The sequence below is a fragment of the Corynebacterium sp. MSK047 genome (genome assembly GCF_030232285.1).
GTDB classification, from domain to species: domain Bacteria; phylum Actinomycetota; class Actinomycetes; order Mycobacteriales; family Mycobacteriaceae; genus Corynebacterium; species Corynebacterium jeikeium_D.
Genome location: NZ_JASPJI010000011.1, coordinates 1 through 88608, shown reverse-complemented (window position 1 = coordinate 88608; position 88608 = coordinate 1). Strand labels below are relative to the sequence as shown.

Below are 88608 nucleotides of genomic sequence, written 5' to 3'. Positions count from 1 at the left end.
TCTGTCGCGGAGAATATCCAGGTGTTTTTCGCCGATCCGCATTCGCCGTGGCAGCGAGGTAGCAATGAGCGGATGAATCGGGATATCCGGTTTTATTTCCCCAAAGGCACCAACTTTACCGATGTCACCGACCAAGAGGTCGCCGAGGCGGAAGCATTGCTGAATAACCGGCCGCGGGTAGTGCTCGGCGGGTTAACTCCCCGGGAGGTAATCTCTGGTGTTATCCATGATGCAATGACCGCCTGACCCTACCGCTCGAAAAATGGCCTGAAAGTGTCATAAACTCACACAGTTTCACATTTGCAGCCCGTAAGTTTTCGGGTTGTCAGTTTCTCTACTTACCCCACTTTATGCTCGGAGATCTTTGTTCTTGTGGGCGTGACTCGATTCTCCACTGAGGAGGGGAGATCCAGTATTTTTGGAGGTCATCTCACGTAACCTGGGACGCATGAGGCTCGACAATATAACCCGCCCCTTGCTGGCGTCATTTTTCGCCGCGGTCGCGTGGAGTGTTTTAGGTGGGCTAATCTTGCCGGAGCCCAACCTCGCCTACGACGAAGGAATTGCGTCGTGGATTGTGTCCATGCTGGTCTCAGTAATGCTGGTCGGAGCAATAGCCGTTTTCGCCGGTGATGGGTCGTTGGCTCGGGGGATGACCAGCGCGCGGAGCATTGTCGCAGCAGCTACCGGCGCAGGAATTGCCGCGCTTGGCGATCTGGCATTCCTAATTCTCACCACGCCGCTCGATGGCCAGGACGGCATGGTCGTCGCCTATGTTGTGTTCTTTTACATCCCGCTACTATTTCTCGGCGGATGGGCCGCCAGTGCCGCGATTAATCGGATGCGTAGGTGGTACCGGCAAGTGAAGAAAGAAAGAGAGGCCTAGCTGGCGGCCGTGAGTTAGGCCTCTAACTTTGGAGTCGCCAGCGCCTGGTGCGTCAGGTTAAGGCCGACCATCGTAACCTGCCAGGCGCGGAGGGCGTTTTTTTGGGGGTAGAGGCGATTGTCGACACCTTCATCGGACGTGAATCGGAATCGACAAATCGCCTAACCCCAAGGGGTCGGATTCTTAGAACAGGCCAGTCGGGTTCTCGTCGTAAGAGACGAGCATGCACTTGGTCTCCTGGTAGTGCTCGAGCATCATCAAGTGATTCTCGCGGCCGATACCGGACTGCTTGTAGCCGCCGAAGGCTGCGTGAGCAGGGTAGCTGTGGTAGTTATTCACCCACACACGGCCAGCCTGGATGCCGCGGGCAGCGCGGTAGGCGTTATTCTGGTTGCGGCTCCACACGCCGGCGCCAAGACCGTAGATAGTGTCGTTGGCAATCTCGAGAGCCTCATCCAGGGTCTTGAAGGTTGTCACGGCCAGGACCGGGCCGAAGATCTCCTCGCGGAAGAAACGCATCGAGTTGTTGCCTTTAAAGATTGTCGGCTCGACGTAGTAGCCTCCCTCCAGCCCTTCGAGCTTGGCGACGTTGCCGCCGGTGAGAACCTCCGCGCCCTCCTTCGGCCCGGACTCCAAATAGCCGGAGATTTTGTCCAGCTGCTCCTGGGAGGCCTGGGCGCCCATCTGTACCGACGTATCCAGCGGGTTGCCGGTCTTAATCTGCTTAACGCGCTCGACCGCGAGCTTCAGGAACTCATCAGCGATGTCTTCGTGGACCAGGGCTCGCGACGGGCAGGTGCAGACCTCGCCCTGGTTCAACGCGAACATGGCCAGGCCCTCAATGCACTTCTCGCGGAACGCATCGTCGGCGTCCATGACGTCGGGGAAGAAGATGGACGGGGACTTGCCGCCGAGCTCCAGCGTGATCGGAATAATCTTGTCGGACACTGCCTTGTTGATTAGCTGGCCCACGGCAGTCGATCCGGTGAACGCAATTTTGGAGATCCGGTCGCTTGCGGTCAGCGCAGCACCGGCCTCGGTGCCGAGGCCATTGACGATGTTGAGAACGCCGTCCGGAAGCAAATCGGCGATAATCTCGGTGAGCATGAGAATCGACGCGGGGGTCTGCTCTGCTGGCTTGAGCACGATGCAGTTGCCGGCGGCGAGGGCCGGGGCGATCTTCCATGCGGCCATCAGGAGGGGGAAGTTCCACGGGATAATCTGGCCGACGACGCCGAGTGGCTCGTGGAAGTGGTAGGCGACCGTGTTGTCGTCAATCTGTGAGATGCGCCCCTCCTGCGTGCGGGTGGCCCCGGCGAAGTAGCGGAAGTGGTCGATTGCGAGCGGGATGTCAGCGGCGAGGGTCTCGCGGATGGCCTTGCCGTTCTCCCAGGTCTCGGCGACGGCAATCTTCTCGAGGTTTTCCTCTATACAGTCCGCGATGCGGTGGAGGATCAGCGCCCGCTCGGCCGCAGGAACCGAGGCCCAGGAGTCCTTCGCTTTGTGTGCGGCGTCGAGGGCGAGCTCAATGTCTTTCTCGTTAGACCGCGGAACCCGGCAGAAAACCTCGCCCGTGACCGGGGTGGAGTTGTCCATGTATTGCCCGTCTACTGGAGGTGTCCACTTACCGCCGATGAAATTCTCGTACTGCTCCTTGTACGTGAAGATCGCATCGGGGGTGCCGGGGTTGGCGTAAACAGTCATGTAGACACGTCCTTTCGATAGGGAAACAACAAACGTATGAGCCAACATTAAGTTGTGACTCGTGCCACAATCAACACTTATTTTTTCATCGCTTTTGCGAGAGATGCGATTGCTGCCGACCCTAAATTTGCCCCGACGTCGCCGTGAGAAATTCCAAAATTGCCCGCACGCGGCGGTTTTCCTCGCCGGGCTCCAGATGCAGCTTCATAAAGATGTTGGACACGTGTTTCGCCACTGCCGCCCCGGAAAGCACGAGGTCATCGGCAATCTGCTTATTGGACTTGCCGCGTGCCATCAGCTCGAGCACTTCGCGTTCGCGCGCCGTTAAACTGGCTAGTCCCGATTTGCCGGACTGCATCAATGCCGTCGCCACATCAGGGTCAATCACCACGCCACCACCTGCGACGACTTCGAGCGAACCCAAGAAGTCCAGCACCTGGCCGACACGGTCTTTGAGCAGATACCCGGTCCCGCCACTCGAGCTGCTGCCACTCGAACCGACCCCAGTACCAACCCCAGCGCTACCTCCAGCACCGCTCGACGAGAACAACTCGCGCGCATACGCCGGCGCCACATACTGCGACAGCACCATCACATTCAGCTGCGGATAGCGCTCGCGCAACTCGACCGCCGCCCGCAGGCCGTCATCGCTCATCTTTGGAGGCATGCGCACATCGGTTATCACTAAATCTGGCAGCTCGCCCGAGTCGTCAAACCGGTCATCGATGTCCGCCACCAGACCGTGCGCAGTGTCGACCATCGCAATCACTTCATGTCCGCGCTTTTCGACGAGCCCCGCGACTCCTTCCCGCAAGAGTGCCGAGTCATCCGCAATGACAATTTTCATTATTTCGCCGCACCTTTCTTCTCCACGCTTTCCATATCCATGCCTTCTATTTCTCCAATGCCCGATTCCCAGCGATTTAGCATCAAGGGAATTCTGGCTATTACCTGCGTTGGCCCGCCTTCGGGAGAGTGCATGGTCATCGCACCGTCAAAAGTGGCCAGGCGCTCTTTCATGCCCCGCAATCCGCGCCCCAATTTTGCCCCACCTGGGCCTTGGTCCGTAATTGAAATATTCAGTGTTTGATCTGAGGTGAGCAGCACAGAAACAGGAGCATTCGGCGCATATTTTGCTGCATTTGTCAGCACTTCTGCACAGAAAAAATATGCCGCGGCGAGCACGCTTTCCTCCAATTCCGGCAGCGGATAGGGAGTGTGTACAACAACGTGAGGGCCATATCCTTCAGCAATTTCCTCAACAGCCGCTTGCAGTCCGCGATCGCGCAACACCTGCGGATGGATGCCATGGACTGTTCGCCGCAAGGCCCGCAGGCCATCCTCCAAATGGCCGCGCGTTTCCGACAGGAGCTGCATTAGTTCCTCATTGCCAGTATTGGAGGCCTCTAATTCCGCAAGTCCTAATTTCATTGAAGCCGCAACAATGTATTGCTGAGCTCCGTCGTGGAGGTCATTTTCAATGCGGCGACGTTCAATCTCAAAGGCTTCGGCAATTGTTCGTCGTGAAGCGGTAAGTTCGGCGATGCGGGCGGCGGCGGATTCCTCGTAGCTGCGTTTATGCGCTTTTTCGCGACGGTTCGCGCCGATATATTTGCGGAAATAATCCTTCAGCTCCATAGTTTCCCATGGTACGAAAGCTCTGTGTGCGGAGGAATTAATTTCCGGCATGGTAGACCTAGCACTACCGCAAAAGGAAAGTGGGCACGGTGTTGAAATCGCCTCCGTGCGAGTGAAATGAGTGCCATGACAGAGAACAACAGCCCCAGAAACGCACGACTTTGTATCCGCGACATCACCAAGTCCTACAATTCCGCTCCCGTTCTCACCGGCATTTCGCTGACCATTGAGCCCGGCGAAACGGTTGCAGTCATGGGACCGTCAGGTTCTGGTAAGTCCACGCTGCTGCACTGCATGTCCGGCGTTTTGCTACCGGACGACGGCGACGTCATCTTCGGTGACACAAAGATCAGTTCGCTTTCCGACGCCGACCGCTCCGCCCTCCGCCTGCACGACTTCGGCTTCGTTTTCCAAGATGGCCAGCTCCTTCCCGAGCTGACTGCCAGGGAAAACGTTGCTCTGCCAATGATTCTGCAGGGCAAGAAGCGCTCGAAGTCACTCGCGCTTGCCGACGATGTCCTCAACCGCCTGGGGCTCAAGGACCTCACGCGCCGTCGCCCAGGACAGATGTCCGGCGGCCAAGCACAGCGTGTAGCAATTGCCCGCGCGATGGCCGGCGAGCCAGGTGTCATCTTTGCTGATGAGCCGACTGGCGCGTTGGACCAGTCCACAGGCCATGAGGTCATGCAGCAGCTCACCGCGTTGGTGGAGCAGACTGGAACGACATTGGTGATGGTCACGCACGATGTGAAGGTGGCCGACTGGTGTCGTCGACGTGTGGAGATCCGCGATGGCCTGATTCACGACGACCGCATGCTGGCAGGAGCGGAGGTTACAAAGTGAGCACCGTAACTGAAGCACCAAAACCCCAGAGAATTCCTACCGGCGCACTAGCGGACTTGAGCACGCGGCTGCAGCGCGCCGGGCGTGAATCGCATTCGGGAAACGGCTGGCTGTCCGCATTGTCCGTGGTGGCCATGACCGTGAGTACCTGGTTGGCGTTGGTCGTCGTCGGTGGAACGGCGATGTTTTACCGCCGTTGGCAGGCTGAGCCAAATCTGCCGCCGAACCCAACGCCCGAGGATTACATGAATCAAGGTCAGGGCGAGATGTACCTGCAGCTGGCACTTGTGGCCTGTGTTTTTGTGATTCCGGCAATGGTTTCGCTGGTAGCACAGTCGGCGGTGCTTGGCGCTGCAGGACGTGAGCAACGGTTGGCAACTCTGCGCTTAATTGGTCTCTCCAACGGGGCAATTACGCGCATGGTGATTATCGAAACCCTCGTATTGGCAGCTGTTGGGCTTGTGGTGGGCACGTTGTTGTCGGTGGCCACTGCGCCATTCTGGGCGATAATCAAGTTCGACAATGACTACCTGGATACCTGGGACATGTTGCTGCCCTGGTGGGGCTACCCGCTGGTTTGGGTAGCAGTGGTGCTACTCGCACTCTTTGCCGCTGTGGTCGGTTTGCGAAGGGTGATGATTTCACCACTCGGCGTTAGCCGCAAGGAAGTGCCCAAGTCGATGAAGGCATGGCGCATGATTGTGGCCGTTGTTATCGGTGCGATCGTCCTGTACGTGATTGCCAACTCCAATATCGCGGGTGGAACCGTCACTGCCACGCTTGGTGTCGCAGCGATGATGTACCTGATGGTCTGGGCAATTGGCCTGGTGGCGCCTTTCTTTATCCAGCTTGTTGCCCGCATCTCCAGCTTCTTCGGTACGTCAAGTGATTTTGTGGCGACGCGACGAGTAGCGACTAACGCTAAGGAATCGTGGCGTCGAGTAAGTTCCATGGCCTTCCTGTCTCTGCTGCTTGGCTACACAATGATGGTGCCTGGCGAAGACAAGATTGAAGAGGTTGCAGATGTCACGTTCGCGCACGATATTGCAACCGGTGTGACTATCACTTTCGTAATCGGTTTCATTCTGCTGCTGGTGTCAACGCTTCTGACTCAGGCCTCAGCCGTCTATGAAGAGGCATCGCTGACAAAGGCGCTGGACTTCATCGGGACGCCAATCAACTTCCACCGCACGGTCACTTTCAAGCAGACATTCTTTCCCATGCTTGCGACCAGTATCTTCGGCTTTGTCATGGGTGCGCTGTTGGGAGCCACCATGTTCGGACCGATTGCGAACGAAATCACGTTTGGTCAACGCTCCCTTGTTGTTGCGCTGGCGTATCTCGTGGGAGTTGTATCAGTTGGCGCTGTGACCTTGGCGGTTGATCCGCTTCGCCACAAGTTGCTGGGTCGCCAAATCCGTCACAACGACTAGTCACCATTGCAACGACTAGTCGCCATTAAAAGGGCAGTGGAGTGGCCGGGCAGTGGTGCTCGGTGCTCGGCCAGTTCCTTAGGGTTCAACTTGAGGATTAGAGCCTGTAACCAACTGTGGTTCATCTGATAACCAAGCATTCATCTCACAACCACGTAATTTCTACCTCTGACTTTTAGCCTGAGGGCATGCGTACCTACGTGCTTGATACCTCGGTCCTGCTGTCCGATCCCCACGCCACCAAGAAGTTCGATGAGCACCAAGTTGTGCTTCCGCTGGTCGTGGTGAGTGAGTTGGAGGCCAAGCGCCACCACCCAGAGCTGGGGTGGTTCGCCCGAGAAGCGCTCCGTTTCCTCGAAGAGCTGCGTTACCGCTACGGCCACCTGGACCGGCCTGTGCCCGCCAATGATCTTGGCGGGTTTATGCATATTGAGCTCAACCACTCCGATCCCTCCATCCTTCCCGCAGGCTTCCGCACCGCCGAAAACGATCACCGCATTCTCGCTTGCGCCCTTAATCTTCAGCACGATGGACATGATGTCGTGCTGGTCACCAAGGACATTCCGCTTCGCGTCAAGGCTGGTGCGGTCGGCTTGCCTGCCGACGATTACCGCGCCCAGGACGTCGTTCTGACTGGGTACTCGGGAATGGTGGAAGTAGACGTCGACCCGGAGGAAATTGATCGTCTCTTCGCCAATGGGTTCCTTGAGCTCGAGCAGATCCAGGATCAGCCGCTGCACTGCGGCGTGCAGCTCAGCGCTGGTAGCCAGTCTGCGCTGGCACGGGTGAGCGCCCCGGGCGTCGTCAAGCTTGTGCGGGGCGATACGGAGGCGTTTGGCCTGAAGGGGCGGTCGGCGGAGCAGCGTGTGGCGCTTGACCTGCTGTTGGATGACTCGGTGGGGATTGTGTCCCTCGGCGGCCGAGCCGGTACGGGTAAGTCGGCGCTTGCGCTGTGCGCGGGACTGGAGTCGGTGCTGGAGCGCGGACTGCATCGCCGGATTGTGGTGTTCCGTCCGCTCTACGCGGTAGGTGGTCAGAACCTTGGCTACCTGCCAGGTAGTGAGGACGAAAAGATGAACCCGTGGGCGCAGGCTGTTTACGACACCCTGGAGGGATTGGTTTCAGACAACGTGATGGATGAGATTGCCTCGCGCGACATGCTGGAGGTACTGCCACTGACACACATTCGCGGTCGTAGCCTGCATGACAGCTTCGTGATTGTCGATGAGGCACAGTCGCTGGAGCGCAACGTACTGCTGACGGTGCTGTCGCGTCTTGGTAGCAATTCCCGGGTCATCCTTACGCACGATGTGGCGCAGCGTGACAACCTGCGCGTCGGCCGCCATGACGGCGTGCAGGCGGTGATTGAAAAACTCAAGGGCAACGAGCTTTTTGCACACATCACGCTGAAGCGCTCGGAGCGCTCGAAGATTGCGGAGCTCGTTACGGGACTACTCGATTAAGAGTAAGCTTGTGAGGCAGATACGTAGGAGCTGTTCCTGCGGTTACTTTCACTCGGATCGTTCGGCACGTACCTGCCGATGAAAGGTTTGTATTCACATGGCTACTGTGACTTTTGCTGATGCCACTCGCATTTACCCTGGTGCGACGAAGCCTTCTGTGGACAAGTTCAACTTGGAAATTGCCGATGGCGAGTTCCTGGTTCTGGTGGGCCCCTCCGGTTGTGGTAAGTCCACAACACTGCGCATGCTTGCCGGTCTGGAAGAGGTCAATGAGGGCAAGATTTTCATTGGAGATCGTGATGTGACCAATGTCTCGCCCAAGGATCGCGATATTGCGATGGTCTTCCAGAACTACGCCCTGTACCCGCATATGACGGTGCGCGAGAACATGGGCTTCGCGCTCAAGATTGCTGGTGTGGACAAGGACGAGATTGACCGTCGTGTCGAAGAAGCTGCGAAGACCCTGGATCTAACTCAGTTCCTGGATCGTAAGCCTAAGGCTCTATCCGGTGGTCAGCGTCAGCGTGTGGCAATGGGGCGTGCGATTGTGCGCAAGCCGCAGGTGTTCCTGATGGACGAGCCGTTGTCGAACCTGGACGCGAAGCTGCGTGTTCAAACCCGTACTCAGATTGCGGCCATGCAGCGTCGGATGGGTGTGACCACCATGTATGTCACCCACGACCAGACTGAGGCGCTGACCATGGGCGACCGCATCGCGGTCATTAACTTCGGTGTTCTGCAGCAGGTCGGTACCCCGCGGGAACTCTACGAAACCCCGGCAAACGAATTCGTCGCGGGCTTCATTGGCTCGCCTGCGATGAACCTGGGCACGTTCAACGTCTCTAATGGTTACGCCACGTTGGGTGAGGCCAAGATTAAGCTGCCGGAAGCCACACTTGCTGCAATCGTGCCGGAGGATCAGAACCAGATTATCGTGGGCTTCCGTCCGGAGGCATTCGACCTGGTCGAGGGGCCGGGCGATGACGTCATTCCGGTGCAGGTTAACTTGGTCGAGGAATTGGGCTCCGATGCATTCATGTATGGCGATCTCGTCGGTGGCGGAGCATTGAGCTCCGGATCTTCCTCTAACCCGGACGAAGAGGAACACGGTCAGGTGGTTATTCGTACCGCCCCGCGCACCGCGCCGCAGTTGGGCTCGGTAGTTTACGGCAAGATTCGTCCGGGCATGCTGCACCTGTTCTCGAAGTCGACTGGTATGCGCCTTCCGGCCTAAACTCTTTCGTTTAGATGAAATGAGTAGCTGGTAGGGCAGTGGGACAGTAAGACAGTTTTAGGAGCCACCGTGTCGGAAACTATGAAAATAGCCGCGACAACGGTGGCTTCAAAGCTTTTGCGCCTTCCTTGGCATATACCTCTGGAACAGTGGCCAGACGATTTGTTGGCCGCCCTACCTCAGGGAATTTCGCGGCACATTGTTCGATTCGTCAACTTGGATGACCGCGTCATTGCAGTGAAAGAAATTGGTGAGTTCACTGCTCATCATGAGTATCGAATGCTGCGTGACCTGGTCAGGCTCGGTGCTCCATCGGTTCGCCCGCTCGCGGTCATTACTGGCCGCAAGGATCCAGATGGCGAACCGTTAACTGCGGCACTCGTCACAGAACATCTCGAGTATTCGCTGCCGTATCGTGCAGTTTTTTCTCAACAGGTCACCCGCGAAACTGTGGTCCGCCTGATTGACTCGCTGGTAGTCCTGCTAGTTCGGTTACATCTCCTTGGTTTTTACTGGGGCGACGTGTCGCTGTCGAACACGTTGTTTCGTCGTGACGCAGACGCTTTCTCCGCCTACCTTGTCGACGCGGAAACGGGAGATTTGCAAGGCACACTCTCAGATTCCCGCAGGCTTTACGACGTTGACGTTGCCCATACCAACATCATCGGAGAGCTCATGGATCTGCAGGCCGGCGGATTCCTCGATCCTGAGTTGGACGTAATTGCGGTGGGTAGGCGCATTATTGAGCGTTATGAGGACCTGTGGCAAGAGCTGACGGGGGAAGAATCTATTGGTGTTGAGGAGCCTTGGCTTGTCGATGAGCGGATTCGCAGGCTCAACGACCTCGGTTTCGATGTTGGCGAGCTGAAAGTCACCAGTGATGGTGGCCGCGTTGTGTTCCGACCACGAGTGGTTGACGCAGGGCATCACCATAGGCAGTTAATGCGACTGACGGGGTTGGATGTTCAAGAACGGCAAGCGAGGCGGATGCTCAATAGTATGCAGACCTTTCGGTTGGCGGAAGGTCTTGAAGGGGTTCCGCTAGAGCAGGTTGCGCACCGATGGCTGCGTGAAGTTTTCGAGGCCACAATCCTGGCTGTGCCCGAGGGGCTGCGTGGAAGGCTGCAGGATGCGCAGGTTTTCCACGAGGTCTTGGAGCATCGCTGGTACATGGCAGAAAAACGCCGTGCGGATGTGCCGCTTCAAGAAGCGGTGCAGAGCTACGTAGACCGAGTGTTGCCCGGGCATCGCGACGAGTCCGTATATCTTCCGGCGAGCGATGAGGTCGAGTAGCTCTCTAGAAGCAGACTGTCGAGCGTACGATTATTTCAAAAGTGACAAGTAAACGACTCGCCAGGATATTATAAAAATATACATTCACGCCAAACAGGGGTGCTTTTGGTGGTCGGGTGGTTGTCGGGTCTGCGTGTGATTGTCGCGGCCAGGTGCTTACTTTGGTGCCGGTAGGCGGCTCTGTTCAGCGAAAACAGCTCGAAAACAGCTCAAATTCTAGGTGTGCTTTCGAGAGCTTTTGCTATTTTTCTCCTTTGCATTTGTTCACAGCTGGCTGAAGGCCAACCTAAATTGGTTTTGGTCAAGTAAGATTTTGGTGAGACCGAATACCCGCGTGGGTGGCGTCGAAGTTCGCATGAAAGGCTACTTCTAGCCGCAGGGCGGGATAATCCAATTAGGCCACGGCTGCTGGCAAATATTCGTCCGAATTGCTCGGAGGATGCCATTGAAGTGGCCTTTCTTCTCAAGGGAGAAAATATAGTGAAGAACTTCAAGCGCCTTTCAGCTCTGTGTGCAGCAGGCCTGATGGCAACCGCTGGTTTGGTTGCGTGCTCGAGTGATGATGCGGTTGCAGATGGTGGTGTCTACTTCCTTAACTTCAAGCCGGAGCAGGATGCCGCATATCAGAAGATTGCGAAGGCATACACTGACAAGACTGGTGTCCAGGTCAAGGTCGTTACTGCTGCTTCGAATTCCTATGAGCAAACTCTGAAGGCCGAGATTGGTAAAAAGGACGCGCCAACACTGTTCCAAGTCAATGGTCCGGCGGGCCTGCGTACTTGGCAGGAATACATGGCAGACATGTCTGACACTGAGATCGCACAAAACCTCAACGAGGGCATCGAGCCGCTGAAGGGCGAGGACGGCAAGGTATACGGCGTCCCGTTTGCAGTCGAGGGGTTTGGCCTGATCTATAACAAAGAGATCATGGACAAGTACTTCGCGCTGCCCGATGCCAAGGCCAAGAGCATCGACGAGATTAAGGCCTTCGGAAAGCTGAAGGAAGTTGCTGAGGACATGCAGGCCAAGAAGGACAAGCTGGGGATTTCCGGCACCTTCGCTTCCACCTCGCTTGCATCCGGTGAGGATTGGCGCTGGCAGACACACTTGGCCAACGGACCGGTTCATTATGAATTCGAGGACCTTGGCACCAAGGAAACCGCTGATGTGAAGTTCAAGTACAACAAGGAGTTCAAGAACCTCTTTGATCTGTACCTGAATAACTCCACTGTCGAAAAGACTCTGGCCCCGTCGAAGGCTGTGTCCGACTCGATGGCGGAATTCGCCCAGGGCAAGGCCGCTATGGTTCAGAATGGCAACTGGGCATGGTCCCAGATCAACGATGTCTCCGGCAACGTGGTCAAGCAGGACAAGATTAAGTTCATGCCTATGTACATGGGCCTGAAGGACGAGGATAAGACCGGCATCTCGGTTGGTACTGAGAACTACCTGACGGTCAACTCCAAGGCTTCGGAGGCTTCCCAAAAGGCAACGAAGGACTTCGTCAATTGGCTGTTCAACACCGATGAGGGCAAGAAGTACGTCGTCGAGGATCTCGGATTCATCGCTCCGTTCCAGAACTTCACTGAAGCCGACACTCCGAATGACCCGCTGGCCAAGGAAGTGGCCGCAGCAATTGAGAACGAGGACCTGACCACCATCCCGTGGGACTTCCAGTACTTCCCGTCGCAGCAGTTCAAGGATGATTTTGGCGCAGCGCTGGCGCAGTACGCTTCCGGAAAGATGCCGTGGGACAAGGTTGTCGAGACTTTCGCCGACAGCTGGAATGCGGAATCTCCGAACAATTAAATACCAGCAAATCAATGGTGATCCATTCCATCGGTGAGTGTGAAGCGAAAGCTTCTCGCGCATGAACAACCGACGGAATGAGTTCATCCAATGGCAAGGCGGAGCTCGGGGCTCGGTGACCTGTTAAACCGGTCTCGAGGCACCGGGCTCCGCCTTTAGCTTTAGGAGCGGTGTTGTAGATGCAAGCAACATTGAAAAAGTATTTCCCAATTTTCGTGCTACCCACGCTGATTGCCTTTGCAATCGCGTTCCTGGTGCCGTTCGTTATCGGTTTCTTCCTATCATTTACTGACTTCACAACCATCACTAATGCGCAGTGGGTTGGTATCGAGAACTACCAGAAGGCCTTTAGTGAGCGCGAGGGCTTCGTCGCCTCCTTCGGATTCACTCTCATGGTGGTTGTTGTTTCCATCATTACTGTGAACTTGTTCGCGTTCTGGATCGCATGGATTCTGACGCGCAAGCTGAAGGGCACGAACTTCTTCCGCACAGTCTTCTTCATGCCGAACCTTATCGGTGGCATCGTGCTCGGTTATACCTGGCAGTCGATGATTAACGCCGTGCTGGCATCGTACGGTACGACGATTGTGTCCGACTGGAAGTTCGGTTACGCCGGTCTGATCATCCTCATCAACTGGCAGCTGGTCGGTTACATGATGATTATCTATATTGCCGGTCTGCAGAATGTCCCACCGGAGCTCATCGAAGCTGCGGAGATTGATGGCGCCGGACGCTGGGAGATTCTGCGGCACGTTACTATCCCGATGGTCATGCCATCGATTACCATTTGCCTCTTCTTGACTCTGTCGAACACTTTCAAACTCTTCGATCAAAACTTGGCCCTGACCAATGGTGCGCCGGGTTCAGAGACAGAAATGGTTGCTCTGAACATCGTCAACACCATGTTCAACCGAATTGGTGTGGAGGGCGTTGGTCAAGCCAAGGCAGTAATATTCGTCGTCGTGGTCGTAGCGATCGCGATGCTGCAGCTGCGTGCTACTCGCAGCAAGGAAGTGGAGGCATAAATGTCTGTCGACGCTGCAATGACCACTGAAACGGCCACCAAGCTCCCCAAGGCCAAGCCCGCTAAGCAGGACGAGGCCAAGGTGGGAGGCGTATCTAAGGTCATCATCTACGCGATTCTGGTGTTTTTGACCGTCGTGTTCTTGGGGCCAATCGCGTTCATTATCTTCAACTCGTTCAAGTCCAAGTTCGCAATTTCAGATAACCCCTTCCAGCTGCCACTAGGTGACATGTGGGTCGGGTTCGAAAACTACGCCGTCGGCCTGATGAAGGAGGGCTTCGGCTGGGCGATCGTGTGGTCCTTTGTCATCACGATCCTCTCGGTTATTGCGATTGTGTTCTTCTCTGCGATGACGGCTTACTACATCACGCGAGTGAAGACGTGGTGGACCTCGCTGCTGTATTACCTGTTTGTGTTCTCGATGGTCATCCCGTTCCAGATGGTGATGTTCCCGACCGTCAAGATCGCCGACATGCTGCATTTGAACAACCCAATCGGCATCGTGGTTCTCTACTTGGGCTTTGGCTCCGGCTTGTCGGTCTTCATGTTTGCCGGCTTCATCAAGTCCATCCCGATTGACATCGAGGAAGCCGCGATGATTGATGGCGCATCTCCGATGCAGAACTACTTCCGCATCGTTTTGCCCATGCTCAAGCCGACTGCAGTGACTGTCGCCATTCTGAACGCTATGTGGGTATGGAACGACTACCTGCTGCCGTACCTGGTCATTGGCCTGTCTACTAAGTACAAGACCATCCCGGTTGTCGTGCAGAGCTTCGTTGGCTCCAACGGTAACCGTGACCTTGGCGCGATGATGGCAATGCTGGTGCTCGCAATCATTCCGATTGTGATTTTCTACGTCGCCACCCAGAAGCACATTATCGAGGGTGTTGCTGCGGGTGCCGTTAAGGGATAGCTGCCTAAGCGTTAGCGCATAGGACGCCAAGCACCGCGTTTTACGAAAGCGAAAGCCTCAACCGCGTAGGTTGAGGCTTTCGTCTGTTAATCAGCCTTTATTAGGATATGAACCCGTGGATAGATTTTTCAGCACCGATACAAAGTTCTACGCAGCCTGGTCGCTGTTAGCAGACCTTGTAATCATCAACCTGCTGATGATCGTCGCATCCATCCCGATAGTCACTGCAGGCGCCGCAACTCGCGCTGGGGTAGTGGTCGCTCGCGACATGGTCCGTGACGAAGGCTCAAGGCCCGTACGGCGCTTCTTGCGCGCACTGCTGGACAATTGGCGCACACCAACCGTGTGGTGGCTATTCACCGTGGTTCTCGCCGGAGCCATTGGCTATGAGTTCTACGTTATCTCCCGCGCGGACCTCGGCACCGTCGGCCTAATCTTCGCCGCAGGAGTTACCTCCGGGGCGCTAATACTGCTGGGAATTACCGCCTGGGTCTACTCGCTGTGCTCGCTTTCCGACGGTCAGTCGTCGCTACGCCGAACCCTGGCAACGGCCACCAGCATGACCGTCAAAAACCTGCCGCGGACTGCGCTCGCAGTTTTGGCGCTTCTCATCGTGCCCGCGGCCATATTCTTTTTCCCGGCGAAGATCTACGCGATTGCTACCTATGTCTTCCTCATCGGGTACGCGTTGAGTTGGTACTTGGTGATGCTGGCGCTTGAGCCCGTTCTGCCAGACAATGCTGGGTAGGTTCTCCCACTGGCTCCGCTGGCCCGACTGGCACTGACTTAATCGGCGCCAGCTCGAACACCAGGCTGTTGACAATTCTTAGCCCGCGTACTCTTTCACAGAGGGAAAATCCTCCGCCTCGACCATCTCCAGCAGTTTTTCGCGACGTGCAAAAGCGGAGCATGCGCCGACCGCCTGTACAGCTGCTGCGCCTGCTGCGGTGGCCAGGGGGACGGCGTCGTAAAGCGAGGTGCCCTTAGCCAGTTCCGCGGTGAGCGTGCCGACGAACGCATCACCGGAGCCAGTGCCGTCGACAATCTTCTCCTCTGGCAGCTTGAGCGCGGGGTGCTCGTAGATTGTCGGCTCGTCGTCGAGACCGTCGGAGTGCTGTGCGAAGAGACAGCCGTGGTCGCCCCGGAGCATGACAGCACTGGGGCAGTACTGCAGAAGCGCCTCGAGCTGTGCGCGGTAGTCGGTAGCGCGGATGCCCTCGGCGATGTCCAGGCGACGGATTGTTTCCCAGGCGCCCTTCATGTTGACGATCAGCGGATCTGCATGGTCAATCAGGGCAGGTGTAACGGTTACGACCGGATTGAGGTTCAGTACCAGACGCGCGCTGTACATGGATGCGACGGACGCGATGGCCTCAGTTGCTTCCGGAAGTAGCTCGCCTTGCGCGAGCACGACATCCGCTGATGCGAACTCGTCGACGAAATCGGTGGGGTCGGTTAGCGCATCGGCACCGCGCTGGACAAAAATCACCGGGCGACCCTTGCGGTTCGTTGCGACGAAAGCGCTGCCGGTCGGCAAATCCCAGGAAGTCTGAATGGAGTGGACATCTACGCCGTGTGCGTTGAGTTCCTCGACCACGAAATCCGCTGCGCGGTCCTCGCCAACAGTTCCGGCCATGATCGCACGGACACCGTTATAAGCGATAGCAACGGCCTGGTTGGCGCCCTTGCCGCCCAGCATATTCGTGCCGTCATCAACGATGAGCGTGCCACCTTCTGCGGGTACGCTATCGACCTGTACCAGGGTATCTAGGTGGATAGATCCACATACAACAACTGTTGGATTCTCATTCAGGTCAGGAATCGGCTGCATAAAAATATAGGATAGTCGGGAATTCAAATCCGTGTTGGCGGCCCGAGTTTACAGCCGTCAGAGCCCGCGAATCGATGCCCTACAATCGATGGCTATGGCAAAACTGTACTTCCGCTACGGAACCATGAACAGCGGAAAATCCATCGAGGTCCTCCGCGTCGCCCACAACTACCGCGAGCGCGATATGCGACCGTTGATCGCCAAGCCGGCCGTGGATACTTTGGCTGACGGCGACGTGCACTCCCGCATCGGCATCGCGGAACGCGCGCACCTCATTCATGACGGCGATGACCTCTCCTCGCTTGCCGACGGCCACGATTGCCTTATCATCGATGAAGCACAGTTTCTTACCCCTGACCAGGTCGATCAGTTGCTGGGCATTACCCTTCGCGGTACCCCGGTGCTCTGCTACGGTCTGCGTACCGACTTTCGCACGCATGCCTTCCCAGGCTCCCAGCGCTTGCTCGAAGTTGCCCACACCATTGAGGAAATTAAGACAATTTGCACCTGTGGGCAGAAGGCCATCTTTACTGCACGGTTGAATCCGGACGGCAGCATTATCCTCGACGGCGAAACCGTGGAAATTGAGGCACTCGAAGCGCCGAAGTACATCTCCCTGTGCGCCAGCTGTTACAACCGGATGTCGGGGAAGTGGGCGTGAGCTGCCTAGGGTAGTCCCGGGAGCTAGGAGTGGGACAAGAAAACGGGCGAAGAGGAAAAGGGACAAAAAGGGAATAGCCCCGGCAGTCGATGAACTAGCCCCCTTGACCTCCAACCCTGCCCAAAGACCGAACGCTTCGGGTGTTACTCGAAACTCACCATGGTGTCGTCAAATACGTGCTCTAAACACAAAGCGCCTACACGGGGCTTGACCTCTACGGACACCTGATCTTCTTCAGTCACACCGCGATGTCCTCGGCGGTACCGGCTGTCCACCGCTCATGGCTGTGGGTGCCTCGGAATCACCGACGTACTTACAGACGCGTTACTAGTTAGGTTAGGATAGCCTTATATAAAACAAGAGTGGTTGTCTACTGAGGAGGTAACGCAGTGTCGGACGCGACTGACGAACCCACCACGGCGCCCAAGGAGCCGACAAGTCAGCCGACGGAGGATAGTGCGAACACGGGGAAACCCGCCTGGCGCATTCTCCGCCCGGTGTCCGCCCCCATCGCCGTCGCCCTTTTGCTGCAGGTGCTCGGGAGCTTGGCCAGTGCCATTCCACTGCTGGCGTTGGTCCGGATCGTCAATGAACTACTCCTGGGCACTGACAAGGTGTGGCCAGCAGTATGGTGGTTCATCGGTGGACTCGGTGGCGCACTCGCCCTGGGGTCGCTGGCGCTGCTCATCACCCATCTGGTCGACCTGCGGCTACAGGCCGAGTTGCGCGTGCAACTGGCCGACAAGCTGAGCCGACTCCCACTGGGATGGTTCGATCAGAGCTCCTCCGGACGCGTCCGCCGCATAATCCAAGACGATGTCGCGAGCCTCCACCACCTTGTCGCCCACGCGCTGGTCGAGATCACCGCGGCGGTTCTGACACCGGTGGTCGGCGTCATCGTCGCACTGACCATCGACTGGCGACTCGGGCTGTGCTGCGTGATCAGTCCGGTGGCCTACATGGTCCTGTTCTCCGTGCTCGCGCCCGGAGACATGCGCTCTGTCATGGCCCGGATTGCCGAGTCGCTCTCCGAGGTCTCCGCCGCGGTAATCGAGTTCGTCGATGGGATCGCAGTGCTGCGCGTGTTCGGGGCTGAGGAGACTGGCTCGGCGCGCTTCACCAGGGCGTCAGACGACTTCACCTCGGAGTTCCGCACGCTTGTCACACCCCAGATGCGTGCCCACGCCATCGCTCTCACGGCCCTGGGGTTGCCGGTCGTCGCGCTGACTGTCGTCGTTCCCGGTGCTGCCATGGTCGCCGCCGGGTGGAGCGATGTCGCCGACGTCGTCGTGGTCACCATGATCGCTCTGTCGCTGCCCGCCACGCTGCTCACGGTCGGGGCCGGGCAACAACACATCAACGACGGGCTAGAAGCCGCCGGACGACTCATTACCCTTCTCGACGAGCCCGAACTCCTCGTGGCTGAACATCCCCTCGAGCCCGCCGGGACCGATGTCTCGATCGAGAACGTGACCTTCGGGTACGCGCCAGATGAGCCGGTGCTGCATGGGGTGTCGCTCACCGCACGAGAAGGATCGGTCACCGCGTTGGTCGGGGCCTCTGGCTCGGGCAAATCGACCCTCGCATCTCTCATCGCCCGCTTCCGTGACGTTGACGCCGGTGCGATCCGGATCGGCAACGTCGACGTGCGCGACATCGACCCGCACGTGCTCCATCAACACGTCGGCATCCTGCTGCAAAGCCCGAGCCTGCCTTCCATGAGCATCCGCGACAACATCGCGCTCGGGCGTCCGGGCGCGACCGACGAGGACATCCAGCACGCCGCCTCCCTAGCGGCGATCGACGCGCGGATCCGCGAACTACCCCGCGGATACGGCAGCGTTGTCGGAGAAGACGCTCGGCTCTCCGGCGGTGAGACCCAGCGCGTGGCCATCGCGCGGGCCATCCTCGCCGACCCTCACGTGCTCATACTCGACGAGGCCACCTCCGCGATCGACCCCGAGAATGAGGCCGCGATCGGGCAGGCCCTCGCCGAACTGACCCGGGGACGCACGGTCATCATGATCGCCCACCGCCTTGGCACGATCACCCACGCAGACCAGATCGTCGTCCTCGACCAAGGGCGAATCGTCGAACAAGGCGAACACGAATCCCTGCTCGCCGCCGATGGGCAGTACGCCGCGCTATGGCGCAACCAGGCCGCCGTCACGGGAGGTGCTCGATGATCACGCAGATTGAACGGATCGCTGGACAAGAAGGACGCTCAACACTCCAGCGATTCACAGCAGTGGCTGTGGCGGCCGGAGTCGCACAGGGACTGTCACTGGCATGTCTGGTCCCAGTACTGGCCCACCTGGCCCAGGAGACTTTCAGCTCGACGCTCTGGTGGTTGATCGCAATGGTGGTTTGCGCCGGCGTCCATGCCCTACTCACGGTGTGGGTCACGCGCGGGAGCGTCGATTTGACCATGTCTCTGATGTCGTCGATGCATCGCCAACTGGCGCGGCAGCTCATGCGTCTGCCGATGGGGTGGTTCGATGGCGGGTCCGCAGCCAACGCCTCACGGCTCTCGGTCCGCGGCACAATGTTCGTCGCCACCGCGATCGGCGACGTGCTTGCTCCGCTCATCGGTTACGTGGCGACTCCGTTGACTCTAGTGCTCGTGACCTTCTTCCTTGACTGGCGGCTGGGACTCTCGCTCGCCGTCGGGGTCCCGCTCGTGTACGCCTCGACTGTGCTGGCTCGCTCCTGGAGTGCCCGGGCCGACGCCCGACTCACCACCGCGGAACACCGCACGGATGCCGCGCTGCTCGACCTGGCCAAGCACCAGACGGCGCTGCGCGGGGCGCGAGTGGCAGGTTCTGGCTATGCACCCCTGGCATCTTCACTTGACCGACAACGTCGCCTCGGTATGTCGGCCCAGCTGGCCTCCGCCGCATCGATGATTGTCCAGAGTGTCGTGGTACAGACGGTCTTTGGCGCTGTGGTCACCGTGGCCGTATGGCGCAGTCTCGGCGGTGTGGACCCGCTCGTGATGATCGGTCTTATCCTGATCGTCACCCAGGTAATGGGCCCCCTCCGCACACTTTCTGAACTCGGCACGGCGCTGCGCCGCATGAATCGTGAACTCGACCAGGTGGTCAATTTGCTAGACGAGCCGGGGCTACCGGAACCCGAGCAGCCAGTCCCAGCACCGACGCATCCGCCGGAGATTGCGATTGACGCAGTGCGCTTCGGCTACGGAGACGCGATGGTGTTTGATGATCTCAATCTGACTGTTGCGCCGGGATCAGTTACTGCCATCGTCGGGCCATCCGGGTCGGGCAAGACCACGCTCACTCGCTTGATCGCCCGCTTCCATGACGTGGACGCAGGGGCCGTGCGGCTCGACGGCGTGGATGTTCGCGACATGGCCAGTGCCGATGTCCTCGGGGCAACGTCGTTGGTGTTCCAGGACGTCTATCTCCTTGACGACACCCTGCGCGCGAACGTGTTGCTCGGTCGTCCAGAAGCCACGGACGCCGAGGTGAACGCCGCCGCGAAAATAGCTCGGGTCGACGAGATCGTCGATCGCTTGCCACAAGGGTGGGCGACCCGCGTCGGTGAAGGTGGCAGACTGCTCTCGGGCGGCGAGCGGCAGCGTGTGTCAGTGGCCCGCGCTGTGTTGAAGCGAGCGCCTGTGTTACTGCTGGATGAGGCGACCTCATCGCTCGACGCGTCCGCCGCCGTGGCTGTGCAGGAGGCACTGCGCGAACTCAGCGGATTGGCGACAGTGCTAGTAATCGCGCATCAGGAGCACACGTTGGCGGCTGCCGATCAGGTCGTTATGTTGGACGGCGGGCGCGTGGCCGCAGCGGGGACGCATGAGGATTTGCTAGATTCGTCGCCGGCCTATGCCCGGCTGTGGGCTCGATAGTGATAGCTAACTCGGTAACCCAAGTCAGGCGTGCCGAACGCCCGCAATGGGGGACCGAGCGGTCTTCCAGGGCTCGACACATCATCGACCCAACGGCCAACTACCAAAAGAAAACCAACATAGAGGACTTCGCCCCACGCCGCTCACCACCCACCTGCCGGAGTAACCCCACCGCCTAAAAGTGTCAAAAATGTCATGAGACATCTTGGCAAGCAGGTTGCGAGACAGCAGCCCCCAAAATCGGCGCTGGGAAGCGGAAACGTCCCACAGCACACTGTCAAGAATGCTGCGAGACTTCACATCGTGCCCCCAGCAGGGCTCGAACCTGCGACAAAAGGATTATGAGTCCTCTGCTCTAACCGACTGAGCTATAGGGGCAAGGATTTGGCACTGTGCAGTGGCAATTAAGCACTATGAACCAATGCCCAAAACCTCATAGCATCATAGCAATCTGCCACCGTGCGGTGATAAAAGCCCTATAGCCAGCGACTCTGGGAGCAGTTACACAGGCCCAATGAATCTGTCCCTCGTTCTCAATGACCTCATCTCCCGGGTGGGATGAAGCAAGCTGCCTCCCCATCCTCAACGAACCAAAGCCCCCGCAAAGTTACGACTTTCGGTTGATGAATCAGTGCTTGGACACTTCTAGCATTAATCCTATGAGTACAAAACCTCCCTTGAGCAGCGCCGACGTCTCAGCCGACGCACAAACCGGTGCCACAGCGAAAGCGAAGGGCACCCCCGTCATGGCAATCGCCAACGAGGATCAGATCGCTGAGTTCGGGGCCTCGCCACAGCGGTGGTGGGGGTTGCTCGTGCTCGCGGTTGGCCTCGGCATGATTGTCCTGGACGGCACCATCGTTGGTGTTTCATTGCCGACCATCATTTCGGAGCTGGGGCTCGACATCGTCGGCGCGCAGTGGATTACCACTATCTACTCCGTCGTTTTCGCCGCACTACTCCTGACCTCTGGCCGCGCCGGCGACCGCTTCGGCCGCCGAACACTTTTCCTCGTCGGTCTGGTCATCTTCACGGTCGGCTCCGTCGTGGCCGCACTTTCCACAGCCTTGGCGCCACTGGTCATTGCCCGCGTCATCCAAGGCATTGGTGGCGCGTGCATTCTGCCATCAACACTGTCCAGCGTGAACGCACTATTCCGTGACAAAGATCGTGCCACCGCATTCGGCATTTGGGGCGCGGTCATGTCAGGTGCGGCAGCAGTCGGCCCACTCCTGGGTGGTGTGCTTACGCAATTCGCTGGTTGGGAAGCCATCTTTTGGGTCAATGTGCCCATCGCAGTGGTACTTTTCGTCCTTGCGCTGCGCTGGGTGCCGAACACCGCAGGCGATACCAATGGCGCGGGTGGCTTCGATGTCCTGGGGCTGGTGCTGTCTGGAATCGGCTTTGGTGCCGTGGTCTTCGGCATCATTCAGGGCGCCAAGATAGGGTTTGCTTTTCCCTCCGCACCCGTCGTCACGCTCTTGGTTGGTGCGGTGGTGCTTGTCGCCTTCGTGCTGTGGGAAAACCGTCGTCGGAAGAACGCGGATTCTGCGCTGTTGGACGTGTCGATGTTCTCCTACGCCACGTTTAGCTGGGGGAATACCACGGCGATGCTCGTCGCGGTGGGTGAGTTCGCGCTGGTCTTCGTGCTGCCGCTCTACTTGGTGTCGGCGATTGGCTTGTCGACGATCGCAACCGGCCTGGTTCTTGCAGCGATGGCTCTCGGTGCGTTCTTCGCAGGTGCCATGGCGCGTCATTTGGCAGCTCGGATTACCCCGGCCGGTGTGGTGATTGTGGGCCTTGGTCTCGAGGTCTTTGGTTCGCTGCAGTTGGCGGCAGAAGAGCGCGTTAATCTGCCACTGTGGCTCGTTGTATTTGCATTGATTGTCTACGGTCTCGGTCTTGGTTTGGCTTCGGCGCAGCTGACCTCGTTGGTGCTTGGCGATATTCCAGTGCGGCTGTCGGGGCAGGCATCGGCAACGCAGTCGACAATTCGGCAGATTGGTTCGGCGCTCGGTGCTGCGCTCGGTGGTATGGCGCTGACGATTGGGCTAGATCGCGAGATCGCGAAGCTGTCGCCGGGCCTGGAGCAGATGGGGCAGGGGCTGAAGGATTCCGCTGGCTCGATGCTGATTGGTCTGCGTGCGCAGGGTGCTCCCGACGGTGTGTTGGTGCCGCTGACAAATGCGTTTGCACATGCCACGCAGTTTGCGCTGTATTCCGCTGTCGGCGCGTTGACTATTGGCTTCCTCTGCTCGCTGAAGGTACTGCAGTTGCGCAGGCAGGCTGAGAAATCGAATTAGCGATGTGGAATATTCGGGTGAGGGGCCGTGTTGGAAATTGGTGTCACAACATCAATCGTGGCAGTCTTATCGTTTGTCTCTTAACCGGACTTGCTAGATAGAAATGACCAACATGAAAATGCTCACAAAGCGGCGTTGGCTCGATTACGGCCGAATCTCCACTTCCTCCTGTCGCTAAACACTTCGGGGCTTCCGCCTCGCTGCGCCTGTCTCTTCGAGGCTGAGCTCAGCGGCCTCGGATCCCGTCGCGCGCATTTGTCAGACGGCATAAGGCGCGGCACAAGTGTTTTCAGAGAAATAAAACTCCAGGAGGAAAAGTGAATAAATTTAAATGGGCGACCGGCTTCGGTGCCCAAGTTGTCTATGGCCTGATTATTGGTCTCATTTTGGGCTTCATGGCCCGCAGTACTGGCGATGACTCCTCGCTGCGCACAGCGCTCGACGAGGTCGGCAGTACCTACGTCACGCTGTTGAAGCTGCTCATCCCGCCACTAGTTGTCACCGCAGTCGTAGTGTCGATTGCCAACCTGCGTCAGGTCGCAGGTGCAGCCAAGCTGGCTGTTTCGACACTGATTTGGTTTGCCATTACGTCCTTTGTATCGGTGGTCATCGCCATCGTGCTGGGCTTGGTCATCAAACCGGGCGTTAACTCTGGTGTGGATGCCTCGGCAGCGCAAGAGCCGAGTTCCGTGGGCTCCTGGTGGGGATTCCTGCAGAGCATTGTCCCGCAGAACTTCCTCGGCCTTGGCGTGAAGATCAGCGAATCTGACGGTGCTGTATCTGGATCGCTGAACTTCAACGTCCTGCAGCTGCTGGTCATCGCGATTGTCTTCGGTGTCGCCGCAGTGAAGGTTGGCCCGAAGGCTGAGCCATTCATCGAGTTTTCCGGCTCTCTTTTGACCATCGTGCAGAAGGTCCTGTGGTGGGTCATCCGTCTGGCACCGATTGGTACCGCAGCCCTCATCGGCCACGCCGTCGCTGAGTATGGCTGGGAAGCGCTCGGCAGCCTGGGCAAGTTCGCCATTGCTATTTACGTTGGCCTGTTCCTGGTCATTGCAGTCGTGTACCCAGTTGTGCTGAAGATTCATGGCATTAGCCCAATCGACTTCTTCCGTCGCGTCTGGCCAGTGACCTCGCTCGGCTTCTTCACCCGTTCGTCTATGGGCGTCATGCCAGTCACTGAGCGCGTTGTCTCCCGTCGTCTGGCAGTGCCGGATGAGTACGCCTCCTTCGCCGTACCGCTGGGCGCCACCACGAAGATGGATGGTTGCGCCGCCATTTACCCGGCTATCGCGGCTATCTTCGTCTCGCAGTTCTACGGTGTGCCGTTGGACTTCACGGACTACCTGCTCATCATCTTCGTCTCCGTTATTGGTTCGGCTGCAACTGCTGGTACCACCGGCGCTACCGTCATGCTGACCCTGACCCTGTCGACCCTTGGCCTGCCACTTGCCGGCGTCGGCCTCCTGCTGGCTGTCGAGCCGATTGTGGATATGGGCCGCACTGCGGTGAACGTTACCGGTCAGGCCGTGGTCCCGTTGGTCGTCGCAAAGCGTGCGGGAATCTGGGACAAGGACGAGTGGGACGCCAGCGCCAACGCCGACCTGTCGCCAGCCGACGAGTCGGACGACGAGGCTGCAGACGCGCCTGCTGAGAAGTCCGAGTCCGTCGAAAAGTCCGCGTCCGCCGCGCTTGCGTAGTCTTGAGACCATGACTTCTTGGAAGCCCTCTGTTCTTGCGCAAGTTGATCAGTGGCCAGTTGACACGGTCGCGGCTGCCGTGCGTGCCGATGATGGCAGTTGGCACACCCACGGCGATAGCGGTCGCGTTTTTGAGCTCGCCAGTGTGACCAAGTTGCTAGCCGCCGTGGGAATGCTTGTGGCCGTCGAAGAGGGCGCGGTGGAGCTCGACCAAGAGCTCACGCCACCCGGTCACGGCGCGACCGTGCGTCACCTTCTGGCACACGCCGGCGGGGTGGGGTTTGCCAGCCGTGAGCTGGAAAAAGAACCAGGGGAGCGACGCATTTACTCCTCCGCGGGCTTTGACATCATCGCCGATGCCATCGCTGCGGAAGCAGAGATGCCGTTTACTGAATACCTGCGCCAGGCCGTGTTTGAGCCGCTGGGGATGGCGGATTCCGTACTGGATGGCTCGGCAGGGCATGGCGCGCGCAGCAGTGTCGCTAATCTCATGGCCTTCGTCGATGAGGTTCTCGCCCCGACTCTGCTGCATCCCGATACCGTGACCGAAGCGTTGACGGTGCAGTTCCCGGGCCTCAATGGTGTGGTGCCGGGCTATGGTATGCAACGTCCGGCCGATTGGGGCCTGGGCTTTGAGATCTTCGGGCACCCCGATTCCAAGCAGGGGCTGTGGTTTGGTGTTTCGATGCCCAAGGACGTCGCTGGCCACTTCGGGCAGGCGGGTACGTTTCTGTGGCTGCATCGTCCAACCGGACGGGCGGCGATCGCCTTGACCGACCGAGCTTTCGGGGAGTGGGCAAAGCCGCTGTGGACTGACTTCAACGATGAACTATGGCGTGAACTGGAAGAACACGCTAAAGATTAAGGGGATATGAGCTAAGTCGGCGTCGCTTGCGGCGTCGATTTTTCGTATCAGCGCTAAATCACATCTGGGGGATTAAGGACAACTTGAGGGTTGCCAGCAGCCGTCTCGGAAATAACAATCATAAACACGTGCAACGCAAACCTCAGAAGTGTTGTTTTACCGCAGTGCTTTTTCTGCAGTGTGGCAAGTGTCGTTGGATGAGTTCGTAGGGGAAGACGAATCTCGTCTTACACCAATTGACCGCAACTTTTCCGAGGACCTTCGTCTATGCGCACCCAACTTTCAGGCGTCCTGTGGATTCACAGCATGCCAGGGCCGCTGCAACCACACATCACGTGGGCGCTGGCCCGACTCAGCATGCCCGATGGCACTAAGCCAGGCCGGGATATTTGGCGTGCGACCGACCAGGATGCCACTTTGTGCGCCGAGGTGCCTTTCACTGCAAGTGCTGACACCATCGCCACACTGGTGGACAACCTGGCTAGGTGGCCGCGCCTCTATTTCGAGCTGGCGCAAGACCCAGCCGTGGATGATGACGGCTACGCCATCGATGGCATGCGCTACTGCCATACCCCGCAGCTGGGGACTTTCGCCGGACAGACCGATGCCGCCGGAAACATCGTGGTCAACGAAGACGCGCTGCGTTCCATCATGGCACGCGGCGGCGACATCGCAGGCGCCCTCGACGCGGCCATCGGCGGGCCGTGGGACCGCGTGCTAGAGCCGATGCGCATGATGACGGCAGGCTACGCCCCCGAAGAGTGCTTTACGACGTCCACCCCTGCCGGGCCCGACAGTGCCAGCGGCAACTCGACCGCTGGCAACGCAGACTTCGGTGGGGTAGAGGCAGCTAACGTGCTGCAGCTCTACCCGCGCCGGGCGGCGATGTAGTCAACTACATCGCCAAGGGTCTTAAACGAGGAAATATCCTCGTCCTCAATGCGGACTCCCAGCTCTTCCTCACAGCGGACGGCCAACTCTACGACGCTCAAGCGGTCAAAGCCGTAGTCGGTCAGCGAAGTGGAGAGCTCCAGGGACTCCACCTCGTCGTTAGCCATCTTTTTGACGATTGCCGCGACCTCTCCGTGAAGACCTGCGGGCAGGTCAGCGTCGGCGGAACCCTTCTTCGAACCCGCGTTCGCTGCATTGGGTGAGGCATCGTCAGCGTCACCGGCTCCGGTGACCTGTGTGCCCAGTAGGGCGCTGAGCTGATCTCCAAGGCTAGAGGTCATTATTCAGCGTCCTGAGCGGTTGCGGTTGGATTGGTAATCTGCAGCTCTTCGGCTGCTTCCTGGGCGACACTCTTGTCGAGCTTGCCAGCGCGTGCCAGTGCGGCCAGGGCCGCAACAGCGACTGACTCGCCGTCGGAGTTGAAGTAGCGGCGAGCGGCCGGACGGGTATCCGAGAAGCCGTAGCCATCGGTGCCGAGGACGGTGTAGTCACCTGGAACCCACTTGCGAATCTGCTCCGGGACCGCACGCTGGAAGTCAGTCACTGCGATGAATGGCCCATCGGTGTCGGACAGCTGGCGGGTAACGAAGGCGTCTTCGACCTCTTCAGCCGGGTTGTGCAGACGCTCAGTGTCACGCTCGTGTCCATCGCGAGCCAGCTCATTCCACGAGGTCACCGAGTAAATCGAGGAAGCCACGCCGTAGTCTTCCAGGATGTCTGCGGCACGCAGCGCCTCCTGCATGCCAATGCCGGAAGCCAGCAGGTTGACATGCTTGTCGCCCTCAGCCTTGCGGAAGCGGTAGATACCGCCAAGCAGCCCCTCGACATCGAGATCTTCTGGGACAGCCGGCTGCGAAGTCGGCTCATTGTAGATAGTCAGGTAGTAAATGACATCTTCGCCGCGCTCCGGACCATACATGCGGTCGATACCGTCGCAGACGATGTAAGCAATCTCGTAGCCGAATGCTGGGTCGTAGGAGACCACGGACGGGTTCGTAGCTGCCAGCAGCTGGGAGTGACCGTCCATGTGCTGCAGGCCTTCACCTGTCAGCGTCGTGCGACCGGCGGTGGCGCCGAGTAGGAAGCCGCGGGACATTTGGTCACCGGCAGCCCAGATGGAGTCAGCCGTGCGCTGGAAACCGAACATCGAGTAGAAGATGTAGAGCGGAATCATGGCCACGCCATGGGTGGCGTACGCCGAGCCGACAGCGGTAAACGACCCCACAGAGCCCGCCTCGGAAATGCCCTCGTGCAGAATCTGACCGTCCTTCGCTTCCTTGTAGGACAGCATCAGTTCATGGTCGACCGGAGTGTAGTTCTGGCCGTGCGGGTTGTAGATCTTCAGCGTCGGGAACCAGGAGTCCATGCCGAAGGTGCGGGCCTCATCAGGGATGATAGGCACGAAGCGGTCCTTGAGATCCTTATCGCGCATCAGGTCCCTGAAAACACGCACCGTCGCCATAGTGGTGGCAACCTTTTGCTTACCTGATCCCTTGAGGAGGTTTTTCAGGGTTTCCGGCTTTGGCGTTGTCAGTGGTTCGTAGCTAGTGCGACGCTCCGGCACGAAACCGCCGAGTTCCTTGCGGCGCTCCAGCATGTACTGCACTTCCTCGGACTCTGTGCCCGGGTTGTAGTACGGCGGCAGGTAGGGATCCTTCTCCAGCTCCTCGTCGGAGATCGGAATGCGCTGGTTATCGCGGAAAAGCTTCAGATCATCGAGCGTCAGCTTCTTCATCTGGTGGGTCGCGTTGCGGCCCTCGAAGTTATGGCCGAGGCCATAGCCCTTAACCGTGTGCGCCAGAATGACGGTCGGCTGATCCTTGGTCTCCAAGGCTTTCTTGTAGGCAGCGTAAATCTTGCGGTAGTCGTGGCCACCGCGACGGAGGTTCCAAATCTCCTCGTCGGTCATGTCCTCGACCAGCTTGGCAGTGCGCGGGTCACGGCCGAAGAAGTGCTCGCGCACCCAAGCGCCGTTGTTAGCCTTCAGCGTCTGGTAGTCGCCATCGCAGAACTTATTCATCAGGTCGACTAGTGCGCCGTCCTTGTCCTTAGCGAAGAGCTCGTCCCACTCGCGGCCCCAAACGACCTTGATGACATTCCAACCAGCGCCGCGGAAGAACGACTCCAGCTCCTGGATGATGCTGGTGTTGCCGCGCACCGGACCGTCGAGGCGTTGCAGGTTACAGTTAATGACGAATGTCAGGTTATCCAGGTTGTTCAGCGCCGCATGCTGAATGGCGCCACGAGATTCCGGCTCGTCCATTTCGCCGTCACCGAGGAAGGCCCAAACGTGCTGCTGGGAGGTGTCCTTGATGCCGCGGTCATGCAGGTAGCGGTTGAAGCGTGCCTGGTAGATGGCGTTGAGCGGACCAAGGCCCATGGACACCGTCGGGAACTCCCAGAATTCTGGCATGCCATGCGGGTGCGGGTAGGAGGGAAGGCCCTTGCTCTTGCCGAGGGAGACTTCCTGACGGAAACCGTCGAGGTCCTCTTCGGTCAGACGCCCCTCTAGGAATGCGCGGGCGTACATACCCGGCGAAGCGTGGCCCTGGAAGAAGACGTGGTCACCGCCGCCTGGGTGGTTTTTGCCGCGGAAGAAGTGGTTAAAGCCGACCTCGTAAAGCGGTGCGGCGCCCGCATAGGTGGAGATATGTCCGCCCACGCCGATACCCGGACGCTGTGCGCGATGGACCATAATTGCCGCATTCCAGCGAATCCACTTGCGGTAGCGGCGCTCAATGTCCTCATCGCCTGGGAATTCTGGCTCCATCTCAGTTGGGATGGTGTTGACGAGGTCTGTCGAGGTCAGCGGCGGTAGAGCCACGCGCTTTGCCGTGGCACGTTCCAGCAGCCGCAGCATGAGGAAACGTGCGCGCTCCGGACCTGCCTCTTCTAACAGTCCGTCGAGAGACTCAAGCCACTCCTTGGTCTCTTCAGGATCTGCATCCGTGAGATAGGAGGCGACCCCATCACGGATAAGGGCAAAGTTTGACTCATCAGAGTGGGCTTGTGGCGTACCCGACGAGGTATCGGACATTGTGAGCTCCTTTCAGTCCCTGAAGGAAAGGCAAAGGTTATTTTTCTCCACTCTACGTCTGAATCGTTTGTTGTGCCCCTAGCCGTTTCTTGCACACGCTTTCACCGAACAATCCGCTCCGCTTTACGACGAACATTGCGAAGAACACTGCGAAAACTGCACCTTTTTGGGGAAATTCTTATTTTGCAGCTGTGAAAAATGTATTTGAGCGGTAAAATTTCCCCACATAGCTCGAAAAATCGAGCTGAATATTTTTTCTAGAGGAGGAAAAGGGAAGTGGTCAACGCCACAGGCGCTGCTCATGAATATGCGAGCAGGCTCGGCATCAAGGAAGGTCAGCTAGTCCAGGAGGTTGGCTGGGATACGGACTGTGACTCAGCAATCAGTGAGTCGGTCGAGAATTTCCTGGATGCAGACCTGCTCGACGAAGACACGGATGAGGTTGTCGACGTCGTATTGCTGTGGTGGCGTGAAGAAGACGGCGACTTGGTCGATGGTCTTGTGGATGCTTCCCGCCCTTTGGAGGATGAAGGCCGCGTTTGGTTGCTCACGCCGGGTGCTGGTCAGCCGGGTGCCATTGATCCTGGCGTGATTGATGAGTCCGCACAGCTTGCTGGTTTCTCCAATACCTCGGCGCTTCGTCTGGGGGATTGGCAGGGCAATTGCCTGGTGCAGCGCTCTAGCTAGCCGGTTCTAGCTGATTGGCTTTAGCTAATCAGCTAAATTTGGCCACTAGCTGAGCTGTTGCTGGGTAGGGCTGCCGTGAGGCGGGCTGTCGTCGTTGAGAAAGTCTGCTTAAATAAACTGGATAAACGCTGTGTGTAGTGCGAAATTGGCAATCTATGTTTGCCGTGTGTTAAAGTTTCGCAGCAGCGCGGCGATAGCTCAGCGGTAGAGCTCTGGTTTTACACACCAGCGGTCGGGGGTTCGAAACCCTCTCGCCGCACAGTCATAATCCGTCCGGATTCTCGTAATGGAGAAACCGGGCGGATTTTTGTTTGTGCTAAACTCCCGGTCTGTGCGTTTTACCAAATCGCTAGTAACCATCATTGTTGCCGGATCTCTACTTGCGGGCCCACAGGCCTACGCAATTGGAGGAGACGGTAAACCAGTAATCGACGCTGCCACCTGTAAGGCAATGGTCAAAGCCGCAAATGCAGGCGAGCCGGTGGAGGATCCATCGATTCTCCATCTCTCCGACAAGATGCCTTCCTACCTTGCCGACGGCACCCTGGACTACGTTGTTGCTCCAGACTTTCCGTACCGCGCGCAGCTGGACGCTGCTGCCCAAGAGTGGAATGAAAAGCTCGGTGGCAAGGTCGTGCTCCGGGAAGTGACCAAAGACAAAGCTGATTCGGATACCGTGAGCGTTCGCTACGTGCCTAAGCCGAACTCGCACGTTTTGGCTTCTGCATCGGAAATTAGTAAAGAAATGACGGTTTTCGTTACTTCCACACTCTATCCTGATGCAATTCGCAGCACGCTTGCACACGAGTTTGGGCACCTACTCGGTATCCGGCACACCTGTGATTACACCTTGATGGCTGCATCTTCGCACCGTCATCCGGCAGCACATGTCACTCCGCTCGATGTCGTAGCCGTTCTGCAGGGACAGTTCGATTAAATTGCGTATAAAAGCCAGAAGTCGACGCCTCTGGCGACGCGGTGCAGTCATCGCTGCAGGATATGCGCTTGACCGCATTTTCGCAGATCCCACCAATCACCATCCGGTGGCCCTCTACGGGCAGGCTGTCAGCAAGCTTGAGCGCCGAATCTACGCCGACTCCAAAGGGTGCGGTGTAGCTTTCACCACCATCGCCGTGGCCACACCGGTAGCGCTAACCGCTGCGGCCAGCACAGTTGCTCCGAGCCTCACGCTGGCTGCTGTCACGTGGGCGTCGCTTGGTGGCACCACTCTTCGCCGCACTGGTGAACGCATGGCCGACCGACTCACCTCCGGCGACATCAATGCCGCTCGTGCGCTAGTGCCGTGGCTGTGCTCGCGTGATCCGGAATCCCTCGACGCTGATGGCATCGCCCGAGCCACCGTTGAATCGCTCGCCGAAAACACCTCCGACGCCGTCACCGGCACTCTCATGTGGGGTGCCATTGCAGGAGCTCCTGGTGTGGTCGCTCATCGAGCGGCCAATACCCTCGACGCGATGGTGGGGTACCGCAACGCTCGCTATCGCCAGTTCGGGTGGGCTAGTGCACGGCTTGACGACGTCGCCGGGTTCCTCCCCGCGAGACTTACAGCTGTCGCAACTGTGGTTGCAGGTCCGGATCGTCGTCAAGCATTGGCAGCGTGGCGACGAGACGCCGGCAACCACCCAAGCCCGAACGCAGGCGTCGTGGAGGCGAGCGCTGCAGGCGCGCTGGGGCTGCAGCTGGGTGGTAAGACGGTGTATCCCAGCGGTGTGGAGATGCGCCCAGTGCTGGGCAGTGGTCGGAGACCTGCGGTGGCAGATGTTCGGCGTGCGGCTGAGCTGAGCAAGCGAGTGCAAAATATTGTTGCGCTCAGCTGTGCGGGAGCTGTGGTTGTGGCCGGATGCGTCCGGCACGCGAAGGCGCGAGCTGCGAGCTAGAAGCGTTCGTCGTATCGGTTGTCGCGGTAACCTGCGGCGCGGTGGCCAGTGTTGCCGTAGCGTTGCGCCATGCGCTGGCGGTGCAGCTCGGCGGCGCGATCCTCTTCGGACTTAGCCTGCGGAGGAGTGGGAGTGGTGGCATCGTCCGATTCGGGTGTTGCGTCCTCAGAGTCATCAGCGTCATCTACTGGTTCCGCGGCTTCGGCATCGCGGAGGTTCTTAGCCATCTCCTCTTGCTCCGCGCGGTCTCGTCTGCGCTCGACGATTTCAGCACGAATGAACCAGACGACGGCCAGCGGTACGAGAGCGCCGAAGAAGATCCACTGAATGCCGTAGGAGAGGTAGGGGCCGGACTCCAGAGTGGGCAGTGGAATGGCCTCGATGACGGCATCGGATTTGTCCGAGAGCTGAAGCCAATCGGGGTTGAGTTCGGTGTCGACTAGCTCGGACACTTCCTTGGTGTTGATTCCGTAGACCTGCGGCGGGGTGCCGGGGATTGGGGCGGTCTCGGCGGGAATCTCGTTTCGGCGGGTAAAGGCCGAGATAGTCAAGGTGCCCTTCGGGGCTGGCTCAACATTGGGGGTGCTGGAGTCTGTCGGGCGTACAAAGCCGCGGTTGACCAGGTAGTTTTCGCCATTGTTAGCGACGAAGACATCGAGTACCTGGACGGCGGGGGCTCCATTGACCGGACGGTTACGCAATAGCACGCGTGTATCCGGCAGGAAGGACCCGGTGGCGGTAACGCGACGCCATTCGTTGCCCTCGACGAATCCTTTGCCCTTGGGCATTAGCTCATTGACATCTACGGGGTCGAGCTCGAATGAGTGCTCAAGCTGCTGATTGCGATGCTGCGTCGCGGTGTTCTTACCCAACTGCCACGGAGCCAGAACAGTAAATGCGAGATAGGAAAACGCAATGGCGACAATGGCAGTGAGAACCCATCCAGGGGTCAGAAACTGGCGCACATTCTTAAACACATTCATTGAGCTTACCCGGTGGTGTGGATGGCACTAGAGCGGCTGGTGGTTGGCGGTGCGGAGATTGAGTGAACTTCGGGTAAAGTTGTTTGAGCGTATTTGACGGGGAATCTACCCGGGGATAGATGGAAAGAGAGGTGTCGTGGTGGGCACGCAAACAGCGAAATCTTCGCCTTCACGCCGCTTCAGCACAGTCTCGCGCCAGTTCATCAAGTTCGGTCTGGTCGGCGGCACAGGTGTGGTTGTCAACCTGATTGTCGTGATTATTGCCCGCAAGTTGGGCCTCAGTCTGGGCACCAATGAGCATGACGTGTTTATGAACCTGTTCGGAACGCGGTGGAATATCCGTTACTCCCACGTCTATGCAACTCTGGCGTTTGTCGTGGCTAACATCTGGAACTTCCAGCTCAACCGGTCCTGGACCTTCCGAACTGACAATCGCCCGAACTGGTTTAGGCAGTTCTTCCCGTTTTTATTTGCAGGTATCTCAGCGCTGATTGTGAACCTGGTTGTCATCACGCTGCTGACTAACCCCACCTCGCCGCTGGCACTGCCGGTGGATATTTTCGACGACTCCACCGGCTTTAGAAACCGCCTCTACTGGGCAAACCTTATCGGCGTTATTTTGGGCACGCCCGCTAACTTCATCTTGAATAAGATTTGGGCGTTTCGAAACCGGGGCAATGCCAGCAAAACAAAAGAAAAGGTTGTTTTGAAACCTTAGCGCTCAGAGGCCAGCGCCAGAGTCTCACGCAACCATGCGATGATTCCCGGCGTCGCGGCCTCAATTTCGTTTCGAGTGCGGACGAATCCCTCCGGACCTCCGTAGTAAGGATCGGCCACGACGGCCCCCTTCGGGGATGCCGGGTCGAAGGAACGCATCAGGCGAATCTTCTCTTTTGGCACGCCAGCGTGGAGTAGACCATTGATGTGCGATTCATCCATGGCGATGAAAAGCGTTGCATCCATGTGCTCATCGCCCAGCTGTGCCGCGGTGTGGTTCGGATCGTAGCCAGCATTTTCCAGCTCGGCTTGCGCTCGCTCGTCGGCGGGTTCGCCGACATGCCAGCCGCCGATTCCGCAGGAGGCGAGCAGGACATCGTCGGCAAGCGCATTGGCTTCAACCGCGTCACGGACGATGATTTCAGCCATGGGGGAGCGGCAGATATTTCCGGAGCAGACAAACACGACGTACACGGACTCAGTACGATGCGACGAGTTCATAAGCATAATAGGCAAAACCAAACTTCTCGGAAAATAAAAATAGGATTGTCACTAATCGTTGACGAGTCTTAAAGATACAACATTTCCCGCACAACACGATTCAGGTCCCCAGGCGAGGACGCCACCGCCGCAGCCGATGCCCACTCAGATTCCGAGCCGTAGCCCCATTTAACAGCGATAGCGGGGATACCGAACTGTGCGGCGCCCTCAAAATCATGGATGCGATCGCCAACCATTACGGCCGAACCACGCGGGCGCGCTGCTTCATCGGTTTCAATGCCCAACTCCTTGAGCGTGTACTCAATGACCTCAGTCTTTGTCTGTCGTGAGCCGTCGTCGCTGGCGGCGCCGATGAAGTCAAAGGCGTCGAGAAGCCCGAAATTGTCCAGGGTCTTGCGGGCGAAGTACTCGCCCTTGGAAGTCGCAGTGGCTAGTTGGACACCAGCTGCCCGCCAATCGCGCAGGAGCTCCGGCCAGCCGGGGAACATCTCGGCACGCTGCCAAGCACCGGCGTGTTGATGCTCCATATACACAGCGAAGGCTCGGTCGACTTGTTCGTCGGAAAGTCCGAGGGATGCGAGTGTCTCCACCATTGGCGGGCCGGGGATCGTGTTGATAAAGCTCTCGGGCGGAAGTGGGTGGTCAATTGCCTTCAATGCAAGGCGGAACCCATGTGCGATTGCGGGGAGAGAATCGGCGATGGTGCCGTCGACATCAATAAGGACAGTGGGGCGATGGCCAGTGGACATATTGTTCATCCTAAAAGGTCATTAGGCTGGATGGCATGTTAGACGACCCGCTGCGCTATCACGGCGATCAGGCCGCCCATGGCGCTGACCTGGACTTTGCCGTCAATGTTCACGGCACCACACCGCAGTGGCTGCAGGACTCGCTGGCCACGTCCCTCGGAGAAGTTGCCGCGTATCCGTCTGCGCAGCTCGATGCCGACGTCCGCGCTGCCATTGCCGCCAACCACAATCGCAGCGCCGACGAGGTACTGCTTCTCCACGGCGTCGCCGAGGGCTTTTCGCTCTTGCCACACCTGGGCTTGCCCGCCACCATTGTCCAGCCGCAGTTCACCGAACCTGAAGCCGCGTTCCACGCCGCGGGAGTCGGGGTGGATTCGCTGGTACTGCCGTCGCCGTACACGCTCACGCCTACGCTTGCCGACGTCCACGAGAACGCCTCCTTCCCGCATTCCCAGCAGCTTGACGGTCGGATGGTCATCATCGGCAATCCGACTAACCCCACCGGCGTTGCTCATTCAGCGGATGACCTGCGGGGGCTCGCCAGCCGTTGTGGGATCTTGGTCGTGGATGAGGCATTTATGGACGTCGCCGATGGTGAGATTATTCGGCGGTGCTCGTTAGCCGATTGCAGGCCGGGGGAAGCGAACAGCATCCCCGATAATGTCATCGTTTTCCGCAGCATGACTAAGACCTGGGCAATCGCAGGCCTGCGCTGTGGTTACGCACTGGGAACCCCTGAGCTCCTGGCGAAGTTGGGGCGACTGCGTCCGCACTGGCCACTGGGCACGCTGCAACTTACCGCTATGGCGGCAATCGCGCGTCGCGAGGCAGAGCTGTTGCCACAAATCCGCGCTGAGATTGGTCAGCAGCGCGAGGCTATGACACAGCTGTTAGTAGCCGCCGGCTGGCAGGTGTTGGATTCCAAGGCTCCCTTTGTGCTGGCACGCCCGGGGGTTGCCCTGAGCACGCATGATGGTCCGGGCGCTGCGGAGGTTGACGTCGTCAAGCACGAGCGTCTGAGACAGCGGCTCGCTGCGCGTGGAGTAGCCGTGCGGCGTTGCGACACCTTCGCCGGTTTGGACGGTTCGTGGTGGCGGCTGGCTGTGCGAGACGAGACAAGTGTGCGGCGGCTCATTGCGGAAGTAGCGGATTTGCTGTCGCAGAACTGATGGGTCGGGGCAGAGTTCACTACGCTGGAAGAGAAGCTGGAGAGAAATGCATGTTGAAGGGATGGATGTATGACGGACTCTGCGCAGACCCGTGCCGAGGGCAATAACACGGTGGTGACCGTTGCCGACGTGCGTGCGGCGATGGACGCGGCCTACCCGCCGGCACTGGCGGAGAGCTGGGATAAAGTTGGCCTGATCTGCGGTGACCCGCAGGATGAGGTGCGTCGCATCGCGTTGGCGCTGGACTGCACTGACGAGGTTGCAGATCGCGCGATTGCCTCCGGTGCTCAGATGCTCGTTGTGCACCATCCGCTGCTTCTGCGTGGTGTGAATTCCGTGGCGGCGGATACACCGAAGGGTCGGATTATTCATAAGCTGATTCGGGCAGGTGTAGCTCTTTTTGCAGCGCACACCAACGCTGACAGCGCCCGACCGGGTGTCAACGACCAGTTGGCCACGGTGCTCGGAGTTGAACCGGGTGCGCCGCTAGCTCCGCAGCCGGCTCCCGGCTTGGATACCTGGACAGTGAAGGTTCCGGCAGATCACGTCGATAAGGTCGCGCAAGCCATGTTTGAGGCGGGCGCGGGCACTATCGGCGACTACGACAGCTGTGCGTTTCGCATTAACGGCCGCGGCCAGTTCCGCCCGCTGAGCGGGGCGAATCCCTTCATCGGTGCCGAGGGGCAGATTGAGTATGTCGAGGAAGTACGCCTGGAGATGGTCGCGCCACGGTCCGTGCGCGCGGCGATTGTCAAGGCTCTCGTTGCGGCGCATCCGTATGAGGAGCCTGCCTTCGACATCGTGGACAATCAGGCTACCGGCTTGGATCCGCAGCAGGCTGTGGGCATTGGACGAGTGGGCACGCTGGATACGCCGATGCCATTTAAGGACTTCGTCGCCCGTGTGGCTGAGCGCCTGCCCGCAACGGCATGGGGCGTGCGTGGCGCAGGCGATCCGGAGCGGATGATTCGCACGGTTGCCGTCGCATCTGGTTCAGGTGACTCTTTCCTGGACACTGTGGCAAAGATGGGCGTCGATGCGTTCGTTACCTCTGACCTGCGGCATCATCCTGTCGATGAGACACTGCGGACCGCGGACTTCTGCGTGGTGGACACGGCTCACTGGGCCAGCGAGTTCCCCTGGTGCTACCAGGCCGCAGACATGCTGGCCGAGAGGCTCGGGGTCGCGACCGAGGTCCTTGAGGTGCGCACCGATCCCTGGACAGTGGCAGAATCGTCGACACAGGCAAGGAAGTGAAGACCATGAGGCTTAGTCCACAAATCCAAGTGGCGATGTTGGAAAAGGCGGAAAACCAAACTCTGTTGGATGGGCTCACCGCCCGCCAGAACGTTCTGCCCGAGCGTGCCGAGTTGCAGGAGCTGCGCAAAAAGCACAGCCGTCAGGCCAGTGAGGCAGCGCGCTCCAAGCTCAGCGCCTCCGATATCGGCCGCGATATTGCCAAGCTGGAATCGGACATCAACAAGCTGAAGGCCCGCGAAAAGGCAGACCGTCTGTCGCTCGGTGCCGCAGAAGACGCATCCACGCGCCGTGACCTCGAACACGACCTGCGCTCCACCAAGCGGCGCCGCGAACGCGCTGAACAGGAACTCCAGCAGTATGAGCGCATGCAGGAGGCCTATCAGGTCGACGCTGAGCACGAATACGACGCCGATGAGGCGCACGATGACATCGTCGCTGCCAAGCAAAGGCTTAACGACGCCGAGGTTGACCTCATTGCGCGCATTTCCATCGCTGAGACCCGAATCGAAGAGGCTGACAAGCTTATTGATGGTTCGGCAGCCAAGCTTTACCGTCGTCTAGCGCTTGCTAACGGCATCCCCGTTGCACGCCTGAACGGACGCACCTGCGGATCCTGCTTCATGGAGCTCGATGTCGGAACCGTGCATGAATTCACCACGCTCGCGCCGGAAGAAGTGACGTTCTGTCCTGAATGCGGCGCGATGATTGTGCGTGCGGAAACGCTGGGAGCGGTGAAAGGCAAGTAGATGAGCCAGGCTGCAGACAAGCGCGATAGCGCGCCGGGCTGGACGGGGGCGACTACGGATCCCACGCGGTTGGTGCTGCTGCGCCATGGGCAGTCGCCAATGTCGATTCGCCGGGAGTACTCGGGAAGCCGTTCGAACCCCGACCTGACAGAGGTGGGCAGACAGCAAGCGGAAGTGGCAGCACGTCACCTGGCGGCGCTGGTCGATAGCGGCAACATGAGTTTCTCGGCGATTGTGGCCTCTCCACAGCGTCGTGCACAGCAGACAGCAGAGGCGGCAGCCAAAGCGCTCGGGCTGGACATCCACCTTGAAGAGGATCTGCGCGAGACCGACTTTGGGCAGTGGGAGGGCATGACTTTCTCCGAGGCTCACAACGCCACCCCTGAGCTGCACAGTTCCTGGCTTGCGGATCCGGCCGTGGCGCCACCGGAGGGGGAGGATTTCCGCACGGTCGATAGCCGAGTGAGCGCCGCGCGTGAGCGCATCGCTCAACAATTCGGTGCCTCGGATGTGCTGGTAGTCAGCCATGTCACGCCAATCAAGTCGCTGCTGCGCCAGGGGCTCGGCTGCGGCTTTGAAATCTTCACTCGCCTGCACTTGGACCTGGCCAGCCTCTCCATCGCGGAGTTCTACGCAGATGGGCCGACATCAGTGCGGCTGATTAACGACACCAGCTACCTGCGTGGTTAGCAGCCGAGCACGGCGGGTTATTTGAATTGCGGTTGTGGCGGGTACACTAACCATTCGAGCGAGCCGGCCGGGTGATCGCGGCAGTTAACGGAACCGGACGCCTCTTTTACAGAGTGTGTCCAGGCCGCTGTCGAGGAAAGTCCGGACTCCACTGGGCATGGTGGTTGCTAACAGCAACCCAGGGTGACCTGCGGGAATAGTGCCACAGAAAATAGACCGCCGGGCGCACAGCCGATGTCTTTGACGTAAAGCTGTGGAGATTCGGTGAGGGTGAAAAGGTGCGGTAAGAGCGCACCAGCGGGGCAAGTGATTGCACCGGCTAGGTAAACCCCACCAGGAGCAAGGCAAAATCGCGCATGCTTCGTCGTGCGCGTGCGCGAGTGTTTGAGGGCTGCCCGTCCGATACTCGCGGGTGTGCTGCTTCAGGCTGTCAGCAATGGCAGACCGAGATGGATGATCGCCACCCGGCGCTTTCCGAAAGGAGCGCCGAGGGACAGAATCCGGCTCATAGGCCGACTCGTTCACACAAGCTTCATTACTCGACCACCGCGCCGGCCGCAGTGTTCTCCACACGGATGGTCTCGGAACCGCCGTCGTTAAGCGCGGAGGCAATCCGATCGGCGTCGTCGACGTGGGACCACATCACCAGCGACGCACCCGGGCATGGCGCACAACGGGCAATCTTCTCGCAGTCAATAGTGTCGGTCAGCTCGGAAATCTGCCCCAGCACAGAGCTTGCCGACGGCGCGGAGCCACGCTCACTGACATCGCGCGAAACCCCTGCGATGGCTGCTTGAATATCGCTGTGACGGATGTGGCCGATGACTGCGCGGGCACGGTCGGAGGATGCGTCGGCTTCGTCAAGCCACTGAATGGCACGGCCGATGGTGGGGATGTCTTCGTCGTCCGGATGCACCTCGTGACGAGCACGCACCCAGTCCGCGACCCGCTCCTGTGAGTCGGGGAGGCTAGCGAGAGTCGGCACGCCAAAAGCGGCGCAGGCTTGCTGGAAGAACTCGTAGCGCTCCTCGTCGGGCGAACCGCCGGTGACATCGGGGGAGTAAGCGACAGTCAGCGCCAACGACTGCGGGAACGCCGTCTGCGTGACTGCCTCATCGGAGTGGTTGATGCACAGCAGGCTGTCCGGGCGGCTGCGCAGTGCCGTGGTGTAGGGGTACAGCGGCCACGACTGTCCCTTAATCTGCACCATGGTCTCGTGGATAGCGGTGGCAATACGCGTGCGGGTGGGCACATCATCGCGGTCGCCAAAACGCGCGTTGAGAGCCAGTGCGAGGGCACACTGAATTGCCGGAATTTCTCCAAAACCGCGACCTGGCGCGATAGTGGAGGCAATGGTGACCTTCAGGCCGTTGCTGTTGCGCGGAACGAGATGCAGCGAGTGTTGCAATGCGACAATGGCAGCCGCGACAGCGGTCGGCACCTGAGAAAAAGCGGCGGGGACGCTATCCGGGAAATCCATCTTGGTAGTTTCGCGCTTGTACACGACAATGAGCTGCTGCTCGTCGATTTCCTCGATACCGACCGCAGCATAGGCCGGAATGGCGGTGGCTAGGAGCATGCCGCCGGAGGACGCGCAGTCCTCACCCAACAGGTTGATGGAACCCGGGGCGTATGCAACTGAAGCATTTGAACCGACGGCATCGAAGACGTCGTTTACGACAGCGGGTGCGGCGGGCATGGGTGAAACCTCTCCAGAGATCGGACTCATAGTGCTGGTGTGCAGTGTTCGCGTTCAACGCTTGTGTTCTAAGGTGAACAATTCCGTCGATAATACCCGGGTCGGGGGACAGTGACAAACCTATATACTGGGATTTTATGTCGCCGCAGCGCACATGGCAGTCAAATGGTTGCCTCTCTGCAAGTTTGCTTATCTGTGGAGTTGGCGGTGGCAGAACCGCTTGATAACTCGACATGTTCTCGATGTGGAAGAGGAGAAAAATCGTGAGCGACAACAGCAGTAAGTGGTACTACCAGCCGTCGACGGGCACGGTGTTTCAGGGGAAGAAAACCGGTTGGGACGACCGAATGGGCCCCTACGATTCCGAAGAGGAAGCCCGCGCTGCCATGGAAAAAGTCGCCGAGCGCAACAAGGCGGCCGACGACTGGGATGAAGAAGATGACGACTGGGGCGTAGCTGAGAAATAAGGCTTTGCCTTTAGGCCTTCTTGCCCTTCTTAATCTTCTTTTCCATCTTGCGGAAGGCCTTGAAAACCTTTGCCACGGCATCGTCGTACTCAGTCAGGGCCTTCAGGCCGTCGTAGTACTCCATCTGGTAAAGCACGCCGTAGCCGAACGTGTCCCTGCCCGCACGGGAGGCACGCTTCGCGCGAGCCAGCACGAAGTCGCGCGCAGTACAGGTGTCCTGGAAGTCACCGAGAACCGACTGCAGGTTCTTGCAGGCAGCATAGAGCTTCTCGGTCGGCAGGTCCGCGTTCTGAGCAGCTTCCGCGCTGTAGCGGAGCTTCTTCGCAGCCTTGCGGACATCGTGGTAACGCTCGTCCAAATCTGCCTCTGGAAGGTCAGCATCCTCTCGGCCATCGAGTACCAGGTTGTGGCGACGACGGAACTTCGAAAACGCGCTGCGCAGGTGATCGAGCAGCACCGCAGTGGTGTCGAGTTCCTTCGGGGCCGCTACCTTCTCCGGTGCGGCCTTGTCTGAGGTTGTGGAAGCTGCTGCATCGGCGGCTGCAGTATCAGCCTCAGCCGCGACCTCGGAACCAGCTGCCGACGTATCCTCGGAGTCTGCGTTCTCCGCTCCGTCGACAAGCGAATCATCCTTCTTCTTAGACTTCTTTTCCCCAGCCTCGGCCTCGTCCGCATTTGCGGCAATTGGCGGATTGGCGAGGAACTCATCGAGATCGTCGAGAAGTTGCAGGTACTCGCCGGAATTCAGCGCGAGAATAACGCGGTGATGGGCGCGCTCGTAGTCCTTCTGGACATCCTCGACAAGGTTCGCGCGCAGCTCCTCGCCCAAAGCGGCGCTTTCGCGATTGGCCAGCAGCTCTTCCCAGCGCATAGCGACGACCTCAGCGTCACGAGCCACGCCGAGAACACCCGCCAGCTGCTTGAGGTTGCTTTCCAGCTCAGCGACCTTATCGCCCACAACAATGCCGTGGAAGGTCTGCATGTGACTGCGTAGCTCACGAGTGGCGACGCGCATCTGATGCACCGAGTCAAACTCATCGCGGCGTACCTTCGGGTCGTACTCGACCATCTTGGCCACGTTAGCGGCCAGCGCATCGACCACAGTGCGCCCCGGAGTGCCCTTCGGCAGCTTCGCTGGAACCGGCGGCAGGGGAGCGGAGTCGATGGAGTCACCCAACGCCGTCGCCAACTTCGAAGGGCTTTCCGACGGCACGGCGCCAGCCACCTCAGCGACCTTGGACATCGCTGCCATTACGGCCTTACCGTCCGGGTGATTTGCCCAATCCCCGAGCAGCTCAATCTCCCACTCACGCCAGGTAGTGGTTTCGCCGCCATCGAGGAAGGAAGTCGCCGTGACGTGATCATCCGCAAACTCCGCCATGGGCGTGCCATCGAGGGCAAACACCGTGGTGACGTGGCGCTCATTGTCTACCTGCGCGATTGGTTGCAGCGGGTGATTGCGCACAATTGCGCGCACGGGAGCAAGCAACTCGGTAGGCACGATGTAGTCAGCATCGCGGCCTTCACCGTTAACAGAGCCCTCTTCCAGGCCGACGCCATATTCGAGGCGACCGCCGGTACCCGGCGCCTTCAGATGCCACCCCTCATCGGGGCCGCCCGTTCGGCGACGCAGAGTGTGCTTGGACCGGGTCAGACGCAGGTCCGCCGTGTCCAGGTAAATCGCGGAGAGATTTCGCACCTCAGTGGTGGTGGAGCCAACCTGTGGAACGAAATCGAACGATGGGGCTACCACTTCTGGGGTAGCTGAGAACTTAGATTCCACCTCCAACGCCGCAGTTGGAGTTTTGGACTTAGAACCAGACTTAGATGCCATAACCACTAATTCTACCCCCGAATCGAAGAGCTAACCCGAAAAGTTCTGCGCCTCAGTAGGGAACTCGCGGGAGTGCACCTGGTCGACATACTGCTTCGCTCCCTTGGTCAGCATCTCGCCGACCTCTTCGAACACCGAACTAAACGACGGCCTGCGGCCATCGGCCGGAACTGCAAAGGCATCCTGCCAGACGAGAACCTGGCCATCGCACTGGTTACCAGCGCCAATGCCACAGGTTGGGATGGATAGCTCACGGGTAATCTCGGTGGCCAGATCCGCAGGCACCATCTCAAGGACCACGGCCGCGGCACCAGCATCGGCTACCGCATGGGCGTCGGCACGCAGCTGTTCCGCCCCCGCACCGCGCCCCTGTACCTTGAATCCGGACAGCGCGTTGACGGACTGCGGGGTGAAACCGATGTGCGCCATGACCGGAATGCCGGCGTTGACCAGCGCACGGATGCGCGGAGCGATACGAACGCCACCTTCGATCTTGATCATGTGTGCGCCGGTTTCGCGCATCATCTTCGCGGCGGACAGCACGGCCTGCTCATCGGAGGCCTCGTAAGTGCCGAAGGGTAGATCGGCAACAACAAGTGCGTTGCCAGCGCCCCGGACGACACCGCGCGCAAGCGGGATCATTTCTTCCAGCGAGATCTCGGTGGTGGTGTCGTAGCCGTAGACAACGTTTGCTGCAGAGTCGCCGACCAACAGCAGCTCGACACCGGCGGCGGAAAAAGCGCGCGCGGTGGAGTAGTCGTAGCAAGTCAGCATTGCCCAGGGGCGAGACTCAGCCTTCCATTCGGCCAGATTATTCAGACGAATCTTTTTTCCGCTCATGTCAATAGAGCATGCCATAGTCACCCGCAATTCGAGGCCACGAGGGCAGCGGTTATGACACGGGCGCGGCAGTTGGCTAGCCACGCCGGATGGTCAAAATGTGTACCGCGAATCCGGGCACCTGGGTAACGTTGGAAAGTATGAACAGTCAGCAGGAATTCGTCCTCCGCGCAATCGAAGAGCAAGATATCCGTTATATCCGCCTCTGGTTTACCGATATTTTGGGGTATCTGAAATCCGTTGCCGTCGCACCGGCTGAGCTCGAGGGTTCTTTCGAAGAGGGCATCGGTTTCGATGGCTCCGCGGTAGAGGGCTTTTCCCGCGTCTCCGAGGCTGACACCATTGCGCAGCCGGATCCCTCGACGTTCCAGGTCATGCCGCGCCTACATAAAGAAGACACAATCACGTCCGCGCGCATGTTCTGCGACATTGTCATGCCCGACGGGCAGCCGTCGTGGGCAGATCCACGCCAGGTGCTGCGCCGCCAGATTAAGGCGCTTGCCGACGAGGGCTTCCACGCGTTCATCCACCCGGAGATTGAGTTTTTCCTCGTAGAGAGTCTGGCTACTGATGGAAAGCCGCCGGTGCCAACGGACAATGGCGGTTACTTTGACCAGGCGGTCTACGACCGCGCACCGCGCTTTCGCCAAGAAGCGATCACGGTGTTGGAAGACATGGGAATCCCTGTGGAGTTCTCCCATCACGAAAACGCGCCGGGCCAGCAGGAAATCGATCTGCGCTACGCTGACCCGCTGACTATGGCGGATAACGTGATGTCTTTCCGCTACATCATTAAGCAGATTGCAATGAAAAATGGTGTGCAGGCGACATTCATGCCGAAACCTTTCCAGGATTTGCCGGGCAATGGCATGCACACTCATATTTCCCTCTTTGAAGGGGACACTAATGCATTCCACGACCCGGATGATGAAAACCAGCTCTCCGACACCGCAAAGGGTTTCATTGCCGGCATTCTGACTCACGCCAGCGAAATTTCCGCTGTGACCAATCAGTGGGTCAACTCCTACAAGCGCACGGCATTTGGCGATGAGGCTCCGACGTCCGCGACATGGGGCATGGCCAACCGCTCGGCTCTCGTGCGTGTGCCCATGTACTCACCGGGTAAGGCACATTCGCGCCGGGTGGAAATTCGTTCCTTGGACTCGGCCTGTAACCCGTATCTTGCTTACTCGGTGATTTTGGCCGCTGGTTTGAAGGGAATTAAGGAGGGTTACCAGCTTCCGGAGCAGGCAGAGGACAACATCTCCGAGTTGACCAAGCGGGAACGACGTGCGATGGGCTACCGCGATTTGCCGACATCCCTGGAGGTGGCGCTGCAGGAGATGGAACGCTCCGATCTGGTGGCCGATGCTCTCGGTGACCATGTCTACGAGTTCTTCCTGCTCAATAAGTGGCGCGAGTGGCGCGAGTTCCAGCGTCAGGTGACGCAGTGGGAGCTGCGCACAACTCTGGATTACTAGTTTCCCCGTACCGCCCCCCCTTCCTTTTTCGTCTTTAATTTGTTTTTTTGGGTGACCAGTTTCAATGGTGATGAATCGACCTCGCACATCTCGCCAATCAGTGCCGCGGCCCGCAGCGCTGGGCTTGCGTAACGACGATCGGACGCGGGCTGACCTGGAAGATTTGGGGTGGTACAACGAGGAGTCCCTACATCTGTTGTGGGGTCTTGCCGGAGCCAGCGACCCCAAGCTGGCGCTTATGGCGCTAGTGCGGCTGAAAGGCGCTCTCGACGAGCTGGAGCAGCAGGGAAAGCTGGAGAACTGGGCCACCTGGTCCGGTCTCGATGAAGCCATGCGCGAGCAGGTGCCGCTACGTACGCGTATGTTTGCGCTGCTCGGCGGCTCGAGTGCACTGGGCGATCACCTGGTTGCACACCCAGAAAAGTGGGTTCTGCTCCAAGCTGAGTTTCCAACTGAGGCAGACATGTTCCGCGAGATGCTCTCCAGCGTCGGGGCTGTGCCCGAGGTCATCGAACTCACTGATGAGGCCAGTCTGGAAAAGCAGGAGGATCCCGAGTATCGCAACCCCGTCGTTGCGCCCGCCACGCTTGAAGGCCCCGGTTTGTACCGTGCGAAGCTAACCGGCCGTGAGGCCGAAGTTGCGATGCAGTGCGCCTACCGCGACTTGATCATGCGTATTGCGTGCTACGACTTGGCTGGCACGTACCCACGGGGTCCTCGCCGTCCGGGACAGCCACAAGTCCCATTCCGTCAGGTCTCGGAGGCGCTTAGCGATTTGGCGGATGCGGCGTTGACGGCTGCGCTCTCTGTCGCGGTGCAACAGGTCTTTCCTTCGTCGCCGGTCTCAACACGCCTGGCCGTAATCGCCATGGGTAAGTGCGGTGCGGAAGAGCTGAACTACATCTCCGATGTGGATGTCATATTCGTCGCAGAGCCGGCGGATGCCCGAGCCACCCGTTTGGCCAGCGAATTTATCCGGATTTCTTGTCACTGCTTCTTTGAGGTCGACGCGAATCTCCGCCCGGAGGGCAAGTCGGGTGCACTCGTACGCACCGTGGATTCCCACGTCGCCTACTACAAACGTTGGGCCGAAACCTGGGAGTTCCAGGCGTTACTGAAGGCGCGTCCGATGACGGGCGATGTCGAGCTGGGCCGTGAATACATCGATGCTCTGGCCCCGATGGTGTGGACCGCCTCTCAGCGGGAATCCTTCGTCGATGATGTTCAGCGCATGCGCGCCCGCGTGGTCCAAAACGTCCCCGAAGAGCTTCGCTACCGAGAGCTCAAACTCGGTCGCGGTGGTCTGCGGGATGTCGAGTTCGCGGTGCAGCTGCTGCAGCTGGTTCACGGTCGCTATGACGATAGCCTCCGCGTGCTGCCAACTGTGATGGCACTCGACGCACTTGTCGAGGCTGGCTATATCGGTCGCGAAGACGGTGCCGCGCTGATTAACGCCTACGAGTTCGTCCGTCTGCTGGAGCACCGCCTGCAGCTGCAAAAGATGCGGCGGACGCATTTGTTGCCTGCCGACGACGACACCGAAGCTCTTCAGTGGCTCGGTCGCGCCTCTGGCATCGTCGGTGAGGGCGGCACCGATGCCAGCAAACCGCTGGCCAAGCAGGTTCGACTGGCCAGCTCACAGATCCGCTCCCTGCACAACAAGCTTTTCTACCGTCCACTGCTGAACTCCGTGGTGGAGCAGGACATTGGAACCCTGCAGCTATCGGCCGATGCGGCAAAGCGCCAGCTGGCCGCGCTGGGCTATCAGTACCCGGATCGCGCCTACGAGCATCTTTCTGCGCTGGCGGCGGGCACCTCGCGCAAGTCGCGTATTCAGGCGATGCTGCTACCGACGCTGATGGAGTGGCTATCGTCGACGCCAGACCCCGACGCGGGTCTGCTCAATTATCGCAAGCTCTCTGAGAAGCTCCACGACGAAACGTGGTTCCTGCGTACGCTGCGCGATGAGGGCGTCGTCGGCCAACGGCTGATGCGTGTGCTCGGTTCTTCGCCGTACGCGTCTGATCTGATTATGAGTGCGCCGGACGTAATTAAACGGTTCGGCGACGGTGCATCTGGGCCGAAGCTTCTGAATACCGACTCCGATGCAGTCGGGCGTGCGCTGGTCGCAGCGGCTGCCCGACACAACAGTCCAGCTAAGGCCATTGGTGTGGCACGTGCGTTGCGCCGTGCAGAGCTCGCGCGAATTGCCTCCGCGGATCTTTTCGGACTGATGGATGTGCAAGAGGTCTGTCACTCTCTGTCGATGGTGTGGGACAACGTGCTCGAAGCTGCCCTGGCCGCCGAAATCCGTGCGTGGTCGCTGGAGCATCCTGACTCGGAGGTCCCGGGCGTTATCTCCGTAATCGGTATGGGGCGACTCGGCGGTGCTGAACTGGGCTACGGCTCCGATGCCGACGTGATGTTCATCTGTGAACCCCGCAAGGACGCCGATGGAGCGCCGCTTGTCGACGATTCCGAGGCGGTCAAGTGGGCAACCAGGATTTGTGACTCGTTGCGTCGTCGGCTGGCAAAGCCAAGCCAGGACCCGCCATTGGAGGTCGACGTGGACCTGCGCCCAGAAGGACGCTCGGGCCCGATTGTCAGGACCCTGGATTCCTATGTGACCTACTACGAGCGCTGGGGTGAAACCTGGGAGATTCAGGCACTGCTACGGGCTACCTGGATTGCCGGCGACAAAGACCTGGGCACCCGCTTCCTTAAGGCCATCGATCCGCTGAGGTACCCACAGGGCGGAGCTGATGCTAAGATGGTCCGCGATGTCCGTCGTATGAAGGCGCGTGTTGATTCCGAGCGGCTGCCTCGCGGAGCTGATCGGCGTACCCACACCAAACTCGGTTCCGGTGCACTGACCGATATTGAATGGACTGTGCAGCTGCTAACCATGCTGCATGCCCACGAGGTGCCGGAGTTGCACAACACTTCGACGTTGGAGTGTCTGGAAGTGCTGAAAGACCGCGGAATTCTAGATGCGGAGGATACCGACGCACTTCGGGATGCCTGGTTGATGGCGACGAATGCTCGTAACGCGCTGGTGCTCACCCGTGGTAAGCGCACGGATCAGCTGCCACAGCCGGGGCGTCAGTTGACTCAGGTCGCCGGTGCGGCGGGGTGGGAGGCATCGGATTCCAACGGTTTTATTGAGCACTATTTGCGTCTAACTCGTCACTCCAGCCGTGTCGTCAATCGTGTGTTTTGGGGTGAGGAGAACCCCGACCACGAGTAGACCGGACAGAGGTCTGCCGAACTTCGATGAAAGGCTGAATATGTGGCAGCGGGGTGCAGCCTTTGTCTTAGCACGGCGACCGGGCATAATGGTGGGCTATGGAACGCAACGTCGATTACTCGGTACGCCCTAGGTATGAGGATTTCATCCTCAACCTCGATGGCACTGACCTGCGTTTTTTATTGAGCCGCACGTGCCCAGCAGCTGACACCTCAGCTGCTGGGCAAGAGGCGGTGGAATTGCTGATGTCACAGGATTCAGCGCATACAGCGCTGTCTTTTTGTGATCCCGATGTTCTCGATGTGGCTCACTTAGTTCATGTCCTGGAGGATTCCGCATCGCTGGATACCCTCACGGAAGTGGCTTATTGGGCATCGGATGCGGACGTGATGGCGCACGATACGCCGAAGGGTGTGGACCGCAAGCGTCGTCGCGTCGGCAAGCAGCAGCTTGAGCATGTGCTACGCCGTGGCCAGCGTCAGGGGCTCGTGTGGGAGGAGCCGGCGGGCGTGTGGCATGTGCCGCCGCATATTTCGGAGGTGTTCCCGGCGGAACCGAGCCTCAGCTTCCGCGTCGCCGACTTGGTGGCGAATATGCCAGCGGATGTGCTGAGTCGCCGTATGGAGCGCATGGGGCTGGAGCCGGATAACGCGCCGGGAGAGGGCACATCGCGAGCCCTGAACGCCAGCGATTTAACGGTGCGGAATGTGCAGGCTCGCCAGGTGGAGCACATTGCAGGCTTCCTCTGCGATCCGGTGAAGGTGCGGGCTCTGGTGATGACAGCTCCGGTGGATATTCGCAATGAGCTGCGCTGGATGGCAACCGACGAGAAGTACTTGCCCTCCCATATGTGGTCTGAACTACGTGCCGACGCGGTGCGCTGGGCCGAAGAGCGTCTGCTGCTGACTGTGCTAGAAGAACCGGCGATGCCGACATTTGAGCAAGAATCGGAAGCACGCAACGAATCGACAGTGGTTGCCCGCCTGGTGGGCGCAGTCGCGTTGGCGCTCAAGGGCGACATGTGGTCGATTCGGAAGCCGCATCCGACGGAGTCTTTCCCGGCAACGCTGGAGTCAAAGGAATTGACCGAAGCTTCGGTGGCTGCGGTGGCGTTTGCTTCGGCGTTTATGGATGCTGCGGGCAGCGGCGACGGACGTCTGAAGGACCCGTTGCACATGTATGAGGAATCGAGCCTGCTGTGGATTCAGGACTTCGCAGCGTCAATAGGGGCGAGTGCTTTCGCGGCGCCCTGGATTGTGGAGATGCTGGTCAACGCGGGATTGATTCACGCTGACAGCGGGCATCCGACGCCGCGCGCACTGCAGTACTGGTACAACGCTGATGCCTCGACCCGATGGGCGTATCTCGCGGCGGGCTTCCTCGTTGGTCGCGGTCCGTGGCACGGCGAGTTTCCGTGGGTGACCATGGGTGTCGATGATCTGTCGCATGCCACCCTTGCCTACGGCTACCCGTATGCCGCGCGTGAAGTAGTGTCACTGGCCGCGCAGCTGGAGGAAGATCAGAAGTTCTATGGCTGCTGCGTCGAAGGGCATATGGCTTGGAATGTCGACAACCTCTGCGCTCGCAATGGCGCCGATGGGGAAGCGATGGTCGGTTGGCTGCTGGAGCAGGCCGGCATCTTGGGCATTCTCTATCATGGGCACGCCTCCTGGCAGGCCATGGCTATCATGTATGCCTTGCACGACATTTGGCTGACTGATCAGCACGTCGGTGCTCAGCGCATGGCCGAACTCATCGCTGAGTATGCCGCTGGCCAGGTGCCGACGGCGGAGGCAGTCCAGATTGCCCGCCTGTTCAAGGGTGCCGCACCTAACGAGCGCCTGGCTGCCACATTGGATGGCGTCGCCAGCAACCAGGTTGCCCTCGCGTTGGACTTCATCGGCGACCGCGAAACCTGCGCGGAAACTTCTCGCTGGATTATTTCCGAGGAGAGCCTGCGTCGCGCTTGCCTCGCGGTTGACGGCGACGTCGATGTCCTGTTTTCCCAGCTGGGGCCACTGGTCAATAGTTCTATGAAGCTGGTCATCTACGCCGAGCTAGTCCGCATTACCAAGACCGAGAAGCTGCAGGAAATGTATGAGCGTGAGGCCGTAGCACCAACGCCTTCGCTTGACGACGTCCCGGAGAACGCAGCCTCCGAAACTGACACCGGTGAGCGCGTTTCCCATGGTGCTCAGACCGATGGCAGCGAACGCACGGCGGATAGCGGCCGCGCAGACTCCTCTGGGCGATCGGAGGACTCGGATGACTCGGAGGGACTGGAAGGACCAGAGCAGCTTTCGCTGTTCTAGCCGCTCCGTCTCTCGACTTCCTGTAGTTCCTACTCCGTAGGTTCCAGCTCAAAACGGCTTTGCTGGGCGACAAAGCGTGCTGCCGCACGCTTTGCCACCAGCAGGCCAACGAAACCGATCACCCACACACCGACGACAGCCAACCAGCCAATGCGGAAGGTCTCCCAGGTGTAGTTTCCATCGGGAGCTGCAATATCCAGCAGGAAGCCGACACCTTGTGCAGCGAGCATGGTGGCCACAAAACCGCCCATATTCGCCAACCCAGTGCCGGTGGCGAGTACCTTGCGATCGACCTCTTCGCGCACTGAGTCAAAGCCGAAGTTGGACATTGCACCAAGACCGGCCATTAGGATGTTGACTACAATAATTGCCCAGTACGCTGGTGGGTTGCTCGGTGCCAGGAACACAATCCAGACGGCCATGTTGATAAACGCGATTGCGACAACAACCTTGATACGGTCGCGGCCGGTGCGTGCCGAGACCATGCCCATCAACGGCCCGGCGATAATTACTGACAGCGTGTTAACGACCAGCACCACACTGGCCTCGGAGGGCTTAAGACCCATACCTAGCATCATCAGAGGCATGCCCCACAGCAATGTGAAGATGCACTGATGCATCAAACCAGTCCAGTGAGTGAAGAAACCCTGCCAGCACACCGGGTGAGTGGTCACAATCTTCAGAGTCTGGCCGATAGTTAGTTTCTCATCGGCTGCGGCAGAGGCTCCGCCATTGGCAGCCGTCTTCGCGGCCTTCTTGGCGGCGCGGCGTTTACGAAGTGACATCTTGGCTGTGGAGGAGTTCTCCGGGACGTCGGCAAGCGCGATCATGCCTACGATAGCGATGAGAAGACCCGCGGTGCTCAGCGACAAGAACGCGGGCACCCACCCCGCGGCGTGCAGAATCGCGAGGAACGGGACCGCAGAGATGAACTGGCCGAGCTGGCCAAGACCAGCCGTGAGCTGCGTGAACAGCGGAGTGACGCGCAGTGGGAACCACGCGGGAAGCAGTCGCATCGCACCGAGGAATGCGGTGGCATCGCCGGCGCCGATGAACACACGAGCGATGACAGCCAGCGGATACGATGTCGTAAACGCGATGATGACCTGGCCTAGCGCCATGATCAGTGCGCCCACGACCATCGTTTTCTTGGCGCCGACGCGGTCAATGATGATGCCCGTCGGAATCTGCGCCAGGGCGTAGACGCCAACCTGCACGGCGGTGAATAGCGCGAGTTGGGAGGCGTTGATATGGAAGCGATCGAGCGCCTCGACGCCAGCGACACCCATGGAGGTGCGGCCGACGATGGCAACGATGTAGGTAATCAGCGCCGCCAGCCAGACGGCAATCGCGCGGCCAGTGACGTGCTCGCGCGGGTCCTTTGCCACCGCTGTGGCGGGCTGATCTGTTGATGAAATCTGATCTTTACCGTTACGCTGCTTTACCACTCGCCACATTGTAGACCCCATCAACCAACCGGCCTGAAGAGGGGTCGCACCGGGGCCTAGATGGCCCCGATCATGCCTGCGGCAAACTACCTTTGTGCCTTAGCCAGAACTTCCTTCACGAAGTCCGCGACCACCAGCCGTGAGACCTTGAAATCAATTACGGCAACGGAAGCCTCATCGGAGTTGGAAACGTCATGGAAGTAGGCGTCGAGTTGGGCAAAGTCCTCAGGTTCGCCGACACTGAAACCGTGAGCGCCATAGGCACGTCCGACTGCGGCGAAGTCGTAGTCGGCAATCTCCATGGACGAGGTGTCCAACCCGACATCGCCAAACTGGTGCAGCTCCGCGCCATAGGCAGCATCGTTAATGAACACCACGCAACCGCCACGACCACGCCGCAGCTGCTCAATCGCCGCAGGTAAATCCGCAATACCCATCGTGCCGCCACCGTCACCGGCGACTAGCACGCAATAGTCCTTGGGGCGTGCCGCCGCGAGGCCGACAAGTGACCCCATGCCCAAACCAATTGACTGAATCGCCGTGCCCACAATCACTTGCTGCTGCGGACCAGGCACATCAAGATATTTCGGAACCCACCCCAGGAAATGGCCACCGTCAGTACACACAGCGCGCTGATTGGGCAGGATACGATTCAGATACTGCAGGCACGCCCGCGGATCCAACCGGCCATCCGCGCACGTCAGCGACTCGACCTCCGCTGTCGTCGGCAGTGTCTTCAACTCCGCACGCCATGTGCTTGACGACGCCCCCCGGGACTTCTCCAGCTGCTCTGCCAGTACGGGCAGAAGTTCCTCCAACTTAGCCAATAGCGGTGTCACCGACGGCTGAGCAGCGGGATGGGGCTCGTCGACAACCTGGATAATCTTCGCGTCCGGTGCAAACATGTTGCCGCCACTGTTTTGGAAAGCGTTGAAGCTTGCTCCCAGGAACAGCACCACATCGGCCTGTCGAGCTAGCTCCACCTGCCACGCGTGCGCAAAACCGCCCACGGTGCCAATCTGCCACGGACTGGAAAGCACATGACGAGCCATCGCTGAGTGCATAAACAGTGCCCCCGCACCGTCCCCGATGCGGCGAACTAGATCTGCGGTACCAGAGAGCAACACACCTCTACCAGCAATAATGAGTGGGCGACGGGCAGTTTGCAGTTCCTCGGCCAGCGACGTGACAGTTGACTCCAGCCATTCTGGTCGGCCCGTGTGCAGATGTTCCTGGTTAGCCGACTGTGTTTCAGATGCAGATGCCGTTATCGGTGCTTCTTGGATGTCATAGGGGAGCAGCAGCACGACAGGCTGCCGAGAGCTCAGTGCGTGCTGAACCGCAAAGTTTGCGTCGTCAAGCGCGGACTCGGTAGTGACAGTGCGATGACAGACATCGAGTGCGTCGAGGAGCGCCGCCTGATTAAGGTCAAAGGGACGTGGGCGTTCCGGGTGCGTGCCGACGACAAAAATTAGCGGAATACGGGCTACTCGAGCCTCGGCCAGAGTGGTTAGCGCATTGGTGAATCCTGCGCCGCAAGTGGCGGTCGCGATAGCAAGCCCACCGCCTGCGCGGTGGAAGGCATCGGCGGCCCCGACAGCAGCCGATTCGTGTCGGACGGAGGAGTAGCCGAATCCCGATTCAGTAAGGGCTGACGTGAAGTGGGAGTTCGCGTTGCCGATGAGACCGAAGCAGTGGTCGCAGTGCTGGGCCAGTGTGTCGGCCAGCGCCCGCGAGACCGTGGTGGTCTTTTGGGAACCTTCCAGCGGGGAAGATGCGGGCGCGTGGGGCATAGGACGGCTATTAACTCGAGTGAAACTCATGTGAACAATTGTGAGGTAATCACGGGGGTAATAACAGCCCTATAGTCCAAGATAATGCCGTTTGCCCTTAAAAAAGAGGGCACTCTTCCACATTGCCGCTGCGCGGATGGGGGGGGACGTTGGGCTATGCCCGGTTTTAAGCCACGTTGTCGTCGATGAACTTCTTCACCACATCGACATCATTCGGCAGCTCGGTAACGCGGCGCGGGGCATTCATGATGTCCGCGAAACGCTCCGGGCAGTCCGGCTCGCGTCCGGTGGCCTCCAGGATGGTCTCGGAGAACTTTACCGGCAGAGCGGTCTCCAGGCAGACAATTGGGGTGGATACCTGGTCTACCAGGCCGCGGGCGACGTGGATGCCGTCAGCGGTGTGCGGATCGACCATGACCTCTAGGCGCTCCCAGCAGTCCTTGATGGTCTCGACGCGGTCAGCGTGAGTCGAGCGACCGGAGAGGAAACCGTACTGGGCAGAAGCCTCCGGGAAGATCGGATCAGCAGTAAGAGAGAAGCCGCCCTCCTTGACCTTGACACCAAAGAGGTCTGCAGTGCGCTCAGCATCGCGCCCCAGCAGATCGAAGATGAAACGCTCGAAGTTAGACGCGCGGGAGATATCCATCGATGGGGAAGAGGTAGCCTGCGTCTCCGCAGCGTTGCGCACGCGGTAGGCACCCGTGCGGAAGAACTCATCCAAGACATCGTTTTCATTGGTAGCCACAATTAGTCGGTCAATTGGCACACCCATCTGGCGCGCAATATGGCCGGCGCAAATATCACCGAAGTTGCCGGTCGGCACACTGAAGCTGACCTTCTGCGCGTTGTTCGCCTCAGCACCGTTGCCGCCAGTGACACGAATCCACGAGGAGACGTAGTACACGATCTGAGCCATCAGGCGAGCCCAGTTAATCGAGTTGACTGCACCAATGTGGCGGCTGGCCTTGTACTCCAAGTCACCGGAGACGGCCTTAACGATGTCCTGGCAATCGTCGAAGACACCGTCGAGGGCGACGTTGTGAATGTTGGCATCCTGCAGACCAAACATCTGAGCCTGCTGGAAAGCGGTCATTCGACCAGCCGGAGTTAGCATGAACACGCTGATTCCCTCACGGCCGCGCATTGCATACTCGGCCGAGGAACCCGTGTCACCAGAGGTGGCGCCGAGGATGTTCAGGGTCTCGCCACGACGAGCCAGCTCATACTCGAAGAACTCACCGAGCAGCTGCATCGCCATATCCTTGAATGCCGCTGTGGGGCCCATGGACAAGTGACCGATGTAGAGCTGATCTTCCAGCTTCGTCACCGGCACAATATCCGGATCGGAGAACTTCGGGTAGGTGTACGCCCGTGCACAGATACCGCGCAAATCCTCCAGTGGAATGTCGTCCACAAAAAGGCTGACGACCTCTGCAGCCAAGGCTGCGTAACCGTCGTCGACAAGCACGGAGCGCCAACGCGTCAAAGTGGCATCGTCAACCTGTGGGTACTCGACCGGCAGGTAGAGGCCACCGTCGTTAGCGAGACCTCCCAGGAGAATGTCTGAGAACTTGTGCGGCGTGCGCTCTGGGTCGCGAGTCGAAATGAAGTCCAAGGCGGGCCCCTTACATGTATGCCAACACCCGCCGCATCGGCCCGAAGGAAGGCCTTTTGAAAGATTGCGACGGGGTTGACCGGTGGATGTTTTCTTTAATTTTTACATATGCACCGAAGCCAGTTAGGCCTCGGTTGTGGAAGATGCGGAATTGGCCTCTTCAGCGTCGAAGCTGAGCTCTTCGGAACGGTCGATGACATCATCCTTGGCAAAGCGGTTAACAATCATGGCAATTGCGCCGTCACCAGTGACATTACATGCGGTACCGAAGGAGTCGATGGCGATGTAGGCGGCAATCATCAAAGCGACCTGCTCCTGATCGAAGCCCAGCATGGACTGCAGCACTCCGACCGCGGCCATAATTGCGCCACCTGGAACGCCCGGAGCCGCGATCATGGTGATACCCAAAGTGAGGATGAAGCCGATGGCCATGCCCGGCGAAAGCGGCTTGTCCGCCATGAACATCACCGCAAATGCGAACAGCGTGATTTTCATCATCGAACCGGCCAGGTGGATGGTTGCGCACAGCGGCACGGTAAAGCCAGCGACCTTCTCCGAGACACCATTCTTCAGCGCGGCCTTGTACGTCACCGGAATGGTAGCGGCCGAGGAGGAGGTACCGAGTGCGGTGGCGTAAGCCGGCAGCATGTTCTTCAGGGACGTCCACGGGCCACGGCCAGCGATGGCGCCAGCGATGGAGAACTGGATTGCCAACAGGAGCACGGTGCCGATGACTGCCAGCAGCAGCACCTTGAAGAACATCGACAGCGTCGTGGTCAGGTTGCCGTTCATGCCCATAGACAGGAACATGCCGAAGATGTAAATCGGCAGCAGTGGGATGATAAACGCGGAGATGATCTTCATAATCACGTCGCGCAGCTGAGTTGCACCACGGTAGAGCGAGTCTGACTTCACGGTGGTCATCGCCACACCGACCGTGAAAGCCAGCAGCAGGGCGGTCATGACGTCAAACGGCGGTGGCATCTCCACATTGAAGAAGCTCTCCAGCGCGCCCTCATCAATATCTACCGATGCGCCGGCCTGATCAGCGCCGAGCAGCCAAGGGTAGAGCCCCTGGGTGGCGGCGTAGGCCAACAGACCCGAAAACACCGTCGAGCCGTAGGCGATAGCAGTGGTAATACCCAGCCACTTTCCGGCGCCGCGGCCCAAGCTGGCAATCGCCGGCGTGATGAGGGCAAAAATCAGCACCGGGATAAAGAAGCCCAGGAAGTTACCAAAGAGGCCATTGAAAGTGACAAAAATTCGAGCCAGCCATTCCGGGAAGAAAAAGCTGCAGACAATGCCCAGAATAATCGCGACAATAACGCGGAAAAGGAGCGTTTGCGTAAAACGCATTCGGGTACTCATAGTCAATCCTTGTTCGGATGGAATTTACTTCTCTAGCGTGCGGTATTTACGTTATGCAACGCAAATAACCGGGTGTGGTTTTACGCCTTTTCGGCTACCTCTTCTGCAACGGATGCGTCGGCAAGCACACTCGCCGGGCGATTTGCGCGTTGCTTTCGCGTGACGACGTCAATTGCGTAACCAATCACCGTCGCTGCCAGAGTCGGCAGGAACCATCCGAACTCAATGGTCTGACCAGGTACGAGACTGAGGAAGTCCGCCAAAGCAGAACCACCGACACCCAAACCGGAGAGTACTGAGATACCCGACCAGATGGTGGCAACCCAGACGCCCAGGCGGTAGGTGTAATGCAGCTTGAAGGAGTAGGAAATGACCGGGTCGAGAAGAGTCAGTGCAATCAGAGTGATAGCCGGCGGGTAAATAAAGGTGATAATCGGCGCGGCAATCGCCAGTACCTGAGACAGCCCCTGTGTTGCCATTACGAAGGACATGACCGTGAAGATAATCGCCCAGGCCTTGTAACTGATGCCCGGAAGTAGCAGGTTGAAGAACTCGCTGGTGGCGGCAATCAGGCCGACAGCCGTGGTCATACATGCAAGCAGAACGATGAGGCCGAAGACGATCTGTCCGACCTGGCCCATGGCCAGTTTGGAAGCCTCTGCGAGAATGCCCGAGCCGTTATCGAAAGAGGCGGCATTCGGCAGCACCTGGCCGACGTAGCCCAGACCCAAGTAGATGATGGCCAGCAAAATGCCGGCGAACAGTCCTGAGATCATTGTGCCGCGAACCATTCGCTTGCCCTCTGGGACACCGCTGACGCGCAGGGCGGAAATCACAATAATGCCGAATGCCAGGCCGGCGATGGAGTCCATGGTGAGGTAGCCCTCGACCAGGCCGGAGGCAAATGGGGTAGAGGAGTACTTCTCAATTGGCGCAGCCGGAGCGGCATCGAATTTGAATGCCGACATTCCAACCAATACAACCAAGAGAATCAGCAGAGCCGGGGTGAGAATCTTGCCCAGTTTGGACACAATTTCATTCGGATTCCACGCAAGTGCTAAGGCGATACCGAAGAAAACAAAGTAGAAGGCCGCAGCGACGGCCAGTGAATCACTGCCGAAAATCGGCTGGACACCGGTTTCGTACGACACGGCACCGGTACGCGGCAGAGCGTAGAAAGCACCGATGGAAAGGTATGCGATTACCGGGAAGCCCAGGGAAAAGATGCGGCCTGCGCGAAACGCTAGGTCACGCAGGTTGTTGCCTGAAATGGCGATGGCGATGATGGCCAGAACTGGCAACGCCACACCGGTGAGCAGGAAGCCGGTGATTGAGGGGCCAAAATTGGTACCGGAATCCACTCCGAGCTTCGGCGGGAAGATGAGGTTGCCCGCGCCGAAGAACATCGAAAACAGCATGAGAGCTGTAACTACGATAATGGAAGCGAAAGACTTCGGGGACTCCACTCCGCTCGACTTGGTCATGAGAATTGTGTTCTTTCTAAATTAGTGTCGCCCGTAAGGTCAAGGGCGATGCTGCATGCTGCTGTGGCGACGCCGTTGTTGCCGGTGCTGCGGTGGCGCAAACGCCCGTTACAGCAGCGCAATTGCAGTTCGTGTGCCCATGTAGATGAAAGGCCACGATGTCGAAAACTGACACTCTTAATGTGAAATTGTGAATTTTCACGGGCTGGGTGGAGCCTGATGCGTGAATTAAGTTGCGGCTTGTATTATCCGTCTTTATTTGAATTATTAAGGGGCTTCGACGGCGTTGGTGGTGCCGACGAAGGCACTCTATTTATCCTAATGGGGCGTTCGAGAGAGGGAAAATCAAGAAATTTCCCAGAAAATTTGCTGCCTGTGATGGGGCAGCGAACATAAGAGAAAGAGCCTGGCGTACACGTTTACGCTGACAGCGTGTGTACGCCAGGCTTGGTGCTAATTCCGTCGCTCTACAGCAGATCCTTCACCTTCGGATCCACCAGCGCGGTCACTGCGGCCTTCGCATCGGCCGCAGTTTCGGCATCGACAGCGTATGCTGCCATCTGCTGGCAGGTAGCGCGGTCGTGGAGGCGGAGAGCGGCGCGGACGGCCGGCACCTTCTTGGAAGCCATGGACAGCGAGCTCACGCCGAGGCCCACCAGGACCAGTGCCAGCAGCGGGTCACCGCCGGCTTCACCGCAGACACTAATGGGCTTGCCGGTAGCATTGCCGCCCTTGCATGCGGACTTAATCATTTGCAGCACAGCCGGCTGCCATGGCGATAGGAGATCCGCCAGAGCCCCCTGCATACGGTCGGCCGCCATAGTGTACTGCGACAAGTCGTTAGTACCAATGGAGGCAAAGTCCACAATGGACAGTAGCTGCTTCGCACGAATCGCTGCTGCGGGGACCTCAATCATGATGCCGACCTTCGGCAGGCCACGCTCCCGTGCCTTGTCTGCAAACCACTTGGTTTCTTCGACCGTTGCAATCATCGGAGCCATAACCCGTAGGTCAGCCTTGCGCCCGGTGGCGTCAAACGCAGCGGCGAGTGCATCCAGCTGCGTATCCAGCAAATCTTCCCGAGCCTGCGACAGGCGCAGTCCGCGGCGACCCAGCGCCGGGTTTTCTTCCTCACCTAGGTCGGCAAAGCTCAGCGGCTTATCCGCACCCGCATCCAGCGTGCGCACAACCACGCGTCGCTCACCGAATGCCTTCAGCACACGAGTGTAGGTTTCCGTTTGTTCCTCCAAACTCGGAGCCTTGTCGCGGTCGAGGAAAAGGAACTCAGTACGGAACAGGCCGGTGCCCTCATTATCTTGCGCTGCTGCAGACTCACCATCTTCCGCCGTACCAATGTTGGCCAGCAGATTCACGGGGTACCCATCAGCGGTCTTGCCTGCGCCCACAGACTGCGCCAGGGCTGCTTCCCGGCGTCGAGCGCGCTCTTCCAACGCGGCGACCTCATCGGCGGTCGGATTCGCAATCACCTCACCGGCGCCGCCGTCAATGGCGACGAAGGTTCCGGCCTCAAGCTCCATGACGCCCTTCGCCTTAACGACGGCTGGAATGCCCAGCTGTGCTGCGAGGATAGCCGTGTGACTGGTCGGCCCGCCACCAGCGGTGGCAATGCCTACGACCAACTCGGGGTCAAGACCCACGGTTTCGGCGGGCGCGAGATCGTCGGCAAGCAGAATAGTTGGGGTGGAGACATCCGGGACGCCCGGTTTTGGCAGGCCACGCAGCTCGCAAATCGTGCGGTCGCGAACATCGTAGAGGTCGGTGACACGTTCAGCCATGTAGCCACCGAGACTGGTTAGGAGCTGCGCGTAGTCCTCAACGGCATCGTGAACGGCCTGGGTGACGCCGGAGCCTGCCTTGAGTTTCTTCACCACGGCCTTGGCGAGCGCCCTATCGGAAGCCAGTTGCGCAGTGGCCTCCAGAATCGGACGTGCCTGCGGGCTGGAGTGCTCAGCCTGCTTCTTCAGCGACTCTGCGACGTTGGCCATCGCCGCGCGGACGCGCTCACCATCGGCGACGGGATCGGTCGACGACGGTTCTTGAGTATCAACTCCCGGGGCGGGGAGTACCTTTACTACTTCAGCGCTGGCCGTACCGGTCGAGACACCGATGCCATAGATGACAGTGTGCTGCTCGTTCATTGCTTCTGATCTCCTTTTCGGGACCTCTGCGGGGATACTCGTCGGTCGTGGTGTGCCGTGGTGTTATCCAGGAGCGTTCTAGCTGGGCTTACTCGGCATCAAGGTCGCGCTCGAGCATGGCAGCAAGCTCGTCCAGAGCTGCAGCTGCGGAGTCGTCCTCGCAGCTCAGCGTGACTTCGTCGCCGTGCTTAGCGCCGAGGGTCATGACCTCCAGGATCGAGGCGGCATCGGCCTCTTCGTCGTCTAGGGAAATGACAATGTCGTAGTCGTACTCAGCAGCAGCCTGAGTGAACAGGGAAGCCGGGCGAGCGTGCAGGCCTACGGAGGAACCGATGGTAGCGGTACGAGTAATCATGGTTGAATCCTTTCGGGTCGAATATGTGAAATTTTCTGACTCAGGCACAGTGCCTGTACACCCCACCGCGGGTGCGCCGCCCGCTGGTGCTTGCTTGTCATCAACGTCGCGCACGCTCCGGGAAGCCCTGGAGACGGTGGGAGATACAGCCGCTGCCTGCACAATGCGTGCAATGTGCAGGGTGAGGTAGGAAACTTCGTCTTCCGTCAGCCCCGACCCCAGACGCAGTTCAATGACTGCGGAGATACGCTGTGCGCAGCGAAACGCCTCTGGGGCGGAGTCACGGATGGCCTGGCCAATAGCGGAGGAGTGATCTTTCAACTGCTCATGCTTGGCAATCCGGACGAACAAGTAGCGCAGGTGCGTGATGAAGCGCCCTACATTGACAGTCTCTGGCTCCAGCGTGATGCCAAAATCACTTTCAATGATCGTGAGCAGCTGCTGCAGGACGCCCGTCATGGTGTAGGTGAAGCTCAAATCACCCGTGGCAAACCCGGCGTTGACCAGGTGCAACGTAATAGCCACTGCTTCGGAACGGGGCAATGGCGCTATACGACGGTCATTGAGGGCGCGATTGATATGCGACAAAATCGCCTGCGCCTGCGCATATTCTTCACTATAAAGTTGGCTGACTTCTGCGAGCAGCGGGTAATCGGCTCGCTGCCCGTTAGCTGCCCTCATGATGGCGAAACCAATGTGATCGGCCAACGCCACAAGGAGGGAAGCGTTCTTCGTCATTGATTCCGGCAGGCCGGCTGCGGTTACCGCATCGGTCACAAGAGTCATGTGAGCCAGCGGAATTTCTGTGAGCATCGTGGCAATATGGTCCGGATCGCGGCCTTCTGCCGGGACGAAGATTCGGACTACTTTGCTCGAATCAACCGGCTGTCCCGGGCGAGCCTTGAACCCAATTCCGCGGCCGGTGATGATTTTTTCACCGGTCGCGTCCTTGGCCAGGACCACGTTGTTATTGAATACTCTCAGGATTTCCATGTCGGTAACCGTGAACTCCTCCATAAGTTGAGGGATTTCAGGCCGGTATGCCTTTTAGAAATCAATTATGGCTGAACTTCGATGACCGTGTCGCCGGCTTGGACGGAGATGCCGGTGACCGGGGAAACCTTGGTTAGCTTCTTGGTATTGGTGATGGTCATCAGTGTCGTGGTTGGGTAACCAGCTTCCTTGACCTTGTCGAAATCGACCTCGGCAAGTACATCGCCGGCCTCGACGTGCTGCTTCTTGGAAACCTGGACATCGAAGCCTTCACCGGCCATCTTGACTGTGTCGATACCGACGTGGACGAGTACCTCTACACCGTCATCGGTCTTAATACCGAAGGCGTGACCGGTCTTTGCCACAGTCATCAACGTGCCCGATACGGGTGCGACCACGGTAGAACTGGTCGGCTTGATACCGACACCGTCACCGAGAGCACCGGAGGCAAAGACCGCGTCGCCGGCCTCGGCAAGGCTGACAACCTCACCGGCAACCGGGGCCTGCACCTGTACAGGCTTGGTATCAACGGCAGTTGCGACACCACCGGCGCCAGCTGCCGCAGCAGCCGGTGCGGCAGCCTCGGCGTTGGTACCAGCGTCACCGGAAGCCTCAGCTGGAGCCGAATCGGAGCCACTGGTGGCAGCGTGTGGGGTGGCGTCGCTGGGTTCGTCGTCAAGCTCTGCGGCGCGTGCGGCCTCGGCCTCAGCCTTCTCTTCCGGCGTGCGGTAGTCGGTGAGAATGATGGCGAACATGGCGACGAAGAATGCCACGGCGACGGAAATCAGGTAGACCCACATCGGTTTGAACACGACAGTGGTGATGAGGGAGGTGAAGACGAAGGCGTTGGTTGTCACACCACCGAACGGAGCCGACAGGATGGCGATAGTCAGACCGCCGGCGAAACAGCCGAGCAGCATGCGCGGGTAAATCCGCTTGAAGCGCAGGTGAATACCGTAGAGGGACGGCTCGGAGATACCACCGAAGAGACCGGCAGCGAGTGCACCCGTTGCAGTTTGGCGCATCTGAGTGTCGTGGTCGCGCATGGAAAGAACCAGCACACCGGCAGTTGCTCCGAAGCAGGCGAAGTTCCAGGCACCCATCGGGCCTTGGATGAAGTCGTAGCCGAGAGTCTGGATATTGACCAGCATCAAGGCATTCAGCGGCCAGTGCAGACCAAGCGGTACCAGGAACGGGTAGAGCATCGGGATGAGAATTGCGAACACAAACGGTGCGTTCGAGTTCATCCATGCCAGGCCGGAGCCGATGCCGTTACCCAGCCAGATACCCAGCGGGCCAATGAGGAAAGCCGTCAGCGGAATCATGATCAGCATGGAGATAAACGGTACGAAGACCATCTGGACATTCTCCGGGAAGATTTTCTTCAACCCGTGGTAGACCACGGCCAGAATGGCGACCATGATCAACGGTACAAACACCTGTCCGCCGTAGTCATTGAGCTGCATTGGTAGGCCGAAGATGTTGGCGGTGAAAGTTTCGGTACCGAGTTCCTCGTTGACTGTCTTGATGGTGTCCGAGAAGCGATCGGTATCCTGCAGACTCATAAACTCTGGCGTCATTAGGGCAGCCATGATGGCTGCGCCCAGCCATGGATCTACCCGCAGCTTTTTCGCTGCGTTGTAGGCGACCATGATTGGCAGGAAGTAGAAGACGCTGCGCCACATGGCATCGACGAAAATCCAGGTGGCGGACTTATCCTCAGCGCGGAAGTCGACGATGTTCAGGCCGTCGAGTACAGCCGCAATCGCGATAATCAGCGATGCACCCAACAGCACGCCCAGGATTGGGCGGAAGGAATCCGAGAGGTACTCGAAGAAATTGTCCAGCCAGGAGTACTTGCCGCGTGCCTTCGAGCGAGCTTCTGCCTTAACGTCTGCGTCGGACTTAGTGGCGACTGCGCCGGCACCCTTCATTTCCGGTAGATGCTTAATTGCCGTGTACATCGATTCGACGCCACCGCCACAGATGACCTGGTAGCGGTTATCGCCCTGGTGAACGACACCGAGTACGCCCGGCACCTTGTCAATCTTGTCCTCGTTGATCTTGGAGACATCACCGAGTTCAAAACGCAGACGCGTCGCACAGTGCGTCATGCTTGTGATGTTTCCGGGTCCACCGAGGTTTTCAACTATTGCCCTCGCGCTGGAATCTTTTGACGACCCCATCGTGACCTTCCTTCACAGTAAACAGGGCCGTTAAACGCAAAAAGACCCGAGGCACCACAAACTGTGAGCCTCAGGTCTTGCCTCAAAAGAGTAACAACCCTGGGTTGATATCTATTAACTTCGACCCTACTCCGCTTTACATAGTTTTGACAAGGTAGTAATTCAAGCTCAAATTTCTCATTTGGGGATAGCCCGGATTGCCTGTGGACAACCGCATGCAACCTATTTCGCGCTCAGTGCGGAAGTCGTAAGGTGGCAGCTATGAGGATTGGAGTTTTAGGTGTAGGAGCTGTCGGCGGCTGGTTTGGCGGTCGCCTCGTGCAAGCGGGTTATGATGTCGTCTTTCTCGCCCGCGGCGAGACCCTGACACGTCTTCGTGAGGTGGGGCTCACGCTTATCGACGAGCACGGGGAACGCAGCATTATCCCCGTCAATGCAGCCGACAACTGGGGTGAGCTCACTGCCGATGGAGTCGATGTCGATGTTGTGATTGCGGCAACCAAGGCGCTGCCGGGCAACGATCCTTTCCCACAAGTTCCGGCTGGTGCAGCAGTGGTGATCACCCATAACTCGGTGGAAATCCCTTATTTGGCAGCGGGGCGGTTCGGTGAGGACAAGGTGTTCCCGGGTGTTATCCGCGGTTTCTTTATCCACACTGGCCCGGCAGAAGTCACCTTCCGACCAGGACCGATGAGCCTGAACATCGGCACATTCGATGGCTCCACTAATGACCTGGTCGGGGAAGTTATCGAGGCATTGCACACGGCTGGGCTCGGTGGCGAACAGCTCCCGGATATCTGGGTCGATATATGGGCAAAAGCGATGTTCGTGGCTAACCTCGGTGCACTAGGTGCCCTGGCTGATAGTCCGATTGGTTACTTGCGTTCGGAAATGCGCGACAGCTTGACGCGGATGTTTGAAGAAACCGAGGCAGTTGGTCGAGCCTGCGGCGTCGCGCTGCCAGAGGACATCGTGTCGCGGACCTTGGCCTTTACCGATGATCAGGGGGACGACAACACCTCGTCGATGCAGCGCGACTACACTGCGGGGCTTGCCAATGAACTCGATGCCCAGATTGGCGCGATCCGCCGGATGGGGCAGAAGGCGAAAGTGGAAACGCCGACGCTGGATCTGGTGTATGGCGCTCTGGTTGGGCGTCAACAGAAACACAAGAATTAAGAGCTGCGGTGCTCAGCTAAGTCAAACCGGAATTGGGGGATTGGAAAGACTGATGAAAATTGGATCGGACTACACGGAAAACAATGGGCTCATCATCGGTGAGGATGGATTGGCTCGACCGGCATGGGCTGCTCACAGCGAGCTGCTGAGAGACTACTACGACACCGAGTGGGGGATGCCGGTGCGCGATGAGCAAGGACTATTCGAACGGCTCAGCCTGGAGGTATTTCAGGCGGGGTTGTCGTGGGAGACAGTGCTGAAGAAGCGGCCCGCGTTTCAGGAAGCCTTTGCGAACTTCGACCCCGATGCGGTTGCTGATTTCGATGACGAAGATGTCGAAAGATTGATGAATGATGAACGAATCATTCGGAATCACAGGAAGATTACCGCGGTAATCAATAACGCCGCCGCTACTATTGCCTTGCGTGAAAACGGCGGCTTAGCCGAGTTGATGTGGTCGTTTAAACCGGAGAAGTCTCCCGAGCCACGTTCAATCGAAGAGGTGCCCAGCTACTCCGAGGAGTCCAAGGCGCTTGCCAAGGCATTGAAGAAAGCTGGTTTTAAGTTCGTAGGCCCCACCACGGTCTTTGCATCAATGGCTGCCGTGGGGATTGTCGATATCAACATTGTTGGCGCACATCGGCGCGGTGCCTCTGGCGTTTTTGGCTAGGGGAAAGGGGGATTTAACTAGCTAGGGGGAAAGAAAAAGAGCGTGCCACCCGGCACGCTCAAAATCTTTCGGTTCGTGTAGAACTACTTGTTCTCGTAGGAGTCGGAGTAGTTCTGGTCGTCCTCAGAGGTCCACTTCATGGTGTCCTTAGTGAACGGCTGCTCCCAGCCGTTTTCAATCTCCGACTCCGGAGCGGTCGGCAGACCAATCTCGTTTTCCAGTGCGCCGTTGGCAACCCAGGTCTCGCGAATCTTACCAATCAGCGGCTGTGCACCGTTGGTCTCCGGGGACTCAACGAAGGTGACGTTCTCGTATTCAGCGGCAACCGCGTCGCCGACCTTCTTAGCGGACTTGAACTCGCCAGCCTCAGAATCGTACGGGGAGGTGAAGGAAGAAGCTGCCTCGGTGATGGACTCAGGCAGGTCAGCCTCTGCCACATCCTCGCCAGCAGCGTCGCCCAGCCCCAGACCGTTCATAGCCTCGTTAGCCTTGTCCTTAGCGCCATCAGCAGCCTCGCCAGCCTTGTCCTTAGCGCCATCAGCAGTCTCGCCGGCCTTGTCCTTAGCTCCGTCCATAGCGTCGCCAGCCTTATCAGTGGCGTCGGTTGCTACCTGGCCCGCCTGATCCTTGGCGTTGTTAGCAGCATCCTGTGCGTCATCGGAAGAACATGCAGCCAGGCCGCCGAGAAGAGCGGCGGAGCCAACGATTGCGGTAGCGATACGGTTCATCTTCTTGTTCTGCATTTCAAAACCACTTTCTTGAGAGCTAACTAAGTTACCTATTCAATTATTGACATCTTCCACTATTTGTCCGAATTAAATTCAAAGAGAAATTGACAATTCTTTTGAATATCGGACATTCGAAGATGGTGTGGCTTCAAAGCCGTACAGAAAGAACACTAGGTAATTCTGGAGCCTGTGCAAGTCAAATGGCGCGAATCCGTGCACTCTATGCTCTATTTGTTACCGAATTTGCGTGATTGCGAAATTGGAATAGTGCTGGTGAGGGCGTTGCGAGTAACGGAAAGGTATCAATCTTATTAAGCTTGACGTTTATTGCTTATTTTCTTTCTCTGCGTGGTTGGAGCCGCGGGCATCGTCGTCAAGCGTGTACTCGCCATCTGGCAGGACGAACCAGGCCAAGAGGTAAAGAGCTAGGAACCCAGCGCCAATCTTCCAGCCAAGCATCGATCCAACGCAGGGAAGGATGATGTAGACCATTCGTGTGAAAGTGATATCCCAGCCTTGGCTTTCCGCGATTCCTGCGAGGACGCCACCGAGGAGGCGGTCATTACGCGAGCGGTAAATCTTCTTGGTGGATTTTTCGGGAGCGGCGTCGCTCATTAGATAAATACTCCAAGGTATGGCTATTTAAGTATATTTCGGTAGATCGCGCTTATACGTAAGTTTCCTTCGGCATGATGATCCATGCTGCGAGATAGAGAAGAAACTGCGGACCAGGCATCAGGAAAGACGCGACAAATATAACGCGCAGCAAAGTCGCATCCCAGTTGAAATACTCAGCGAACCCACCGAGCACACCGGCAACCATTTTGTTATTGGTGGAACGGGTCAGTGACTTGTTGTTCATAACAATCAAGGGTAGCCCCAATCCGTTTAGTTCGCATTGGTGCTAGCTCTACTAAATGTGCCGACTAAAAACAGCGTGTCCCAGCTAAAAACACCGCTACCGCAATACGGTTAGGTGGGGTAGTGGTGTGGGCGTCGTCAAGCGAGTTTTACTGGGCGCGGGCACATCTGAACAACTCCCTGACCTGAACGAACGTAAATCCGCAGGTCAGCATTTCCCAAGAAACCTTGTCGCCAATTCCCACGCCACCACCATCCAAGCCTCCCGTCAGTCCCGTGGAACAGCGTCGTCGAGTCGTCGGTGAACATACGACAGCAGCGAAAGCGCCTCGTACAATTCCGTTTCGGTGACGGTTCGGTTGAGCCTCGGTTGGTGGGCGGCAGGGTTGCGGTACAGGCCACCTATCGCGGTGACGAGGGTGCATAGCCCTGTCTGCTCGTTGCGCTCGGTGGGGTTGCTGAGGCCATTGATGGCGAGCACCCCGCTCTTGACGGACAATGCCTTCTCGGCCAGTTCGGCACCGTCACAGTCGAGTCCCACCATGTCCCGTAGTCGCTGGAAGACGGACTTTGACGCTTCCAGGATCGCGTGTAGAAATCCGTGGCGAAGAATCTCCTCCTCGCAGTGGGCGAGGACTTTTTCGTGGGTGCCGCGACGGGTGAGTTCTTCGCGCACGGTATTAGTTAGCCGCTGTACGTCCGACAGCGACGACGCGCCCTTGGTCCGCACAACCTTGCCAGAGGCGCCTACTTTGAGGCCGTGGAGCACGAGTACGGGGCGAACGAGTCTGCGTCGCGTGTCGAACAGTTCCGGGTCACTCACGTAGCGGGCGGGGTCGAAAGCATGAGTGAGAAACGTGACTATGCGGTCAGCGTTTCTTCGGGTGTTTTGGGAGTGGGTAAAAGAGGCTTCCAGGCGTTTCCACTTCGTGATTTCACCGGGGTCGAACATGTTGAGCTGTTGGAGTAGATGTCCGATTTCACTACCCGTGAGTCCGTGCTCAGTGTGTCCAATGGCCTTGGCTAGTGCGGTGAGTGTCGCGGGAGGGAAAGAGTTAGTGGTCATGGGAGACAAGTTTAGGAGGCGTGGGGGTTGGCGAGGGTGGGCGCAGGGGGCAGTAAACTCTCTGACCTCTACCTGCGCAGCCCCTCCAGGAACCTACCCCGTAGCATCAAGTTTGCTACCCCGCGGTGGGGCATCGCCCCAAGCCAGTCGTAGCCTAATCTGCGACCCGCTACGGAACTCAAGGCCGTCTTCCGCGGCCTGTGCCACGTTAGATCGCTCATCGCCAAACTGAATCGAAGCCCCTTGCGATGGCTAACTTGAAGGACAAGAATCAACCTAGTTTAAATTGGCACCAACCCGGTTAATATTGGCTAAATAGAAGAGGCCGTCTTTTTTGGCTTCCTTCTTCCGGTTTTGTCGTTCCTGGAAGCTCTTTATCCCAGAATCCATCCCCTTCTTGGTAAGAGGGAGTCCTGCTACTGCACTGCCAAGGAGACTAGCGCCCTGCATGAGTGGTGAACTTGTCAATTGTTCAATGTTTGCGACTGTGAACATCAACGCACCATTTGCAGCGAGTCCCGCAGCCCCCTTGGAAGCTGCGATGACTCCATCTTTGACGGCACCTAGTCTACTGTCGTAAACCGCCATTTCCAGCTCCTGCACATGCGGTAAAACATCGTCGAACCACAGTTGTTCGATTTCTTCATCAAGGTTTTCGCTGAAAATCTCTTCGTGGAGCTTTGTATTCAGACTCTTCACGCTTTGTCGGTACTGATGAAGGCGAGGTTCAATTTGATTTCGCACGTCGAGAATGACGGGCACTGGTGCCTCCGACAGGTTTGGCAGAGAGATAGTCATTTGAGTTCCCAGCTTGGTGGTTCTGATGTTGTCCTTCCTGAACTTGGGAATGTTTAGATGCCCCTCGTTGTGCATTGCTTTGTATAAATCGTGCATCATGGGGTCCATAAGGATCGCTGAACCCGATGTGTTGAGGGATTTTGCAAGAAATTCCGCTTTGGTTTTTAGGTTGTCAGACTCGAACAGTTGATAAAGCTCGTTCGTCCATTCGTCATCAAATGTCAGGATGCCCGCTTTTTCGGCAGCGTCGATTTCTTCGCCACCCGCGGACTTCCACATGTCGTTGAAGTTTCTACGAACGCCTTCGGTCATTTCACGAAGAATTGGATGAAGTTGATTCCACACTTTGCGCTGTTCAGCGAATTGGGGCCCCTTCCTCCAAGTTTTTCTATTCACACTTTCTTTTTGGCTTTCGATTTGCTCCAACACGTCAAACACACGTTCAAACTGTTCCATTTGTTCGGCAGACAGAGCACCAGCCTCAAACATTTGGTTGAAGAAAAATGCAATGAGCATGGTGTCGTCCAAGTCATTGAGCCTCAAGAATTGATGCAAAAGGGTAGTTCCCAGCGAAAGAACTGAAATGTGGTCTGCGTACAGGAGGCCTGATCGAATCAACCTGAGATCGTCACTTACTTCAGACGGACTCCCACCGAGGGAGCCGACACCTGCGATGATGGTTAAGTCTGGAATGGTCGTCTTCGACAAGGACTTAAATTTAGCCAATTTCTCTTCCGATTCTGTAGCACTTTCACCCGAGTATAAGGCGCATAAGTGCGCGGGGATCTGGAACACACAGCGCGCTTGATTACAGAAAATGGCGTGGCCCGAGCGTGTATAGAGTGGGCGACTTTGATTATCCTCCGGGGACGAGAAAGCCCCTGCCAAGAGAGCATATGAGTGCTTCACTGGCACGGATGTGAGAAGTCGCGGATGGCCTCTTCTTCGGTCTCGACGATACGGACCTCTTCAAGCTGTGGGAACTCGTTCTTAATCCAATTGACAGCCTTCTGGAGCGAAGCTAAGAAATTCCAGATGCATGCTCTCCAGAATCAATCAAAACGCCTCGGCGCGGGCTCTCGAGGCGCCATTTCCGAGGGGTATGTCGTACCACCATACGGAAAAACCACAGCGTAGGGGGCGTTTACGCAGTTTTCATCACGCCATTTCTGCTTTACGACGGTCACAGCGACAGAGCCCAATTTCCGTCAATAAGTTGCCCGTAATAACTACTTCGACATGCACAATTGATACTTTTTGAGAACGATTACAGATGAGTGAATTATCCTCCCACGCATCAACGTTTATGAACTTTGTCACATGTCATTAAGTTGCGACACATTTCTGGTTCAACGGGCGTGATTGCCTGGCATTCTACCTTCGCAGCATGCCCCATCCGCTCTTGGTGTCCGCCCCCTTGCGGTGTCCCTCGCATCCGTCCCTCGTGTTGTCCCTAGCGCCCCTCGCACTTATGGCCAGTTTTCTGGCACTATCGATGATTTTCCTTCACTTATCGACGATTTTTCATCACTTATCGACGACTTTCCGGCACTTATGCGCACGGTATCCTCCCCACCCTGTCACTTGTCGATGCGCTGTTCACTTATGGCCACGCTATAGCGCATCGACAAGTGAATACTGCATCGATAAGACTGGGGCGGAGAGTGTGCAACTCTACTCGTGCAGGAGTCGCGGCCCTTTTGTGGTGGTGTATGGCCCTGTTCAGGGAAGTGGCCCGGAACCGCACACAAATTCGTGCTCACATACGCGCGCGTATGCGAGCCCAGGCACCCGCAGCCAGCATGACCGCAATGAAAAACCGCCTGACCACATTAACTGTGGTCAGGCGGCATCTAACAAGCTCGTTGGGCGGCCATGAGGAGCAATGGGGGCTGCTCGCTGTGGCCGTCGTGAAGCGAAAACTTTAGCAGTCGTAGTACATTTCGTATTCCTGCGGAGTGGGGCGCAGGCGAACCGGCTCGATCTCGTTTTCGTACTTGTAGTCGATGTAGGTCTGGATGAGGTCCTCGGTGAAGACATCGCCCTCGAGCAGGAACTCGTGGTCATTGCGCAGGGCCTCGAGTGCGGCCTCGAGAGAGGTCGGAGCCTGCGGGATGTCGGCAGCTTCCTCCGGCGGGAGCTCGTAGAGATCCTTGTCAACCGGAGCGTGCGGCTCGATGCGGTTCTTCACGCCGTCCAGTCCGGCCATCATCATGGCAGCGAAGCCAAGGTACGGGTTGCCCGACGGGTCCGGGGCACGGAACTCGATGCGCTTTGCCTTCGGGTTGGAGCCGGTGATCGGAATGCGAACAGCGGCAGAGCGATTGCGCTGCGAGTAGACCAGGTTAATCGGAGCCTCGAAGCCCTTGACCAGGCGGTGGTAGGAGTTCAGGGTCGGGTTGGTGAAGGCCAGTACCGCACCTGCGTGGTGCAGGATGCCGCCGATGTACCAGCGAGCGATGTCCGACAGGCCTGCGTAACCGGCCTCATCGTGGAACAGCGGCTTGCCGTCCTTCCATAGCGACTGGTGAGCGTGCATGCCCGAGCCGTTGTCGCCAGCCAGCGGCTTCGGCATAAAGGTGACGGACTTGCCCTCTTCCCAGGCGGTGTTCTTGATGATGTACTTGAAGGTTTGCAGGTCGTCTGCAGCGTGCAACATCGTGTTGAACTTGTAGTTGATCTCCTGCTGGCCACCAGTGCCGACCTCGTGGTGGGCGCGCTCCAGGTCGAAGCCGGCGTCAGCGAGCTTCAGGCACATCTTGTCGCGCAGGTCCTGGTAGTGGTCGTACGGAGCGGTAGGGAAGTAGCCGCCCTTCAGACGGGTCTTGTAACCCAGGTTTGCAGAGCCGTCCGGGTTCTGGTCCTTGCCGCGGTTCCACCAGCCTTCGATGGAATCAACTTCGTAGAAGCCGCGGTTGGTGTCGGTCTCGAACTTGACGTTGTCGAAGATGTAAAACTCCGCCTCAGCGCCGAAGAAGCAGGTGTCGGCGATGCCGGTAGAGATGAGGTATTCCTCCGCCTTCTTCGCGACGTTACGCGGGTCGCGGGAGAACGGCTCGAGGGTAAACGGATCGTGGACGAAGAACTTGACGTTCAGAGTCTTTGCCTTGCGGAACGGGTCAATGCGCGCGGTGCTCAGGTCGGGCAGCAGTGCCATGTCGGACTCGTCGATGGAAGTGAAACCACGAATCGAGGAACCGTCGAATGCCAGGCCTTCGGCCATCGCGTCCTCGTCAAATGCGGATGCCGGGATGGTGAAGTGCTGCTCGATGCCGGGAACATCCGTGAAGCGGACGTCTACGAACTCGACGCCCTCTTCCTTGATATACGCGACTACTTCCTCGGGAGTTTTGAAGGACATGTGCGGTCTCCTTAGTTGGCCTTGTTTAGTACGCAGCAGGGAATTCTTGCACGCTGTTTCGTGCACCTGCCGCGCTGTCAAGGACTGGCCGGTTGACGCCTTCAAGCTTAACGAACCACGCATTCATTCTGGAATTAGAACCACGAATTTCTGGCATGGCGCGTGAGGAATTCGCCAATACGGAATGGGTTACGCAAATAGGGAGTAAGTTATCTGTTTGTGGAAACACGGCAATATCCTGCGCATTCGCGTCACACACGCTTTACGACGCGCCTTTAGCTCCCATGCTGATAAGAAAATGGAAAAGGCGACGCAACATCGCCCCCGGATTACCCCCGCACGCGCTGAATGGCTGTCCCAGCCCGTGATTTGATAGCCGGATTGCTGCATTAGACTATGAACCCATGGAAGAAAAGCACAGTTGGCTAGATGGCCCTCAGATTCCGGGAGAGTTCGATAATCCGGACAAGCTCTCGGACTATCCCGGCCAGGCATTGGGTCTTGCCCCCGATGGCCCAGGATCGCAAGCGACGTTGATGCGTCGCGTCGGCGGCATTCTCATTGACTGGATTATTTCCTTGATGATTGCCGGCGCTTTTTCGATGTTCTTCGGCCCGAGCGAGGCGCAGATTGACCAGTTCGGGGATTCGTTTATCGCCTGGCAGTCATTCCTTGCGACCTATTCGCCAGTTGTCTTCCTCATTATTGGCACGGTGTCGGTTTGGCTGTTCGCCCGCACTCCGGGCCAGTGGATGATGAAGATGGGTGTCGCTCGCGTGGACAAGCCCGGCGAGCGAGTTGGCTTTGTTCGTGCCTTCTTCCGCAGCTTGCTTACTCTTTTCTTGCTGCCGCCAGCAATCACCGACTCGGATATGCGCGGCATGCACGACCGTGCCACTGGCACGGCCGTCATTTTGGGTTAGCGCTATAGCACCAACACGACCAGGACCTGGGCGAGAATAATCTTCATGATCATGGCCATTGGATACACCGTTGTGTATCCCATTGCCGGCAACTCGTTCTTGGCCTGGTCGTTGACGTATGAGAGCACTGCCGGGTGAGTCTGCAAGCCCGAGAGGATACCCGCAGTTTGGCCGAATGGAATCTTCAGCACACGGTGACCGACAATGAGGGTCAACAGTGCGGAGCTAAACGCGATGATGGCGGCAAGACCCAGAACTGTCAGTGACGCCGGGTCAGACAACGCAGCCTGGAATCCCTTACCGGCAGTGGTGCCGATACCTGCCAGGAACAGTGCTAGACCCATGGTGCGGAACGCCAGGTTGGCCGAGTAGGGGATAGGCCAGACCAACGGGCCAGTGCGACCGACAGCACCCAGAATCAGCGCCACAACCAGTGGACCACCAGCGGACCCCAGGGCGAGCGAGCTGCCGCCCGGAAGCGGAATCTTGATGAGACCCACCAAGACACCCAGCGTAAGCCCAAGGGTGAGGGGCAAGAGGTTGACGTCGGAAAGCTTCTTGTAGGAGTCGCCGAAGAACTTTGTTGCGTCCTTGATTTTCTCTGGCGGTGCAACTACGCGGACGCGATCACCAAGCTCTAGGCGCATGTTTGGCTCTGCGACGATGTCGTGGTCGCCGCGGCGAATACGCGTAATGATTATGCCGTCCATGCGAGTCTGAAGTTCCGCAATGGGTACACCGACCACGTCAGATGCAGAGACGAAGATGCGACGGAAGTCCAGGCGACCGTCGTGTGTCGGATCACCCGGCATAAGCTCGCCAATGTACTCGGCGGCACGAGCAATTTCTTCCTCTGTACCGACGACGGAAATAATATCGCCGACGGAGACAGTGTCACCCGGAGACGGAATGTAGAGGTGGCCCTTGTACTCAATGCGCGAAACCGTAATGTCCAAACCGAACTTCGACGGAAGGTCAGTGATGGAAGGCAGGTCGTCCTTGAGAATCTTGATGTCCCGAGTATGTAGCGGAAGCGCGGCGACACCTGCGTCAATAGCTTCCTGGTCGTGATCGACGCGGAAGACCTTCGACATAATACCGATAGAGGCAATCACTGCCAGCACGCCGATTGGGTAGGCCAGGGAGTAACCAATCACCGGCATATCGTGGGCAGCGGCCAGCTCGCCCTTATCCGAAATGAGGCTAGGAAGAGCATCGACGATTGCGGCCATAGCCGGGGTGTTGGTCAGGGCGCCTGTGAAGGCGCCTGCGCCCTCCACCGGGTAGATAGGCAAAAACTTGATCAGCAAGAAAGACTCGATAGTGACAACTGCGAGCACACCAATGCCGAACAGGTTGTGCTTGATACCGCGCGAGCGTAACGAGCTGAAGAACTCGGGGCCCGCCTCCAACCCGATGGTGTAGACGAATAATGCCAGGCCCACGATGTAAATCAACGGGGAGATTTGAATTTCCGGCTCAATAGTCGCGAGGATAAGGCCGACGAAGAGGACGGCAGCCACGCCAAGCTTGAAGCCGAAGATCTTGATCTGGCCAATTGCCAGGCCAAGAAACAAAATCACTAGAAGCGCTAAGAGTTCATTTTCAGCCAAGAGTTGCACATATCCCATGGTGGCACAACTAGCAGTAATCTTCATTAAGCATTGTTTCCAGCAAGGATACGACCTTTGCTGACAGCGTGATAAGTGAGAGCAATCACTTCAACAAGACATCAATAACTGTGTGTGAAGACATGGCTTTAGGCATCGTTTTAAAGCTTTAAAGCACAAAAAAAGGGGGCCCGAAAGCCCCTTTTTTCTGCTTCAACCTAGATTGCCCCTCGGCGGGTTGCCCGAGCAACCGACCCTGGTGAAACCTAGCTAAAACCTCTAGTGCTTCTTGCCGCGATTGGCGGCACGGCGCGCACGACGGTTCATGCCGGCCTGTGGGTTAGCGCCCTTCGGCATTGGACCCTTGGGCATGTTCGCGCGCGCATCGCGAATACGGTCCATCGACTGGATGCGCTCATTCAGAGCGTTGGCCTGATCCTTATTCAGGTTGCGCGGCAAACGCATGAGTTCGCGCTGCAGCTTCTTCGGCGGGACCTGGCCCTCGTCGCTACCAGCAATCATGTCGTAAATCGGCGCTTCGCCCGCAATGCGTGCCAGCGACTTCTTCTCACGAGCAATCATCTGCTTGACGCGGTTCGGATCACCTTCACCGACCAGCACAACACCGGCGTTACCAATAACACGGTGAACAGCATCCATGTGCTGATTAGCGACAACACCGGTCTTGACGTGCCAGACATAGCCAACGCCCTGACGCATATTGTCCAGCGTCCACGCCGCAGCGCCGGCCTGGCCTTCCGCCTCTGTGTAGAAGGACGCCTCAAGACGCTTAGAGAAGATGTACATCGCGACCATAAAGCCGATCGAGATACCAATAATCGTCAGAACCCAGGGCCAGACTCCACCAATGAGCAGACCAAGCAGTAACAGCAGGATAATTGGACCGAAGAAGCCCAGCGCCATGTAAGGCACGAGCTTGTTGTCCCGCGAGCGCTGCAGCTTAAACGCCTGCCACATCTGGCTACGAGTCTGCTTACGCTGAGCGCGCTTGGCGGCGCGGTTCGCCTTCTTCATTTCTTTCGCATCATTGGTCGCCATAATCACCAACTTTAGGGCATGCGATGTAGTTTTAGGCAATAGACCGCGCCGTAGCGCCGTTTCGCTTTACGACGGCGCTGCGGCCGTCGGCCTCTAGGAAGCCGGAATAGTCGAAGTGACTGGCGTATCCTCCGATGCGCCATAGCGGTCGAGCAGAGTCGAGGCTTCCTGAAGCGCGAGGTTGTTGTCGTTGTCGTCGGCAAGCGCGGACAGATGCGCAGGCAGTTCCTGACCGCGGTGCGCCAGTGCGCGGGCGTAGAGTCGGCCAGCGCGGTAGGAAGAGCGGACCAGCGGGCCGGACATGACGCCGGCAAAGCCCATCTCTTCAGCGGTCTTGGAGAGTTTGACGAACTCCTCTGGCTTAACCCAACGTTCAATTGGATGGTGCAGTGGAGTGGGGCGGAGGTACTGAGTGATTGTCAGAATATCGCAGCCGGCATCGTGCAAATCTTGCATAGCGGAGATGATCTCGTCGTAGGATTCGCCCATGCCCAGGATGAGGTTGGACTTGGTAACTAGCCCAGCTTCGCGAGCGCGAGTGATGAGTTCCAAGGAACGCTCGTAGCGGAATGCGGGGCGGATGCGCTTGAAGATGCGCGGCACCGTTTCCAAGTTGTGGGCGAAAACCTCGGGCTTGGCGTCGAATACCTGCTGTGCTGCAGATTCGTCGCCACGGAAGTCATCGACAAGGAGCTCGACTCCGGTATTCGGGTTGAGTTCGTGGATCTGGCGGCAGGTCTCAGCGTAGAGCCAGGATGCACCGTCGGGCAGATCGTCGCGGGCGACACCGGTGATAGTGGCGTAACGAAGACCCATCTCGCGGACGGATTCCGCAACACGACGCGGCTCATCCTTATCCAATGGGTCGGGCTTGGCTGAGTTAATCTGGCAGAAGTCGCAGCGGCGGGTGCACTTATCGCCGCCGATGAGGAAGGTGGCCTCGCGGTCTTCCCAACATTCGTGAATGTTCGGGCAGCCAGCCTCCTGACAGACCGTGTGCAAAGAGGCACCCGAGACACGGTTTTTCATGTCCTTGTAGCTGGGGCCCGGACGAACCTGGTTGCGAATCCACCGGGGCTTGTTCTCGATAGGGGTCTCGGCATTTCGTGCCTCGACGCGCAGTAACTTACGTCCTTCTGGCTTAACAGTCACAGTTTCATCCTACTCTTTTGTTGATGAGTACTCGAATATGCCGGTGGTGGAGTTGTGCTTCACCCGGTGTGGCAGGTCCTTCGTGGGGTCGGGCGCGGAGCCGAAGGAATGGTCGGCAACGGTCAAACGGCCTTCCAAAGCATCTTGCAAATCTGCCAGAAGCGACTCTGTCATCTCTGACACGCTAACATCTCGGTCAAGCTCCCGGGATAGGGTGGTCACTCCAGCGTCGGAGATGCCACACGGGATGATGTAGTTGTAGAACTCCATAGAGTTGTCGCAGTTCAGACTGAGTCCGTGCATGGTTACACCATGGGTCACGCGGATTCCCAGTGCCGCAATCTTTCGGTCGCTCAGTCCGTTTGATGCGGGAACCCATACCCCCGAGCGGCCATCGATGCGGCCAGCAGCCGCGATGCCGGCTCGGCGAACGGTTTGAATGAGGGCTTCTTCCAGTCTGCGGACGTAGTCCACCACATCGACCGGCTGAGCGAGCTTGATGATGGGATACATCACAAGCTGGCCCGGGCCGTGCCAGGTGATGCGGCCACCGCGGTCGACATCGACGACCGGCAACCCATTGGTAGGACGGTCCTCCGGCTGGGTGCGCTTTCCTGCTGTGTAAAGACTCGGGTGCTCAAGCACGAGAACCTGATCTGGAATTAGGTCTTTCGCACGCTTGGCAGCAAGGTCTGCCTGTAGGTGCCAGGTCTCTTCGTAGTCGACAAGGCCGAGATGTTGAATCTCGATGTCGGAGCTTGATTCCCGAATGGATTTATCTGCGCGAGTAAAAGGTTTTCTTGGGGCAGTCATGGTGGCCTATAGGATACGCCGAAATTCTGTAGGCCTCAGATTACTTGTTACTTGGATAGCGCCAAACTTACTTGGATAGCGCCAGACGTAAAAATACCCCGGTGGTCACTAGAAAGTGACCGCCGGGGTAAAAGTGGCGTGCTTTTGTGGGCTTAGCCGAAGACGACGCGGAGGATGGAAACGGTGATTGCCGAGATACCTGCAGCGGCCGGAAGGGTAATAACCCAGGCCAAACCAATCGGCTTCATCAGGTTCCAGTTAGCGGCACGGTTAACGATACCGACACCGAGAACGGCACCAATCAGAATGTGGGTGGAGGAAACCGGCAGACCCAGCAGGGAAGCAATCATAACGACCACAGCAGCGGAAAGCTCTGCGGCAAAACCCGATGCTGGGTGAATCTCAGTCAGGCCGGATCCGACGGTCTTGATAACGAAGCGGCCGATAAACCACAGACCGGAGATGAGAGCGACACCCATGGTGGTCATGACTGCCAGCGGGACGCCGGACTCGGAAGAGATCTCGTTGGTACGGAGAACATCCAGAATTGCCACGAACGGGCCAAGCGCGTTAGCGATGTCGTTCGAGCCGTGGGAGAAAGCGAACGCAGCAGCGGTGAAGACCTGCATCCAGCTGAACAGCAGGAAGGTGGAACGATCCAAATCCTGACGCTTCAAAGTACGCGCGAAGATGTAAACGGCAAGCCACACTGCGGTGGCGATCATGCCCATAATCAGGAAGTTGTCCAGGCTGGAAAGCCCTAGGTGAAGGTTCTTCAGACCCTTGAACAGCATCATCGCGGAGATGACAATAGAGCCCAGGGCTGCTAGACCAGGAACCCAAGCTTCCAGCGCACGGTGAGCGCGGACATCATCAACCTTGGATTCGATGTGGACGAGCTTGCGGAAGTACTCAGACTCCAGGTCATCCGGAGTCCAGTCGTTGTCACGCATCGTCGTAGCGTCGCGAAGCATCGCGTTGGTGTACGAGATCTGATCGTGCTCAGGGAGCTTTTCGAAGTCGTCGCGGTGCTGCGCCTTGAGGTCCGCCTTTTCCTGGTGGATGGCCTGCAGCTGCTTGGAAGCCTTGTCGTTGTAGACGAGAATCGAGTTCTTAATGCCGCCGAACAGGAGGAACGCGACCAAACCGCCGAGGAGCGGAGAGAGGACCCAGGAAACGGCGATCTGACCAATCTGATCCCACTGGACCATGCTCCAGCCACCCTTGCCGGTGATGAAACCGACCGTCAGTGCGGCACCGACGATACCGCCGACGATGGAGTGGGTAGTGGAGACTGGCCAACCCATGCGGGTGGCAACGAGGAGCCACACTGCCGCGCCGAGAAGCGCGGACATCATGATGAAGGCGAACTCCATCGGGTCCAAACCGTGGATTGCGTTCAGGTCCACAATGCCGGAACGGACGGTGTCAGTAACCTCGCCACCAGCGAGGACGGCGCCCGAAACCTCAAAGACTGAAGCGACAACAAGCGCCTGCTTCATGCTCAGGGTGCCGGCACCGACTGAAGTACCGAAGGAGTTAGCAACGTCGTTACCGCCGATGTTGAACGCCATGAAGACGGCGAACGCGATGGTAATCAGAAGGATTGCCGTATTTGCCTGCGGGCCCACAAAGTCATAAGCCCAGAAGACAAAAATTACGATGTTGATTGCGAGAAGCCCGCCGAAGAAGAGGTGCCACCACTTATCTGAGGAGCTCGATTGCTCAGATGATGTGGTCCCGGTCGACGAACTAGTATTCGCTGGAGCCGAGGACATGCTCCACCTTTCTAAGTTACGTACAGAGAGCAAAAATAGGCACGCCAAAGAAGCCTGCTGTCTAATGATTTCTTAGATTGGTAAAGGCTAATTGCTAACTAGGTGACGGCGAGGTTAACAAATAATGAATTTAATTATCGCTATCTTCAGCTCTCGTCGGTGTAGCTGAAAGCGATAGCCGGAACTGTGTGCGGGGGTGTGTGGTGTTCTCGCATTTCGGCAGGACAAAAAGTATGCGCATTTGCTACTTGCAGCTTTGCTTTCGGTTCGACCCTCCCGCTGTCTGCTAATGGCTTAACGGCGCAATAACAGCACGTTAATTCTTTGTGCCGATGGAGCCTTTGCTAGCTATGTGTGGCTACGTGAAATCTGAGCACTAGCCAAGAATAGGGGGCCTGCGCATTTGAAGGAATCGCTGATTAGGTTCAACTGCGGGACGAATGCGGCAAAAGAAATACCCGCGTCAGCCGCAAAGTGCGACTAACGCGGGCAGGGAAGAGGCAGAACCTCCTGCTAGCAAGCCAGCTAGATTCCCGCGGCGCTACTACCCCAGGAGGGGAGCAAGCTGCTTAGAGCTGCAGATCCGATTCGAAGTTAGCAACCTCGAGGCGGTCAACAACGGTCGTCATGAAGCGACCTGCATCAGCGCCGTCGATCAGGCGGTGATCGTAGGTAATTGGCAGGAAGACCATGGCGCGAATACCAATGGCATCTGCCTCATTCTCGGTGACGACTACTGCGCGCTTCTTAATCGCGCCGGTGCCGACCATTGCGGCCTGCGGCGGAACCAGAATCGGAGTGTCGGTCAGAGCGCCCTCGGAGCCGATGTTGGTAATGGTGAAGGTGCCGCCGGACAGGTCGTTCGGGGTCAGCTTGTTGTTGCGAGCGCGGTCTGCGATGTCCGCAATAGCAGCAGCCAGCTCCGGCAGGGACATATCCTGAGCGTTGTGGATGACCGGGGAGAGCAAACCACGCTCGGTATCGACAGCGATACCCAGGTTGACCTGCTCGTGGTAGGTAATCTCCTTGGTCTCTTCGTTCCAGGAAGCGTTGACGTTCGGGTGGCTGACCAGAGCCTCAACGATTGCCTTTGCAAAGAATGGCAGGAAGGTCAGCTTTGCGCCGTGCTTCTTCTCGAACTCAGCCTTCTTAGTAGCGCGCAAATCCCAGATGGCAGTCATATCGGCCTCGTGGACCTGGGTCAGCTGTGCGGAAGTCTGCAGAGACTCGAGGGTCTTGGCAGCGGTGATCTCGCGGATGCGGTTGACACGCTGGGTGGTGCCGCGCAGCTCAGCGAGCTCAGGGCGAACGCCCTTGGTGGACCAGTTGGAGCCGGACTCAGCAGTAGTCTCCTGGCCGCCCTCGGCAGCGCGCAGAACATCCTGCTTACGAATGCGGCCGCCGATTCCAGAGCCCTCGACCTTAGTCAGGTCAACGCCGTGCTTGTCAGCCAGCTTGCGGACCAGCGGGGTGACGTAAGGAACGTCCTTGTTAGCGGAAGGCTTGGATTCAGCCTTCGGAGCCTCAGCCTTCGGAGTCTCCTTCTTCGGCTCTTCCTTCTTTGGCTCCGGCTTGGACTCTGCCTTTGGCTCTTCCTTCTTTGGCTCCGGCTTGGATTCAGCCTTTGGAGCTTCCTTCTTCGGTGCAGCCTTCTTTGGCTGGCCACTGCCAACGCGAGCGATGACCTCGCCGACGTCAACGGTGTCGTCTTCGTCGTAGAGGACCTCGAGCAGGGTGCCTGCGACTGGGGAAGGAATTTCGGTGTCGACCTTGTCGGTGGAAACCTCGAGCAGTGGCTCGTCGACCTCGACGGTGTCGCCGACCTTCTTCAGCCAGGTGGTGATGGTGCCTTCGGTGACGGATTCGCCGAGCTCCGGCATCTCAACGTCAGTAGCGTCGCCAGCGTCAACGTCAGTGGAGTCTTCCTCAGTCTCCTCGTTAGCCTTTACTGGCTCCTCGTCCTTCTCGACTGCGGCAGATGCCTCCTCGGCCTCTTCCTTGGCGGCCGGAGCAGCGTCTGCATCGCCAACGCGAGCGATGACTTCGCCGACGTCAACGGTGTCGTCTTCGTCGTAGAGGACCTCGAGCAGGGTGCCTGCGACTGGGGAAGGAATTTCGGTGTCGACCTTGTCGGTGGAAACCTCGAGCAACGGTTCGTCGACCTCGACGGTGTCGCCGACCTTCTTCAGCCAAGTGGTAATCGTGCCTTCGGTGACGGATTCGCCGAGCTCCGGCATCTCAACGTCAGTAGCGGAACCGGAGGCAGCCTTCGGTGCTTCCTTCTTTGGCTCTTCAGCGTCTTCCTTCGGAGCCTCTTCCTCGGTCTCCTCAGCGGAATCGTCAGCGCCTTCCGGCTCTTCGCCCGGCTCGCCGACCTTTGCGATGACCTCGCCAACATCGACGGTGTCGTCTTCTTCAAAGAGAATCTCGGTGAGAACACCGGCGACCGGAGATGGAATTTCGGTGTCGACCTTGTCGGTGGAAACCTCGAGCAACGGTTCGTCGACCTCGACGGTGTCGCCGACCTTCTTCAGCCAGGTGGTAATGGTGCCTTCGGTAACTGATTCACCGAGCTCCGGCATCTCAATAGAGGTCGCCATGTTTGTGCACTCCTCGAAAAGTTAAGAAATCTCGTTTTAAGACGGTTATTACAAATTAGCTTACAGGTTGAAAACTCTGCTTGCCCCGTGGGCTGCGCCCGCTTTCGACTGGTGCGTGGAATAGCTCATTCCAGCCAGGATTCCAGCCGGGCGGGGCGCAGTCGGATGACCGGCTACTTCGTTGCCAAATCCTCAATCACAGAGAACATCGTCCGAACCGGAACACCAGTGCCCCGCTTCGGGGTATAACCATACTCCCCGGTGGTGTTGAAGGCCGGACCGGCAACGTCGATGTGAACCCATTCAACATCCTCGCCAACGAATTCGCGCAGGTATGCAGCTGCAACACTCATACCGCCAAAGCGAGAGTTCGTGACATTCCGCAGGTCAGCCACCGGCGACTTCAGGGCCTCTGCTAGCTCAACTGGAATCGGCATTGCCCAACCATTTTCACCAATGCTCTGAGACAGCTCTGCAACACGGTCACGGAACTCGTCGTTACCCAGGACGCCCGGGGTGCGCTCGCCAAGAGCGACCAGCTGCGCACCGGTCAGGGTAGCGGTGTCAATCAGGTGAGTCGGCTTGTCTTCGCAGGCGCGGACAATGGCGTCTGCGAGTACGAGGCGGCCCTCAGCGTCGGTATTCAGAATCTCAATGGTCTTACCGCCGTACTGCGTAATGACGTCGCCCGGACGGTACGCCTTACCACCCGGCATGTTCTCCGCCATTGGAACAGTTGCGGTCACCGGGGTGGATACACCTAGGCGAGCAGCCAGGACGACTGTGGCAATAACAGCCGCAGCGCCGCCCATATCGGAGATCATGTTCTCCATGCTGGCGCCCGGCTTCAGCGAAATACCGCCAGTATCAAAGGTGATGCCCTTACCGACCAGGCCCAGCGAATTCTCTGCCGACTCATCGCCCTTCCAGATCAGGCGCACCAGGCGTGGCCCGCGCGAGGATCCACCACCCACGGCATTGAGGCCTCCGAAACCGCCGGCGCGCAGAGCGTCGTCGTCAAGCACCTCGACCTCGAGCCCCGCGTCACGGCCTAGCGCTGCAGCAGCGTCAGCAAACGTCTCGGGGTAGAGGTGCGACGATGCTGTATTGACGAAGTCACGCGCGGTGGCAACGGCATCTACAATTGCCGAAGCGCGCTTTACGACGTCGTCATCAGCGCCCAACACAACCACCTTCTGGGTGGCCTCGTTGCTTTCTTCGTCGCTCTTCTGACCGGAGTAAGCGTAAGCGCCCAGCGCAAAGCCCTCGGCTGCAGCCTGCGGATCGATGGCGCCGAGAGTGTTAAAGACCACCTTGGCCTTGGTCATACGGCGCGCAGCGGCGCCGCAGGCACGGCGGATGTCCTCGGCATCCAGGTCCTCAGAACCCACGCCAACGCCCGTGACACTGTCGACATCCAGGCCCGCAGGAGCCGGGATGGTGGTCACGGACTCGGCCTTAGCGCTGGCGGAGACTGCCTCAAAGGAGGCGAGCAGCTGCTCTGCAACCGAACCGATGGCCTCGGGTGCGACCAGCTCGAGGCCATCCTCGCCGTCGATAAGCGCGACGAGGACCGCGTCGGCGTCCGCGGGCAGAGAGTTGTCGGCAGCGATGACCACGCGAGTGCCGATAGCCGGCAGGTAATTGGACAAAACAGCGGCGTTGCGAGAAGCGCCGAGCTGTGCCGAATCATTGTTAGCGGGGACTGACATGTAGTTGCATCTCCTTGTAGTCGTACTATGTGGTACACCACCGTATCCCTATTTGCCGGTTCGTGTCCTTCACCCCTGGACAGCGGACTGACGAGCCAGCGCCACGACTATTGGAATGTACCCGCGCCTAGTGCCCGCGACGCTGACATTGCCCTGACTAACACGGTCTTTCGGGGGCGAGTATTGATACGACTCGGTCCTCGACGGTTTAGGATGAAAGACATGTCTGCTTTGGAATTTGCAATCGAACGTAACCCGAATCCACTCTCTGATGCCGAGCGCGAGGAGATTCTGGGCAACCCTGGTTTTGGTAAGCACTTCACCGACCACATGGTCCGAATTGACTGGACTGCAGACAAGGGCTGGCATGACGCCAAGCTGCAGGCATACGGTTCGATTGAAATGCAGCCGTCTTCTTCGGTCCTGCATTACGGGCAGTCGATTTTTGAGGGCCTGAAGGCGTATCGCATGCCGGATGGTTCCATTGTTACTTTCCGCCCGGAGCAGAACGCCCGTCGCTTCCAGCGCTCCGCTGACCGCATTGCAATGCCGCAGCTGCCGGAGGAGACCTTCCTCGAGGCAATTCGCCTACTGGTTGAAGCCGATGCAGCATGGGTGCCGCCAGCTGGTGGCGAAGAATCCCTGTACCTGCGTCCAATCATGTTCTCCACCGAGAGCACCCTGGGCGTGCACCCGTCGAACTCTTACACCTTCCTGCTGATCGCTTCACCTGCCGGCGCGTACTTCTCCGGTGGCATTAACCCGGTGACCGTGTGGATCTCCCACGAGTACGTGCGTGCCGCGCCGGGCGGCACCGGTGCTGCGAAGTTCGCAGGTAACTACGCAGCTTCGCTGGCGGCTCAGCAGCAGGCAGAGGAAAAGGGCTGCGACCAGGTTGTGTGGCTGGACGCTGTCGAGCGCAAGTACATCGAGGAGATGGGCGGCATGAACCTGGCGTTTATCTACCCGGATGAGAATGCTGAGGCTGGTGTTCGGCTGGTGACTCCAGAGCTGTCTGGTTCGCTGCTGCCGGGCATTACTCGGGCATCGCTGCTGCAGGCTGCTCAGGATCTGGGCATGAATGTCGAGGAGCGTCGCATTTCCACCGAGGAATGGAAGAATGATGCCACCTCCGGTGTTATGAGCGAGGCATTCGCCTGCGGTACTGCCGCAGTCATCACCCCGGTCGGTTTTGTGAAGTCCGCTGAGGGCGAGTTTGAGGTCAACGGCGGCGAGACGGGCGAGTGGACTATGAAGCTGCGCGAGCGCCTGACCGGTATCCAGCACGGCGAGGTTGAGGATACCCACGGTTGGATTTACAAGCTCGTTGAGGCTTAGTTTCGGCGTAGGTCGGCTAAGAAAAATTTAATAGTGGTTACAAGAATTAGTACTTTCGCAGCCCCTGTTTAGTATTCGCTGGTCAGGGGCTGCGTTTTTGCTTTGCTGGTTCCTCAACGGCTGTGTCGTTTTCTCATGGTTCATGAATTGTTCAGATGGCATTTGTTTAGCCGTTAAAAACATCTCTAGCGTGACCGGGGTCACTGTGAAAAACTACCAACACGATTGATTTTTGTAGTTGGGAAAACAGTTTGAGGCGCTGTGATGGTGGTAGTTCAAGACTTTTTTAAAGATAGTTTTTCGTCAAGTAGTTCAAAGCGCCTAAGAGTAACCATCGTTGTCACTCTGTTGTTGGCTGCGTGGACGATTGGGTTTAGTGCGATTCCGGCTCCGGTGGCGGCAGCCCAAGATTCGCCTTCGCCGTCCGGGGTGGAACAGCCCGCTCCTACGGGCGAAGGGGGTACGGGCGAAGCAAAAGCAGAGCTAATCATGGATCTGTCTGGCTCGATGCTTGCCGACGACGCCGGAGGCACCCGCCTCGATGCGGCAAAGCGCGCATCCACGGAGCTGATTGACTCCCTCCCGGATGATGCGCTGCTTGGCATGCTTGTTTATGGCCAGCGCGAATCCAGTGATGAATCCAACCGCGAGCGTGGTTGTCAAGACATCGAGGTGCTGTCTCCGGTTCAAAAGGTCGACAAAGAAGGTCTGAAGAGCAGGATTGCCGGGCTGCAGGCCAAGGGCTACACGCCGATTGGCAATGCACTGCGTAAGGCCGCTGATGAGTTAGGCCCAGACGGGGAGCGATCAATCATCTTGGTTTCCGATGGAATTGACACGTGCGCACCGCCACCGGTGTGTGAGGTTGCGAAAGAATTGGCGGGGCAGGGTGTTGGCCTGACGATTCACACCGTGGGATTCAAGGTCGATGAAGAGGCTCGCGCTGAGCTTGAGTGTGTTGCGCAGGCAACTGGCGGTCAAAGCATGACTGCGGACGATGCCACCCAGCTCGCAGACCACATGAAGTTCTTAACTCAGCGGTCAGTGCAGGGCTACGAAACCACGGGTACTCCTTTCGAGTTCTCCGAGACTAAGGAAGGCGCGAAATGGCTCGGCGAGGGCAAGTACCAGACGACGCTAGTGCCAGAGGTTGCCCAGCACGATCGCACCCCGCTCTACTACCGAATCGCAGTGCCGAAGGGACACAACGCGATTGTTACCTCAAAGGTGTTAGCGAATATCGATGCTGAGGGTAAGGGCCAGCAGGATGTCCGAACTGAAGTTGACGAAATCATCAATGAAACTGGCGGAAAATGCCAGGACGACGGTCGTATGGGGTCGCTGACTGGCGCCGAAGCTAGTGCCGATTCGTGGACTCCAACTTCGGCTGATGCAAGCATTCTTGCATGGGATAGTGACCGCATCGAATCCAGTTGCGATCAAACCAAGTGGCTCGTCGCAAATAACGTGTGGGTCTATGACGGTGATTCAGTAGCGGACTATCGTGATGAACCGGTGAAGGTCGAGGTTAGCGTCCAGTTTGAGCCAGTGCTGAAGAAGCAGGATGCTGACAAGCTACATGAAGGACGGTCTTCCTCGACTGGGGACAAAGCCTACAAAAAGGCCACTTTTGGAGAGGCCAAGCCCGTAAACGGTGGCAATAACGCAGCCCAAGCGCCGGAAGTTAAATCTGGGGATACCATCTCTGACACAATCGTGCCCGGTGAACAGAAGTTCTACAAGATCCCTGTCGAGTGGGGTCAGCGACCAGTGATTGCTGCCCGCACTGGAAATTCGGAGCGCGATAATGCCGATTCCATGGGAGTTGCGCTGTTGAATCCATTCGAGGTTTCCGTGGCGGATGGAACAATGCACTTTTATCAGGATTCCGAGGACCTGAACTTGTCAACAGATCGTCCGGTCGAATACAACAACCGAGAATCTAATGTTGGAGGACGACCTGTAGCCAACGCGGGCTACTACTACGCGACTGTCCGCATGGCTAACTATCGCCCGGATGAAGAGGTCAGTGGCATCGATCAGCCGTTCCAGCTCGCATTCCTCCTGGACAACAAGCCAACTAAGGGGCCTGACTGGCGACCGACTGACAAGAACGGCCCGACTCCATCCGATAAGCCGATTCTGGCCAAGGGAGAGTCGGAACAGGAAACGTCAAAGGACTCGTCAGAAGATGCGTCGAAGGAATCTGACTCCTCGGATACGGATTCTCAGGCATCCGCATCCTCGTCGGACATGGAAGACGGGGGCATGAGCCCGCTGGTTATTGGCACCGTTGTGGCAGTGGTCGCCGTGTTTATCGGCATCGCAGGCGCGATTGTCTACCAGAACAAGAAGCGCAAGGAGTAGACAAACCGTAAGCTCAGGAAGCTCCTGAGCAGGGGGGGGAGGGGAAGGCAGCAAAAGTGTGTCCGCTTGGCGTATCGCTGGTGGGCACATTTTTTGCTGCGTAGCCACGAAAACTGACAACTCCAAGAACTATGGGCTGCAGATGTGAAACTGTGTGAGTTTATGACACTTTCAGGCCATTTTTCGGACCATTTTTGACATAAACGCAGTCAGTAACTCGCATTGGCCCGCCGTCGCTAACATAACCGCAGTCACTAGCCCCACTGAACCCAAACCCCACTGAACCCAAACCTGGGAGTGCCACCCCAACAAAGAAAAGCGCGTCCCGTGCATCGCTGCGGCGGGACGCGCTTTTTTAGGGTTAAGGGGCTCTTCCGGTTTCGGAGTGCGTAGCGGGGTGAAGAAGACCACGGTGGGTTCAGCGGGTCACCACAACATATAGGG

Annotated in this window: 67 protein-coding genes, 2 tRNA genes, 1 other RNA gene and 2 pseudogenes; 37 read left to right on the top strand and 35 right to left on the bottom strand. The window is 58.3% G+C overall.

From position 1 onward, the window contains the following. A partial coding sequence (locus QP981_RS06110; protein ID WP_502869553.1) for a transposase occupies positions 1-246 on the top strand: 246 nt, incomplete at its 5' end. Between the two features lie 202 nt (positions 247-448). After that, on the top strand, positions 449-886 hold the full coding sequence (locus tag QP981_RS06105; RefSeq protein WP_284857641.1) for a hypothetical protein: 438 nt from the start codon (positions 449-451) through the stop codon (positions 884-886). 183 nt (positions 887-1069) lie between these two features. Here the strand turns inward: QP981_RS06105 and exaC are convergent, their stop codons facing one another. The 3 genes from exaC to QP981_RS06090 all read right to left on the bottom strand — a co-directional run bounded on the left by exaC (position 1070) and on the right by QP981_RS06090 (position 4228). Beyond that, positions 1070-2590 (bottom strand): acetaldehyde dehydrogenase ExaC, encoded by a 1521-nt coding sequence (gene exaC / locus QP981_RS06100; protein WP_284857640.1) that lies wholly within the window; start codon positions 2588-2590, stop codon positions 1070-1072. A 121-nt stretch (positions 2591-2711) separates the two neighbouring features. Next, positions 2712-3437, bottom strand: a complete 726-nt coding sequence (locus QP981_RS06095; protein WP_284857639.1) for a LuxR C-terminal-related transcriptional regulator — start codon at positions 3435-3437, stop codon at positions 2712-2714. After that, on the bottom strand, positions 3437-4228 hold the full coding sequence (locus QP981_RS06090) for a sensor histidine kinase (RefSeq protein ID WP_083301589.1): 792 nt from the start codon (positions 4226-4228) through the stop codon (positions 3437-3439). Before QP981_RS06090 ends, QP981_RS06095 begins: the two co-directional genes overlap by 1 nt. Before the next feature lie 117 nt (positions 4229-4345). Here QP981_RS06090 and QP981_RS06085 point away from each other — a divergent pair, with 117 nt between their 5' ends. From QP981_RS06085 to QP981_RS06045, 9 genes are all read left to right on the top strand, one after another. Then, on the top strand, positions 4346-5071 hold the full coding sequence (locus QP981_RS06085) for an ABC transporter ATP-binding protein (protein WP_070546206.1): 726 nt from the start codon (positions 4346-4348) through the stop codon (positions 5069-5071). Then, positions 5068-6504: an FtsX-like permease family protein gene (locus tag QP981_RS06080; protein ID WP_284857638.1), complete on the top strand. Its 1437-nt coding sequence runs from the start codon at positions 5068-5070 to the stop codon at positions 6502-6504. The genes QP981_RS06085 and QP981_RS06080 overlap by 4 nt, the downstream gene beginning before the upstream one ends. Before the next feature lie 188 nt (positions 6505-6692). Continuing rightward, complete coding sequence (gene phoH2, locus QP981_RS06075; protein ID WP_042388806.1) at positions 6693-7967, top strand: RNA 5'-3' helicase PhoH2; 1275 nt, start codon at positions 6693-6695, stop codon at positions 7965-7967. Positions 7968-8064: 97 nt separating this feature from the next. Further along, positions 8065-9201, top strand: coding sequence for an ABC transporter ATP-binding protein (locus QP981_RS06070; protein WP_069359226.1), 1137 nt, complete (start codon positions 8065-8067; stop codon positions 9199-9201). Positions 9202-9282: 81 nt separating this feature from the next. Beyond that, positions 9283-10494: a DUF4032 domain-containing protein gene (locus tag QP981_RS06065; protein ID WP_172620277.1), complete on the top strand. Its 1212-nt coding sequence runs from the start codon at positions 9283-9285 to the stop codon at positions 10492-10494. A gap of 525 nt (positions 10495-11019) precedes the next feature. Further along, positions 11020-12303: an ABC transporter substrate-binding protein gene (locus QP981_RS06060; RefSeq protein WP_502869554.1), complete on the top strand. Its 1284-nt coding sequence runs from the start codon at positions 11020-11022 to the stop codon at positions 12301-12303. A 179-nt stretch (positions 12304-12482) separates the two neighbouring features. Next, entirely contained in the window at positions 12483-13328 is an 846-nt protein-coding gene (locus tag QP981_RS06055; protein ID WP_016423090.1) for a carbohydrate ABC transporter permease, read from the top strand. An 18-nt stretch (positions 13329-13346) separates the two neighbouring features. Then, positions 13347-14243, top strand: coding sequence for a carbohydrate ABC transporter permease (locus QP981_RS06050; protein WP_042389412.1), 897 nt, complete (start codon positions 13347-13349; stop codon positions 14241-14243). Positions 14244-14358: 115 nt separating this feature from the next. Further along, positions 14359-14991 (top strand): MusI family membrane protein, encoded by a 633-nt coding sequence (locus QP981_RS06045; protein ID WP_149420826.1) that lies wholly within the window; start codon positions 14359-14361, stop codon positions 14989-14991. A 78-nt stretch (positions 14992-15069) separates the two neighbouring features. On the opposite strand, the gene QP981_RS06040 is transcribed toward QP981_RS06045, so the two are convergent. Further along, positions 15070-16074, bottom strand: a complete 1005-nt coding sequence (locus QP981_RS06040; RefSeq protein ID WP_284857636.1) for a PfkB family carbohydrate kinase — start codon at positions 16072-16074, stop codon at positions 15070-15072. Positions 16075-16168: 94 nt separating this feature from the next. Here QP981_RS06040 and QP981_RS06035 point away from each other — a divergent pair, with 94 nt between their 5' ends. From QP981_RS06035 to QP981_RS06025, 3 genes are all read left to right on the top strand, one after another. Then, positions 16169-16735 (top strand): thymidine kinase, encoded by a 567-nt coding sequence (locus QP981_RS06035; protein WP_038625984.1) that lies wholly within the window; start codon positions 16169-16171, stop codon positions 16733-16735. A gap of 497 nt (positions 16736-17232) precedes the next feature. Continuing rightward, positions 17233-18921 carry an ABC transporter ATP-binding protein gene (locus QP981_RS06030; protein WP_160310019.1) on the top strand — a complete coding sequence of 563 codons (1689 nt, stop codon included), beginning with the start codon at positions 17233-17235 and terminating at the stop codon, positions 18919-18921. Further along, the gene (locus QP981_RS06025; protein WP_284857635.1) at positions 18918-20612 is read left to right on the top strand and encodes an ABC transporter ATP-binding protein; all 1695 of its coding nucleotides are present in this window, start codon (positions 18918-18920) and stop codon (positions 20610-20612) included. Before QP981_RS06030 ends, QP981_RS06025 begins: the two co-directional genes overlap by 4 nt. Before the next feature lie 304 nt (positions 20613-20916). Here the strand turns inward: QP981_RS06025 and QP981_RS06020 are convergent. After that, positions 20917-20990, bottom strand: a tRNA-Ile gene (locus QP981_RS06020). A 281-nt stretch (positions 20991-21271) separates the two neighbouring features. Between QP981_RS06020 and QP981_RS06015 the strand changes: the two genes are divergently transcribed. The 4 genes from QP981_RS06015 (at position 21272) to QP981_RS06000 (ending at position 26371) form a co-directional block, all read left to right on the top strand. Beyond that, positions 21272-22915, top strand: a complete 1644-nt coding sequence (locus QP981_RS06015) for a DHA2 family efflux MFS transporter permease subunit (protein WP_284857634.1) — start codon at positions 21272-21274, stop codon at positions 22913-22915. Positions 22916-23232: 317 nt separating this feature from the next. Then, positions 23233-24615, top strand: a complete 1383-nt coding sequence (locus tag QP981_RS06010; protein ID WP_284857633.1) for a dicarboxylate/amino acid:cation symporter — start codon at positions 23233-23235, stop codon at positions 24613-24615. Between the two features lie 10 nt (positions 24616-24625). Next, positions 24626-25480 carry a serine hydrolase domain-containing protein gene (locus tag QP981_RS06005; RefSeq protein WP_284857632.1) on the top strand — a complete coding sequence of 285 codons (855 nt, stop codon included), beginning with the start codon at positions 24626-24628 and terminating at the stop codon, positions 25478-25480. A 267-nt stretch (positions 25481-25747) separates the two neighbouring features. Then, entirely contained in the window at positions 25748-26371 is a 624-nt protein-coding gene (locus QP981_RS06000) for a DUF3145 family protein (protein ID WP_284857631.1), read from the top strand. Here QP981_RS06000 and QP981_RS05995 read toward each other — a convergent pair. After that, a complete protein-coding gene (locus QP981_RS05995; protein WP_083276308.1) occupies positions 26347-26712 on the bottom strand; it encodes an acyl carrier protein in 366 nt (121 codons plus the stop codon). The two genes, QP981_RS06000 and QP981_RS05995, sit on opposite strands and share 25 nt — an antisense overlap. Then, positions 26712-29468 carry a pyruvate dehydrogenase (acetyl-transferring), homodimeric type gene (gene aceE / locus QP981_RS05990; protein WP_284857630.1) on the bottom strand — a complete coding sequence of 919 codons (2757 nt, stop codon included), beginning with the start codon at positions 29466-29468 and terminating at the stop codon, positions 26712-26714. The genes QP981_RS05995 and aceE overlap by 1 nt, the downstream gene beginning before the upstream one ends. Positions 29469-29744: 276 nt before the next feature. On the opposite strand from aceE, the gene QP981_RS05985 reads away from it, so the two are divergent. The 4 genes from QP981_RS05985 (at position 29745) to QP981_RS05970 (ending at position 32053) form a co-directional block, all read left to right on the top strand. Continuing rightward, positions 29745-30155 (top strand): DUF3052 domain-containing protein, encoded by a 411-nt coding sequence (locus QP981_RS05985; RefSeq protein ID WP_005511050.1) that lies wholly within the window; start codon positions 29745-29747, stop codon positions 30153-30155. Between the two features lie 187 nt (positions 30156-30342). Then, a tRNA-Val gene (locus QP981_RS05980) sits at positions 30343-30414 on the top strand. A gap of 72 nt (positions 30415-30486) precedes the next feature. Beyond that, the gene (locus QP981_RS05975) at positions 30487-31092 is read left to right on the top strand and encodes a zinc metalloprotease (protein ID WP_141698021.1); all 606 of its coding nucleotides are present in this window, start codon (positions 30487-30489) and stop codon (positions 31090-31092) included. A 1-nt stretch (position 31093) separates the two neighbouring features. Beyond that, positions 31094-32053: a cobalamin biosynthesis protein gene (locus QP981_RS05970; protein ID WP_246824243.1), complete on the top strand. Its 960-nt coding sequence runs from the start codon at positions 31094-31096 to the stop codon at positions 32051-32053. On the opposite strand, the gene QP981_RS05965 is transcribed toward QP981_RS05970, so the two are convergent. After that, on the bottom strand, positions 32050-33036 hold the full coding sequence (locus QP981_RS05965; protein WP_049170162.1) for an SURF1 family cytochrome oxidase biogenesis protein: 987 nt from the start codon (positions 33034-33036) through the stop codon (positions 32050-32052). The two genes, QP981_RS05970 and QP981_RS05965, sit on opposite strands and share 4 nt — an antisense overlap. Before the next feature lie 136 nt (positions 33037-33172). Between QP981_RS05965 and QP981_RS05960 the strand changes: the two genes are divergently transcribed. Then, on the top strand, positions 33173-33754 hold the full coding sequence (locus tag QP981_RS05960) for a GtrA family protein (RefSeq protein ID WP_042388795.1): 582 nt from the start codon (positions 33173-33175) through the stop codon (positions 33752-33754). On the opposite strand, the gene QP981_RS05955 is transcribed toward QP981_RS05960, so the two are convergent. Further along, complete coding sequence (locus QP981_RS05955; RefSeq protein WP_369707166.1) at positions 33751-34254, bottom strand: low molecular weight protein-tyrosine-phosphatase; 504 nt, start codon at positions 34252-34254, stop codon at positions 33751-33753. The genes QP981_RS05960 and QP981_RS05955 overlap by 4 nt on opposite strands. A 68-nt stretch (positions 34255-34322) precedes the next feature. Beyond that, positions 34323-35003, bottom strand: a complete 681-nt coding sequence (locus QP981_RS05950; protein WP_070603006.1) for an HAD hydrolase-like protein — start codon at positions 35001-35003, stop codon at positions 34323-34325. A gap of 35 nt (positions 35004-35038) precedes the next feature. Between QP981_RS05950 and QP981_RS05945 the strand changes: the two genes are divergently transcribed. The 5 genes and pseudogenes from QP981_RS05945 (at position 35039) to rnpB (ending at position 39392) form a co-directional block, all read left to right on the top strand. After that, positions 35039-36172, top strand: a complete 1134-nt coding sequence (locus tag QP981_RS05945; RefSeq protein ID WP_070603008.1) for an aminotransferase class I/II-fold pyridoxal phosphate-dependent enzyme — start codon at positions 35039-35041, stop codon at positions 36170-36172. Positions 36173-36241: 69 nt separating this feature from the next. Beyond that, positions 36242-37429 carry a Nif3-like dinuclear metal center hexameric protein gene (locus QP981_RS05940; RefSeq protein ID WP_069359217.1) on the top strand — a complete coding sequence of 396 codons (1188 nt, stop codon included), beginning with the start codon at positions 36242-36244 and terminating at the stop codon, positions 37427-37429. Positions 37430-37434: 5 nt separating this feature from the next. Next, a complete protein-coding gene (locus QP981_RS05935) occupies positions 37435-38178 on the top strand; it encodes a zinc ribbon domain-containing protein (RefSeq protein ID WP_049189597.1) in 744 nt (247 codons plus the stop codon). A gap of 24 nt (positions 38179-38202) precedes the next feature. Then, positions 38203-38868, top strand: a pseudogene (locus QP981_RS05930) (histidine phosphatase family protein); the annotation flags it as partial. 59 nt (positions 38869-38927) lie between these two features. Next, positions 38928-39392: RNase P RNA component class A (gene rnpB, locus QP981_RS05925), an RNA gene on the top strand. Between the two features lie 11 nt (positions 39393-39403). Here rnpB and QP981_RS05920 read toward each other — a convergent pair. After that, positions 39404-40567 carry a galactokinase family protein gene (locus QP981_RS05920; RefSeq protein ID WP_070438627.1) on the bottom strand — a complete coding sequence of 388 codons (1164 nt, stop codon included), beginning with the start codon at positions 40565-40567 and terminating at the stop codon, positions 39404-39406. A gap of 263 nt (positions 40568-40830) precedes the next feature. On the opposite strand from QP981_RS05920, the gene QP981_RS05915 reads away from it, so the two are divergent. After that, positions 40831-41034, top strand: coding sequence for an SPOR domain-containing protein (locus QP981_RS05915; protein WP_016423068.1), 204 nt, complete (start codon positions 40831-40833; stop codon positions 41032-41034). Positions 41035-41044: 10 nt separating this feature from the next. Here the strand turns inward: QP981_RS05915 and QP981_RS05910 are convergent, their stop codons facing one another. Continuing rightward, positions 41045-42868, bottom strand: a complete 1824-nt coding sequence (locus QP981_RS05910) for a CYTH and CHAD domain-containing protein (protein ID WP_070546228.1) — start codon at positions 42866-42868, stop codon at positions 41045-41047. A 30-nt stretch (positions 42869-42898) separates the two neighbouring features. Next, positions 42899-43708 carry a 3-methyl-2-oxobutanoate hydroxymethyltransferase gene (gene panB, locus QP981_RS05905; protein ID WP_101687482.1) on the bottom strand — a complete coding sequence of 270 codons (810 nt, stop codon included), beginning with the start codon at positions 43706-43708 and terminating at the stop codon, positions 42899-42901. 140 nt (positions 43709-43848) lie between these two features. On the opposite strand from panB, the gene QP981_RS05900 reads away from it, so the two are divergent. The 3 genes from QP981_RS05900 to QP981_RS05890 all read left to right on the top strand — a co-directional run bounded on the left by QP981_RS05900 (position 43849) and on the right by QP981_RS05890 (position 50748). After that, a complete protein-coding gene (locus tag QP981_RS05900) occupies positions 43849-45189 on the top strand; it encodes a glutamine synthetase family protein (RefSeq protein ID WP_005511085.1) in 1341 nt (446 codons plus the stop codon). Between the two features lie 64 nt (positions 45190-45253). Beyond that, a complete protein-coding gene (locus tag QP981_RS05895; protein ID WP_070595652.1) occupies positions 45254-48436 on the top strand; it encodes a bifunctional [glutamine synthetase] adenylyltransferase/[glutamine synthetase]-adenylyl-L-tyrosine phosphorylase in 3183 nt (1060 codons plus the stop codon). A gap of 98 nt (positions 48437-48534) precedes the next feature. Beyond that, entirely contained in the window at positions 48535-50748 is a 2214-nt protein-coding gene (locus QP981_RS05890; RefSeq protein WP_070603015.1) for a hypothetical protein, read from the top strand. A gap of 29 nt (positions 50749-50777) precedes the next feature. Here the strand turns inward: QP981_RS05890 and QP981_RS05885 are convergent, their stop codons facing one another. From QP981_RS05885 to QP981_RS05845, 9 genes and pseudogenes are all read right to left on the bottom strand, one after another. Further along, the gene (locus QP981_RS05885) at positions 50778-52205 is read right to left on the bottom strand and encodes an MFS transporter (RefSeq protein ID WP_049170181.1); all 1428 of its coding nucleotides are present in this window, start codon (positions 52203-52205) and stop codon (positions 50778-50780) included. A gap of 77 nt (positions 52206-52282) precedes the next feature. After that, positions 52283-54019, bottom strand: a complete 1737-nt coding sequence (locus QP981_RS05880) for a thiamine pyrophosphate-binding protein (protein WP_284857629.1) — start codon at positions 54017-54019, stop codon at positions 52283-52285. Positions 54020-54155: 136 nt separating this feature from the next. Then, a complete protein-coding gene (gene thrC, locus QP981_RS05875; RefSeq protein ID WP_284857628.1) occupies positions 54156-55604 on the bottom strand; it encodes a threonine synthase in 1449 nt (482 codons plus the stop codon). A gap of 123 nt (positions 55605-55727) precedes the next feature. Next, entirely contained in the window at positions 55728-56972 is a 1245-nt protein-coding gene (locus tag QP981_RS05870; protein ID WP_284857627.1) for a dicarboxylate/amino acid:cation symporter, read from the bottom strand. Positions 56973-57052: 80 nt separating this feature from the next. Further along, positions 57053-58456: a branched-chain amino acid transport system II carrier protein gene (brnQ, locus tag QP981_RS05865; RefSeq protein WP_284857626.1), complete on the bottom strand. Its 1404-nt coding sequence runs from the start codon at positions 58454-58456 to the stop codon at positions 57053-57055. A 467-nt stretch (positions 58457-58923) separates the two neighbouring features. Further along, complete coding sequence (ptsP, locus tag QP981_RS05860; RefSeq protein ID WP_070827462.1) at positions 58924-60615, bottom strand: phosphoenolpyruvate--protein phosphotransferase; 1692 nt, start codon at positions 60613-60615, stop codon at positions 58924-58926. An 88-nt stretch (positions 60616-60703) separates the two neighbouring features. Then, positions 60704-60970, bottom strand: coding sequence for an HPr family phosphocarrier protein (locus tag QP981_RS05855; protein ID WP_224433282.1), 267 nt, complete (start codon positions 60968-60970; stop codon positions 60704-60706). Between the two features lie 177 nt (positions 60971-61147). After that, positions 61148-61963, bottom strand: a pseudogene (locus QP981_RS05850) (PRD domain-containing protein); the annotation flags it as partial. A gap of 65 nt (positions 61964-62028) precedes the next feature. Continuing rightward, the gene (locus QP981_RS05845; protein WP_049189584.1) at positions 62029-64149 is read right to left on the bottom strand and encodes a glucose PTS transporter subunit IIA; all 2121 of its coding nucleotides are present in this window, start codon (positions 64147-64149) and stop codon (positions 62029-62031) included. 261 nt (positions 64150-64410) lie between these two features. Here QP981_RS05845 and QP981_RS05840 point away from each other — a divergent pair, with 261 nt between their 5' ends. Continuing rightward, complete coding sequence (locus QP981_RS05840; RefSeq protein ID WP_284857625.1) at positions 64411-65328, top strand: 2-dehydropantoate 2-reductase; 918 nt, start codon at positions 64411-64413, stop codon at positions 65326-65328. Between the two features lie 52 nt (positions 65329-65380). After that, on the top strand, positions 65381-65998 hold the full coding sequence (locus QP981_RS05835; protein ID WP_284857624.1) for a DNA-3-methyladenine glycosylase I: 618 nt from the start codon (positions 65381-65383) through the stop codon (positions 65996-65998). An 83-nt stretch (positions 65999-66081) separates the two neighbouring features. Here the strand turns inward: QP981_RS05835 and QP981_RS05830 are convergent, their stop codons facing one another. The 6 genes from QP981_RS05830 to glnA form a co-directional block, all read right to left on the bottom strand. Beyond that, positions 66082-66741 (bottom strand): YtxH domain-containing protein, encoded by a 660-nt coding sequence (locus tag QP981_RS05830; protein ID WP_284857623.1) that lies wholly within the window; start codon positions 66739-66741, stop codon positions 66082-66084. Positions 66742-67050: 309 nt separating this feature from the next. Continuing rightward, the gene (locus QP981_RS05825; RefSeq protein ID WP_070438601.1) at positions 67051-67341 is read right to left on the bottom strand and encodes a PspC domain-containing protein; all 291 of its coding nucleotides are present in this window, start codon (positions 67339-67341) and stop codon (positions 67051-67053) included. Between the two features lie 52 nt (positions 67342-67393). Then, positions 67394-67588, bottom strand: coding sequence for a PspC domain-containing protein (locus tag QP981_RS05820; RefSeq protein ID WP_048732581.1), 195 nt, complete (start codon positions 67586-67588; stop codon positions 67394-67396). A 267-nt stretch (positions 67589-67855) separates the two neighbouring features. After that, positions 67856-68653: a TIGR02391 family protein gene (locus QP981_RS05815; protein WP_070438598.1), complete on the bottom strand. Its 798-nt coding sequence runs from the start codon at positions 68651-68653 to the stop codon at positions 67856-67858. Positions 68654-68929: 276 nt separating this feature from the next. Further along, positions 68930-70159: a hypothetical protein gene (locus QP981_RS05810; RefSeq protein ID WP_141739576.1), complete on the bottom strand. Its 1230-nt coding sequence runs from the start codon at positions 70157-70159 to the stop codon at positions 68930-68932. Between the two features lie 1216 nt (positions 70160-71375). Further along, positions 71376-72812, bottom strand: coding sequence for a type I glutamate--ammonia ligase (glnA, locus tag QP981_RS05805; protein ID WP_048732575.1), 1437 nt, complete (start codon positions 72810-72812; stop codon positions 71376-71378). Between the two features lie 404 nt (positions 72813-73216). Between glnA and QP981_RS05800 the strand changes: the two genes are divergently transcribed. Then, entirely contained in the window at positions 73217-73735 is a 519-nt protein-coding gene (locus QP981_RS05800; RefSeq protein ID WP_016423046.1) for an RDD family protein, read from the top strand. A 2-nt stretch (positions 73736-73737) separates the two neighbouring features. On the opposite strand, the gene QP981_RS05795 is transcribed toward QP981_RS05800, so the two are convergent. The 7 genes from QP981_RS05795 to QP981_RS05765 all read right to left on the bottom strand — a co-directional run bounded on the left by QP981_RS05795 (position 73738) and on the right by QP981_RS05765 (position 84459). Further along, positions 73738-75357 carry an aspartate:alanine exchanger family transporter gene (locus tag QP981_RS05795; protein ID WP_284857642.1) on the bottom strand — a complete coding sequence of 540 codons (1620 nt, stop codon included), beginning with the start codon at positions 75355-75357 and terminating at the stop codon, positions 73738-73740. A 267-nt stretch (positions 75358-75624) separates the two neighbouring features. Next, entirely contained in the window at positions 75625-76404 is a 780-nt protein-coding gene (locus QP981_RS05790; RefSeq protein WP_005511046.1) for a DUF4191 domain-containing protein, read from the bottom strand. A 93-nt stretch (positions 76405-76497) separates the two neighbouring features. Then, positions 76498-77556 carry a lipoyl synthase gene (lipA, locus tag QP981_RS05785; protein WP_016423044.1) on the bottom strand — a complete coding sequence of 353 codons (1059 nt, stop codon included), beginning with the start codon at positions 77554-77556 and terminating at the stop codon, positions 76498-76500. Between the two features lie 9 nt (positions 77557-77565). Then, entirely contained in the window at positions 77566-78369 is an 804-nt protein-coding gene (lipB, locus tag QP981_RS05780) for a lipoyl(octanoyl) transferase LipB (RefSeq protein WP_048732570.1), read from the bottom strand. A gap of 152 nt (positions 78370-78521) precedes the next feature. After that, on the bottom strand, positions 78522-80147 hold the full coding sequence (locus tag QP981_RS05775; protein ID WP_016423042.1) for an inorganic phosphate transporter: 1626 nt from the start codon (positions 80145-80147) through the stop codon (positions 78522-78524). Between the two features lie 569 nt (positions 80148-80716). Beyond that, entirely contained in the window at positions 80717-82747 is a 2031-nt protein-coding gene (gene sucB / locus QP981_RS05770) for a 2-oxoglutarate dehydrogenase, E2 component, dihydrolipoamide succinyltransferase (RefSeq protein ID WP_016423041.1), read from the bottom strand. Positions 82748-82920: 173 nt separating this feature from the next. Further along, positions 82921-84459 carry a leucyl aminopeptidase gene (locus QP981_RS05765; protein WP_080969608.1) on the bottom strand — a complete coding sequence of 513 codons (1539 nt, stop codon included), beginning with the start codon at positions 84457-84459 and terminating at the stop codon, positions 82921-82923. 222 nt (positions 84460-84681) lie between these two features. Here QP981_RS05765 and QP981_RS05760 point away from each other — a divergent pair, with 222 nt between their 5' ends. Continuing rightward, positions 84682-85797, top strand: coding sequence for a branched-chain amino acid aminotransferase (locus QP981_RS05760; protein ID WP_284857622.1), 1116 nt, complete (start codon positions 84682-84684; stop codon positions 85795-85797). 264 nt (positions 85798-86061) lie between these two features. After that, entirely contained in the window at positions 86062-88164 is a 2103-nt protein-coding gene (locus QP981_RS05755; protein ID WP_284857621.1) for a vWA domain-containing protein, read from the top strand. Positions 88165-88608 lie beyond the last annotated feature (444 nt).

Coding starts and splice junctions, on each gene's coding strand:
- QP981_RS06105 (WP_284857641.1), top strand. CDS start 449: ATGAGGCTCGACAATATAACCCGCCCCTTGCTGGCGTCATTTTTCGCC.
- exaC (WP_284857640.1), bottom strand. CDS start 2,590: ATGACTGTTTACGCCAACCCCGGCACCCCCGATGCGATCTTCACGTAC.
- QP981_RS06095 (WP_284857639.1), bottom strand. CDS start 3,437: ATGAAAATTGTCATTGCGGATGACTCGGCACTCTTGCGGGAAGGAGTC.
- QP981_RS06090 (WP_083301589.1), bottom strand. CDS start 4,228: ATGGAGCTGAAGGATTATTTCCGCAAATATATCGGCGCGAACCGTCGC.
- QP981_RS06085 (WP_070546206.1), top strand. CDS start 4,346: ATGAGTGCCATGACAGAGAACAACAGCCCCAGAAACGCACGACTTTGT.
- phoH2 (WP_042388806.1), top strand. CDS start 6,693: ATGCGTACCTACGTGCTTGATACCTCGGTCCTGCTGTCCGATCCCCAC.
- QP981_RS06070 (WP_069359226.1), top strand. CDS start 8,065: ATGGCTACTGTGACTTTTGCTGATGCCACTCGCATTTACCCTGGTGCG.
- QP981_RS06065 (WP_172620277.1), top strand. CDS start 9,283: ATGAAAATAGCCGCGACAACGGTGGCTTCAAAGCTTTTGCGCCTTCCT.
- QP981_RS06060 (WP_502869554.1), top strand. CDS start 11,020: ATGGCAACCGCTGGTTTGGTTGCGTGCTCGAGTGATGATGCGGTTGCA.
- QP981_RS06055 (WP_016423090.1), top strand. CDS start 12,483: ATGCAAGCAACATTGAAAAAGTATTTCCCAATTTTCGTGCTACCCACG.
- QP981_RS06050 (WP_042389412.1), top strand. CDS start 13,347: ATGACCACTGAAACGGCCACCAAGCTCCCCAAGGCCAAGCCCGCTAAG.
- QP981_RS06040 (WP_284857636.1), bottom strand. CDS start 16,074: ATGCAGCCGATTCCTGACCTGAATGAGAATCCAACAGTTGTTGTATGT.
- QP981_RS06035 (WP_038625984.1), top strand. CDS start 16,169: ATGGCAAAACTGTACTTCCGCTACGGAACCATGAACAGCGGAAAATCC.
- QP981_RS06025 (WP_284857635.1), top strand. CDS start 18,918: ATGATCACGCAGATTGAACGGATCGCTGGACAAGAAGGACGCTCAACA.
- QP981_RS06015 (WP_284857634.1), top strand. CDS start 21,272: ATGAGTACAAAACCTCCCTTGAGCAGCGCCGACGTCTCAGCCGACGCA.
- QP981_RS06005 (WP_284857632.1), top strand. CDS start 24,626: ATGACTTCTTGGAAGCCCTCTGTTCTTGCGCAAGTTGATCAGTGGCCA.
- QP981_RS06000 (WP_284857631.1), top strand. CDS start 25,748: ATGCGCACCCAACTTTCAGGCGTCCTGTGGATTCACAGCATGCCAGGG.
- QP981_RS05995 (WP_083276308.1), bottom strand. CDS start 26,712: ATGACCTCTAGCCTTGGAGATCAGCTCAGCGCCCTACTGGGCACACAG.
- aceE (WP_284857630.1), bottom strand. CDS start 29,468: ATGTCCGATACCTCGTCGGGTACGCCACAAGCCCACTCTGATGAGTCA.
- QP981_RS05965 (WP_049170162.1), bottom strand. CDS start 33,036: ATGAATGTGTTTAAGAATGTGCGCCAGTTTCTGACCCCTGGATGGGTT.
- QP981_RS05955 (WP_369707166.1), bottom strand. CDS start 34,254: ATGAACTCGTCGCATCGTACTGAGTCCGTGTACGTCGTGTTTGTCTGC.
- QP981_RS05950 (WP_070603006.1), bottom strand. CDS start 35,003: ATGTCCACTGGCCATCGCCCCACTGTCCTTATTGATGTCGACGGCACC.
- QP981_RS05945 (WP_070603008.1), top strand. CDS start 35,039: ATGTTAGACGACCCGCTGCGCTATCACGGCGATCAGGCCGCCCATGGC.
- QP981_RS05940 (WP_069359217.1), top strand. CDS start 36,242: ATGACGGACTCTGCGCAGACCCGTGCCGAGGGCAATAACACGGTGGTG.
- QP981_RS05935 (WP_049189597.1), top strand. CDS start 37,435: ATGAGGCTTAGTCCACAAATCCAAGTGGCGATGTTGGAAAAGGCGGAA.
- QP981_RS05920 (WP_070438627.1), bottom strand. CDS start 40,567: ATGCCCGCCGCACCCGCTGTCGTAAACGACGTCTTCGATGCCGTCGGT.
- QP981_RS05910 (WP_070546228.1), bottom strand. CDS start 42,868: ATGGCATCTAAGTCTGGTTCTAAGTCCAAAACTCCAACTGCGGCGTTG.
- panB (WP_101687482.1), bottom strand. CDS start 43,708: ATGAGCGGAAAAAAGATTCGTCTGAATAATCTGGCCGAATGGAAGGCT.
- QP981_RS05900 (WP_005511085.1), top strand. CDS start 43,849: ATGAACAGTCAGCAGGAATTCGTCCTCCGCGCAATCGAAGAGCAAGAT.
- QP981_RS05895 (WP_070595652.1), top strand. CDS start 45,254: ATGGTGATGAATCGACCTCGCACATCTCGCCAATCAGTGCCGCGGCCC.
- QP981_RS05890 (WP_070603015.1), top strand. CDS start 48,535: ATGGAACGCAACGTCGATTACTCGGTACGCCCTAGGTATGAGGATTTC.
- QP981_RS05885 (WP_049170181.1), bottom strand. CDS start 52,205: ATGTGGCGAGTGGTAAAGCAGCGTAACGGTAAAGATCAGATTTCATCA.
- QP981_RS05880 (WP_284857629.1), bottom strand. CDS start 54,019: ATGAGTTTCACTCGAGTTAATAGCCGTCCTATGCCCCACGCGCCCGCA.
- QP981_RS05870 (WP_284857627.1), bottom strand. CDS start 56,972: ATGAGTACCCGAATGCGTTTTACGCAAACGCTCCTTTTCCGCGTTATT.
- brnQ (WP_284857626.1), bottom strand. CDS start 58,456: ATGACCAAGTCGAGCGGAGTGGAGTCCCCGAAGTCTTTCGCTTCCATT.
- ptsP (WP_070827462.1), bottom strand. CDS start 60,615: ATGAACGAGCAGCACACTGTCATCTATGGCATCGGTGTCTCGACCGGT.
- QP981_RS05855 (WP_224433282.1), bottom strand. CDS start 60,970: ATGATTACTCGTACCGCTACCATCGGTTCCTCCGTAGGCCTGCACGCT.
- QP981_RS05845 (WP_049189584.1), bottom strand. CDS start 64,149: ATGGGGTCGTCAAAAGATTCCAGCGCGAGGGCAATAGTTGAAAACCTC.
- QP981_RS05840 (WP_284857625.1), top strand. CDS start 64,411: ATGAGGATTGGAGTTTTAGGTGTAGGAGCTGTCGGCGGCTGGTTTGGC.
- QP981_RS05835 (WP_284857624.1), top strand. CDS start 65,381: ATGAAAATTGGATCGGACTACACGGAAAACAATGGGCTCATCATCGGT.
- QP981_RS05830 (WP_284857623.1), bottom strand. CDS start 66,741: ATGCAGAACAAGAAGATGAACCGTATCGCTACCGCAATCGTTGGCTCC.
- QP981_RS05825 (WP_070438601.1), bottom strand. CDS start 67,341: ATGAGCGACGCCGCTCCCGAAAAATCCACCAAGAAGATTTACCGCTCG.
- QP981_RS05820 (WP_048732581.1), bottom strand. CDS start 67,588: ATGAACAACAAGTCACTGACCCGTTCCACCAATAACAAAATGGTTGCC.
- QP981_RS05815 (WP_070438598.1), bottom strand. CDS start 68,653: ATGACCACTAACTCTTTCCCTCCCGCGACACTCACCGCACTAGCCAAG.
- glnA (WP_048732575.1), bottom strand. CDS start 72,812: ATGTCCTTCAAAACTCCCGAGGAAGTAGTCGCGTATATCAAGGAAGAG.
- QP981_RS05800 (WP_016423046.1), top strand. CDS start 73,217: ATGGAAGAAAAGCACAGTTGGCTAGATGGCCCTCAGATTCCGGGAGAG.
- QP981_RS05790 (WP_005511046.1), bottom strand. CDS start 76,404: ATGGCGACCAATGATGCGAAAGAAATGAAGAAGGCGAACCGCGCCGCC.
- lipB (WP_048732570.1), bottom strand. CDS start 78,369: ATGACTGCCCCAAGAAAACCTTTTACTCGCGCAGATAAATCCATTCGG.
- QP981_RS05775 (WP_016423042.1), bottom strand. CDS start 80,147: ATGTCCTCGGCTCCAGCGAATACTAGTTCGTCGACCGGGACCACATCA.
- sucB (WP_016423041.1), bottom strand. CDS start 82,747: ATGGCGACCTCTATTGAGATGCCGGAGCTCGGTGAATCAGTTACCGAA.
- QP981_RS05765 (WP_080969608.1), bottom strand. CDS start 84,459: ATGTCAGTCCCCGCTAACAATGATTCGGCACAGCTCGGCGCTTCTCGC.
- QP981_RS05760 (WP_284857622.1), top strand. CDS start 84,682: ATGTCTGCTTTGGAATTTGCAATCGAACGTAACCCGAATCCACTCTCT.
- QP981_RS05755 (WP_284857621.1), top strand. CDS start 86,062: ATGGTGGTAGTTCAAGACTTTTTTAAAGATAGTTTTTCGTCAAGTAGT.